This is a genomic window from Micromonospora sp. DT233, from assembly GCF_049841815.1.
Taxonomy (GTDB): domain Bacteria; phylum Actinomycetota; class Actinomycetes; order Mycobacteriales; family Micromonosporaceae; genus Micromonospora.
Genome location: NZ_JBNCLB010000004.1, coordinates 376,837 through 489,891, shown reverse-complemented (window position 1 = coordinate 489,891; position 113,055 = coordinate 376,837). Strand labels below are relative to the sequence as shown.

The 113,055-nt window shown below is 73.5% G+C and carries 99 protein-coding genes and 3 pseudogenes (1 of these 102 only partly in view); 42 read left to right on the top strand and 60 right to left on the bottom strand.

From position 1 onward, the window contains the following. From fabI to ACLQ2V_RS13290, 5 genes are all read right to left on the bottom strand, one after another. Positions 1 to 216, bottom strand: the start of a protein-coding gene (gene fabI / locus ACLQ2V_RS13310; RefSeq protein ID WP_425718736.1) for an enoyl-ACP reductase FabI. 558 nt of this gene lie to the left of the window's left edge; the window shows 216 of its 774 coding nt (coding positions 1-216); the start codon lies at positions 214 to 216; the stop codon falls past the left edge of the window. A 38-nt stretch (positions 217 to 254) separates the two neighbouring features. After that, on the bottom strand, positions 255 to 959 hold the full coding sequence (gene fabG / locus ACLQ2V_RS13305) for a 3-oxoacyl-[acyl-carrier-protein] reductase (protein ID WP_425718735.1): 705 nt from the start codon (positions 957 to 959) through the stop codon (positions 255 to 257). 678 nt (positions 960 to 1,637) lie between these two features. Then, positions 1,638 to 2,588, bottom strand: a complete 951-nt coding sequence (locus ACLQ2V_RS13300) for a VWA domain-containing protein (RefSeq protein WP_425718734.1) — start codon at positions 2,586 to 2,588, stop codon at positions 1,638 to 1,640. Continuing rightward, the gene (locus tag ACLQ2V_RS13295) at positions 2,585 to 3,655 is read right to left on the bottom strand and encodes a DUF58 domain-containing protein (protein WP_425718733.1); all 1,071 of its coding nucleotides are present in this window, start codon (positions 3,653 to 3,655) and stop codon (positions 2,585 to 2,587) included. The genes ACLQ2V_RS13300 and ACLQ2V_RS13295 overlap by 4 nt, the downstream gene beginning before the upstream one ends. Continuing rightward, complete coding sequence (locus ACLQ2V_RS13290; protein WP_425718732.1) at positions 3,634 to 4,770, bottom strand: AAA family ATPase; 1,137 nt, start codon at positions 4,768 to 4,770, stop codon at positions 3,634 to 3,636. Before ACLQ2V_RS13290 ends, ACLQ2V_RS13295 begins: the two co-directional genes overlap by 22 nt. Before the next feature lie 257 nt (positions 4,771 to 5,027). On the opposite strand from ACLQ2V_RS13290, the gene ACLQ2V_RS13285 reads away from it, so the two are divergent. From ACLQ2V_RS13285 to ACLQ2V_RS13275, 3 genes are all read left to right on the top strand, one after another. Next, positions 5,028 to 5,258 (top strand): hypothetical protein, encoded by a 231-nt coding sequence (locus ACLQ2V_RS13285; protein ID WP_425718731.1) that lies wholly within the window; start codon positions 5,028 to 5,030, stop codon positions 5,256 to 5,258. A gap of 109 nt (positions 5,259 to 5,367) precedes the next feature. Next, the gene (locus ACLQ2V_RS13280; RefSeq protein WP_425718840.1) at positions 5,368 to 5,901 is read left to right on the top strand and encodes a PH domain-containing protein; all 534 of its coding nucleotides are present in this window, start codon (positions 5,368 to 5,370) and stop codon (positions 5,899 to 5,901) included. Beyond that, on the top strand, positions 5,898 to 7,259 hold the full coding sequence (locus ACLQ2V_RS13275; protein ID WP_425718730.1) for a PH domain-containing protein: 1,362 nt from the start codon (positions 5,898 to 5,900) through the stop codon (positions 7,257 to 7,259). Before ACLQ2V_RS13280 ends, ACLQ2V_RS13275 begins: the two co-directional genes overlap by 4 nt. Before the next feature lie 86 nt (positions 7,260 to 7,345). Here the strand turns inward: ACLQ2V_RS13275 and ACLQ2V_RS13270 are convergent, their stop codons facing one another. Further along, complete coding sequence (locus ACLQ2V_RS13270) at positions 7,346 to 8,425, bottom strand: phosphatase PAP2 family protein (RefSeq protein ID WP_425718729.1); 1,080 nt, start codon at positions 8,423 to 8,425, stop codon at positions 7,346 to 7,348. 60 nt (positions 8,426 to 8,485) lie between these two features. Here ACLQ2V_RS13270 and ACLQ2V_RS13265 point away from each other — a divergent pair. Both ACLQ2V_RS13265 and ACLQ2V_RS13260 read left to right on the top strand, forming a co-directional pair. Then, positions 8,486 to 8,875: pseudogene (locus ACLQ2V_RS13265) on the top strand (thioesterase family protein); the annotation flags it as partial. Between the two features lie 125 nt (positions 8,876 to 9,000). Then, entirely contained in the window at positions 9,001 to 9,825 is an 825-nt protein-coding gene (locus ACLQ2V_RS13260) for an MBL fold metallo-hydrolase (RefSeq protein ID WP_425718728.1), read from the top strand. Positions 9,826 to 10,181: 356 nt separating this feature from the next. On the opposite strand, the gene ACLQ2V_RS13255 is transcribed toward ACLQ2V_RS13260, so the two are convergent. Next, complete coding sequence (locus ACLQ2V_RS13255; RefSeq protein ID WP_425718727.1) at positions 10,182 to 10,634, bottom strand: MarR family winged helix-turn-helix transcriptional regulator; 453 nt, start codon at positions 10,632 to 10,634, stop codon at positions 10,182 to 10,184. Positions 10,635 to 10,791: 157 nt separating this feature from the next. On the opposite strand from ACLQ2V_RS13255, the gene ACLQ2V_RS13250 reads away from it, so the two are divergent. Continuing rightward, positions 10,792 to 12,039 carry a multidrug effflux MFS transporter gene (locus ACLQ2V_RS13250; RefSeq protein WP_425718839.1) on the top strand — a complete coding sequence of 416 codons (1,248 nt, stop codon included), beginning with the start codon at positions 10,792 to 10,794 and terminating at the stop codon, positions 12,037 to 12,039. 111 nt (positions 12,040 to 12,150) lie between these two features. On the opposite strand, the gene ACLQ2V_RS13245 is transcribed toward ACLQ2V_RS13250, so the two are convergent. After that, positions 12,151 to 13,104, bottom strand: coding sequence for a carbohydrate kinase family protein (locus ACLQ2V_RS13245; protein WP_425718726.1), 954 nt, complete (start codon positions 13,102 to 13,104; stop codon positions 12,151 to 12,153). 345 nt (positions 13,105 to 13,449) lie between these two features. Between ACLQ2V_RS13245 and ACLQ2V_RS13240 the strand changes: the two genes are divergently transcribed. Then, positions 13,450 to 14,541 carry a lytic polysaccharide monooxygenase gene (locus ACLQ2V_RS13240; RefSeq protein ID WP_425718725.1) on the top strand — a complete coding sequence of 364 codons (1,092 nt, stop codon included), beginning with the start codon at positions 13,450 to 13,452 and terminating at the stop codon, positions 14,539 to 14,541. Positions 14,542 to 14,635: 94 nt separating this feature from the next. On the opposite strand, the gene asnB is transcribed toward ACLQ2V_RS13240, so the two are convergent. Next, positions 14,636 to 16,597 (bottom strand): asparagine synthase (glutamine-hydrolyzing), encoded by a 1,962-nt coding sequence (gene asnB, locus ACLQ2V_RS13235; protein WP_425718724.1) that lies wholly within the window; start codon positions 16,595 to 16,597, stop codon positions 14,636 to 14,638. 110 nt (positions 16,598 to 16,707) lie between these two features. Here asnB and ACLQ2V_RS13230 point away from each other — a divergent pair, with 110 nt between their 5' ends. From ACLQ2V_RS13230 to ACLQ2V_RS13220, 3 genes are all read left to right on the top strand, one after another. Continuing rightward, complete coding sequence (locus ACLQ2V_RS13230; RefSeq protein WP_425718723.1) at positions 16,708 to 18,189, top strand: aminopeptidase P family protein; 1,482 nt, start codon at positions 16,708 to 16,710, stop codon at positions 18,187 to 18,189. 320 nt (positions 18,190 to 18,509) lie between these two features. Next, positions 18,510 to 20,108, top strand: a complete 1,599-nt coding sequence (locus ACLQ2V_RS13225) for a right-handed parallel beta-helix repeat-containing protein (protein WP_425718722.1) — start codon at positions 18,510 to 18,512, stop codon at positions 20,106 to 20,108. 855 nt (positions 20,109 to 20,963) lie between these two features. Next, the gene (locus ACLQ2V_RS13220) at positions 20,964 to 22,532 is read left to right on the top strand and encodes a right-handed parallel beta-helix repeat-containing protein (protein ID WP_425718721.1); all 1,569 of its coding nucleotides are present in this window, start codon (positions 20,964 to 20,966) and stop codon (positions 22,530 to 22,532) included. Positions 22,533 to 22,726: 194 nt separating this feature from the next. Here the strand turns inward: ACLQ2V_RS13220 and pulA are convergent, their stop codons facing one another. The 3 genes from pulA to ACLQ2V_RS13205 all read right to left on the bottom strand — a co-directional run bounded on the left by pulA (position 22,727) and on the right by ACLQ2V_RS13205 (position 30,282). Next, positions 22,727 to 28,240, bottom strand: coding sequence for a pullulanase-type alpha-1,6-glucosidase (pulA, locus tag ACLQ2V_RS13215; RefSeq protein ID WP_425718720.1), 5,514 nt, complete (start codon positions 28,238 to 28,240; stop codon positions 22,727 to 22,729). 174 nt (positions 28,241 to 28,414) lie between these two features. After that, on the bottom strand, positions 28,415 to 29,071 hold the full coding sequence (locus tag ACLQ2V_RS13210) for a DedA family protein (RefSeq protein ID WP_425718719.1): 657 nt from the start codon (positions 29,069 to 29,071) through the stop codon (positions 28,415 to 28,417). Between the two features lie 440 nt (positions 29,072 to 29,511). Next, positions 29,512 to 30,282, bottom strand: a complete 771-nt coding sequence (locus ACLQ2V_RS13205) for a hypothetical protein (protein ID WP_425718718.1) — start codon at positions 30,280 to 30,282, stop codon at positions 29,512 to 29,514. Between the two features lie 57 nt (positions 30,283 to 30,339). On the opposite strand from ACLQ2V_RS13205, the gene ACLQ2V_RS13200 reads away from it, so the two are divergent. From ACLQ2V_RS13200 to ACLQ2V_RS13175, 6 genes are all read left to right on the top strand, one after another. Continuing rightward, positions 30,340 to 30,534, top strand: a complete 195-nt coding sequence (locus ACLQ2V_RS13200; protein ID WP_425718717.1) for a hypothetical protein — start codon at positions 30,340 to 30,342, stop codon at positions 30,532 to 30,534. A 161-nt stretch (positions 30,535 to 30,695) separates the two neighbouring features. Continuing rightward, on the top strand, positions 30,696 to 31,250 hold the full coding sequence (locus ACLQ2V_RS13195; RefSeq protein ID WP_425718716.1) for an RNA polymerase sigma factor: 555 nt from the start codon (positions 30,696 to 30,698) through the stop codon (positions 31,248 to 31,250). Further along, positions 31,247 to 32,047 (top strand): hypothetical protein, encoded by an 801-nt coding sequence (locus tag ACLQ2V_RS13190; RefSeq protein WP_425718715.1) that lies wholly within the window; start codon positions 31,247 to 31,249, stop codon positions 32,045 to 32,047. The genes ACLQ2V_RS13195 and ACLQ2V_RS13190 overlap by 4 nt, the downstream gene beginning before the upstream one ends. Positions 32,048 to 32,064: 17 nt before the next feature. Further along, the gene (locus tag ACLQ2V_RS13185) at positions 32,065 to 32,865 is read left to right on the top strand and encodes an ABC transporter ATP-binding protein (protein ID WP_425718714.1); all 801 of its coding nucleotides are present in this window, start codon (positions 32,065 to 32,067) and stop codon (positions 32,863 to 32,865) included. Further along, entirely contained in the window at positions 32,862 to 34,184 is a 1,323-nt protein-coding gene (locus ACLQ2V_RS13180; protein ID WP_425718713.1) for a hypothetical protein, read from the top strand. The genes ACLQ2V_RS13185 and ACLQ2V_RS13180 overlap by 4 nt, the downstream gene beginning before the upstream one ends. Then, the gene (locus tag ACLQ2V_RS13175) at positions 34,181 to 34,786 is read left to right on the top strand and encodes a hypothetical protein (RefSeq protein ID WP_425718712.1); all 606 of its coding nucleotides are present in this window, start codon (positions 34,181 to 34,183) and stop codon (positions 34,784 to 34,786) included. The genes ACLQ2V_RS13180 and ACLQ2V_RS13175 overlap by 4 nt, the downstream gene beginning before the upstream one ends. 49 nt (positions 34,787 to 34,835) lie before the next feature. Here ACLQ2V_RS13175 and ACLQ2V_RS13170 read toward each other — a convergent pair whose 3' ends face one another. Then, positions 34,836 to 35,192, bottom strand: a complete 357-nt coding sequence (locus ACLQ2V_RS13170; protein ID WP_425718711.1) for a VOC family protein — start codon at positions 35,190 to 35,192, stop codon at positions 34,836 to 34,838. A 160-nt stretch (positions 35,193 to 35,352) separates the two neighbouring features. Between ACLQ2V_RS13170 and ACLQ2V_RS13165 the strand changes: the two genes are divergently transcribed. After that, positions 35,353 to 38,205 carry an aconitate hydratase gene (locus ACLQ2V_RS13165; RefSeq protein WP_425718710.1) on the top strand — a complete coding sequence of 951 codons (2,853 nt, stop codon included), beginning with the start codon at positions 35,353 to 35,355 and terminating at the stop codon, positions 38,203 to 38,205. Positions 38,206 to 38,287: 82 nt separating this feature from the next. Here the strand turns inward: ACLQ2V_RS13165 and ACLQ2V_RS13160 are convergent, their stop codons facing one another. The 7 genes from ACLQ2V_RS13160 to ACLQ2V_RS13130 form a co-directional block, all read right to left on the bottom strand. Next, a complete protein-coding gene (locus ACLQ2V_RS13160; protein WP_425718709.1) occupies positions 38,288 to 38,899 on the bottom strand; it encodes a GTP-binding protein in 612 nt (203 codons plus the stop codon). Next, on the bottom strand, positions 38,880 to 39,266 hold the full coding sequence (locus ACLQ2V_RS13155) for a DUF742 domain-containing protein (protein ID WP_425718708.1): 387 nt from the start codon (positions 39,264 to 39,266) through the stop codon (positions 38,880 to 38,882). Before ACLQ2V_RS13155 ends, ACLQ2V_RS13160 begins: the two co-directional genes overlap by 20 nt. 5 nt (positions 39,267 to 39,271) lie before the next feature. Then, entirely contained in the window at positions 39,272 to 39,694 is a 423-nt protein-coding gene (locus ACLQ2V_RS13150) for a roadblock/LC7 domain-containing protein (protein WP_425718707.1), read from the bottom strand. A gap of 87 nt (positions 39,695 to 39,781) precedes the next feature. Next, the gene (locus tag ACLQ2V_RS13145; RefSeq protein WP_425718706.1) at positions 39,782 to 42,418 is read right to left on the bottom strand and encodes a nitrate- and nitrite sensing domain-containing protein; all 2,637 of its coding nucleotides are present in this window, start codon (positions 42,416 to 42,418) and stop codon (positions 39,782 to 39,784) included. A 97-nt stretch (positions 42,419 to 42,515) separates the two neighbouring features. Then, positions 42,516 to 44,156: a prenyltransferase gene (locus ACLQ2V_RS13140; protein ID WP_425718838.1), complete on the bottom strand. Its 1,641-nt coding sequence runs from the start codon at positions 44,154 to 44,156 to the stop codon at positions 42,516 to 42,518. A gap of 131 nt (positions 44,157 to 44,287) precedes the next feature. Next, a complete protein-coding gene (locus ACLQ2V_RS13135; RefSeq protein ID WP_425718837.1) occupies positions 44,288 to 45,160 on the bottom strand; it encodes a terpene synthase family protein in 873 nt (290 codons plus the stop codon). Between the two features lie 38 nt (positions 45,161 to 45,198). Next, entirely contained in the window at positions 45,199 to 46,536 is a 1,338-nt protein-coding gene (locus ACLQ2V_RS13130) for a cytochrome P450 (protein ID WP_425718705.1), read from the bottom strand. Between the two features lie 472 nt (positions 46,537 to 47,008). Here ACLQ2V_RS13130 and ACLQ2V_RS13125 point away from each other — a divergent pair, with 472 nt between their 5' ends. After that, positions 47,009 to 47,254: a DUF2630 family protein gene (locus ACLQ2V_RS13125; protein ID WP_425718704.1), complete on the top strand. Its 246-nt coding sequence runs from the start codon at positions 47,009 to 47,011 to the stop codon at positions 47,252 to 47,254. A gap of 114 nt (positions 47,255 to 47,368) precedes the next feature. Here the strand turns inward: ACLQ2V_RS13125 and ACLQ2V_RS13120 are convergent. The 3 genes and pseudogenes from ACLQ2V_RS13120 to ACLQ2V_RS13110 form a co-directional block, all read right to left on the bottom strand. Continuing rightward, positions 47,369 to 47,572: pseudogene (locus ACLQ2V_RS13120) on the bottom strand (RIO-like kinase); the annotation flags it as partial. 4 nt (positions 47,573 to 47,576) lie between these two features. Beyond that, positions 47,577 to 48,221: an HAD family hydrolase gene (locus tag ACLQ2V_RS13115; RefSeq protein WP_425718703.1), complete on the bottom strand. Its 645-nt coding sequence runs from the start codon at positions 48,219 to 48,221 to the stop codon at positions 47,577 to 47,579. 64 nt (positions 48,222 to 48,285) lie between these two features. Next, positions 48,286 to 49,203, bottom strand: a complete 918-nt coding sequence (locus ACLQ2V_RS13110) for a carbon-nitrogen hydrolase family protein (protein WP_425718702.1) — start codon at positions 49,201 to 49,203, stop codon at positions 48,286 to 48,288. Between the two features lie 117 nt (positions 49,204 to 49,320). On the opposite strand from ACLQ2V_RS13110, the gene ACLQ2V_RS13105 reads away from it, so the two are divergent. The 6 genes from ACLQ2V_RS13105 to mug all read left to right on the top strand — a co-directional run bounded on the left by ACLQ2V_RS13105 (position 49,321) and on the right by mug (position 53,752). Next, positions 49,321 to 49,893, top strand: a complete 573-nt coding sequence (locus ACLQ2V_RS13105) for a TetR/AcrR family transcriptional regulator (protein WP_425718701.1) — start codon at positions 49,321 to 49,323, stop codon at positions 49,891 to 49,893. A gap of 98 nt (positions 49,894 to 49,991) precedes the next feature. Then, a complete protein-coding gene (locus tag ACLQ2V_RS13100) occupies positions 49,992 to 50,912 on the top strand; it encodes a TIGR04222 domain-containing membrane protein (protein ID WP_425718700.1) in 921 nt (306 codons plus the stop codon). Continuing rightward, a complete protein-coding gene (locus ACLQ2V_RS13095; protein WP_425718699.1) occupies positions 50,909 to 51,805 on the top strand; it encodes a DUF692 family multinuclear iron-containing protein in 897 nt (298 codons plus the stop codon). Before ACLQ2V_RS13100 ends, ACLQ2V_RS13095 begins: the two co-directional genes overlap by 4 nt. 107 nt (positions 51,806 to 51,912) lie before the next feature. Then, positions 51,913 to 52,347: a hypothetical protein gene (locus ACLQ2V_RS13090; RefSeq protein ID WP_425718836.1), complete on the top strand. Its 435-nt coding sequence runs from the start codon at positions 51,913 to 51,915 to the stop codon at positions 52,345 to 52,347. Between the two features lie 32 nt (positions 52,348 to 52,379). Then, positions 52,380 to 53,141, top strand: coding sequence for an SDR family oxidoreductase (locus ACLQ2V_RS13085; protein ID WP_425718698.1), 762 nt, complete (start codon positions 52,380 to 52,382; stop codon positions 53,139 to 53,141). Positions 53,142 to 53,146: 5 nt separating this feature from the next. Then, positions 53,147 to 53,752, top strand: coding sequence for a G/U mismatch-specific DNA glycosylase (gene mug / locus ACLQ2V_RS13080; protein ID WP_425718697.1), 606 nt, complete (start codon positions 53,147 to 53,149; stop codon positions 53,750 to 53,752). 41 nt (positions 53,753 to 53,793) lie between these two features. On the opposite strand, the gene ACLQ2V_RS13075 is transcribed toward mug, so the two are convergent. The 4 genes from ACLQ2V_RS13075 to ACLQ2V_RS13060 all read right to left on the bottom strand — a co-directional run bounded on the left by ACLQ2V_RS13075 (position 53,794) and on the right by ACLQ2V_RS13060 (position 59,006). Continuing rightward, positions 53,794 to 55,773, bottom strand: coding sequence for an ABC transporter ATP-binding protein (locus ACLQ2V_RS13075; RefSeq protein WP_425718696.1), 1,980 nt, complete (start codon positions 55,771 to 55,773; stop codon positions 53,794 to 53,796). A 212-nt stretch (positions 55,774 to 55,985) separates the two neighbouring features. Then, entirely contained in the window at positions 55,986 to 56,753 is a 768-nt protein-coding gene (locus tag ACLQ2V_RS13070) for an enoyl-CoA hydratase/isomerase family protein (protein WP_425718695.1), read from the bottom strand. 46 nt (positions 56,754 to 56,799) lie between these two features. After that, positions 56,800 to 57,027 (bottom strand): helix-turn-helix domain-containing protein, encoded by a 228-nt coding sequence (locus ACLQ2V_RS13065; RefSeq protein WP_007462679.1) that lies wholly within the window; start codon positions 57,025 to 57,027, stop codon positions 56,800 to 56,802. Between the two features lie 374 nt (positions 57,028 to 57,401). Continuing rightward, on the bottom strand, positions 57,402 to 59,006 hold the full coding sequence (locus ACLQ2V_RS13060; protein WP_425718694.1) for an ABC-F family ATP-binding cassette domain-containing protein: 1,605 nt from the start codon (positions 59,004 to 59,006) through the stop codon (positions 57,402 to 57,404). A 246-nt stretch (positions 59,007 to 59,252) separates the two neighbouring features. Between ACLQ2V_RS13060 and ypfJ the strand changes: the two genes are divergently transcribed. Next, complete coding sequence (gene ypfJ / locus ACLQ2V_RS13055) at positions 59,253 to 60,173, top strand: KPN_02809 family neutral zinc metallopeptidase (RefSeq protein WP_425718693.1); 921 nt, start codon at positions 59,253 to 59,255, stop codon at positions 60,171 to 60,173. Between the two features lie 67 nt (positions 60,174 to 60,240). Here ypfJ and ACLQ2V_RS13050 read toward each other — a convergent pair whose 3' ends face one another. The 3 genes from ACLQ2V_RS13050 to ACLQ2V_RS13040 all read right to left on the bottom strand — a co-directional run bounded on the left by ACLQ2V_RS13050 (position 60,241) and on the right by ACLQ2V_RS13040 (position 61,361). Beyond that, positions 60,241 to 60,408, bottom strand: coding sequence for a hypothetical protein (locus ACLQ2V_RS13050; protein WP_425718692.1), 168 nt, complete (start codon positions 60,406 to 60,408; stop codon positions 60,241 to 60,243). After that, positions 60,405 to 60,872, bottom strand: coding sequence for a hypothetical protein (locus ACLQ2V_RS13045; protein ID WP_425718691.1), 468 nt, complete (start codon positions 60,870 to 60,872; stop codon positions 60,405 to 60,407). The genes ACLQ2V_RS13050 and ACLQ2V_RS13045 overlap by 4 nt, the downstream gene beginning before the upstream one ends. Positions 60,873 to 61,121: 249 nt before the next feature. Continuing rightward, positions 61,122 to 61,361 carry a winged helix-turn-helix domain-containing protein gene (locus ACLQ2V_RS13040; RefSeq protein ID WP_425718690.1) on the bottom strand — a complete coding sequence of 80 codons (240 nt, stop codon included), beginning with the start codon at positions 61,359 to 61,361 and terminating at the stop codon, positions 61,122 to 61,124. Between the two features lie 310 nt (positions 61,362 to 61,671). Between ACLQ2V_RS13040 and ACLQ2V_RS13035 the strand changes: the two genes are divergently transcribed. The 3 genes from ACLQ2V_RS13035 to ACLQ2V_RS13025 all read left to right on the top strand — a co-directional run bounded on the left by ACLQ2V_RS13035 (position 61,672) and on the right by ACLQ2V_RS13025 (position 63,664). Beyond that, positions 61,672 to 61,962, top strand: coding sequence for a DivIVA domain-containing protein (locus tag ACLQ2V_RS13035; RefSeq protein WP_425718689.1), 291 nt, complete (start codon positions 61,672 to 61,674; stop codon positions 61,960 to 61,962). Next, a complete protein-coding gene (locus ACLQ2V_RS13030) occupies positions 61,959 to 62,213 on the top strand; it encodes a hypothetical protein (protein WP_425718688.1) in 255 nt (84 codons plus the stop codon). Before ACLQ2V_RS13035 ends, ACLQ2V_RS13030 begins: the two co-directional genes overlap by 4 nt. Positions 62,214 to 62,608: 395 nt before the next feature. Then, on the top strand, positions 62,609 to 63,664 hold the full coding sequence (locus ACLQ2V_RS13025; RefSeq protein ID WP_425718687.1) for a polysaccharide deacetylase family protein: 1,056 nt from the start codon (positions 62,609 to 62,611) through the stop codon (positions 63,662 to 63,664). A 65-nt stretch (positions 63,665 to 63,729) separates the two neighbouring features. Here the strand turns inward: ACLQ2V_RS13025 and ACLQ2V_RS13020 are convergent, their stop codons facing one another. The 10 genes from ACLQ2V_RS13020 to ACLQ2V_RS12975 all read right to left on the bottom strand — a co-directional run bounded on the left by ACLQ2V_RS13020 (position 63,730) and on the right by ACLQ2V_RS12975 (position 72,484). Beyond that, positions 63,730 to 64,698 carry a hypothetical protein gene (locus ACLQ2V_RS13020; protein WP_425718686.1) on the bottom strand — a complete coding sequence of 323 codons (969 nt, stop codon included), beginning with the start codon at positions 64,696 to 64,698 and terminating at the stop codon, positions 63,730 to 63,732. Positions 64,699 to 64,823: 125 nt separating this feature from the next. Then, the gene (locus ACLQ2V_RS13015; RefSeq protein WP_425718685.1) at positions 64,824 to 65,477 is read right to left on the bottom strand and encodes an acVLRF1 family peptidyl-tRNA hydrolase; all 654 of its coding nucleotides are present in this window, start codon (positions 65,475 to 65,477) and stop codon (positions 64,824 to 64,826) included. Between the two features lie 253 nt (positions 65,478 to 65,730). Further along, entirely contained in the window at positions 65,731 to 66,132 is a 402-nt protein-coding gene (locus ACLQ2V_RS13010; RefSeq protein ID WP_425718684.1) for a metal-sulfur cluster assembly factor, read from the bottom strand. Beyond that, complete coding sequence (sufU, locus tag ACLQ2V_RS13005) at positions 66,129 to 66,602, bottom strand: Fe-S cluster assembly sulfur transfer protein SufU (RefSeq protein ID WP_425718683.1); 474 nt, start codon at positions 66,600 to 66,602, stop codon at positions 66,129 to 66,131. Before sufU ends, ACLQ2V_RS13010 begins: the two co-directional genes overlap by 4 nt. After that, the gene (locus ACLQ2V_RS13000) at positions 66,602 to 67,906 is read right to left on the bottom strand and encodes a cysteine desulfurase (protein ID WP_425718682.1); all 1,305 of its coding nucleotides are present in this window, start codon (positions 67,904 to 67,906) and stop codon (positions 66,602 to 66,604) included. Before ACLQ2V_RS13000 ends, sufU begins: the two co-directional genes overlap by 1 nt. Before the next feature lie 20 nt (positions 67,907 to 67,926). Then, complete coding sequence (gene sufC, locus ACLQ2V_RS12995) at positions 67,927 to 68,700, bottom strand: Fe-S cluster assembly ATPase SufC (protein WP_425718681.1); 774 nt, start codon at positions 68,698 to 68,700, stop codon at positions 67,927 to 67,929. Beyond that, positions 68,700 to 69,044 carry a non-heme iron oxygenase ferredoxin subunit gene (locus ACLQ2V_RS12990; protein WP_425718680.1) on the bottom strand — a complete coding sequence of 115 codons (345 nt, stop codon included), beginning with the start codon at positions 69,042 to 69,044 and terminating at the stop codon, positions 68,700 to 68,702. The genes sufC and ACLQ2V_RS12990 overlap by 1 nt, the downstream gene beginning before the upstream one ends. Then, the gene (gene sufD, locus ACLQ2V_RS12985; protein WP_425718679.1) at positions 69,044 to 70,192 is read right to left on the bottom strand and encodes a Fe-S cluster assembly protein SufD; all 1,149 of its coding nucleotides are present in this window, start codon (positions 70,190 to 70,192) and stop codon (positions 69,044 to 69,046) included. The genes ACLQ2V_RS12990 and sufD overlap by 1 nt, the downstream gene beginning before the upstream one ends. A 70-nt stretch (positions 70,193 to 70,262) precedes the next feature. Beyond that, positions 70,263 to 71,693, bottom strand: coding sequence for a Fe-S cluster assembly protein SufB (gene sufB / locus ACLQ2V_RS12980; protein WP_425718678.1), 1,431 nt, complete (start codon positions 71,691 to 71,693; stop codon positions 70,263 to 70,265). Further along, entirely contained in the window at positions 71,690 to 72,484 is a 795-nt protein-coding gene (locus ACLQ2V_RS12975; RefSeq protein WP_425718677.1) for a helix-turn-helix transcriptional regulator, read from the bottom strand. The genes sufB and ACLQ2V_RS12975 overlap by 4 nt, the downstream gene beginning before the upstream one ends. 97 nt (positions 72,485 to 72,581) lie before the next feature. On the opposite strand from ACLQ2V_RS12975, the pseudogene ACLQ2V_RS12970 reads away from it, so the two are divergent. Continuing rightward, positions 72,582 to 73,538, top strand: a pseudogene (locus tag ACLQ2V_RS12970) (COX15/CtaA family protein); the annotation flags it as partial. On the opposite strand, the gene ACLQ2V_RS12965 reads toward ACLQ2V_RS12970, so the two are convergent. From ACLQ2V_RS12965 to ACLQ2V_RS12955, 3 genes are all read right to left on the bottom strand, one after another. Further along, positions 73,521 to 74,450 (bottom strand): ATP-grasp domain-containing protein, encoded by a 930-nt coding sequence (locus tag ACLQ2V_RS12965; protein ID WP_425718676.1) that lies wholly within the window; start codon positions 74,448 to 74,450, stop codon positions 73,521 to 73,523. The pseudogene ACLQ2V_RS12970 and the gene ACLQ2V_RS12965 sit on opposite strands and share 18 nt — an antisense overlap. Before the next feature lie 5 nt (positions 74,451 to 74,455). Further along, positions 74,456 to 74,791, bottom strand: a complete 336-nt coding sequence (locus ACLQ2V_RS12960; RefSeq protein WP_425718675.1) for a hypothetical protein — start codon at positions 74,789 to 74,791, stop codon at positions 74,456 to 74,458. A 219-nt stretch (positions 74,792 to 75,010) separates the two neighbouring features. Further along, positions 75,011 to 75,973 (bottom strand): heme o synthase, encoded by a 963-nt coding sequence (locus tag ACLQ2V_RS12955; protein WP_425718674.1) that lies wholly within the window; start codon positions 75,971 to 75,973, stop codon positions 75,011 to 75,013. Positions 75,974 to 76,233: 260 nt separating this feature from the next. Here ACLQ2V_RS12955 and tkt point away from each other — a divergent pair, with 260 nt between their 5' ends. From tkt to pgl, 7 genes are all read left to right on the top strand, one after another. Beyond that, positions 76,234 to 78,372 carry a transketolase gene (gene tkt / locus ACLQ2V_RS12950; RefSeq protein ID WP_425718673.1) on the top strand — a complete coding sequence of 713 codons (2,139 nt, stop codon included), beginning with the start codon at positions 76,234 to 76,236 and terminating at the stop codon, positions 78,370 to 78,372. A gap of 16 nt (positions 78,373 to 78,388) precedes the next feature. Next, positions 78,389 to 79,567 (top strand): transaldolase, encoded by a 1,179-nt coding sequence (gene tal, locus ACLQ2V_RS12945; RefSeq protein WP_425718672.1) that lies wholly within the window; start codon positions 78,389 to 78,391, stop codon positions 79,565 to 79,567. After that, positions 79,564 to 79,716 carry a hypothetical protein gene (locus tag ACLQ2V_RS12940; RefSeq protein ID WP_425718671.1) on the top strand — a complete coding sequence of 51 codons (153 nt, stop codon included), beginning with the start codon at positions 79,564 to 79,566 and terminating at the stop codon, positions 79,714 to 79,716. Before tal ends, ACLQ2V_RS12940 begins: the two co-directional genes overlap by 4 nt. Then, positions 79,713 to 81,362: a glucose-6-phosphate isomerase gene (locus ACLQ2V_RS12935; protein ID WP_425718670.1), complete on the top strand. Its 1,650-nt coding sequence runs from the start codon at positions 79,713 to 79,715 to the stop codon at positions 81,360 to 81,362. Before ACLQ2V_RS12940 ends, ACLQ2V_RS12935 begins: the two co-directional genes overlap by 4 nt. A gap of 40 nt (positions 81,363 to 81,402) precedes the next feature. After that, entirely contained in the window at positions 81,403 to 82,917 is a 1,515-nt protein-coding gene (gene zwf, locus ACLQ2V_RS12930) for a glucose-6-phosphate dehydrogenase (RefSeq protein WP_425718669.1), read from the top strand. Positions 82,918 to 82,948: 31 nt separating this feature from the next. Continuing rightward, positions 82,949 to 83,965, top strand: a complete 1,017-nt coding sequence (locus ACLQ2V_RS12925; protein WP_425718668.1) for a glucose-6-phosphate dehydrogenase assembly protein OpcA — start codon at positions 82,949 to 82,951, stop codon at positions 83,963 to 83,965. A gap of 135 nt (positions 83,966 to 84,100) precedes the next feature. Then, positions 84,101 to 84,871: a 6-phosphogluconolactonase gene (gene pgl, locus ACLQ2V_RS12920; RefSeq protein WP_425718667.1), complete on the top strand. Its 771-nt coding sequence runs from the start codon at positions 84,101 to 84,103 to the stop codon at positions 84,869 to 84,871. A gap of 166 nt (positions 84,872 to 85,037) precedes the next feature. Here the strand turns inward: pgl and secG are convergent, their stop codons facing one another. From secG to ACLQ2V_RS12880, 8 genes are all read right to left on the bottom strand, one after another. Beyond that, complete coding sequence (secG, locus tag ACLQ2V_RS12915) at positions 85,038 to 85,298, bottom strand: preprotein translocase subunit SecG (protein WP_425718666.1); 261 nt, start codon at positions 85,296 to 85,298, stop codon at positions 85,038 to 85,040. A gap of 95 nt (positions 85,299 to 85,393) precedes the next feature. Further along, a complete protein-coding gene (gene tpiA / locus ACLQ2V_RS12910; protein ID WP_425718665.1) occupies positions 85,394 to 86,185 on the bottom strand; it encodes a triose-phosphate isomerase in 792 nt (263 codons plus the stop codon). Beyond that, a complete protein-coding gene (locus tag ACLQ2V_RS12905) occupies positions 86,185 to 87,441 on the bottom strand; it encodes a phosphoglycerate kinase (protein WP_425718664.1) in 1,257 nt (418 codons plus the stop codon). The genes tpiA and ACLQ2V_RS12905 overlap by 1 nt, the downstream gene beginning before the upstream one ends. Before the next feature lie 52 nt (positions 87,442 to 87,493). Further along, positions 87,494 to 88,498, bottom strand: a complete 1,005-nt coding sequence (gene gap, locus ACLQ2V_RS12900; protein WP_425718663.1) for a type I glyceraldehyde-3-phosphate dehydrogenase — start codon at positions 88,496 to 88,498, stop codon at positions 87,494 to 87,496. A 326-nt stretch (positions 88,499 to 88,824) separates the two neighbouring features. Continuing rightward, positions 88,825 to 89,805 carry a DNA-binding protein WhiA gene (gene whiA / locus ACLQ2V_RS12895; RefSeq protein ID WP_425718662.1) on the bottom strand — a complete coding sequence of 327 codons (981 nt, stop codon included), beginning with the start codon at positions 89,803 to 89,805 and terminating at the stop codon, positions 88,825 to 88,827. 54 nt (positions 89,806 to 89,859) lie between these two features. Beyond that, positions 89,860 to 90,879, bottom strand: coding sequence for a gluconeogenesis factor YvcK family protein (locus tag ACLQ2V_RS12890; RefSeq protein WP_425718661.1), 1,020 nt, complete (start codon positions 90,877 to 90,879; stop codon positions 89,860 to 89,862). Continuing rightward, positions 90,876 to 91,874 (bottom strand): RNase adapter RapZ, encoded by a 999-nt coding sequence (gene rapZ / locus ACLQ2V_RS12885; protein ID WP_425718835.1) that lies wholly within the window; start codon positions 91,872 to 91,874, stop codon positions 90,876 to 90,878. Before rapZ ends, ACLQ2V_RS12890 begins: the two co-directional genes overlap by 4 nt. A 259-nt stretch (positions 91,875 to 92,133) precedes the next feature. Further along, positions 92,134 to 93,033, bottom strand: coding sequence for a hypothetical protein (locus ACLQ2V_RS12880; RefSeq protein ID WP_425718660.1), 900 nt, complete (start codon positions 93,031 to 93,033; stop codon positions 92,134 to 92,136). 67 nt (positions 93,034 to 93,100) lie between these two features. Here ACLQ2V_RS12880 and ACLQ2V_RS12875 point away from each other — a divergent pair, with 67 nt between their 5' ends. Further along, positions 93,101 to 93,898, top strand: coding sequence for an inositol monophosphatase family protein (locus tag ACLQ2V_RS12875; protein ID WP_425718659.1), 798 nt, complete (start codon positions 93,101 to 93,103; stop codon positions 93,896 to 93,898). A 60-nt stretch (positions 93,899 to 93,958) separates the two neighbouring features. Here the strand turns inward: ACLQ2V_RS12875 and ACLQ2V_RS12870 are convergent, their stop codons facing one another. Next, the gene (locus ACLQ2V_RS12870) at positions 93,959 to 94,162 is read right to left on the bottom strand and encodes a DUF397 domain-containing protein (protein ID WP_425718658.1); all 204 of its coding nucleotides are present in this window, start codon (positions 94,160 to 94,162) and stop codon (positions 93,959 to 93,961) included. A 22-nt stretch (positions 94,163 to 94,184) separates the two neighbouring features. Beyond that, complete coding sequence (locus tag ACLQ2V_RS12865; protein ID WP_425718834.1) at positions 94,185 to 95,039, bottom strand: DUF5753 domain-containing protein; 855 nt, start codon at positions 95,037 to 95,039, stop codon at positions 94,185 to 94,187. Between the two features lie 150 nt (positions 95,040 to 95,189). Between ACLQ2V_RS12865 and ACLQ2V_RS12860 the strand changes: the two genes are divergently transcribed. Beyond that, on the top strand, positions 95,190 to 95,717 hold the full coding sequence (locus tag ACLQ2V_RS12860; protein ID WP_425718657.1) for a hypothetical protein: 528 nt from the start codon (positions 95,190 to 95,192) through the stop codon (positions 95,715 to 95,717). A 44-nt stretch (positions 95,718 to 95,761) separates the two neighbouring features. On the opposite strand, the gene ACLQ2V_RS12855 is transcribed toward ACLQ2V_RS12860, so the two are convergent. From ACLQ2V_RS12855 to ACLQ2V_RS12845, 3 genes are all read right to left on the bottom strand, one after another. Then, the gene (locus ACLQ2V_RS12855) at positions 95,762 to 98,002 is read right to left on the bottom strand and encodes a S8 family serine peptidase (RefSeq protein ID WP_425718656.1); all 2,241 of its coding nucleotides are present in this window, start codon (positions 98,000 to 98,002) and stop codon (positions 95,762 to 95,764) included. 217 nt (positions 98,003 to 98,219) lie between these two features. Then, positions 98,220 to 100,181 (bottom strand): excinuclease ABC subunit UvrC, encoded by a 1,962-nt coding sequence (uvrC, locus tag ACLQ2V_RS12850; RefSeq protein ID WP_425718655.1) that lies wholly within the window; start codon positions 100,179 to 100,181, stop codon positions 98,220 to 98,222. A gap of 9 nt (positions 100,182 to 100,190) precedes the next feature. Beyond that, positions 100,191 to 101,585, bottom strand: coding sequence for a jacalin-like lectin (locus tag ACLQ2V_RS12845; protein WP_425718654.1), 1,395 nt, complete (start codon positions 101,583 to 101,585; stop codon positions 100,191 to 100,193). Between the two features lie 163 nt (positions 101,586 to 101,748). Here ACLQ2V_RS12845 and ACLQ2V_RS12840 point away from each other — a divergent pair, with 163 nt between their 5' ends. After that, on the top strand, positions 101,749 to 105,006 hold the full coding sequence (locus ACLQ2V_RS12840; protein ID WP_425718653.1) for a penicillin acylase family protein: 3,258 nt from the start codon (positions 101,749 to 101,751) through the stop codon (positions 105,004 to 105,006). A gap of 162 nt (positions 105,007 to 105,168) precedes the next feature. Here the strand turns inward: ACLQ2V_RS12840 and ACLQ2V_RS12835 are convergent, their stop codons facing one another. The 3 genes from ACLQ2V_RS12835 to rsgA form a co-directional block, all read right to left on the bottom strand. Further along, positions 105,169 to 105,639, bottom strand: a complete 471-nt coding sequence (locus ACLQ2V_RS12835) for a Rieske (2Fe-2S) protein (protein WP_425718652.1) — start codon at positions 105,637 to 105,639, stop codon at positions 105,169 to 105,171. Between the two features lie 169 nt (positions 105,640 to 105,808). After that, the gene (gene uvrA / locus ACLQ2V_RS12830) at positions 105,809 to 108,757 is read right to left on the bottom strand and encodes an excinuclease ABC subunit UvrA (RefSeq protein WP_425718651.1); all 2,949 of its coding nucleotides are present in this window, start codon (positions 108,755 to 108,757) and stop codon (positions 105,809 to 105,811) included. Between the two features lie 399 nt (positions 108,758 to 109,156). Further along, positions 109,157 to 110,209 carry a ribosome small subunit-dependent GTPase A gene (gene rsgA / locus ACLQ2V_RS12825; protein WP_425718650.1) on the bottom strand — a complete coding sequence of 351 codons (1,053 nt, stop codon included), beginning with the start codon at positions 110,207 to 110,209 and terminating at the stop codon, positions 109,157 to 109,159. Positions 110,210 to 110,386: 177 nt separating this feature from the next. On the opposite strand from rsgA, the gene ACLQ2V_RS12820 reads away from it, so the two are divergent. Together ACLQ2V_RS12820 and ACLQ2V_RS12815 are read left to right on the top strand one after the other, a co-directional pair. Continuing rightward, positions 110,387 to 111,103: a maleylpyruvate isomerase family mycothiol-dependent enzyme gene (locus ACLQ2V_RS12820; RefSeq protein ID WP_425718649.1), complete on the top strand. Its 717-nt coding sequence runs from the start codon at positions 110,387 to 110,389 to the stop codon at positions 111,101 to 111,103. A gap of 7 nt (positions 111,104 to 111,110) precedes the next feature. Next, the gene (locus tag ACLQ2V_RS12815; RefSeq protein ID WP_425718648.1) at positions 111,111 to 111,764 is read left to right on the top strand and encodes an MBL fold metallo-hydrolase; all 654 of its coding nucleotides are present in this window, start codon (positions 111,111 to 111,113) and stop codon (positions 111,762 to 111,764) included. Positions 111,765 to 111,866: 102 nt separating this feature from the next. Here the strand turns inward: ACLQ2V_RS12815 and ACLQ2V_RS12810 are convergent, their stop codons facing one another. Then, on the bottom strand, positions 111,867 to 112,562 hold the full coding sequence (locus ACLQ2V_RS12810) for a class I SAM-dependent methyltransferase (RefSeq protein WP_425718647.1): 696 nt from the start codon (positions 112,560 to 112,562) through the stop codon (positions 111,867 to 111,869). A 179-nt stretch (positions 112,563 to 112,741) separates the two neighbouring features. Here ACLQ2V_RS12810 and ACLQ2V_RS12805 point away from each other — a divergent pair, with 179 nt between their 5' ends. Next, entirely contained in the window at positions 112,742 to 112,945 is a 204-nt protein-coding gene (locus ACLQ2V_RS12805; RefSeq protein WP_229400095.1) for a cold-shock protein, read from the top strand. The last annotated feature ends 110 nt before the right edge of the window (positions 112,946 to 113,055 follow it).

Sequence of the window (113,055 nt, the reverse complement as noted above, 5' to 3'; positions counted from 1 at the left end):
GTCGAGGTGCACCGGGTCGGTCACGTCCAGCTCGATGATCGGGGCGGGCTCCGGCAGCCGCCGGGCGATCCGTTCGACCAGCGAGAGCCGGCCGTAGCCGGTGAGTACGACCTGCGCGCCGTTCTCCTGGGCGAGCTTCGCCACGGAGAAGGCGATCGAGGCGTCGGTGATGACGCCGGTGACCAGCAGCCGCTTACCGGCCAGCAGTCCGGACATGTGGGTGTTCCTCCGTTGAGTCGGTGCGGTGAGCAGCGTCAGTGGCCCATGCCCAGGCCGCCGTCGACCGGGATGACGGCGCCGGAGATGTAGCCGGCGGAGTCCGAGGCCAGCCAGGTGACCACCTCGGCGACCTCCTCGGGCGCGGCGAATCGGCCGGCGGGAATGGACTTCAGGTATTCGGCCCTGCGGTCCTCGGGCAGCGCGGCGGTCATGTCGGTGGCGATGAAGCCGGGCGCGACGACGTTGGCGGTGATGTTGCGCCCGCCCAGCTCCCTGGTCAGCGAGCGGGCCATGCCGACCATGCCGGCCTTGCTGGCCGCGTAGTTGACCTGGCCGGGGCTGCCGTAGAGGCCGACCACCGAGGAGATGAAGATGATCCGGCCCCAGCGGGCCCGCAGCATCTTCGTCGACGCGCGCTTGGCGCAGCGGAACGAGCCGGTGAGGTTGGTGTCCACCACCCGGGTGAACTGCTCCTCCGACATCCGCATGATCAACGTGTCGTCGGTGATGCCGGCGTTGGCCACCAGCACCTCGACCGGGCCCAGCTCGGCCTCGATCGTGGTGAAGGCCGCGTCGACGGAGGCGGAGTCGGTCACGTCGCAGGTGACGCCGAAGAGCCCCTCGGGGGCGCTGCCGCTACGGTGCGTGACCGCAACCCGGTCGCCCTGCTTGGCGAACGACTGCGCGATGGCCAAACCGATCCCCCGGTTGCCGCCGGTCACCAGCACGGTACGGGCCACGGGTCCCCCTCTGCTCTGCTGATCTACGTCGGTGGCGAGCCTAGGCGTTACCGGCAGGTAAGGGCTAACGCGGGGCGCGTCGGGCGGGGCGGCCACGCCGCGCCGCGATCCCGTTCCGGTGGGCGACAACCCTTGCGGGGAACGGGTTGCGGCCCCTCGCCGGCCACCCGGTGCGCGTTCGGGGCACGCTCACCGCGGGTGTAACATGATCCGCGTTCCGGGCCAGGCCGACCGCAGGAGGTGATCGCTGTGCGAGATAGCGATCCTCACAGTCGTGGCCGGGCCGATCGTCAGCCCCGCTGAGCCACGGCTCAACAGGTGAGCTGACCCAGCTCCGCTCCCCCGCATCCCCGTCTCCCCGCGCCCCTGCGGCCCTCGCCGTCGGCGGCGAACCGGGGTGCGCCGTCCGACCAGGACGCCGGAGGGGGCACCCGGTCACGACTTCGTGTGCGCGTTCCGCCTCCCCCCTCGCGGTCCCCGCCCCGGCGTGGACCTCCAGTCGCCACCGGAGCCTCCCCATGAGCCGTTACGTCGCCCCGCTGGGTTTCACCCTCGCCGCCGTCTGGGTGGCCGTCCTGTTCGTACTGGCCGGCAGCGGCCACTGACCCGGCGGGCTCGGCGCGGTGACGCGCGCCGCCCCGGCCCCCTCTCGGCGGGACCGGGGCGGCCGGGGCCGCGTCAGATCAGCCGGGACGACCAGAGCAGGCTGGCCGCGCCCGCGCAGAGGGCCAGCAGCAGGGCGATGCCCGCGTACCACTGGGTGATCTCGCGGGGCTCCGTGCGGAACCCGATCGAGCTGCCCATGTCCTGGTAGACCTTCTTCAGCTCGCTGACCGAGGCGGCCTCGTAGAAGTACCCCTCGGTGGTCTCCGCCAGCTCGGCCAGCGCCATCCGGTCCACCGGCACCCGCTGCAACTGACCGCCGATGTCGACCTGCCCGCTGTCCGTGCCGAAGGCGATCGTGGAGACCGGCACGTTGGCCGCCTGCGCGGCGGCCGCCGCCTCCTCCACCGACCGGCCCGAGGTGCGGAACCCGTCGGAGAGCAGCACGATCCGCGCCGGCGGGATGCCCGCCGCGCCGTCCGCCGGCACCGACCGGATCGCCTCCAGGCAGGTGAAGACCGCCTCGCCGGTCGCGGTCGCCTCGGCCAGCACCAGCCCGTCGATCGCGCTGGCCACCGCGTCGCGCTCCTTGGTGGGCGGCACCAGCACGTTCGCCGACTTGGCGAACGAGACCAACCCCAGGTTGTACGTCTCCGGCAGCTCACCGACGAACTGCTTGGCCGCCTCCTGGGCGGCCTCCAGCCGGTTCGGCGACACGTCGTCGGCCTGCATGGACAGCGACACGTCGATGGCCAGCATCACGGTGGCCCGTTCCAGCGGCTCCTTCGTGTCCATCGCCGGCCGGGCCAGGCCGGTGGCGAGCACCAGCAGGCTGAGCAGGAAAGCCACGGCCGGCACGTGCCGCCGCCAGCCCAGCCCCTTGGGCGCGAGCGTACGCAGCAGGTCCACGTTGGTGAACCGCAGCGCGTACGCCCGGCGGTGCAGTTGCCGCCACACGTACAGCGCGGCGAGGGCGAGCACCGGCAGCACGGCCAGCAGCCACCACGGTTGCAGAAAGCGGATCATCGTGTCGTCCCCCGGGTGCGGGCGTGCCGCTGCGCGGCCACGAAACGCACCATGTCGAGCAGCCAGTCGGTGTCGGTACGCAGGCGCAGGTGGGCCGCGCCCGCCGCGCGGAGTTCGGTGGAGATCGCCGCGCGCTGGGCGGTGGCCGCCTCGGCGTAGCGCCGGCGCAGCCGCGGGTCGGCGGTCTGCACCTCGTGCAGCTCGCCGGTCTCCGGGTCCACCACCGGCAGCACCCCGACGTCGGGCAGCTCCAGCTCGCGCGGGTCGACCACCTCGATCGCCAGCAGGTCGTGGCGGACCCGCAGCTTGCGCATCGGTCGCGCCCACTGCTCCGGCGGCGCGAGGAAGTCGGAGATCACCACGGCGACGCCGCGTCGCCGGGGCGGCCGGTTGAGCATGTCGACCAGCGCGCCCAGGTCGCTGCGGCCGGGGCGGATCTCGGTGCCGGCGATGGCCCGTAGCAGCCCCTGCGCCTCCTTGCGCCCGGAGCGGGCGGGCAGCCGGACCAGCCGGCCGGGACCGGCCGGCGGCGGTGCCGCGCCCCGCCGCCGGCCCACCGGGGCGGCCGGGGCCGCGCCGCTGCCCACCACCGCCCCGATCCGGTTGCCGCCGCGCACGGTGAGGTGGGTGAGGGCGGCGGCCGCGGCGACCACCACGTCCCGCTTGAGCCAGCGGCCGGTGCCGAAGTCCAGGCTCGCCGAGAGGTCCACCGCGAGCCACGTCTCCAGCTCCCGGTCGGCCACGGTGCGCCGCACGTGCGGCGTCGTCGTGCGCGCGGTCACCGGCCAGTCCATCCGGCGTACGTCGTCGCCGGGGCGGTACTCGCGCGACTCCCCCGCCTCGCTGCCCGGACCGGGCAACAGGCCGGCGTAGTCGCCCTGCAGCAGGCCGTCGAGCTTCCGGGTGACCATGAGCTGCAACCGGGACAGCAGCGCCTCGTTGCGGGACACGGCGGCCGGCGACCACGGCGTACCCGCCGGGGGCTGTGGGGTGGGTGCGGCCGGCGACCACGGCGCACCCGCCGAGGGGTGTGGGTCGGGCACGGTCACGGCCGCTGCCCGGGCCAACCGCCGACGGCCGGCGGCGAGCCGACCGGGGTGGCCTGCTGGCGCGGCGCGACCGACGGCAGCGGGATCATCGACATCACCCGGTGCACCACGTGGTCGGCCGGCACGTCGTCGGCCAGCGCGTCGTAGCTGAGCACCAGCCGGTGCCGCAGGATGTCCGGGGCGATGTCCTGCACGTCCTGCGGCAGGGCGTAGTCGCGGCCGCGCAGCAGCGCCAGCGCCCGGGTGGCCCGGACCAGCCCGAGCGAGGCCCGTGGGCTGGCACCGTACTGGATCAGGCGCGCCACGTCGGGCATGCCGTGCTCCGCCGGCGCACGCGTGGCCAGCACCAGCCGGACCGCGTAGTCCACCAGCGCGTTGTGCACGAAGACCTGGTCGGCCTTGCGCTGCAGGGCCAGCAGGTCCTGGGTGTCGAAGACCGGGGCGGGCTGCGGCGGGGCCACCCCCATCCGGTAGACGATCTCCCGCTCCTCGGCGTCGGTCGGGTAGCCCACCACGATCTTCATCAGGAAGCGGTCCCGCTGCGCCTCCGGCAACGGGTAGACGCCCTCCTGCTCGATCGGGTTCTGGGTGGCCATCACCAGGAACGGGTCCGGCACCCGGTGGGTCTGGCCGCCGATGGAGACCTGCCGCTCGCTCATCACCTCCAGCAGGGCCGACTGCACCTTGGCCGGGGCCCGGTTGATCTCGTCGGCCAGCAGGAAGTTGACGAAGACCGGCCCCAGCTCGACGTCGAACTTCTCGGTCGACTGTCGGTAGATCCGGGTGCCCATGATGTCGGCGGGGACCAGGTCCGGAGTGAACTGCACCCGGGCGAACGAACCGCCGACCACCTTCGCGAGGGTCTCCACGGCGAGGGTCTTCGCCACGCCGGGCACCCCCTCCAGCAGGCAGTGCCCCCGGGCCAGCAGCGCCACGAACATCCGCTCGACCATCCGGTCCTGCCCGACGATCACCCGCTTGATCTCGAACAGCGCCCGCTCCAGCAGGGTCGCGTCCTGGGCCGGGGTGGTCGGCGGGGGCGTGTCCGGCGCGCTGCCGTTCGGCGTCGGGGTGCCGTTCGGCGTCGCGCTGCCGTTCGGCGTCGGGGTGTCGGGCGTGGTCGGCTGGGCCACCGGTCCTCCACAGCATGGTCGGTCGTCGCGGCGTGGTGCAGTATCAAGACTCGCACGCCGCGCCGAGAGCCGAGACGGGGAGAACCCGTTTTCCGGCCGCCGCGCCGGCGCCCGCGAATCGCCGATCGCTGCTTTACACCGGGGGCCCCGGCGTGTGTACGATTCACCCCGTCGCCGGGCGGCTCCCCCCGTGGCCGCCCGGCGCTCACTTTTCGCCCCGCGCGCCCGGACCGGCCCCGACGCCTAGACTGGCCCGGATGAACGCCCTCCTCCCCACCGACGCGGCACCGATCTGTTCGGCCCGGGGCTGCCGCGCCGCCGCGGCCTGGGCGCTGCGCTGGAACAATCCCCGCCTGCACACCGCCGACCGGCGCAAGACCTGGCTCGCCTGCGCCGAGCACCGCTCCTCGCTCGGCGACTTCCTCGCCGCCCGTGGCTTCCTCCGGGAGACCGCGCCGCTGGCCGGATCGCCTACGCTCGACTCGTGATCGCGCAGAGCGGAACCTTCCGGTGACCGACGACCCCGTCGGCGACCCGCCGCCGGCTGCCCCGTCCTCCCCCGCCGACCCACCACCGCCGGCCGCCGCCCCACCACCGCTGGCCGCCGAGCCGCCGCCCGGCGATCCGGGGGCGGGGTTCCCGTCGGGGCCGCTGGAGCCATGGCCGCAGAGCGTCCGGTGGCAGTCGGTCTCGACCGACCTGATCTGGGTCGAGCTGCTTCGCCTGTCCGCATCGGTCGGGATGGTGCTGCTCGGGCTGGCGGTCGGTTGGGTGCTCATCGGGCACTGGCTCTTCGCCGTCGCGCTCGGCGCGGTGGTGCTGGCCGCCGCCTGGCGGGTCGTCGCCATCGTGCGCGCCGTGCACGTCTGGGGGTACGCCGAGCGGGAGGACGACCTGCTGGTGCGGCACGGGCTGCTGGTGCGCCGGCTCTCCATCGTGCCGTACTCGCGGATGCAGTTCGTCGACGTCAGCGCCGGCCCGCTGGAGCGGGCATTCGACCTGGCCACCGTGCAGTTGCACACGGCCGCCGCGGCCAGTGACGCCCGGGTGCCGGGGCTGCGTCCGGCGGAGGCGTCCCGGCTGCGTGACCGGCTCACCGCGCTCGGCGAGGACCGCGCGGAGGGACTGTGAGTCAGGGCCAGCACGGCACCGACCCGCAGGTCGAGGGCGCGGGGCCGCAGGAGGAACCGCGCCGGCGGCTGCACCCGCTGAGCCCGGCGCTGCACGGGGCGAAGTCGCTGGTCGTGGTCATCGCCGGGCTGTCCTGGTCGACCCTGTCCCGGGTCGGCTTCGGCTGGTTCGCCGCGATGGCCGCCGTGCTGGCCCTCGGCGCGACCGTGCTAGCGGTGGTGAGCTGGTACAACACCGGCTATCACGTGACCGGCCGGGAGCTGCGGGTCTACGAGGGGCTGCTCTGGCGGCGCACCCGGGCCATCCCGCTGGAACGCCTCCAGGCCGTGGAGGTGGTCCGCCCCCTGCTCGCCCAGCTCACCGGGCTGGCCGAGCTGCGCCTGGAGGTGGTCGGCGGCGGGAAGACCGAGGCGCCGCTGGCGTACCTCGGGGTGGCCGAGGCCACCGCCCTGCGACAGCGGCTGCTGACGCTGGCCGACGGCGGGCCGATGCCGCAGCCAGCGCCGGGGGCGGCGGACGCCGAGGCGACGGTCGTGCCGACGCCGCCAGGGCGGGCCCTGCACGCGGTGGCGAACCGGGACCTGCTGATCAGCCAGCTGCTCACCCCGCAGGCGTTCCTGCTCCCCTTCGGGGTGGCCTTCGTGGTGGCGCAGTTCCTCTCCGCCGGCTCCTGGTCGTTCGTCGCGGTGGCGAGCACGCTGACCGCGATGGCCGGCGTCCTGCTGCAACCGGTCCGCCGCGTCCTCGACGACTGGAACTTCCGGCTGGCCCGCGACGAGGGCACCCTGCGGGTCCGCAACGGCCTGCTGGAGACCCGCGCCCAGACCGTGCCGCTGAACCGGGTGCAGACGGTCGGGGCCACCTGGCCGTTGCTCTGGCGCGGGAAGGGCTGGCTGCGGCTGCGGCTGGAGGTGGCCGGCTACGCGGCCGGCGAGGCCGACGACCGCAACCGGCCCGACCGGCTGCTGCCCGTGGGCGACCTGGGCACCGGGGAGCGGATCGTGGCGGAGGTGCTGCCGGGGGTGCGGCTGACCGGGCTGGCCACGAACCTCCCCCCGCCCCGGGCGCGGTGGTTGCGTCCGCTGAGCCGGCGGGCCGTCGGCGTCGGGCTCCACGAGCGGGTCTTCGCCGCCCGGGCCGGGCTGCTCACCCGGAAACTCATGATCGTGCCGTACGCCCGGATCCAGAGCGTGCGGGTGACCCAGGGCCCGGCGCAGCGGCGGTTGCGGCTGGCGACCGTGCACGCGGACACCGCCGGGGGCGCCGGTGCCGCCGCGCTCGACCGTGACCTCGCCGAGGCGTGGTGGCTGGCCGAGGAGCTGACCTCCCGGGCGCACGCCGCCCGCCGCGCCGGCTGAGCCCCGCCGCGCCCGCCGGAGTCCTCGGCGGGCGCGGTCGGGACCGCCGGGGTCCTCGGCGGGCGCGGTCGGGACCGCCGGGGTCCTCAGCGGGCGGCCGGGACCGCCGAGGGATCGGCGGCGGGTGGCCCGGCCGGGTCTGCCGGCCCCGGCCCGGCGGGGGCCTGCGGTGCCGCCCCGGCCGGATCGGCCGACTCCGCGCCGGCCGGCGCGCGGCGCGACCGGTGGGCGGCCCACCAGCGCTCGGCCAGGCCGACCACGAGGAAGGTCATTCCCACGTACGCCCAGCCGACCAGCACGTCGATGATGTAGTGCTCCCCGGAGTAGACCAGGGTGAGGGTCATCGCCACCGGGTACGCCAGCAGCAGCGGCCACCAGCGGCGGCGGGTGGCCCGCAGGAAGAACAGCACCACGAAGAGCGCCCACGCGCTGTGCAGCGACGGCATCGCCGCCACCGGGTTGGAGGCGATCTGCCCCGCGTTGAGCACGTTGCCCGCGCCGTGCATGCCGAACGCCTTCCACCCCCGGGTGGAGATCCGGGCCACCTCGGTCAGCAGCCCGTTCTGCGCCGCCCACCAGGGCGGGGCGGCCGGGTAGATGAAGTACGTGGCGAGCCCGGCGGCGCAGAGGAACCCGAAGCGCCGCATGTACGCCGCCCACCGGGCCCGGTTACGCAGCCAGAGCACGGCGGCGGCACCCAGCGCCGCCACGAAGTGCGAGAAGTAGACCCAGCTCGCGACCACGTCCCACCAGTGCACCTGGGGCCGGTAGAAGTGCTCCTGCAACCAGATGGTCGGGATCTGGCCGCCGGTGGCCCAGCCGACCAGGAACCGGTCGGCGACGATCAGCTCCATCGCGTGCGGGGTGGCCCCGTTGTCGGCGAAGCCCCGGGAGAGGTTGTACGCCACGAGCAGCAGCACCACCGGCACCCAGTCCCGGGCGAAGCTCAGGTGGCTGCGCCACGGGCGGTGCGAGTTCCAGGCGATGGTGGCCGCCCAGATCCAGACGAACGCGTACGCCGGGTCGGTGGGCAGGCCGATGCCGAGCCAGGCGGCCACGAAGGCGACGGCCCAGACGGACATGGCCACCACCCGACGACGCCCCAGGTCGGGCGCGGGGGGTGGACCGGCAGGGGCGGGGGGTTGGGGCTCAGTCACGACGGCCATCGCCATCCAGGTTAACGGCGGCACCGCGACGGGCCGACGCCGACCACCTAGGCTGAGCGCATGCAGGAGCAATCGGCACCATCCCTCGCTCCGGGGCGGTCGGCGCGGGTCGAGCTGACCGTGACCGACGCCGACACCGCGCAGGCCCTCGGTTCCGGCGACGTGCCGGTGCTGGGCACGCCACGGGTGATCGCCCTGGCCGAGGCGGCCACGGTCGCGGCGACCGCCGGCGACCTGCCCCCCGGCCGGACCACGGTCGGGCTCCGGGTCGAGCTGGACCACCTGGCCGCCACCCCGGTCGGCGGCACGGTGGTGGCGCACGCCCGGCTCGCCGACGTCGACGGGCGGCGGCTGCGATTCGAGGTGAACGTCACAGCCGGCGCGGCGACCGTCGCCCGGGGGTGGGTGGAGCGAGTGCTGGTCGACCGGCAACGCTTCGTCGAGCGGGCCGGCGGCGTCCCCCGCCCCGGCGGGGCCCGGACCGGCACCGAGGCCCGGACCGGCACCGGGGCCGGCGTGGGGCTCCCGGCCGGCCCGGCTTCCCACCGCGTCGACGATCGCGCCGGGGCCGGATCTTGACGTTGCGCTTCGTCGAGGTCGCCGACCGGGTGTACGTCCTGCGGGAGCCGCTGCTCGACGTCAACGTCACGCTGGTCGTCGGCGACGGCGCGGCGCTGGTGGTCGACACCCTCTCCACCGCCGGGCAGGCCGCCGAGCTGGCCGCCGCCGCCCGCGCGGTCACCCCGCACCCGTGGACCGTGGTGAACACCCACCACCACTTCGACCACTGCTTCGGCAACGCCACCCTCGCCGCCGACCCGGCCCGCCCGGTGTACGCCCACGAGGCCGCCGCCGTGGCGCTGCGTGAGCGCCCCGACGAGCTGCGTCGGGCCGCGTACCAGGAGATGCACGACGAGCGGCCGGGGCTCGCCGCCGAGCTGGCCGGCACCCGGCTGCTCGCCCCGACGCACGTGGTGCGCGCCCAGACGACGCTGGACGTCGGCGGGCGGCCGGTGCTGCTGCGCCACCCCGGCCCCGGGCACACCGACGCCGACCTGGTGGTGCACGTGCCGGACGCGGACGTGCTGGTCGCCGGCGACCTGGTCGAGCAGGGCGCCCCGCCGGCGTTCGAGGACTCGTACCCGTTGCGGTGGCCGGCCGCGGTCGCCGACCTGCTCCGGCTGGCCACCGCCGGGACGGTCGTCGTGCCGGGGCACGGCGACCTGGTCGACCGCGACTTCGTGCAAGCCCAACACGCCCAGCTCGCCGAGCTGGCCCAGCTGATCCGCGCCGCCCACGCCGACGGCCTCCCGCCGGAGCAGGTGGTCAGCGGGTCACCCTTCGCCCCCCACCCCACCCTGCTGGCCACCCACCGCGCCTACGCCGAGCTGGTGCCGTGACCACGAGCGTTCACGGTGTTGGTTGACGCGCCGTCGCGGCTCGCCGACTCGAACCACCCGCCCTGACCCGGCGGCTGCGACCCAACCTCCGAGCAGCCGGACCACACGTTCGTCAGCGGGGCGCTGGTCAGGGCCGACCAAGAGGACGCGGGTGCATGCCAGGCCAACCCGGTCGGCCCAGCATAAGAACGCATTGATGAACGGCCCAGCCCCCACCCCACCCCACCCCCACCCCCACCCCCGCCCCTCCCCGCGCGCGTCGATCATGGACTTGTGGTGCCCGGAAGCTGACGGTTCACCGGGCTTGTCACCCACCACAACTCCAAGATCGACGGGGGGTGGGGTGGGGGTGGGGGTCAGGGGTGGGGTGGGGGGTCGATGAGGGTGGTCAGGTGGGTCAGGTGGGGTAGGGCTGCCAGGATCGTGGCGCGGGCCGGCGGGTCCAGGGCGGCGAGGGCGGCGGCGAGCAGTTCGCCGCGCTCGCGTTCGTAGTCGGCCATCCGGCGCCGGGCGGCGTCGGTGAGCCGCAGCCGGACCTGGCGGCGGTCGTCCGGGGCGCGCTCGCGGTCCAGCAGCCCGGCGTCGACCAGGTCCCCGACCAGGGTGCTCACCGTGTTCGGCGCGGTACGCAGCCGCCGGGCCACCTCCTTGACGCTGACGTCGGGGTGGGCGCGGACCACCAGCAGCAGCTCCACCTGCGCCTCGGCCAACAACGTGCGGTTCTGCCGCAGGGCAATCGACCGGCGCAGCAGCCGGTGCAGCTCACCCACGACGATGCCGAGGCGCGCCGGGGTCTCGTCGGCCGACACGGGAGTCCCTCACCTCACCACGGATAGCTCTGCGGACAGAGCTAAGGTTATCCGGAAATCGACTTCCTGGAGGGCCCTCGTGAGCCGTGTTGTTCCGCCGACCGACGCGTCGACACCGACCGGCGGGCCCGGTGCCGGCGCGAGGGCCGGCGGGGGCGTGCGGGCCGGCGCGGGCGCCAAGACCGGTGCGGGGGCCGGGCCGGCGGGCGGCACGGCGACCGGCGACGGCCAGGGCACCGGGATCGGGCTGCTGGTGCTGCTCGGGGCGCTCACCGCGATGGGCCCCCTCTCGCTGGACATGTACCTGCCGGCGTTTCCCGCCATGACCGACGACCTGGGCGCGAGCCAGGCCCAGGTCCAGCTCTCGCTGACCGCCTGCCTGATCGGCCTGGCAGCCGGCCAGTTCGTCACCGGCCCCCTCAGCGACCGGTGGGGCCGCCGCCGCCCGGTGCTGATCGGGCTCGCCGCGTACGCGCTGTTGTCGCTGGTCTGCGCGTTCGCCCCGAACGCCGGCCTGCTCGCGGCGGCCCGCTTCGTGCAGGGCTTCGCCGGCGGGACCGGCGTGGTGGTGGCCCGGGCGATCGTGCGGGACCTCTACGCCGGCCGGGCCGCCGCGAAGTACTTCTCCCGGCTCTCCCTGGTCTTCGGGGTGGCCCCGGTGGCCGCGCCCGGCGTCGGCAGCCTGGTCCTGCAGTTCGGGTCCTGGCGGGCGGTCTTCGTCACCCTCACGGTGATCGGGCTGCTACTCACCGCCGCGGTGGCCTGGCGGTTGCCCGAGACGCTGCCCGCCGAGCGGCGCAGCACCGGCGGCCTGGGCGGCACCGTCCGGACCATGGCGTCGCTCTGCGCCGACCGGGTCTTCATGGGGTACGTGCTGGCGCAGGGCTTCGCCTTCGCCGCCCTCTTCGCGTACATCTCCGGTTCGTCGTTCGTCTTCCAGGACGTGTTCGGCGTCTCCGCCGGGGCGTTCAGCCTGATCTTCGGTCTCAACGCGCTCGCCCTGGTCGCCGCCGGCCAGGCCAACGCCCGCCTGCTCGACCGGTTCCACCCGGGCACCCTGCTGATCGGCGTCGGCGTGGTCGGCCTGGTGGCCGCCGTGGGCGTCCTGACCGGCGCGCTGGCCGGCAGCGTGTGGGCGGTCGCCGTGGCGTTGTTCGTCTTCGTCGGCACCATCGGCATGACCACGCCCAACAGCACCGCGCTGGCGCTGGACCGGCAGGCCAGCCACGCCGGCACGGCCGCCGCGCTGATGGGCGCGCTCCAGTCGGTCATCGGCGCGCTGGCCGCCCCGCTGGTCGGGTTGGGCGGGGAGGGCAGCGCGGTGCCGATGGCGGTCGTCGTCGCCGGGGCCGCCGCCCTCTCCCTGGCCGCCGTGCTCACCCTCGCCCGTCCGACCCGCACCTGACCAGTGCCTGACCAGTGCCTGACCAACGCCGGGACCGCACCTGACCCGGGCCGGCGGGTCGGCGGCGGGCCGGCGGATCGGCGGCGGGTCGGCGGCGGCTCGACCGGCGGTTCAGTGCGGGAAGTGCGGGAAGTGCGGGAAGCGGTGCAGCACCTCGGCGCGGGTGGGCATGGCGACCGCGCCGCCCGGTGACTCGCAGACCAGGGCGGCCACCCGCAGGGCGAACGCCAACCGTCGGCGCCAGCCGGCCGGGTCGGCGGGTGCGCCGTCGAGGAGGAGTTCCGCGATGAGCGCCGCCATCACCGAGTCGCCGGCGCCGGTGGCGTCCACCGCGCGGACCTGCGGCGCGGGCACCCGTACCAGGTCGGCGGCGGCGGTGGCGACCAACGCGCCGGCCGGGCCGAGGGTGACCACCACGGTCGCCGCGCCCACCTCGCGCAGGTGCGCCGCGACCGCCTCGACCGGCTCGCCGGGGTAGAGCAGCTCGGCGTCGGCGCTGCTCAGCTTGACCAGGTGGGCGGAGGCGGCGAAGTGCGCCACCGTCTCGCGCAGGTCGGCCAGCGCGGCCGGGGAGTCGAGCAGCCGGGGCCGGACGTTGGGGTCGAAGACCCGCAGCCCGCCCGCCGCCGACCAGGCCCGGCGCGCGGCGGCCAGCGCGGTCGGGCGGAGCAGCATGATCGACCCGCAGTAGAGCACGTCGGCGCCGGTGACCAGGTCGACGTCCAGGTCGTCGGCGGTGAGCAGGCCGTAGGAGGGCGGTTCGCCGTAGAAGCGGAAGTCCGGCTCCGCCCCGGAGTGGGTGGCCACGGCGAGCGCGGTGGCCGCGGGGACGGTGACCGCGCCGTCGAGGCCGACCCCGGCGTCGCCCAGGAAGACCCGGATCCGGTCGGCGAGCGCGTCGTCGCCGAGGGAGCCGACGAACTGCGCCCGCCCGCCGAGCCGGGCCACCCCGACCGCCACGTTGAGCGGCCCGCCCCCGATCGCCTGGCGGAACACGGGCCGGCCGTCGCACTCGGCGTCGGAGAGGTCGACCAGGGCCTCACCGAGCACCACCGCGTATCCCATCGTGGGTCCCCTTCGTCCGTGAGCTGCCGTACCCCAGATCCTGTCCTATCCGCCCGGCCGGGCCGGCACCGCTCCCGGACGGCCGGTGATCCATCGACCGACGACTATTGCGCGGGGTGGGGTCGGCGTGGTGAGATGGCGCTGCCGGAGGACGCGGGGGGCTGCCGCGCTCGCCGGCAACGGGAGAGAGCCAGCGCGAGGGCACGCCGGTCCGCCGAGGCGGACCGCCGGTGAAGCGCGACTCCGTCCGCCCCGCCGGGCTCGGGCGCGACACCGTGATCGTCACATCCGCTCGTTCGCAGCGGGACGTCCCATGCGCCTCGTCCCGCCAGTCAGGAGATTCCCGTGACCCGTTCCCGTACGGCCGCACTGCTCATCGCGGCCGCCACCCTCGCCGCGGGCGCCCTCGCCGTGGTGACCAGCCCCGATTCGGCCGCCGCCCACGGTGCCGCGATGACCCCCGGCAGCCGGACCTACCTGTGCTGGAAGGACGGCAAGAGCACCACCGGGGAGATCAAGCCGATCAACCCGGCCTGCACGGCGGCGGTCGCCCAGAGCGGGGCGAACTCGCTCTACAACTGGTTCAGCGTGCTGCGCTCCGACGCCGGCGGCCGCACCACCGGGTTCATCCCCGACGGCAAGCTGTGCAGCGGCGGCAACACCGGCTTCGGCGGCTTCGACCTGGCCCGCACCGACTGGCCGCTGACCCACCTGACGGCCGGGGCGCGGCTGAACTTCAAGTACAGCAACTGGGCCCACCACCCGGGCACCTTCTACTTCTATGTGACGAAGGACAGTTGGAGCCCGACCCGGGCGCTGGCCTGGGGCGACCTGGAGGAGCCCTTCCTCACGGTGACCAACCCGCCGCAGAACGGCGCGGTCGGCACCGACGAGGGGCACTACTACTTCAGCGGGAACCTGCCGACGAACAAGAGCGGCCGGCACATCATCTACTCCCGCTGGGTCCGCTCGGACAGCCAGGAGAACTTCTTCGGCTGCAGCGACGTGACGTTCGACGGGGGCAACGGCGAGGTCACCGGCGTCGGCAACGGCGGCAACCCCGACCCGACCCCGACCACGCCGGTCCCGACCACCCCGGTCCCGACCACGCCGGTCCCGACCACGCCCGCGCCCGGTGGCGACTGCATGGCCGTCTACAAGGTCGTGAACACCTGGTCCGGCGGGTTCCAGGCCGAGGTCACGATCATGAACCACGGCAGTACGGCGTTCAGCGGCTGGAAGTCGAACCTGGTCTGGCCGGGGGCGACGACGATCAACAGCCTGTGGAGCGGCAGCTTCACCACCTCGGGGTCGACCACGACGGTGACCAACGCCGCGTGGAACGGCACGATAGCCCCGGAAGGGACGACGACGTTCGGCTTCACCGCCAGCAGCGGCACGACCGGGCTGCCGACGGTGAGCTGCACGCGCGCCTGACGCCGCGCCGCCCGCCCGTCGGGTGAGTTACGCAAAGAGGGGCCCCTGCTCTCCGGGGCCCCTCTTTCACGTGTCTTCGCGTGTCCCTACGTGCTCAGCGGACCATGGAGCCGACCACGGGCTTGGTCAGCAGCGCCGACTGGTTGCGCTGAATGCCCGGGTCGAGGGTCTTGGCCACGAAGATCGCGTGCCAGATGCAGAAGATCAGCACCGTCCACACCTTGCGGGAGTGGTCGGCCTCCTCCCGCTTATGCTCCTCCAGCAGCCGCATCGCGTACGACAGGTCGATCAGCTCGCCCGCGCCGGAGGTGGAGAGCACCCAGCGGGCCCACTCGTACATCTCGCCGCGCAGCCACACCCGGGTCGGGGTGGGGAAGCCGAGCTTCTTGCGGTTGACGATGGCCGGGGGCACCACGCCCTGCAGGGCCTGGCGCATGGCGTACTTGGTGGCGTCGGAGCGCGGCGGGAGCTTCAGGTCCACCGGGATGGTGGCCGCCACGTCGAAGACCTCCCGGTCCAGGAACGGCACCCGGACCTCCAGCGAGTGCGACATCGAGATCCGGTCGGCCTTGACCAGGATGTCGCCGCGCAGCCAGGTGTAGAGGTCGACGTACTGCATCTTGGTGACGTCGTCGAGCTCGGTGCACTCGGCGTAGATGGGGGCGGTGACGTCGGTGTAGCGCACCGAGGGGTCGTAGCGGCGCATCAGGTGCCGCTTCTCCTCCTCGGTGAACATCCGGGCGTTGCCGTAGTAGCGCTCCTCGATGGGGGTGGTGCCGCGCTCCAGGAAGCTCTTGCCCTTCACCCCCTGCGGGAAGACCTTGGAGACCGCGCGCAGCCCCTTCTGCACCCCGTCGGGCAGGCCGTTGACCGAGCCGAGGGAGAGCGGCTCCCGGTAGATCGTGTAACCGCCGAAGAACTCGTCGGCGCCCTCGCCGGAGAGGACCACCGTGACGTGCTCGGCGGCCTTCTTCGCCACGAAGTAGAGCGGCACCAGCGCCGGATCGGCCACCGGGTCGTCGAGGTGCCAGACGATCTTCGGCAGCGCGTCGATCATGTCCTGCGGCCCGATCTTGGTCGGGATCGTCGTCACGTTCAGGTGCCGGGCCGAGTCCTGGGCGACGTCGATCTCCGAGTACCCGGGGACGTCGTAGCCGACGGTGAAGGTCAGGATGTTCGGGTTGAACTCCCGGGCCAGGGCCACCACGGCGGTGGAGTCGATGCCGCTGGAGAGGAACGAGCCGACCGGCACGTCCGAGCGCATGTGCACCCGCACGCTCTCCCGCAGCGTCTCCCGGATCTGGTGGTAGAGGCGCTGCTCGTCGGCGACCGGGGCCGGGCGGAACACCGGCCGGTACCACCGCCGCACGTCGATGCGCCCACCCGGGGACCAGGTCAGGTACTCCCCCGAGCCGATCCGGCTGATCCCCCGGTGCAGGGTGCCGGGCTCCGGGACGTACTGCAGGGTCAGGTAGTGGCTCAGGCTTGCCGGGTCGATCCCGGCGTCCCCCGCGTACGCGGACTGGGCGAAGGGCAGCAGCGCCTTCTTCTCGGAGGCGAGGTAGAGCCCGTCGGCGGTCTCCAGGTAGTGCAGCGGCTTGATGCCGAAGTTGTCGCGGGCGCCGAACGCCCGGCGCTCCTGCCGGTCCCAGATGACGAACGCGAACATGCCGCGCAGCCGGGTGAGCACCCGCTCGCCCCAGAAGTGGTAACCGGCGACGATCACCTCGCCGTCGCCGGCGGTGGCGAACTGCGCCCCGTGGGTCCGCGCCAGTTCCTCGCGGAGCTCGATGTAGTTGTAGATCTCACCGTTGAAGGTCAACAGGTAGCGGCCGCCCGCGTAGGGCAGCGGCTCGTGGCTGGACGCCACGTCGATGATCGCCAGACGCTTGTGCGCGAAGACCCCGTCGGCGTAGTGGCCGGTCGCGTCGCCGACCACCTCGACGCCCGTCTCGTCCGGTCCACGGTGGTGCAGGCATTCCAACGCCCCCGCGATGTTGTCGCGGTGGGCGGCGGCGTTGCCGTTCGCGCTGAAGAAGGCCAGGAGTCCGCACATGTTGGCCATCTTTCCACGCCCCCGGCGGGCCCGTCGCAGGCACCGCAGGCTCTCCGCCGCGCCGTTTGCGCGGTACCGTCGGGACCAGCGACGAGGCGGAGGTGTCGAACATGGGCGAGAAGCGGACGGGCGAGCAGCCGACGGACGGCACCGAGTCACACGATCCGGACTTCCCGGAGGCGTTCCTGGCCTTCATGCGCCAGGGCTGGCGGGACACGACCCTGCCGGTCGGGCCCCGCGAGGAGGCACCCAACCACGCCAAGCGCCGGGCCGCGCTCTCCTCGGCCTTCCCGGGCGAGACGCTGGTCATTCCCACCGGCGGCGACAAAACCCGCGCCAACGACACCGAGTACCGCTTCCGGCCGGGCAGCGACTTCGCGTACCTGACCGGCGACCACGACCCGGACGGCGTGCTCGTGCTGCGCCCGAACGGCTCGGGCCACGACGCCACCCTGTACATGCGGCCCCGCTCCTCGCGCGACAACGACGAGTTCTTCCGCAGCCGCCACGGGGAGCTCTGGGTGGGGCGGCGGCACACCCTGGCCGAGAAGTCGACCGAGCTGGGCCTGCCGACCGCCGACCTGAGCGAGCTGGACGCGGCGCTGGCCGACCTGGCGCCGGGGCGTACCCGGGTGTTGCGGGGCTTCGACGCCCGGGTCGACGCGGCCGTGCGCCCGTACGACGGGCCGCGCGCCGACGGCCAGCCGGCCCGCGACCGGGAGCTGGCGATCAGCATCTCGGAGCTGAAGCTGGTCAAGGACGAGTGGGAGATCGCCCAGCTCCAGGACGCGATCGACGCCACCGTGCGGGGCTTCGAGGACGTGGCCCGGGCGCTCCCCGCCGACCGGGCGGTCTCCGAGCGGCTGCTGGAGGGGATCTTCGCGCTGCGCGCCCGGCACGACGGCAACGACGTCGGGTACGGCTCGATCGTCGGGGCCGGCGAGCACGGCACGGTCCTGCACTGGGTGCACAACCACGGCGTCACCCGGCCGGGTGAGCTGCTGCTGATGGACATGGGCGTGGAGAACCGCAACCTCTACACCGCCGACGTGACCCGGGTGCTGCCGGTCGACGGCCGGTTCACCCCGCTGCAACGCCAGGTCTACGACATCGTGTACGCCTCCCAGCAGGCCGGCATCGAGGCGGTCAGGCCGGGGGTGAAGTTCAAGGACGTGCACCTGACCTGCATGCGGGTGCTCGCCGAGGGCCTGCACGACCTGGGCCTGCTGCCGGTGAGCGTGGACGAGGCGATGGACGAGAAGTCGACGGTCTACCGCCGGTGGACGCTGCACGGCTTCGGTCACATGCTGGGCCTGGACGTGCACGACTGCGCCAACGCCCGCAAGGAGAACTACCGCGAGGGCACCCTGGGCGAGGGTTACGTGCTCACCGTGGAGCCGGGGCTGTACTTCCAGCCGGAGGACGACCTGGTCCCCGCCGAGCTGCGCGGCATCGGCATCCGCATCGAGGACGACGTGCTGGTCACCAAGACCGGCGCGGTCAACCTGTCGGCCGGGCTGCCGCGCACCGCCGACGAGGTGGAGACCTGGCTGGCGCAGCAGCGCGAGGCGGGCCCCCGCCTGCCCGGCTGAGCAGAACCGACCAACGGCGGCCCCGCCGCCGGTACGCGACGTCCTCGACGTCGACGCGCCGGCGGCGGGGCCGCCGCCGTTTACCGCCCTCCTCCGCTCCCGTCTCTCGCCCCCGGGTTCGGGTCGTCGCCTGTCCAAGTTGCCGCCCGCAGGCCGCCTCCGCCCGATTCACGCCTAAAGCGGGCTTTACTCGTATTCGTCCTCCTCGCGAGGAACGTTCTCATACGGTGGGGTTCAGAGACGACAGCCGTTTTGTGGCCGGATGCTCCCCCGCGAGTGGTGTGGCACCGGCTGATACCCGGAAAGGGCGGAAGGCGCCGATGTCCCACGACAGCACGAATTCTCACGGCGGGGTGCACGCCACCCCGCCGGCCAGCAGACGACGGGCGTTCTGGGTCGCCACCGGCGTGGTCGGCGTGGCCGGCGCAGTCGGCCTGGCAACCCTCGGCGGCCTAGCCGCCCGCGACGACAACTCCGACGAGACGCGACGGCTCTCCGATCAACGCGCCGCCGTCGGGCGGAACGCCGAGAACGGGCCGAACGCCGGCGACGGGCCCAACGCCAGCGACGGCGGGCGGGCCAAGGGTGAGCAGTCCGACGGAAGTGGTCAGGGCCCCCAGGGCAAGGACGACCCGGCCTGGACCGGCTGGCCCGGCCCGGACGAGCGATCCGGCCCGGACGAGCGATCCGGCGGCGGCCCGAACGGCGAAGGCCCCGGCAAGGGTGAAGAGGGCAAGGGTGAGGACGGGAAGGGTGAGGACGGTTACGGGCGGGTGCAGGACGTGCTCTGCGACCCGGATCGGCTCATCGCGGCGATCACCCGCGCCAACGCCGACAACGGCGGCACCCTGCGCCTGGCCAAGAACTGCACCTACTCCCTGACCACCAACAACGGCCCCGGCGGCAGCGGCCTGCCACCCATCACCCAGAACATCACCATCAAGGGCGAAGGCGCCACCCTCGTCCGCGCCGCCAACGCCACCCAATTCCGCTTCTTCGACGTCACCTCCGGCGGACACCTCCGCCTGGCCGACCTCACCCTCACCGGCGGCAACGGACTCACCGGCGGCGCCGTCATCGTCCGCACCGGCGCCACCGCCACCATCGAAAAAACGAAACTCGTCAACAACGACGCCCTCGCCGCCGGCGGCGCCATCGAAAACAACGGCACCACCACCCTCGACCACACCACCCTCACCAACAACAGCGCCGTCCTCGCCGGCGGCGCCATCAACAACACCGGCCTACTCAAGATCAACGAGTCGCGCCTGCACCTGAACAACGCCGGTGCCGCCGGTGGCGGCATCAACAACCTGGCCGGGACGGTCGTCGTCCGGGGCAGCGACGTCACCGACGGCCGGTCGGTCGGCGCGGGTGGTGGGATCGCCAGCGCGGGCGGGATCCTCGACATCGCCAACGCCGAGGTCAACGAGAACACCACCGGCCTCACCGGCGGCGGCATCGCCGTCCTCAACACCCAACTCACCATCCGCCACAGCACCATCAGCCGCAACGCCTCCATCGGCGGCGGAGGCGGCATCTCCAACACCGCCGGCCTCCTCCTCGCCAGCAGCACCACCATCGAAAACAGCAAAATCACCGACAACGTCACCAACGGCGTCGGCGGCGGCGGCATCCTCAACACCGACCTCACCCCGAACATCGGCGGCACCGCCACCCTCACCATCCGCAACACCGACATCAGCAAGAACAAAGCCACCCTCGGCGGCGGCATCCGCAACCTCGGCGGCACCGTCACCCTCACCAACACCAAGATCGTCACCAACACCGCCACCATCACCAACGGCGGAGGCGGCATCAACACCAACACCGCCATCACCACCATCGACCCCACCACCGTCATCGTCGCCAACCGACCCAACAACTGCACCGGCACCGTCACCAACTGCTTCGGCTGAGCACGGCGCTCGGCTGACACACATAGCGACCGGGCCCCTGCCGCGTACGCCGCGACAGGGGCCCGTCGCCTCTCCCCCATCCCCCGACCGCGTCGATCATGAAGTTCTGGTGCCGGATTCGCCCTCTACGGGGCCTTTGCGGGGCACCACAAGTCCATGATCGACGATGCGCTGGGCGAGGTCGCCCCGGCGCCTGCGTGCGTCTCGGGCTCGGCGTCTTCCTCGCCCGCCGGTGACCCTACGACGCCCGTTTGACGTCCATGGCGCCCTGATCACCGGGAGCTGGGCGAGGGGTGGCCGGGCGCGTACGGGAGACAGCCCGTCCGGCCGGGAGGCGGCCGGACGACCCGACGAGCCTGCCCGGGGTGGACCCTCCGCGCAGTGCCGCCGCCCGCTCCTGGGGTGATGTCTCTCGTGGGCCCTTTGGAGCTGATGTCGTAGACGAATCGCCGTGGGCGATGTCGTAAACGACTCAGCTCCAAAGCGTGCGGTGAGGGATCCGGCCTCCCGGCAGGCCGCCCACCCGAATCGCCGGGTGGCCGGACGCCCCGGCCGAGGGGGCCGACCTGCCCAACCGCTGGCGGTGCGCCGCGCGCGCACGCCCACCTGACGCCGTACCGGCCGCCCCGCGCCCGGTGTGCCGTATCCGAGCCGGTTGGGGCCCTCGGGCGGAACAGGGCCGTGCGTGCCCCGCTGCGGAAACTTGTACCGAATGTGGGCTTCGTTCGGATAAGCCCGCAGGGCGAGGAACATTCTCATACGGTGGTCTTTAACGGCTACAACCGATTTGTAGCAAAGGACGCCTCGCTGTGCGGTGCGGCCTTGTCTGATACGAAGAGAGGGCAGAGAGCTCCGATGTCCAACTACCTTCGGAAGAGCAACGACGCCGTCAGCGGTACGGCACCCAGGACGCGCGGCCGGAAGGTGTGGCTCGCCTCCGGCCTGGCCGGGCTGACCGGCGTGGTCAGCCTCGCCGGGATCGGCGTCGCCACCAACGCCAACGCGGTCGGCATCGACAGGCTGGCGGACCTGAAGTGGTCCGCGGCGGAGCAGTTCGTCAAGCGGGACGGCGGGCACGGGCCGGACGGGCGCGGCGCGCCCGGGGGGCGCGAGGAGGGCAAGGGCCCGAACGGCGAAGGCCGGGACGGCGAAGGCCGGGACGGCAAGGGCCAGGAGGGCAAGGGCCAGGACGGCAAGGGCGAAGAGGGCAAGGGCGAAGAGGGCAAGGGCGAAGAGGGCAAGGGCGAGGACGGCAAGGGTGAGGACGGTTACGGGCGGGTGCAGGACGTGCTCTGCGACCCCGACCGGCTGATCGCCGCGATCACCCGCGCCAACGCCGACAACGGCGGCACCCTGCGCCTGGCCAAGAACTGCACCTACTCCCTGACCACCAACAACGGCCCCGGCGGCAGCGGCCTGCCACCCATCACCCAGAACATCACCATCAAGGGCGAAGGCGCCACCCTCGTCCGCGCCGCCAACGCCACCCAATTCCGCTTCTTCGACGTCACCTCCGGCGGACACCTCCGCCTGGCCGACCTCACCCTCACCGGCGGCAACGGACTCACCGGCGGCGCCGTCATCGTCCGCACCGGCGCCACCGCCACCATCGAAAAAACGAAACTCGTCAACAACGACGCCCTCGCCGCCGGCGGCGCCATCGAAAACAACGGCACCACCACCCTCGACCACACCACCCTCACCAACAACAGCGCCGTCCTCGCCGGCGGCGCCATCAACAACACCGGCCTACTCAGAATCAACGAGTCCGAGTTGAAGGCCAACAACGCCGGTGGCGCGGGCGGCGCGCTGAACAACCTGGCCGGCACCGTGGTGCTGCACAAGAGCGCCGTGGTGGGCAACCGCTCGATCGGCGCGGGTGGTGGGATCTCCAGCGCGGGCGGGATCCTCGACATCGCCAACGCCGAGGTCAACGAGAACACCACCGGCCTCACCGGCGGCGGCATCGCCGTCCTCAACACCCAACTCACCATCCGCCACAGCACCATCAGCCGCAACGCCTCCATCGGCGGCGGAGGCGGCATCTCCAACACCGCCGGCCTCCTCCTCACCAGCAGCACCACCATCGAAAACAGCAAAATCACCGACAACGTCACCAACGGCATCGGCGGCGGCGGCATCCTCAACACCGACCTCACCCCGAACATCGGCGGCACCGCCACCCTCACCATCCGCAACACCGACATCAGCAAGAACAAAGCCACCCTCGGCGGCGGCATCCGCAACCTCGGCGGCACCGTCACCCTCACCAACACCAAGATCGTCACCAACACCGCCACCATCACCAACGGCGGAGGCGGCATCAACACCAACACCGCCATCACCACCATCGACCCCACCACCGTCATCGTCGCCAACCGACCCAACAACTGCACCGGCACCGTCACCAACTGCTTCGGCTGAGCACGGCGCACACGAACGATCGGCCCCCCTCCCGCACCTGGGGAGGGGGGCCGATCGCTGCCGTCTCGACCGCCGCGGAACTTAAGCCGCCGGCCCGACCATGCGGAACTAAGCCACCGGCCGGACCAGCGCGGAACTAAGCCGCCGGCCCACCAGCGGGACGAGGGCCCCGCCAGCGGCCGGCAACAGCGCAGCTAGCGCTGGACGAAGACCGCCACGCTGCGCGCCGGGACCGTGAACGTGCCGGTGCCCCCGTCGAACGACGCGGTGCGCAGCACGGGATCGGCCGAAGCGGCCAGCACCGGGTGCAGGGCGACGTCCGCCCCGCGCAGGCCGCCGACCTGCTGCTGCGCCGCCTGCGGGGTGGCGTTGAACACGACGGTCACCGACTTCCACTTCCCGTCGAGCCCTCGGGCGTCGAGGCTCATGGTGAGCACGCCCGGGGTCTCCTGCGGGCCGGAGAGCGGGAAGCTCACCCGTCGCTGCACCTCGTCGGCCGTGGCCAGGCCGAAGACCGGCGAGGAGTCGCGCACCCGCAGCAGCTCCGCGTACCGGGCGTCGGCCAGGTTGATCGCCGCGCAGTCCGGCACCAGCTTCGGGTCGGCCAGCAGCGGCTTCGCGTACGGCCACTTGTCCTGGTTGTCCGCCGCCGGGGGCAGGCCGGCGCCGAAGCCGTTGCCCTGGGCGCAGTCCCAGCGGATCTGGTTGAACCAGTCACCGGAGTTGAACGAGTTGCGGTCCAGCGACTTCGAGCGCAGCCGCTCCGAGCCGGCCGTCACGAAGCCCGTCCCCTGGCCCAGCACCGCCGTGCTCAGGGAGAGCACCTGCATCCGGGCCCGGTCCGCCGCCGAGGTCGCCTGCGGCAGCTTGTACGCCAGCGCGTCGTACAGGATCTCGTTGTCGTGCGCGTCGACGTAGGTGATCGCCTCCCCGGGCGCGGCGGTGTAGCCGGCCGGCGAGCCGTTGTAGTCGACCTGCGCGCCGGTGACCTGCCGGCCCGCGGAGTCGGTGAACCGGTAGTCGCGCAGGTTGCCGGTCAGCCCGACCTTGATCTGGTCGTGGGCGTGCAGCAGCCGGGCCTTCTGCTCGGCCGCCGAGCCGTTGACCGGGTCGCCGTTGGGGTCGGTGAAGAGGCCGGAGCCGAAGCCCTGCACCTTCGGGTTGGCGTCGAACGGGCCGCCGCCGCGCACCGCGTCGCGGAGCCGGTCGTTGAAGGTGCCGATGCCGGTGCCGGCCATGTTGGCCTGGGTGGCCTGGACGAACCGGGCGTCGTTCGCGACCTCGCCGAAGTTCCAGCCCTCCCCGTACAGCAGGATCTTGCGGCCGTCGACGCCGTCGCGGGCGACGGTGAGCCGGTCCAGGGCGGCGCGCACGGCCAGGATGTTCGCCTTCGGGTGGTGGCCCATCAGGTCGAACCGGAACCCGTCCACCTTGTACTGCTTGGCCCAGGTGACCAGGGAGTCCACCACCAGCTTGCCCATCATGGCGTGCTCGGGGGCGGTGTTGGCGCAGCAGGTCGAGTCGGCCACGGCCCCGTCGTCGAGCAGCCGGTGGTAGTAGCCGGGCACCACCTGGTCGAGCACCGACTTCGCGTCCGTGCCGGCGGCCGCGGTGTGGTTGTAGACCACGTCCATGACCACCCGCAGGCCGGCGCGGTTGATCCCGGCGACCATCTGTCGGAACTCGGTGGTCCGCTTCGCCCCGGCCGGGTCGACGGCGTAGCCACCCTCGGGGACGGTGTAGTGCAGCGGGTCGTACCCCCAGTTGTAGCCGTCGGTGTCGGCGACGGCGGCGACGCAGCGCTGCTGCTCCTCGGAGTCCGGGGGCAGCTTCGCCAGGTCGCAGGCCGGCTGGCGCTGGTCGGCGCGGCGCTCGGGGATGGTGGCGAAGTCGAACGCCGGCAGCAGGTGCAGGTAGTCGACCCCGGCGGCGCCGAGCGCCGTCAGGTGCCGCATGCCGGCCGTGTTCGGGTCGGTGAAGGCGAGGTAGGTGCCCCGCCGATCGGCCGGCACGGTGGCGTCGGCGATGGAGAAGTCCCGCACCGAGAGCTCCTGGATCTGCGCCTTGGCCGCCGCCGGGGCGGCCGGCTTGCGCAGGTTCGCCCAGCCGGCCGGGGCGAGCGCCGGGTCGGCCAGGTCGACGATCTGGCTGTGCGTGGAGTTCGCCGCGAGCGCGTGCGAGTACGGGTCGGTCACCGAGGCGGTGACGACCTGCTGCTTCGCCGGCTGCCAGGCGGTGACCCGGTAGCGGTAGTACTTGCCGGTCCAGTTCCGCGCGCCGCGTGCCGACCAGACGCCGGTGCGGTCGTCGCGGCGCATCTGCACCGCCCGGGGCGCGGCGGTCGGCGCGTCGAAGAGCTCGAGGGCCACCGACCGGGCCGTGGGGGCCCAGACCGCGAGGGTGGGCGTCCCGCCGGCGAAGGTCGCGCCGAGGCGGGCTGAGGTGGCGGCGGCGTAGACGTCGTCGAGCACGCCCGGCACCTGCACCCCGGTCGCGGCCAGCAGCTTGCCGGCCGCGTCACGTTCGGTGGCCACGAGCTGCCCGCGCAGCGCCGCCGGCACCTTCCCCAGGTCACCCCGGTCCAGGGCGAAGGCCTGGTACGCCCACAGGTGCGGGAACTTCGCGCGCTGGGCCTCGGTGAGCCCGTTGCGCTGCGCCCGCAGCGGCAGCGAGGTGTACGTCCCGACGATCTCCCCGTCGACGACGCGCAGCCCGCCGGCCGGGGCTGCCACCAGGGCGTACGTCCTGCCGTCGGTGGGCCCGGCGGACCAGGCCACGGTGGCGCGGTCGATCCACTGCGCCTTCTCCTGCGTGAGGTCCACGTCTGCGTTGGCCTGCGACGAGGTGCTTGGCAGCAGCCGACCCGGGGTGCCGGCCAGCAGCCACACCTCCCGGCCGGCGGAGGCGAAGTCAAGGCGCTGGTCGTCGGGAAGGTCCTTGGTGTCGCCCTTGTGCAGGATGTAGTTCAGCCCGGTCGCCCCGGCCGCCAGCGGCACCCGGAAGACCGCGCCGAAGGAGTCGATGCGCTCCGGGCGCAGGGGCGTCGACCAGTCGGTCGGGTTGGCCGCGCCGTCCCAGACGTGCAGGCCCCAGCCGTCGTAGTCGTTGTCGGTCTTGCGCCAGTGGATGAGCGCGGTGTTCTCGTCGACCGGCGGGTCCGGCTCGCCGGTGGCGGCGGCCCGGGTCGGGTAGGCGGCCGGGTCGCCCTGCTTCACCCACACCTCACCGGTCTGCGTCACGTCGATGGTGCGGTCGTTCGCCACGTCCTTGTTCCCGTCCGAGTCCACGATCAGGAAGCCGACCGAGGTCGCGCCCGGCTTCAGTTTCACCCAGGCGAAGCGGCCGTAGGAGTCCTCCCCGACGAACGGCTGCCCGGCGGGCCACTCGGTGACGTACGCGGGGTCGATGTCGCCCCAGGCGTAGAGGTTCCAGTCGGCGTACCCGCCGGCCGGGCGCTGGTAGTGCACGACCGCCCAGTCCCGCGACGCGCCCTGCGCCGGGGTGCCCACGGTGGCGGTCGAGTGGGTGCTCGCGGTGCGCCCCTTGCCGTCGCGGACGACGGCCTTGTACTCGATGCGCGTCCCGCCGGGCAGCCCGGTCAGGTCGTGGTGCACGGTGTACGGGGCGGAGCGGGCGCTGCCCAGCAGGGTCCACTTGCCGCCGGCCACCCGGGCGGCGACGGCGACGGTGGCCAGCGGGTCGCCGGTGACCTGGGCGGTGACGGCGGCGCGGGTGGCCACCGGGGTCCCCGGGGCGGGGGCGGTGACGGCGATGGTCGGCGACGCGGCGGCCTGCGGGATCGCCCGCGCGGCCCGGTACACCACGGCGGACATCGCCGGCACGGTCACCGCCAGCTTGCCGTCCGCCCCGGCCGTCGCGGTCGCCGCGCCGCCGTAGATCCCGGCGAAGGCGGTGCCGGGCGAGAAGGTGTCGACGGTGATGCTGCGCGCGGCGTCGGCGTTGTTGACGGCCACGACGTACTCGGTGCGCTGCCTCGGGTCGATGCGGGAGAAGGCGAAGACGCCCGCGCCGTCGGCCGCGTACCGGGTGACCTGCACGCCGTCGCGCAGCGCCGGGTGGGTGCGGCGCAGTGCGCCCAGCTCCGCGATCGTGCGGTACAGCGGGTGCGCAGTGTCGTACTGGGCGTCGGCGTGGGTGCGCTCGGTGCCGATCAGGTCGTCGTCGAGGTAGTCGGGCACCTGCGAGGCGAACATGTCCTGGCGGGCGTCCTTGTCGCCGCCGGGGCCGGTGAAGCCCTGCTCGTCGCCGGAGTACACCACCGGCTGCCCCCGGGTGAGGAACATCAGCTGGTGGGCGAGCTGGTCGCGGCGCAGCTTCGCGGCGTCGTCCCCGCCGGCGGCGGCGACGAAGGAGCCGATCCGGCCCATGTCGTGGTTGCCGAGGAAGGTGGTCGACCGGTGCGCGCCGGTGTCGCGGGCGGCGTAGAGGTCGTCGCGGGCGTACACGTCGGCCAGCGCCTTCGCGGAGCCGCCGGCGGCGGTGTAGCCGCGGGCGGCCTCCTGGAAGGCGAAGTCGAGGGTGGCCGGCAGGCCGCCGCGCCGCACGTAGCTGGAGGTGATCTCCGGGTCGGCGCTGTAGACCTCGCCGAACATGAAGAAGTCCTTCTTGCCGGCCCGCTCGGCGGCCCGCTCGATGCCCCGGCTGAACTGGGGCCAGAACTCCATGTTGGTGTGCTTGACGGTGTCCAGCCGGAACCCGTCGACGCCGGTGTCGCCGATCCAGTCGCCGTAGACCTTCGTCAGCCCCTCGACCACCTCGGGGCGCTCGGTCCAGAGGTCGTCGAGGCCGAAGAAGTCGCCGTACTCGCTGTTCTCGCCGGCGAAGGTCGAGTCACCCCGGTTGTGGTACATGGTGGCGTCGTTGAGCCACGCCGGGACCTTGGCCTTCGCGTCGGCCGGGCTGTCGAAGACCGGGGTGTACGGGAAGGACTGCGCGTTGACCGCCGGGAAGTCCCGGCTGCCGTCGGCGTAGTTGCGGTCCTCGAACTTGCGCCCCCGCGCGTCGGTGTACGGGGCGGTCTTCTTGTCGAGGTACGCGTACTTGCCCTCGGCGTACTTGATGACGTCGGCGGTGTGGTTGACGATGACGTCGAGGTAGACCTTGATGCCCCGCTGGTGCGCCAGCCGGACCAGCCGCTTCAGCTCCTCGTTGGTGCCGAAGTGCGGGTCGACCTGGGTGAAGTCGGTGATCCAGTAGCCGTGGTACCCGGCGGAGACGTCCGCCCCGGTGCCCTGCACGGGCCGGTTCTTGAAGATCGGGGCGAGCCAGATGGCCGTGGTGCCGAGCCCCTGGATGTAGTCGATCTTGTCGAGCAGGCCCTTGAGGTCGCCGCCGTGGTAGAACCCCTTGTCCTTGGGGTCGAGGCCGGTGCGCAGCCGGTCCCCGGCGAGGCCGCCGGAGTCGTTGCGCGGGTCGCCGTTGGCGAACCGGTCGGGCAGGACGAAGTAGAACTGCTCGGCGCGGGCGTCGTCGGAGCCCGCCCTGAGCAGGGCGTCGACGGAGGGCTCGGAGCGCCACTGCACCGCGCCGGCGGCGGCGAGGGGGTCGGTGCCGGCGGCTTGCTCGGCGGCCTGGCGGGCGACCTGCCCGGCGGGCTGGTGGGCAGCGACCGGGGTGCCGACGAGGGTCAGAGCGAGGGTGGAGACCAAGGCGAGCAACGCCTTACGGGGCAGCGGCGGGGGTTTCATCGACGGCCTTCCTCTGGTCGTGATTCGCCCGCACGCTAGCCCTTGCCGAAACATTCTGCAATGCCTTGCAAACTTCGCCGTAACACGGCGATCGTCCTGCAAGAACAGCCGATCGGCGGCAGCGGCGGGACGGACCCGCGGCCGCACCGCCTGGGCCGCATCGCCTGCCCGGCGTCAGCGGTCGGTGCCCGCGCCGACCGGCTCGGTGGCGTCGTCCGGCTCGATCGCTGCCATTCGGCGGGCCCGCCGGCGCAGCCACCAGGTGCTGCCCAGCCCGGCGAGCACCGCGAGGACCAGCCCGGCCCAGGAGATGTCCTTGAGCCAGTGCTCGGCCGCCCGGCCCACCGTGTAGAGCAGGTAGGTGGTGCCGAACGCCCAGACCAGGCCGCCGGCCGCGTTGGCCAGCAGGAACCGGCGGTACGGCACGTGCAGCGCGCCCGCGAGCGGGCCCGCGAGGATGCGCAGCAGCGCCACGAACCGGCCGAAGAAGACCGCCCAGACACCGTGCCGGGCGAAGCTCTGCTCGGCGCGGGCCAGGTGCGCCGGGCCGAGGTGCTTCGGGAAGCGCCGGCCCAGCCGTTCGAGCAGCGGGCGACCGCCCCGGCGGCCCACCGCGTACCCGACGGAGTCGCCCACGATGGCGCCGAACGCCGCGGCGGTGGCCACCCACTCCGGTTCCACCACCCCGCTGGCCGCCAACAGCGCCGAGCTGACCAGCACGATCTCGCCGGGCAGCGGAACGCCCATGCTCTCCACACCGATCACGCCAGCGACGATCAGGTAGACCGCGACCGGAGGCAACGCGGACAGCCAGTGCGACACGTCGAACACGGTCCACCCCTTCAGGTCCGGTCTCGCACCCTACCCGCGCCGCCGACGCCCCGCGCCCCCATGCCGCCGTAACCCCCGTTCGCGCACCCCCGAGCCGGAATCGACCGGCCGCGCGCCGAGCCGAAGCTGTCGCCTGCGCGTTGAGGGAGGAGGGGGCGGGCGTCGGGGCGAGGGCGCAGACGTACGAATGCGGTGGACTGTCCGGACCCGGGTACCGGGATCCGGGCGCTATGGAGCTGAGTCACCAGCGACATCACGCCCCGCGCGCCGGGGCACTCCGGACGCTCGTGTCTGCCGCCTGCCGGCTGCCGGCTGCCGCCGGCCGGCTGCCGGCTGACCGCGAACCGGGCCCCGACCCGGCGGTTCCGTCGGCGATTCGCGCACGACATCAGCTCCAAAGCAGCTCCGACACCTATCCGACGTCCTGCGAGGACAGCCGGTCAGCGCTTCGGGATGCGTACCTCGATCTCGGCGCCGAGCTGCGCGCCGGCCGTCAGGCCGAGATCGTCGCCGCTCCAGAACCGGCCCGGGTCGTACCAGTTCGGCCGGCGGCCGGCGGGCAGCAGGCCCATCGCCTCGTAGGTCACCGCGACCACCTCGGCGCAGTACGCCGTCTCCAGCGCGGCGTCCCGCATCCCGGGCCCACCCGCCGAGTCCCCTGTGGTGCCGGCCGGGCGCTCCCCCAGCGCTGCCGCGCCGTCCGGGCGCTCCCATGGGGCGCCGTCCAGCCGCCGGCTCAGCGCCGCCTTCGGCCGCTCGATCGCCGCACGCAGGTTGGGCAGCCGGACCTGCGGCACCCGGCCCCGCGCCCAGCGCAGGGCGAGCTGGGCGGTGGAGGGGAAGGGCGTGCCGTCGAGGCGGGCGATGGTGCGCAGCACCGCCTTCTCCATCTCCGCGTCGGCGGAGGGTTCGAGCTGGCGCAGCCAGGCCCGCTGGCCGTAACGGTTGGCCCAGACGCAGACCGCGTCCCGCAGGTCGTGCAGTTGCACGCCGCGCTGGTGGGTGCCCGTCCACATGTCCCGCAGTGACCGGCCCAGCTCGGCATGCCACATCAGCGGCGGCATGTCGTCCAGCACCACCGCCATGCCCACGTGGTTGACGGGGCTGTTGGTGGTGAACTGGATGGCCCGGTCGGGCGCGCTGCGGCCCCGGAACACCCAGACGTCGCCGGTGCGGCTCAGCTCCACGGCCTCGTCCAGGCTGATGCTCATGCCCGCACCCCGTCGCCGCCCGCGCTCTGCTCGCTCATGGGGGTCTACCCTATGCGGATGCGGCAACGGATGCAGTGGTGGAAGGTGCTCGGGCTGGCCGGTCTCGCGGGCGTCGCCGCGACCGGGGTGGTCGTCGCGCGGGCCGAACGGCGACGGCGGGCGTACACCCCGGAGGAGATCCGGGCCCGGCTGCGCGACCGCCACGCGGAGGCCACCGCCGCCGCGCCGACCGCCCCCGACGCGCCGGCCTGATCGGCCCCACCTCCTCGCCGCATCCTCGCCGCGCGCGGCGGCGGGAGAAGCGTGCCCTGGCCGCCCCGGTGGTCACCACCGCCGCCCGCCACTCCCGCGCAGTGACCCACGTCACGTCGGATCGTGAACCCCGCGCCCGTGCGGCGGTCGTCTAGCTGGACGTGAAACGAAGCCTCCAGGCCGCCGACGAGGACGACCTCGTGCGCCGCGTCGCCTCCGGGGACCGGCGGGCCTTCGACGAGTTGTACCGGCGGACCTCGCCGTGGCTGCTCACCCGGTTGCGCCGCCGGTGCGCCGACGACGACGTGGTCGCCGACGTGATGCAGGAGACCTACCTGACCGTCTGGCGGGCCGCGGGCGGCTTCGCCGGGGCCGCCACGCCGGGCAGCGCGGTCGGCTGGCTCTGGACGATCGCCGCCCACCGCCTGGTCGACGCCTTCCGGCGCCGGGCCCGGCAGCACCAGGTGTCGGCGGCGGTGCCGCTCGGTGAGTCGGTAGCGCCCGCCGCCGAGGACGAGGTGATGGTCGGCCAGGTCGGCCAGGAACTCGAACATGCCCTGCTCACGCTCCCGCCGGAGGCCCGCCAGGTGCTGCGGGCGATGGTCCTCGACGGATTCTCGGCGCGCGAGACCTCGCTGCTGCTCGGGGTGCCGGAGAACACCGTGAAGTCCCGGGCCCGGCGGGCCCGGATCGCCCTTCGGGAGGCGCTGTCATGACCACGCATCCATCCCCCGCGCTGATCGCCCGCTACGCCGACCGGGAAGCGCGGCTCGATGAGGTCACGATGTGGTCGGTCGAGCTGCATCTCGACACCTGCTCCCGGTGCCGGGCCCTGCTGGCCGGCGGCACGACGGACGACACCCGGGCGCTGCTCGACCGGGTCGCCGCCGGGGTGGACCAGGGCATCGTCGGCGGACCGGCGCCGGCTCCCCGCCGACGCCTGGCGGTGCTGCTGCACCGCTGGGCGGCCTGGCAGCTGGCGCCCTGGCTCGGCATGACGGTGGCGGTGCTGGGCTGCGCGGTCCTGCTCGGGGTGCTGGCACCCGGGCTGCCGTCGCTGGTGGCGTTGCTGGCCCCGGTGGCGCCGCTGCCCGGGGTGGCGGTCGCCTGGACCCGGCGGTACGACCCGGCCTGGGAACTCATCGCCGGCACGCCGTCGGCCGGGCTCGGCATGCTGCTGCGGCGTACGGCGGCGGTCCTGGCCGTGGTCGTGCCGGCGCTGGCCCTGGCCAGCGGCGGCACCGGCGTCTCCCTGGCCCTGACGCTGCTGCCGTGCCTGGCCTTCACGGCGTTGAGCATCGCGTTGGGCGCCTTCGTCGGCGTGCGGCACGCCGCGGTCGGGATCGGCGCCGCCTGGGCGCTGGCCGTCGTGACACCGGCCGTCTACACCGCCGAACTGCCCGTGCTGTTGCAACCGGGATCCGTCCGGGGGTGGGCGCTGCTCACCGTCGTGCTGGCCGGTTTCGCCGCCACCCGGGCCGGCGCGTTCCGCCGGCTCTCCGGCCTCAACTGACGATCGAAGGAGCAATGATGCGTACGGTGAGCACGGCCGAGACGGCCGCCACCACCTATCCCTGGGCGGTGCACGCCGAAGGGTTGCGGGTGCGCGCCGGCCGGCACCTGGCCGTCGACGGGCTCGACCTGGCCCTCGGCACGGGCGTGCACGGTCTGCTCGGCCCCAACGGCGCCGGCAAGACCACGCTGATGCGGGCCCTGGCCACGGTGCTGAAGCCGGCCGGGGGCCGGTTGACCCTGTTGGGCGAGTCGGTCGACGGCCGCGCCGACCTGCGACGGGTCCGGCGCGGGCTGGGTTATCTGCCGCAGCAGTTCGGTTTCTACCCACGGTTCACTCTCCGGGAGTTCGTCGAGTACATGGCGTGGCTCAAGGAGATGCCGAAGGCCGAGGTGCCGGCCGCGGTGCAGCGGGCGATCGACCGGGTCGGGCTCACGGCGAAGGCGGACGCCCGGATGAAGACGCTCTCCGGGGGCATGTTGCGCCGGGCCGGCATCGCCCAGGCGATCGTCAACGACCCGGAGGTCCTGCTGCTCGACGAGCCCACCGTCGGGCTCGACCCCGAGCAGCGCCTCGACTTCCGCGAACTGCTGCGCGACCTCGGCGTCGACAGCAGCGTGCTGGTCTCCACCCACCTGGTCGAGGACGTGGTGGTCGCCTGCACCGACGTCGTCATGATCAACGAGGGGCGGCTCGTCTACCAGGGCACGCCGGAGGACCTGGTCACCCGTGGCGGGCAGGGCGACGCCGGCGACAGCCCGGCCGAGCGGGGCTACTCGGCGCTGCTGCGCCGGCACCGGGCGGAGGCCGGGCGATGAGCCGCATCATCGGCATCGAACTGCGCCGCTCGGCGGCGTTCGGGGCCGCCCTGGCCCTGCTGGTCGTCGGCGTGGTGCTGATCTACTTCGTCGAAGGGATCCAGTTCGCGGCCGGGTGGATGCAGCTGGCCATGGTCCAGCGGTGGTACCTGGTCCTGCTCTGGCCGCTGGCGCTGGCCGCCGGAGCGTGGCAGGCCCGCCGGGAGCAGCGGTCGAAGGTGGCGGAGCTCTTCGCCAGCACGCCCCGGCCGAGGATCGTCCGCGTCCTGCCGACGCTGAGCGCGATGGCGGTCGGGGTGCTGGCCGGCTATCTCGCGATCGGGGTGGCGGGGGGCGGGTGGATCGTCGACACGGCGCGATACCTGCCGGGGGCGGTCTTCGCCGTCACGGCCGTCGGCGGCCTGGCCCTGGTCGCGGCGGTCTGGCTCGGCCTGGCGCTCGGCCGCCTGCTGCCGTCGCCGGCGACCGCTCCGCTGCTGGGCGTCGCGGGCCTCGGGATGCTGCTCTTCCTGCCCTGGCTGACGCGTCCGCGCGGCTGGCTGACCCTGGTCTTCTCGCCGATGTACGAGATGAACCTGCCCGGCGCCTATGCGACGGTCCCCGGCCGGGTCAGCGTCGCCCAGGCGTGCTGGCTGGTCGCGCTCGCGGCAGCCGCGGTGCTGCTGCTGGCGTCCGGTGGTTGGCGCATGCGGGTGGCCGCGCTGGCGCCGGTGCTGCTGGGCGCCGCGCTGGCGATCGCGGTCGTGCCCCAGCAGAACAGGGTCGTCGTCGACGCGGTCGATCCCGTGGCGAGGAAGCTGGTCTGCACCGAGGACGCGCCCCGGGTGTGCGTCAGCCGGGTCAACTCCGGGCTGCTCCCCGAGGTCGCCGCGCGGGCCCGGGAGGGCCTCGCGGTCCTGGGGAAGCTGCCGGACCCGCCCAGGGAGGTCCACGAGGACACCACCACGTACCCCGGCGACGGCTTCCCGGTGTGGCGCGCGGACGTGGTGCTCCTCGGCGTCGCGGTCACCCCGGACGGTCGCTTCGACGACGAGGGCGCCGTGGCCGGCGTGGTGGTCGGGGCGTTCGACGGCCCACGGGACTGCGCGCAGCCGACCGACCCGGCCGACCGGCTGGCGGCCGCGTCCTGGCTGACGGGGCGGGCGCCGGTGGCGCCGGACCCCTACTGGGACGTGGAGGACGTCGCGGCCGCCGGGCAGCGGTGGCAGGCCCTGCGGCAACTGCCCGAGGGCGAGGCCCGGGCCCGGGTGGCGGCGCTGCGCCGGGCGGCGGCGACGTGCTCGGCCGGCGCGGGCCTGCTGACCGGGGGGACTCCGTGAGGTGGCTGGCGCTCTACCTGCGCTCCCGGCGGGTTCCGGCGGCGCTGGCCGTGGCCGCTGCCTGCCTGGCGGTGACGTGGTCGCTCTGGTCGGTCTCCTCCGACGCCCGCCTCGTCGGCAGGGAGCTGGTCGTCCTGACCGTCCTGCTGCTGGTCGCCGCCCTGACCGCGACGCTCGACGGCCCCGACGCCGCCCTGGAGCAGACGGCCGGCCTGCGGTGGCCGCCGCGCCGGGTGGTGCACCTGCTGGGGGCCTTCCTGGCCGTCGTGGTGCTCCTGGGCGTCACGCTGGCGACCGGCGCCCGCTTCGCCCCGATCGAGCTGGTGGCGCGCGACGCGGCGGGGCTGCTCGGGCTGACCGCCCTGGGGGCCGCGGCGATCGGCACCGCGCGGGCCTGGTTCCTGCCGCTGGGCTGGACGCTGCCCGCGGTGATGTTCCCCCGGCCGGGGCAGCCCCTGGGGGAGATCCTGACCTGGCAGGCGCAGCCCTCGTCGAGCACCGCCGCGGGCGTGACGGCCGGGCTGCTCGCGCTGGGCGGGCTGGCCGCCTACGCGGCCGCCGGGCCCGCCAAGCGGACGCCCGCCGAGGCCGCCCAGCACTGACGGCAGCCCGGCCGGCGCCGACGTGCGTGCGGGGCCGGCCGGCCGGCGGTCAGGACGGGGTGAGGAACTCCAGGCGGTTGCCGTGGGGGTCGGCGGTGTGGAAGCGCCGCAGACCGGGCAGTTCGTCCTCGGGCCCCCAGGCGACCGGGTGGCCGGCGGCGGTCAGCCGGGCCGCGAGGTCGTCGAGGTCGGGGCGGAGCAGGGCTACGTGGGCCTTGCGGGCGGGACGGAAGTCGTCCTCGACGCCGAGGTGCAGCTCCGCGCCGTACCCGGTGAACCAGCAACCGCCGCGGGCGGCGAGGGGCGGGGGTTTGGGCTTCTCGGTCATGCCGAGCAGGCCGGCGTAGAACGCCCGGGACGCGGCCTCGGAGCCGCGCGGGCAGGCGAGCAGGACGTGATGGATCATGGGGGTACCTCCTCGCCTCGGAGCGTGGCACGAGGTTGCGCGAATAGCAAGACGGACGTACGGTTTTGTAGGAAGCGAGAATCGACGGTAAGTGTCACCTAACCCGGGCATCGCCCCGGTCGGTGCGAAAGACTGCTCAGGACTAATCACGGTCGCTGGTATGAAGGAGTACGACGTGGCGAGCCTCGACACCTTCGGTGCGAAGACCCAGCTACGCGTCGGAGACGCGAGCTACGAGATTTTCAAGATCAGTAAGGTGGAGGGGCAGGAACGGCTCCCCTACAGCCTGAAGATCCTGCTGGAGAACCTGCTGCGGACCGAGGACGGCGCGAACATCACCGCCGACCACATCCGGCAGCTCGGCGCCTGGGACGCCAGCGCCGACCCGAGCGTGGAGATCCAGTTCACCCCGGCGCGGGTGCTCATGCAGGACTTCACCGGCGTGCCCTGCGTGGTCGACCTGGCCACCATGCGCGAGGCGGTACGCGACCTCGGCGGCGACGCCACCAAGGTCAACCCGCTGGCCCCGGCCGAGCTGGTCATCGACCACTCGGTCATCGCCGACCTCTTCGGCCGCGCGGACGCCTTCGAGCGCAACGTCGAGCTGGAGTACGAGCGCAACAAGGAGCGCTACCAGTTCCTGCGCTGGGGCCAGAGCGCGTTCAACGAGTTCAAGGTCGTCCCGCCGGGCACCGGCATCGTGCACCAGGTCAACATCGAGTACCTGGCCCGTACGATCATGGAGCGCAACGGCCAGGCGTACCCGGACACCGTGGTCGGCACCGACTCGCACACCACCATGGTCAACGGCCTGGGCGTGCTGGGCTGGGGCGTCGGCGGCATCGAGGCCGAGGCCGCCATGCTCGGCCAGCCGGTCAGCATGCTGATCCCCCGGGTCGTCGGCTTCAAGCTGCACGGCGAGATGCCGGCCGGCACCACCGCCACCGACCTGGTGCTCACCATCACCGAGATGCTGCGCAAGCACGGGGTGGTCGGCAAGTTCGTCGAGTTCTACGGCCCCGGCGTGGGCGCCGTGCCGCTGGCCAACCGGGCCACCATCGGCAACATGTCCCCGGAGTACGGCTCCACCGTGGCGATCTTCCCGATCGACGCCGAGACCGTCCGCTACCTGGAGCTGACCGGGCGCGACGCGTCTCAGGTGGCGCTCGTCGAGGCGTACGCCAAGGAGCAGGGCCTCTGGCACGACCCGGCCGCCGAGCCGGAGTACTCGGAGCGCCTGGAGCTGGACCTGGGCACCATCGAGCCCTCCCTGGCCGGCCCGAAGCGCCCGCAGGACCGGGTGCCGCTGGGCAGCGCCAAGACCCTGTTCCGCTCCGCGCTGACCGCCTACGTCGCCGACGACTCCGCCGGCGAGCGTGAGCTCAAGCCCTCCGTCGCCCGCGAGCGGCTGCCCAAGGGCGCCAACGGCCCGGCCGACGAGGCCAGCGCCGAGTCCTTCCCGGCCAGCGACCCGCCGGCCAACGACTTCAGCGACCCGGCCGACGAGCCGCGCGACCTGGAGACCGCCGCCGTGGGCGCGGGCGGGCGGGCCAGCAACCCGATCCGGGTCACCGGCGCCGACGGCGTCGAGTACGAGCTGGACCACGGCGCCGTGGTGATCGCGGCGATCACCTCCTGCACCAACACCTCCAACCCGCAGGTGATGATCGGGGCGGCGCTGCTGGCCCGCAACGCCGTCGACAAGGGCCTGTCGCGCAAGCCGTGGGTGAAGACCACCCTGGCACCGGGCTCCAAGGTCGTCATGGACTACTACGACCGCGCCGGCCTCACCCCCTACCTGGACAAGCTCGGCTTCAACCTGGTCGGGTACGGCTGCACCACCTGCATCGGCAACTCCGGCCCGCTGCCGGAGGAGGTCTCCGCCGCGGTCAACGAGGGTGACCTCGCCGTCGTCTCGGTGCTCTCCGGCAACCGGAACTTCGAGGGCCGGATCAACCCGGACGTCAAGATGAACTACCTGGCGTCCCCGCCGCTGGTGGTGGCGTACGCGCTCGCCGGCACGATGGACATCGACCTGGCCAACGAGCCGCTCGGCGAGGACGCGCAGGGCCAGCCGGTCTTCCTGCGCGACATCTGGCCCAACAGCGCCGAGATCCAGGACGTCATCGCCCAGGCGATCGGCGCGACCGGGTTCAGCGCGGCGTACTCCGACGTCTTCGCCGGCGACGAGCGGTGGCAGTCGCTGCCGACCCCGACCGGCGACACCTTCGCCTGGGCGGGCGAGAGCACCTACGTACGCAAGCCCCCGTACTTCGAGGGCATGCAGCGCGAGCCGCAGCCCGTGGTCGACATCGCCGACGCGCGGGTGCTGGCCAAGCTGGGCGACTCGGTGACCACCGACCACATCTCCCCGGCCGGCTCGATCAAGGCCGACTCCCCCGCCGGGGAGTACCTCGCCGAGCACGGGGTGCCGCGCCACGAGTTCAACTCGTACGGCTCCCGCCGGGGCAACCACGAGGTGATGATCCGGGGCACGTTCGCCAACATCCGGCTGCGCAACCAGCTCGTCCCCGGGGTGGAGGGCGGCTTCACCGTCAACCACCTCACCGGCGAGCAGAGCTCGATCTACGACGCCTCCACCGCCTACCAGGCCGCGGGCATCCCGCTGGTGATCCTGGCCGGCAAGGAGTACGGCTCCGGCTCGTCGCGGGACTGGGCGGCCAAGGGCACCATGCTGCTCGGCGTCCGGGCGGTCATCGCCGAGTCGTACGAGCGGATCCACCGGTCGAACCTGATCGGCATGGGCGTGCTGCCGCTGCAGTTCCCGGTCGACGCCACCGCCGAGTCGCTCGGCCTCACCGGCACCGAGACCTTCTCGATCACCGGGGTGACCGCGCTCAACGACGGCGCGGTCCCGCGCACCGTGAAGGTCAGCACCGACACCGGCGTGGAGTTCGACGCCGTGGTCCGCATCGACACCCCCGGCGAGGCGGACTACTACCGCCACGGCGGCATCCTGCAGTACGTGCTGCGCCGCATGATCGCCAACTGAGTACCCGAAAGGGGCCCGTCGTCCAGAGCGGACGGTGGGCCCCTTTCGTGTGGCGCGGGCCGGGTCGCCCGGCCGAGGCCGGCTACTCGGCGGACGTGGCGCGGCGGCGCGACTCCCGGACCTTCATGGCGTGCTCCATCAGCGTGATGAGCACATCCTTGCTGGACTCGCGCTGCCGGGCGTCGCAGAGCAGCACCGGCACCCCCGGGTCGAGGTTGAGCGCGGCCTGCACCTCGTCGAGCCGGTACTGGCGGGCGCCCTCGAAGCAGTTCACCGCCACCACGAACGGGGTGCCCCGCCCCTCGAAGTAGTCGATCGAGGGGAAGCAGTCGGCGAGCCGACGGGTGTCGGCGAGCACCACCGCGCCGAGCGCGCCGAGCGCCAACTCGTCCCAGACGAACCAGAATCGGTCCTGGCCGGGCGTGCCGAAGAGGTAGAGCACGAGGTCGTCGCTGATGGTGATGCGGCCGAAGTCCATCGCCACCGTGGTGGTGGTCTTGCTCTCCACCCCGGAGAGGTCGTCGACGCCGATCCCCGTCTCGGTCAGCACCTCCTCGGTGCGCAACGGCCGGGTCTCGCTCACGGCACCGACCATGGTGGTCTTGCCGACGCCGAAACCACCCGCGATCAGGATCTTGATCGCGGTGGGCAGCGGCACGGCTCCCGCCGGCCGCTCAGAGGGCCCGTAGTCCATTGATAACCGCCTCGAAAATGCTGTCGTCGGGAAGTCCCGCGGTGGCCCGCGGCTCGCGCACCTCGACCAGATCCCGCGCCGCCAGGTCGCCGAGCAGGACCCGGATGGTGCCCACCGGCAGGTCCAGGTGGGCGGCGACCTCGGCGACGGACTGGATCCGCTGGCAGAGCAGGACGATGGCCAGGTGCTCGGGACCCAGGCCGACCTCCGCCGGCACCTCCGAGCGGGTGGCCGTCACCAGGGAGATCAGGTCGAACGTGCCGGTGACGGGCCGGGCCCGGCCCCGCGTCACCGCGTACGGGCGGACCACCGGGCCGGCGTTGTCGTCGACCCACTGTTCCTGTGTGGACTCCCCTGGGACCGTCATCGCGGCTACTTCTCGCCGACCGACGGCTCGGGCAGGCGCGTCGGGGAGGCCACGTACTTGCCCACCCGGGTGACCAGCATGGCCATCTCGTACGCGATCAACCCGACGTCGGCGTCCTCGGAGGCCAGCACCGCCAGGCAGGCGTTGCGGCCGGCGGCGGTGACGAAGAGGAACGACGACTGCATCTCGATGATCGTCTGCTGGACCTGCCCGCCGCCGAACCGTTTCCCCGCGCCCCGGGCCAGGCTCTGGATCCCGGCCGCCATCGCCGCCAGGTGCTCGCCGTCGTCCTGGCTCAGCCCACGCGACGACGCCATCAGCAGGCCGTCTGTGGAGAGCGCGACAGCGTGCTCGGCCTGCTTCACCCGGCCGACCAGATCGTCCAGCAACCACGTCAGGTCGGCACTCGATGCCGTCTTCTGCCCCACTCGTCGTCCTCTTCTTCCCGGCTGGTGTCGCCGTCGTCGTCCGGGACCTGCCGTCCCGCTCTGGGCGCGGGTTCCCGCGCGCCACCCTCAGGTCGCTTCGTGCCCGCCGGCCTCGGGCCCGTCACCGGGTTCCGTCGTGCCGTCGTCGCCGAGCAACCGGGCCGCCTCGGTGCGGCCGCGCAGGGTGCCGGTCTGGTAGGAGCTCATCATCCGGCGCACCTGCTCCGGCGGCCGGATCGTCTCCTCGTCGTCTTCTGGCTGGGCCGCCGGCTCGTCGCGCAGCTCGGGCACGATGTTGGCCTGGCGCACCCGCACGGGCAACCCCGAGCCGGTCCGCTGGGCCGGCACCGGCCACTGGGTCGGGGCCGGGCCGGTCGGGGTCGGCGGGATGGGCACGTCGACCGAGGCGGCCGGCCGGGGTGCGGCCACCGGGAAGCCGCTCGGCACCGTCGGCGCGTCCAGCGCCGACTGCCCGGAGCGGCGCGGTGAACGCACCGGCAGCCCGGCCTCGGTCTCGCTCGGCGCGGCCGGCGTCGTCGGGGCCTCCGGCGTCGTCGGGGCCGCGCGCAGCCGCCCCCGGGTGGGCAGGGCCGGCAGCCCGTCGACCGCATCCGGCTCGGGGGCCGACGCGTCCGGGCTCGCGGTCGACACGTCCGGGTTCGCGGTCGTTGTCGCCGGGTTCGCGGTCGGCGTGGCCGGGGCCACCCGGGGTTCCACCAGGGCGACCGGCGCGGCCGGTCGGGCCGAGGAGTCCCCGCCGGCCGGCGGGGCGAGGGCCACCGGGGCGACCGGGGCGGGGCCGGCGAGGGCGGCCGGACGCTGGGCGGCGTCGGCGTCGCCGTCGGCGGGGTCGGCGACCAGCTCCGGCGGGATCAGCACCACCGCGGTGGTCCCCCCGTACGCCGACTCCTTGAGCTGCACCCGCACCCCGTGTCGGTCGGTGAGCCGGCTGACCACGTAGAGGCCGAGCCGGGCGGCGTTGGCCAGGTTCAGCTCGGAGCGGTCCACGATCCGCTGGTTGGCGGCGACGAGGTCCTCCTCGCTCATCCCGAGGCCACGGTCCTCGATCTCGATGACGAAGCCGTTGGCCACCTTCTGCCCGCGCACCTCGACGCTGGTGTGCGGGGGCGAGAACGACAGGCCGTTCTCGATCAGCTCGGCCAGCAGGTGGATGACGTCGCCGACGGCCCGTCCGGCCAGCGACACCGAGCCCAGCGGGAGCACGTTGACCCGGGTGTAGTCCTCCACCTCGGCGACCGCGCCCCGCACCACGTCGACCATCGGGACGCTGCGTCGCCAGGCCCGCCCCGGGGTGGACCCGGAGAGGACGATCAGGTTCTCGGCGTTGCGTCGCATCCGGGTGGCGAGGTGGTCGACCCGGAACAGGTCCTCCAGCTCCTCGGCGTCGTGCTCGCGCCGCTCCATCGCGTCGAGCAGGGTGAGCTGGCGGTGCACCAGGGCCTGGGTGCGCCGGGCCAGGCTGAGGAAGACCTCGCGGACGTTGCGGCGCAGCTCCGCCTGCTCCACGGCGGTGCGCAGCGCGGTCTCCTGGACCACGTTGAACGCCTTGCTGACCTGGCCGACCTCGTCGTCGCCGAACTCCAGCGGTGGCGCCTCCTTGGCGACGTCCACCTCCTCGCCACGCCCCAGCCGCTCCACCACGCTGGGCAGCCGGTCGTTGGCCAGCGTGACGGCCGCCTGGCGCAGCCGCTCCAGCTGCTCCAGCAGGCCCCGGGCGGTGGTGATCGAAACGATGATCGCGCCGACGACGGCCAGCAGGCCCAGGCCGGTGGCGAGGACCAGCCGGACGATGACCATGACACCGACCGGGAGGGCGCGCTCCAGCACGCCGTCACCCCCGGCGGTGACCACCTCGTCCCACCGGGTCAGCGCCGGCGTCACGGCCTGCTCCCACTCGGCGGGCTGGAAGCCCGGCCGGGGGTCGCTGGCCCGGTTCTGGATGATGCTGTCCTCCAGGGCGCGCAGCTTCTCGAACGCCTCGCTGCCCACCATGGCGTCGTACCGGTCGTGGTCGGCGGCGGGCAGCCGGCTCACCGACAGGTCTGCCGCGAAGCGCTGCGCGCCGATGAGCTGGGCGAGCTGGGCCCGCTCCGCCGTGGTCACCCGGCCCGCCGCGAGCACGCCGGTGACCAGGGAGTCCTCCTGGGCAAGCAGCTCCCGGGCGCGGTTGAGCTCGATCAGCGCGAGGGTGTCCTCGGCGACCTGCTCGTCGTCGAGCACGCCCATCGCGGTGAAGACGTCGAAGACGGCGCCCACCACCGCGCCGTACGAGGTGAACGTGGTCGTCCGGTCCACGCTGCGGGCGTCCACCTCGGAGCGGATCTGCCCCAACCGGTCGAGCTGCCCGTACAGCAGGTCGATGCGCCGCTCGAGGGCGTCGCCGGCCGCCAGCCCGGTGCGCCAGTCGCTCGACGAGCTACGGAGCGCCGCCGCCACCTCGTCGGTGCTGCGGCGTTCCGTGCCGAGCGCGTCGCGCCGGGCCTCGTCCGGCCGCCCGAGATAGGCCAGCGACACCTTGCGTTCCCGCTGGAGCTGGTGCACCAGCTTCTCGCTCGGCTCGGACACCGACTCGTTGAGCTTCTGCACCCCGAGAAGGTTGTAGCCGTCCCGGATCGTCACCCACGCCGCGAAGGCCCAGAGCGCGACGAGCGACGCCAGCATGGCGACGATCTTGGTACGGAGATTTGTACTGCGAGAACGCATCACACCGTCCTGGCCGGGTGTTCGAGAGGGTGCCGGAGCGCACGTGGCCGATACACCGTCGACCACGGGCGCACGCTAGCAGCGTCGGATTGTTCACTCAAGCGACACTGATCAGGGGGCTTGTCCGGATCGTGGCATCCTCTGTGGCGTCGCCGCCGAGGCGGGCGCGCAGGAGGTGCCGGGCGGCGCGAACCGCCGCGCGGACGATCACGTCCGGCCGGTACAGGTCCTTGTCGTGCCAGAGAGCGGGCTCGCCGTCGCGTCCCTCCATGGTGGCCAGGTAGCGCCGGGCACGGCCGAGCGCCGAGCGCACCCCGGCCGGCGCCGCGGGCCCGGCGGCGCAGAGGACCTGCACGGCGTACGCGGTCTCCTCGACCGTGCCGCCCCACCTGCCCCAGGAGCCGTCGGCGCGCTGCCCGGCCAGCACCCAGCCGGCCGCCCGAGCCACCGCCTGCGCGGCGCCTGCCCCTCGGCCGTAGCCGGCCAGGGCGAGCGTCGCGCAGCTCGTGGCGTAGTACGGCGAGGCGTGCCAGCGGTCGGACCACCGCCCGTCGGGTCGCTGCCGGTCGACGAGCCAGCCGGTGAGCCGAGGCACCACCTCGGTCAGCCGGGCGTCGGCCGGTGCCCGGTGCAGCCGGTGCCAGCCGAACGCGTCGAGCACGTGGGCGTTGGTGGTGACCGAGGCCCCGTCCTCCCCCCGCCAGGTGCAGAAGTGCTCGCCGGTGTCGTAGCCCCAGAGGCTCTCCGGGGCCACCGGGTGGCCGAGCCGGGCCAGCGCGTAGAGGGTCACCGCGGTGGTGTCGGCGTCGGCGGGCAGGCCCGGGGCGGTCGGCGTACCGGCGGGCCCGACCGTCGCCACGAGGCCGGCCAGCAGCCGGGGCGGGACGGGCAGCGCCATGCCCGCCCGGCTCATGGTGCTCAGCGCCCAGGCCCGCTCGAAGACGGCGATCCCGGTGGTGCAGGGCACCGGCCCGCCGTGCCGGCGGGCCGCTTCCTCCAGGTAGGAGACCGCCTCGGCTGCCCCGCAGTCGGGCCCGGCCCCCGGATCGGGCCGGCCGAGCCAGGCCGCGGTGGCCGCCGGGGAGGCCCCGACGGTGCCCGGCCCCACCGGGCGCACCCCGGCGGCGCGGTGGGCCGCCGGGCCGCCGACCTCCAGGGCATGCAGCAGCTTCTCGGGCAACGGCCCGCCGGCGGCCAGCAGCGCGCGGACCCGCTCCAGTCGGGTGCCGGCCATCCCGGACGGCAGCGGTAGCGCGGGGACGCCGAGGGGCGGCGTCAGGCCGGGCAGCGGGTCGCGGCGCAGCGCGTCGAGGTGCGCGTTGAGCGCGTCGACCAGCGCCGGGATGGTCAGGTCGGTGGCCGGCAGGTCGGGCAGCGGCGGCCCGGCCGGGGTGGTGAGCCGGGCGTGCAGGAAGCGCAGGCCGGCGTCGACGGCACCGGCCAGCCGCTCGGCGGCGCTCGCCTCGCCCCCGGCGGCGTCGCCCTCGCCCGGCCCGCCCGACCCGGCCGCGTCGCCCCGGCGTAGGGCGGTGAGCAGCGCCTCGGTGGCGCTCAGGGTCGGCACCAGGGCGTATCCCTGCGGCCCGCCCCACGCGCCGTCCGGGCCCTGGCTGGCCAGCAGGTACCCGATCCGCTCGGCGTGGTGGGTCAGCCATGGCGCGAGGGCGACCAGCCGGGCGGTCTCGTAGACCGACACGGAGGACTGCCCCGAGGCGGTGAGGGTCATCGCGGCGACCAGCTCGCGGGCGTCGGCCGCGGACTCCGGGTCGAGCCGCTCCCGCTGGACGGCGGCGGTGCCGGTGACCCGGTGCGACCGGGGGGCGCGACCGGCTCCCCCGCCGTCGCCGGTGCCCCGTCGGCGCACGGCCGTCACCGCTGGCCCCAGAAGTCCGTCGAGCGGTAGAAGCCGCTGCTGAAGCCGATCTGCCGGGCCAGGTACGCCGCCTGCAGCGAGCAGCTGCCGGCCAACGGGGCGAGCAGCTCGGTGCAGCGCTCGACCAGCTCGACGATGCGCTGGTCGACCTCGGCCCGGTCGGCGACGAGCAGCAGGGCGTTGAGGTCACCCCATTCGAGGTCCCGCTCGTGGGTGGCCAGGTCGTTGACCAGCCGCAACACCCGTTGCACCTCGTCGCTGGCCGGGACGAGGCGATCGAGGTGCCGGTGGGTCTCGGCGTCGCCGGTCCAGATCCAGTGCGTCACGTTGACCACGGTGCAGGCGAGGTTGTCGGCGTTGTCGAGGTATTCGGCCAGACCCGGCAGCGGCGCGTCGTGCTGCTCCCGGGCCGTCTTCCAGTCCCACTCGCGGGCCATCGCGGTCACCGTCCGGCGTACCGCCGCCCGCCACTGCCCGCCCAGCTCGGCGAAGGCCGGCACGCCGGCCAACTCGTCGCGCAGCTCGGCGAAGAGGCGGCCGAGGGGGTCGTCGGCGTCCGGGCTGGCGCCATCGGCGATCGCGAGGGCACCGTCGAGCACCCGGTCGACGTCCGCCCGGCTCTTGGCCAGGTAGTCGATCTGCCAGTCCAGGGCGAAGCCCCACAGCACCGCCCGGTTCGTCAGCCGCAACTGCTCGGCGGTGCACCAGGGTGCCCCGAACGCGATGGCCATCGCGATGTTGCCCAGCAGCGCGCCGTCGAAGGGCGGGCCGGTGAAGAGGTCGGGGTGGCGGGCGACGTGCCGTTGCAGGTCCCGCTGTCCCTTCGCGGCGAGCGCGCAGATCCGGCCCTGTTCGGCGGCGGTGGACATCTGGTCGGGCAGCACCGCCGAGGGGCGGGTGGAGACGTTCACGCGGCGGCCACCTGGTGGGCGGGACGCAGTTCGATCTCCACGCGGTCCCGTGGGCGCAGCGCGACGGCGAGCACCGGGGCGGGCAGGTGCGGGCTGCGCACCCGCAGCCGGTAGCGGCTCAGCAGGTTGGCCACGATCAGTTGTGCCTCCAGGTAGAACAGGTGCGTGCCCAGGCACTGGTGCGGCCCGCCACCGAAGGGGAAGAACGCGTACCGGTGCCGGGCCCGGACCCGCTCCGGGGTGAACCGGTCGGGGTCGAAGACCTCGGGCTGCTCCCAGTGGCGCGACAGGCGCTGGGTGACCAGCGGGCTGATCAGCACCGTCGCCCCGGCTTCCAGCTCCACCTCGCCGAGGCGGACCGGGCGGATCACCTGCCGGGGCAGCAGCCAGCCCACCGGGTAGAGCCGGATCAGCTCGTCGAGCACCATCCGGGTGTAGCGCAGCCTCGGCAGGTGCTCCGGGCCGACGGGGCCGTGCCCCACCACCTCGTCAATCTCCTGCTGAAGCCGGGCGGCGACCTCGGGCGCGCGTTCCAGGTGCGGCCAGAGCCAGGTCAGCACGTTGATGGTCGTCTCGGTGGTGACCGCGACCATCGCGACGGTGTCGTTGCGGACCTGCAGCTCGTCCACCGGCCGCCCGTCGTGCGTGGTGCCCCGCCAGAGGGTGGAGATGACGTCGTCGCCGTGCGCGGCCGGGTCCCGGACCGACCGGACGATCGGCACCAGCACCTCGTCGATCTGCCGGACGGCGTTGCGGAAGGTCCGGTCGCCCGGCATGGGCAGCGACAGCGGAACGAACGGCACCAGCACCCGGGGGATGACCGAGGTGGCGATGGCCTCCTGGGCCTCGATGACGCGCAGCGCGTCGGCGTTCGAGATCCGGTCGGCGAAGAATGCCTTCATGATCGCTCGGCAGACGATCCGGGCCTGCTCGGCGCCGATGTCCACCGGCTGGCCGCTGCGGGCGGCGACGTCCAGCTCGGCGACCGCGCCGGCGATCGTCTCGGCGATCCCGCCCATCATCGCGTCGACCCGCCGGGCGGTGAAGAGCGGCTGGAGGATGCGCCGGCTGTCGGACCACACCGGACCGTCGCCGAGGATGCCGTCGCCGAAGAGCCGGCGCAGCGGCCCCCAGAACGGCCCGTCGCCGGCCCGGCCGAAGTTGTCGGCCCGGTCCCCGAGCACCTGCTGCACGTGGGCGGGATCGGTCACCAGGTAGGGGCGGAACGACCCGAGGTTGAGTCGGACGATCTGGCCGTCGGCCTGCTCGCCGAAGTTGATCAGGGCCCGGGCCGGGTCGCGGGCGAGGGCCGGCAGCACCTGCCAGGGCGGCACGGTTCTGGCTCGCCGGGGCCGGGTCGAAGTGGTCAGTGGGGTTACCACGGGTGGTTGAGCTCCCCTTATCGACAGTGCGTCGTCAGACGACTGTGCAAAGTCACGTTCCGCCCGAGCATGCCACCGAGCAGGTCAACTTCTCCAGAGGGAAGCGGAGAAATTTTCGCGGACGAAATTTCCCAATTCCACAAGGGATGTCACGCGAGCCCTGGACCAGCGAAAATTTCACCGGCGGCGCGGACGGCACCGATCGACCGGTGACCGGGCCCGGCGTCGGACCGGAGCACCCCGCCGCCGCCGGCACCCCCGCCACCGGCCGCACCGCCCCCTCGGCGTCGACGCCGCCCTGGTCACGGTGCGTGAGCTCCCCGGGGGGGCGGTGCCGGGGAGCTCGGACGGCCGGTGCCGCCGGACGACCGGCTGGTGGCGGAGAACCGGGCGCGCGGCGGGCCGCTGTGCCAGGCTCAGGGGCATGGACGACAAGACCATCCTGAACCGGATCTCCGAGTTGGTCGATGAGGAGCACCGGCTCCGGTCGACCGCCCAGGCCCACGAGTCGGGCACCGAGGACGAGCGGGACCGGCTGCGCGCGCTGGAGGAGTCCCTGGACCAGTGCTGGGACCTGCTGCGTCGGCGGCGGGCCGCGCGGCAGGCCCACGGCGACCCCGACGCCCAGGGCGAGCGCCCCACGCCGGCGGTGGAGCGCTACCTGCAGTAGGCCGGCGTCTTCGGCGGGCCGGGGCCGTCGGGGCGGGCGACGGCGTCGTCCGCCCCCGACGGCCGGCTCAGCCCAGGCCCGCCTCGCGCAGGAGCAGCGCGGTCAGGGCCTGCGGGTCGGTCCGGCCATCGCCCGGTTCTCCCGGGAGCGGCGCACCCGCCGCCCCTCCAGGTAACCGGCGTCGCGGTGGAAGAGCCGGTGCTGGGCGTCGCGGTAGCGCCTGACCGCCAGCAGGCAGGACCGGCCGGTGCCGGGCACCCCCCGGCGGACCAGGTGGACGTCGGCCTCCTTCCCCGCCCCCGGGCCCGGACGGGGGCCCGGTTCAGGCCGCGAGCACCGCGGCGACGGCCGCGATCACGCCGTCGACCGTGCGGGTCGGAGCCAGCCGGGGATCCGTCCAGGTCCGGCCCCGGTGCAGCCAGACGCTGGGCAGCCCCACCGCCGCCGCCCCGCCGATGTCCGTCTCCGGGCAGTCCCCCACCACCCACGCCCCGTGCAGCGGCATCCGGACCCGCCGGGCGGCCAGCGCGAAGATCCGCGGGTCGGGCTTGCCGAACCCGGCCTCCTCGGAGATCACCCAGTCGGCGAGATAGCTGTTCAGGCCGGTGCGGCGGATCCGGGCGTCCTCCTGACGCACGATGCCGTTGGTGACCACCACCGGCACCCAGCCGGCGTCGTCGGCGATCCGCAGCGCGCAGGCCACCAGCGGGTCGAGCCGGCTCTGGGTCAGCACGGCGTCGTGCAGTTCCTCGACCAGGTCGAGCGAGGAGATCAGCAGCCCGTACCGCTCGCGGATCGCGTCCGCCACGTCCCAGCGGTCGCTGCGCCCGTCGGCGTCGATGGCCAGCAGCCAGTCGATGTCGGCGGCCTGGGCCCCGATGCCGGCCAGGAAGCGCTCGCCCCAGGCGCGGAACGGGCCGGCCCGGTCGAGCAGGGTGTCGTCCAGGTCCAGGAGGAGCAACGGCACTCGGCCACCTTAGGGGAGACGGGCCGCCGGCCGACAGAGCCGGCCGGCTGGGGACCTCGGGACGTCAACCCCGCAGCGACGCGCGGGGCGCCCCGGCATCGGCGGGGCGGTCGGCCAGCATCGAGTGCGCCGCGCGGGTGGCCGCGAGCACCGCCGGGTCGAGGACGGCCACCAGCACGTCCTCGCCGGTCTCCGCGCCCCGGGCCAACGGCCGGCCCTGCGGGTCGTAGATCGCCGCGCCGCCGTTGAACCGCCACGGATCCGCGCCGTCGACGGCGTTGGCGAAGACCACGAACATCGTGTTGTCCAGCGCGCGGGCCGCGTAGTAGAGGTCCCGTCGGTGGGCGGAGCCGGTGAGGTAGCCGCTCGGGCAGAGGTACCCGTGCGCCCCGTCGGCGGCGGCGGCCCGGCCGTGCTCGGGAAAGCAGCCGTCGTAGCAGACCCCGAGGCCGAAGCGCCAGTCGTCCACCAGCAGGGTCGCCCCGCGCCGGCCGGGCTGGAACAGCTCGCGCTCGTCGGCCCAGAGCTGCTGCTTGTCGTACGCCGCGTGGGCCTCGCCGGCCCGGTCGACGACCAGGGCGGAGATGGTCCGCCGGCCGTCCGGGTGCCGCAGCGCCGCCCCGACCACCACGACCGCCGCGCCGTCGTGGGCGGCGGCGCGCAGCGGGTCGAGCCGGGCGTCGGCCACGGTCCCGTCCCCGGCCACCGCGAGGTCGGTGCCGGCCGGATCGGCCGCCAGCGTCGGCAGGTGGTACGCGGGCAGGAACAGCTCCGGCAGCACCACCACCCGCGCGCCCTCGGCGACGCCGCGACCGGTGAGGCGGGCGGCGGCGCGTGCGTTGCCGGCGACGTCACCGGGCACGGGGTCGGCCTGTACCGCCGCCACGGTCAGCGCCGCGGCGGGGATGGCATCGGTGGCGGCGACGGCTGGGCGGGGGGCGACGGCGGTGCCGGGGGTGCCCGGTGGGGCGGGGGGTGTCACCGGCTGATCGTAGCCGCCCGGTCGGCGGCGCGACCTGGCCAACGGCGACCGCGCCGACGCCACCTCAAGCCGTACGTACGGTTTGCACGGTGTCCGGGCACCTGACACGATCGTGACGTGCCCAGAGTAAGCCAGGACCAGCTCGACGCCCGCAGGCAGGAGATCCTCGCCGCGGCGCGGGGGTGTTTCGCCCGCCACGGGTACGAGGGCGCCACGGTGCGGCGGCTGGAGGAGGCGACCGGGCTCTCCCGGGGCGCCATCTTCCACCACTTCCGGGACAAGGACTCGCTCTTCCTCGCCGTGGCCGAGGACGACGCGGCGACGATGGTGGAGACGGTCGCCCGCAACGGCCTGGTCCAGGTGATGCGGGACCTGCTGGCCCGCGCCGTCTCACCCGACACCACCGGCTGGCTGGGCAGCCAGTTGGAGGTCTCCCGGCGGCTGCGCACCGACCCGGCGTTCGCCCGCCGCTGGGCCGAACGCTCCGCCGCCATCGCCGAGGCCACCCGGGAGCGGCTGGCCCGGCAGCGGGAGGCCGGCGTGCTCCGCGAGGACGTCTCGATCGACGTGCTGGCCCAGTTCCTGGAGCTCGCCTACGACGGGCTGGTGCTGCACCTGGCGATGGGCCGCCCGGCCGGCGACCTGGGGCGGGTGCTCGACCTGGTCGAGGAGGCCGTGCGCCGCCCCTGAGCAGCGCGCCCGGCCCTTGGCGGGGGCCCGATTCGGCCGTTGCGGGGCTGCTCCACAATGGCAGCTGCACGGTCTCCCCCGCCGACAGGAGCAGCAGCATGATCGTCCTCGCGGCACCCGGCGACACCTGGGGCGTGCCCAGCCGCACCTTCCTCGCGCTCTACCTGGCAGCGGCCCTCGTGATCGTCGTCGGCGCGCTCGTCCACCGCCGCCGCCTGTTCTCCGGGCCGCCGGTCGCCGACGTCGGCCAGCTCGGCCCGCAGCAGGTGGCCTTCCTCAACGGCGGCGAGCAGCTCGCGATCTGGACCGCGCTGGGCGGGCTGCGCGGCACCGGCGTGGTCGGGGTGCGCTCCGACCGGCGGCTGGCCACCGGCGGTCCCCTGCCGTCCGGGTGCACCCCGCTGGACTACGCGATCCACCACGCCGCCCACCGCAACCGGTACGCCCGCGAGCTGCGCCGCGACGAGCAGGTGCGGCGGGCCGTCGAACAACTGCGCGAGGGTCTCGAACGGCAGGGTCTGGTGGTCGGCGCGAAGGGCCGCAGCGCCGCGCGGCGCGCGTCGATCGTGCTGGCCCTGCTGGCCGTGCTCGGCGTGTTCCGGACCACCGCCGGGCTCTCCAACGACCGGCCGGTGGCGTACCTGATCCTGCTGCTCTTCCCCGTGGTCCTGGCGGCCGTGCTGCTGCGCCGGGTGCCCCGGCGGACCCGGGCCGCCGACGCGGCGCTGCGCGACCTGCGCCGGCGCAACGCCCACCTCGCCCCGACCTCGGCCCCGGCGTTCGCCACCTACGGCGCGGCCGGCGCGGCGATGGGGGTCGCCCTGTTCGGCACCGCCTCGCTCTGGGCGATGGATCCGGGCTTCGCCGAGCAGGCCGAGATCCAGCGGCAGGCGCTGACCGGTTCCGGATACGCCTCCGGCGGCGGCAGCGGTTGCGGCGGCGCCAGCTCGTGCAGCGGCGGGAGCTCGTCGTGCAGCGGCGGCAGCTCCTGCGGTGGCGGTGGCGGGTGCGGCGGATGACCGCCCCGGGGGGCCAGGACCCGACCGGCCCGGTGGGCGTCCGCCCCGTCGGCCGGCCCGGCGTCGCCGCCGACGGGGCGGGGCCCACGGGTGTCGGCATCGGGTGGCGGCCGGAGATCGCCGGCTTCGTCGCCGAGCTGCCCGGGCTGCGCTTCGTCGAGGTGGTGGCCGAGGCGGTCGCCACGGCGGGGCCACCGCCGGCTGGGCTCGCCGAGCTGGCCGAACGGGGCGTGACGGTCGTACCGCACGGGGTGCGGCTCTCCCTCGGCGGCGCGGAGCCGGTCGACCCGGCCCGGGTGGCCCACCTGGCGGGGGTGGCCGAGCTCGTCGGTGCGCCGCTGGTCAGCGAGCACATCGCGTTCGTCCGGGCCGGCGGGCTGGAGGCCGGGCACCTGCTGCCGCTGCCGCGCAGCCGCGAGGCCGTCGCCGCGGTCGTCGCGAACGTGCGCCGCACCCAGGCCGAGCTGCCGGTGCCGATCGCGCTGGAGCCCGTCGCGGCGCTCTTCGACTGGCCCGACGACGAGCTCGACGAGGCGGCCTTCCTCACCGAGATCCTCGGCGCCACCGGCGCGCTGCTGCTGCTGGATATCGCCAACGTGTACGCCAACGCCCGCAACCGGGGCACCGACCCCCTCGACCTGCTGGACCGGCTGCCGCTGGAGCGCGTCGCCTACGCGCACGTCGCCGGGGGCGCCGAGCAGGGCGGCTTCTACCACGACACACACACCGACCCGGTGCCGCCGGCCGTGCTCGACCTGATCGGCGCGCTCTGCGCCCGGCACCGCCCGCCGGCGCTGCTGCTGGAACGCGACGGCGACTGGCCGCCCGCGCCCCACCTGCGCGCCGAGCTGGACGCGATCGCCCGCGCCTGCGGGTACCCGGTGGTGACGTGAGCGCCGCGCCGCCGGGGGCGGAGGCCGGTGCTGCCGGTGGCGGCGGCCCGGCCCGCGACGCCGGCCCGGCCGGCGAGGATGCGGTCGGCGGCGGGGCGGCCGGCGGCCTGGCGGCCCGGCAGGCGGCGTTGGTGGCGACGCTGGTCGCCGGTGCGCCGGTGCCGCCCGGCTTCGCGCCGGCCCCGGTCGACGCCGCGCGCCGCGCCCTGCTGCGCAAGCGGGCCGGCGACGTGGCCCGGCACTGGCCGCTGCTGGCCGCCGGCCTGGGCCCGGCCTGGCCGGCCACCTTCGCCGGCTGGGCGGCCGGCCGGCCCAGCAACGGCTCGCTGCGCGACGGCTGGGACCTGGCCCGCGAGCTGCGCGGGCGCGGCGGGCTGCCCACGCTGGGCGCGGAGGAGCTGGCCGGCCGGGAGGCCGCCGCCCGCTACGACGGCAAGGGCGCGCCCCGGCCGCGTCGGCTGCCGGCCCTGGCCCGCGTCGGCGGCACCGTCGCGGTGCAGCTCGCCGGCCGGGTACGCCTGCTGCGCCCGGCCCGCCGTTAGCGGCCTGCCCGGCCGTACGGCAGGATCGGCGCATGGATCTGGGACTCACCGACCGGGTGTACGTGCTGACCGGCGCCTCGCGCGGGCTGGGCTTCGCCACCGCCGAATGCCTCGTCGCCGACGGGGCCCGGGTGGTCGTGGCCGCCCGGGCCCCGGAGCGGGTGGCCGAGGCGGTCCAGCGCCTCGGCGGCCCGGACCGGGCGATCGGGCTGGCCGCCGACCTGGCCGATCCGGCCACCCCGCAGCGGCTGGTCGTGGCGGCCCGGGAACACTTCGGCCGGCTCGACGGCGCGCTGGTCTCGGTCGGCGGGCCGCCGCAGGGCAGCGCCGCCGGGGTCAGCGACGCGCAGTGGCGGGAGTCCTTCGAGACCGTCTTCCTGGGCACCGTCCGCACCGCCCGGACGGTCGCCGCCGAGCTGACCGACGGCGGCGCGATCGGGCTGGTCCTCTCCAGCTCGGTACGCGGCCCGCTGGCCGGGCTGGGCATCTCCAACGGCCTGCGCCCCGGCCTGGCCGGGGTGGCCAAGGACATGGCCGACGAGTACGGCCCCCGGGGCGTGCGGGTGGTCGGCCTGCTGCCGGGGCGGATCATGACCGACCGCAACCGTGAGCTGATGGCCGCCTCCGGCGACGCCGACCGGGCCCGCGCCGAGGTGGAGGCCGCCATCCCGCTGCGCCGCATCGGTGACCCGGCGGAGTTCGGCCGGGTCGCCGCGTTCGTCCTCTCCCCCGCCGCCGGCTACCTGACCGGGATCACCCTCCCGGTCGACGGCGGCGCGCTGCGCGGGCTGTGACCCCGATGAGCGGCCGCCCGAACGGCACGGTGGGCGCACCGGCAGGCGCGGCGCGGGATCGGCGGCCCACCCGGGAGGAGTTGGCCGCCGCCGCGGACCGGACCCTCGCCGATGTCATCGCACCCGGGTTGCACGTGCTCTTCGTCGGCATCAACCCCGGCCTCTGGTCGGCGGCGACAGGCTGGCACTTCGCCCGGCCGGGCAACCGCTTCTGGCCGGCCCTGCACCGGGGCGGCTTCACCCCGCGCCAGTTGCACCCGAGCGAGCAGGACACGCTGCCCGGCTACGGGCTGGGGATCACCAACATGGTGGCGCGGGCCAGCGCCCGCGCCGACGAGCTGACCGCCGACGAGCTGGTCGACGGCGCGGCGATCCTCACCGACAAGGTGCGGTCGTACCGGCCCGCCTGGGTGGCGGTGGTCGGGGTGACCGCGTACCGGATCGGGTTCGGCCGGCCGAAGGCGACCTTCGGCCCGCAGCCGGAGCTGCTGGGCGACGCCCGGCTCTGGGTGCTGCCCAACCCGAGCGGGCTGAACGCCCACTTCACGCCGCAGACGCTGGGCGCGGCGTTCGGAGAGCTGCGCGCGGTGGCCGGTCCGGGGCCGGGCTGACCGCGCCCCGCACCGGTTCAGCCGGCGCTACCGTCGGGCCCTCAGTTGGCGGCGGCCGGGGGTAGCGCCTCGTCGGGGACGTACCCGGCCATCGGCACGTTGATCAGCGTCTCGGGGCCGGTCGCGTCGACGTACGGGGCGGGCGAGTCGGCCACCGCGAACTGGGTGCGGTACAGCTCGGCGTAGAGCCCGCCGACGGCGACCAGCTCGTCGTGGCGGCCCCGCTCGACGATCCGCCCCTGGTCGAGCACGAGGATCTGGTCGGCGTCGCGGACCGTGGAGAGCCGGTGCGCGATCACCAGCGCCGTACGCCCCGTCAACGCCACCGACAGGGCCCGCTGCACCGCCGCCTCGCTCTCCGAGTCCAGGTGTGCGGTCGCCTCGTCGAGGATCACGATCGACGGGGCCTTGAGCAGCAGCCGGGCGATGGCGATGCGCTGCTTCTCGCCGCCGGAGAAGCGGTATCCCCGCTCGCCGACGGTGGTCTCCAGCCCGTCCGGCAGCGACCGGACCAGGTCGGCGACCTGCGCGCCCGCGAGGGCGGCCCAGATCTCGTCGTCGGTGGCGTCCGGCCGGGCGTAGCGCAGGTTCTCGGCGATCGTCTCGTGGAAGAGGTGGGAGTCCTGGGTGACCACGCCGATCTCGTCGCGCAGCGAGGCGAGCGTGGCGTCACGGACATCGACGCCGCCGACCAGCACCTGGCCGTCGGTGACGTCGTAGACCCGGGGAATGAGCATGGACAGGGTGGACTTGCCCGCGCCGGAGGGGCCGACCAGGGCGATCATCTGCCCCGGCTCGACGCTGAACGACACCCCCCGCAGCACCGGCTCGTTGACGGTGCGGTCCAGGGTGGTGACCTCCTCCAGGGAGGCCAGCGACACCTCGGAGGCGGCCGGGTAGCGGAACCGCACGCCGCGGAACTCCACCCGCCCGTTGCCCCGGGGCACGGGCACCGCGTCGGGCCGCTCCTCGATGCCGGGGCGCAGGTCGAGCACCTCGAAGACCCGGTCGAAGGAGACCAGGGCGCTCATCACGTCGACCCGGACGTTGGAGAGCGCGGTCAGCGGGCCGTAGAGCCGGGTGAGCAGCAGCGCCAGGGTCACCACGGTGCCGGGGCTGACGTTGCCGGTGACCGCGAGCCAGCCGCCGAGACCGTAGGTGAGCGCCTGGGCCAGCGACGCGACGAGCAGCATCGCCACGAAGAACGTCCGCGAGTACATCGCCGACTGGATGCCGATGTCGCGGACCCGCTCGGCCCGGCCGGCGAACCGGCGGGCCTCCACCTCGGGGGCGCCGAAGAGCTTGACCAGCAGCGCGCCGGACACCCCGAACCGCTCGGTCATGGTCGTGTTCATGCTGGCGTTGAGGTTGTACGACTCGCGGGTGATCTCGGCCAGCCGCCGGCCGACCCGCCGGGCCGGGACGATGAAGATCGGCAGCAGGATCAGCGACAGCACGGTGATCTGCCAGGAGAGGGTGAGCATCACCGCGGCGGTGAGCACCAGCTGGATGACGTTGCTGACCACCCCGGAGAGGGTGGAGGTGAACGCCCGCTGGGCCCCCATCACGTCGTTGTTGAGCCGGCTGACCAGCGCCCCGGTCTGGGTGCGGGTGAAGAACTGCAACGGCATCCGCTGCACGTGGTCGTAGACCCGGGTGCGCAGGTCGAGGATGATCCCCTCGCCGATGCGCGCCGAGTACCACCGTTGGGCCAGGGAGAACAGCGCGTCGGCGACGGCGAGCGCGGCGATGATGAAGGCGATGCGGACCACGGTCGTGCCGGCCTCGGCGCCGCCCCGGCTGATCGCGTTGATCACGTCACCGGCCAGCACCGGGGTGGCGACGCCGATCACCGCAGCGATCACCACGGTGACCAGGAAGACGATGATGTCGCGCCGGTAGGGCCGGGCGAACTCGACGATCCGTCGGGCGGTGCCGCGCTTGAGCCGGTGGTCGGAGATCTCGTCCCGGCTGCGCATCGATCGGATCATGTGCCAGCCCGCCATGCCACCGTCGGACATCTCGCGTCACCTCCGGGTCGGGTCGTGGGCGGCCTCGTGCCGTCGAATCGATTCTCCAGACGGCTACGACAACCTCGGCCGCGACCCGGTTCTTCCCACGCCGGGCCGAAACCTGATCTTTCTCCGGTCGGCGGCACCGCCTGGCACCCACGACCGGGCCACGACACCGTACGCGCGGCCGGCCACCACGACGGGCCCGGCCGGCGGGGTGGCTACTCCCCCCGGCCGGCGAGGTCGCGCAGTCGGCGGGTCTGCGCCTCGCGCTCGGCCCGCTGCTGATCGGCGTGGGAGCGGTCGCCGGCGCCGGCCAGCAGCGCCTTGATCTCCACCACCGCGTCGCGGTCGTTGGCCAGCAGGCCGGCGGTCAGGTCCCGCACGGCGGCGTCCAGCTCTCCGGTGGGCACCACCAGCGTGGCCAGGCCGAGCCGGTCGGCCTCGGCGGCGTCCATCCGGCGGCCGGTGGCGCAGATCTCCAGCGCGCGGGCGTAGCCGACCAGCTCGACCAGGCGCTTGGTGCCGGCCAGGTCGGGGACCAGGCCGAGGGTCACCTCGGCCATGGAGAGCCGGGCGTCGGCGGCCAGCACCCGCAGGTCACAGGCGAGCGCGAGCTGGAAGCCGGCGCCGATGGCGTGCCCCTGGACGGCGGCCACCGAGACGACGTCCGGCCGGTGCAGCCAGGTGAAGGCCTGCTGGAACTGCGCGATCCGGTCGGCGCACTCCTGCTCGGGCAGGGCGGCCAGCTCCGCGAACGAGCCGGGGCCGGTGGACCCGGCGACCGCCAGGTCGAGGCCGGCGGAGAACGCCCGCCCCTCGCCGCGCACGACGACGACCCGTACGTCGCCCGGCAGGTCGCGGGAGAAGTCGGTCAGCGCGCGCCACATCGCCGGGGTCTGGGCGTTGAGCACGTCGGGCCGGCACAACGTGACCGTCGCGACCGGCCCGTCGCAGTCGAGTCGCACCCCGACCGGATCGGGGCTCACCGGGCGGCCCGGGGAACGGCGCTGGTGGACGACCTGGGTGGGCGGGTCACGCCTTCTTGCGACGCCGCGCGCCGCCGCGTTGACGCAGTTGCACGCCGGACTCGGTGAGCACCCGGTGGATGAACCCGTAGGATCGCCCGGTGGAGGCGGCGAGCGCGCGGATGCTCTCCCCGGAGGTGTACCGCTTTACCAGGTCCTTGGCGAGCGTCTGACGCTCGGCTCCGACGATCCGGCGACCCTTCTCAGTGCTGGTGGCTGTGCCGGTGGCTGCCATAGCTGATTCCTCACGTCCCAGACTGTGCGGTTCGGATACGGTCCCACCTATTAGACCGCCTCGAACGATCATGCGCCAGATATCAACTATTCGCCAACCGACACGCTACGCAGTGTCGGCTACCCGATAGGGTGACCGAGGCGGCCGGGGGCCGACCGGTCGGGGCGACGGCGGCGGGCGGTCCGGGCACGATGATCGTACTCTCGCTCGCCTGACCGGCCGGATCACCGCCACCGGCCCGGCGGCCCCGCACGGCCCCGGCGCCGGGGCCGACCCGGCGCGACGCGCGGACGGGGAGTGACGATGCTCCGCGTAAGGCGCAAAAACTGACATCGCATTGTCACGCCTACGGGACGGTGCGCGCCGCCCGGAAATCAGGCCAGCTCGACCAGCTCGAGCAGGTCGTCGCTCCAGGCGTCCTCGTCGCCGTCGGGGAGCAGGATCGCCCGGTCCGGCTTGAGCGCCAGCACCGCCCCCGGGTCGTGGGTGACCAGCACGATCGCCCCCGGGTAGTTGGCGATGGCGTCGAGGACCTGCTCCCGGCTGACCGGGTCGAGGTTGTTCGTCGGCTCGTCGAGCAGCAGCACGTTCGCGCCGGAGCAGACCAGGGTGGAGAGCGCCAGCCGGGTCTTCTCCCCGCCGGAGAGCACCCCGGCCGGCTTGTCCACGTCCTCGCCGGAGAAGAGGAACGCGCCGAGGATCTTGCGCAGCTCGGTGTCGGTCTGCTCGGTCGAGGCGGCGCGCATGTTCTCCAGCACCGTCCGGTTCACGTCCAGCGTCTCGTGCTCCTGGGCGTAGTAGCCCAGCCGCAGCCCGTGCCCGGGGCGCACCTCGCCGGTGTCCGGCGTGAGCAGGCCGCCGAGCATCCGCAGCAGGGTGGTCTTGCCCGCGCCGTTGAGGCCGAGGATGGCCACCCGGGAGCCCCGGTCGACCGCCACGTTGACGTCGGTGAAGATCTCCAACGAGCCGTACGACTTGGAGAGGCCGGCTGCGGTCAGCGGGGTCTTGCCGCACGGCGCGGGGCTCGGGAAGCGGACCTTGGCCACCTTGTCGGAGACCCGGACCTCCTCCAGCCCGGAGATCAGCTTCTCGGCCCGGCGGGCCATGTTCTGCGCGGCGACGGTCTTGGTGGCCTTGGCCCGCATCTTGTCGGCCTGGGCCATCAGCGCGCCGGCCTTCTTCTCGGCGTTGGCCCGCTCCCGGCGGCGGCGACGCTCGTCGGTCTCCCGCGCCTCCAGGTACGCCTTCCAGCCCAGGTTGTAGACGTCGACCACGGAGCGGGTGGCGTCGAGGAACCAGACCTTGTTGACCACCGACTCCAACAGCGCCCCGTCGTGGGAGATCACGATGAGGCCGCCCTTGTGGTTGGCGAGGAAGCCGCGCAGCCAGGTGATCGAGTCGGCGTCGAGGTGGTTGGTCGGCTCGTCGAGCAGCAGGATCCCGCCGCCGTTCTCCCCGGCGTCGCGGAACAGGATCCGGGCCAGCTCGATGCGGCGGCGCTGCCCGCCGGAGAGGGTGCCGATGGTCTGGGCCAGCGCCCGGTCGGGCAGCCCCAGGTTGGCGCAGATCCGGGCGGCCTCGGCCTCGGCCGCGTACCCGCCGAGGGAGGCGAACTGGTCCTCCAGCGCGCCGTAGCGGCGGACCAGCTTGTCGTTGACGCCCTCGGCGAGCTGGGCCTCGACCTGCTGCATCTGGGCCATCAGCACGTCCAGCCCCCGGGCGGAGAGCACCCGGTCGCGGCCGGTGACCTCCAGGTCGCCGGTGCGCGGGTCCTGCGGGAGGTAGCCGATGGCGCTGCGCCGGTCGATCTGGCCGCCGTACGGCTGCCCCTCCCCCGCCAGTACCTTCAGCGTGGTGGTCTTGCCGGCGCCGTTGCGGCCGACCAGGCCGATGCGGTCGCCGGGCTGCACCCGCAGGGTGGTGTCGGACAGCAGGATCCGGGCGCCGGCGCGCAACTCCAGGCCGGTGGCAGTGATCATGTCGCGGACTCGCTCTCGGGGTTTCTAGGAAGGCTGGCTCAGGGCACGCGAAAGCGCCGGCGGGTCGATGTTCCCGTCGGCGCGGGGCGGTTCAGCCTTCGCAGAGCAGCACGCGGCAAGTGTACCGGGCCGCGCCGCGCGCCCCCGCCGGATTACCGATCAAGATCATCGGGTACGGAGGCGGAAGTCCGGACCCGGTCCGGTGCCGCAACCGCCAGACGTGATGAATCGGTGATCGGGGTCAACATGGAGCTGAACGAGAACGCGCAGGTCGACACCAGCCAGGTGGACGACCGACGAGGGTCCGGCGGAGGTGGCGGGCTGGGCGGCATCCCCATCCCGATCGGCGGCGGGCGCGGCGGCCTGATCGGCATCGTCGTCGCCGTGCTGGTCGCCCTGGTCGGCGGCGGTTTCGGGCTGAACGCGGCCACCAACGGCGGCGACGAGTCCGGGTCCGGCGACAACACCTCGCTGGAACAGAAGTGCGCGGCCGACGACGCCCTCAAGCAGCTCGACTGCCGCAATGCGCTCTACGTCAACTCGATCCAGGCGTACTGGCGCACGGCGCTGCCGGAGAAGTTCGGCAACCAGTACCAGCCGTCCAAGACGGTCTTCTTCAGCCAGGGCGTCAACACCCGCTGCGGCCAGGCCGACTCCGGGGTCGGCCCGTTCTACTGCCCGGCCGACGACCAGGTCTACATCGACCTGACCTTCTACCAGATGCTCGCCGACCAGCTCGGCGCGAAGGGCGAGTTCGCCCAGCCGTACGTGCTGGCCCACGAGTACGGCCACCACGTGCAGGACCTCCTCGGCACCGAGGCGCAGATGCGCCGCCAGCAGCAGCGCGACCCGGACGACGCCAACGCCCTGTCGGTGAAGCTGGAGTTGCAGGCCGACTGCTACGCGGGCGCGTGGGCGCGCAACGCCACCGGCACCGCCGACGGCAAGGGTCAGAAGATCTTCACCAGCATCACCGAGCAGGACATCGCCCAGGCCATCGACGCCGCCGAGAAGATCGGCGACGACGCCATCCAGGAGCGCTCGGGCCGCCCGGTCAACCCCGACGAGTTCACCCACGGCACGTCCGCGCAGCGCAAGCAGTGGTTCACCAAGGGGTACGACACCGGCGACCCGAAGCAGTGCGACACCTTCGGCGGCGGCGCCTGAGCCGTACGCCCCCGGGGCGGCCGGAACAGATCCGGCCGCCCCGGGGTTCCCTCCGCACCAACGCCCCTCAGCCGCAGGGGGTGGCTTCGATGGCGTCGAACGCGGCGCGGGAGTTGGCCGAGGCCTGGCGGCACAGTTCTTCCCAGCCCTTGGCCGCGTCGTTGGCGGCGAACCGCAGGGCGTAGCCGCCGGGGCGGGGTGGCGGCGCGGCCCGGTCGCCGCGCTTGGCGCTCACTCGCCGTCCGGGCGCGTGGCCGCCCCGAAGTCGTCGGCGCTGGGCGCGGTCAGGACCCGGTGCAGGTCGGGGTCCGCGTGGATCTCGGCGGTGTGACGCCACTCGGCGAGCAGCTGCGACAGCGCCGCGGTGTTACCCATTGCGGTGGCGGCCTCGGCGGTGGCGACGAATTCGTCGGCCATCTGCTGGGCGTCGGCGGGCGGGAGGAACCGCACCCAGGACAGCACGGCGGGCAGCGCCTCGCGCACCAGGCCGGGGTCGCGGCGAACCAGGCTGGCCAGCAGCCGGGCGGTCAGGTCGACCACCTCGCCCTCGGCCTCGGCCCGGTCGGCGGACATCAGCACCAGGTCGGCGGCGTCACGGCGGCGCAGCCGCACCGCCCGGGTGCGGGCCAGCCGCTCGGCGGTCTCCGCCGGCTGGCGCAGCAGTTCGGAGAAGGGCACGGACTCCAACGGCATCGACATGACATCATCACTACTTCAGAAGTTGGCAGCAGGCACGCCAGGAAACGTCGAAGAGCTACCAGGCTCTCCATACCTGTGCTCGGACCCAGGCCTGGCGCAGGTCCAGATCCGGGTCCCCGGGCCTCGGGGCGGGCTTGGCCGGGACCGCGTGGACGGGGCGCGGGGTGGGTGATCCGATCACCGTCGTATTCCTCGACGGCGCATGATAGCCACGGCGGGCACCGCACGAAAAGTCACTTCAGCACGAACTCAGGGTGCCCGCATCCACAGCTTCGGGTCGTTGACGAAGACACCCTTGCCCTGCTGACGGCGGATGACACGGAGCGCTTCGAGCCGGGCGTACGACATCTGCACGGTCCCGTGGCTGACACCGTATTTTTCGCGCAGCTCGCTGATCGAGGGCAGCCTGTCCCCCGACTTCAACTTGTTGGACCTCACGTCGGCGATCACATCATCGGCGATGCGCCAGTAGTCCGGCACTTCTCGCATGGCACTCCTCGCGTGGCAATCCGATTCGATCACATCGCGACGCGCCCAACAAGCAGCGTTGACTCATCTGACATGTCTAGTTATGTTGGATGTGAGCCGCTCCTCGCGTGGCAACGAGATCGGCTCTTCCCCTGGTCGGGGCGGGTGTGCACGCCCGTCCCGGCCCACGGTTCACTCCGTCGTCGTACCGCCGATCAGGGCTGCGGCGGCGGAGCGGGCGGGCCGTGCGCACGCCGGCCGCGCACGACCCGCCCTTCCAGCACCACCGCACGCACCCCCCGCGTCTCCCCCGGCCCCGGAAAGGACCGTCGTGGCACAGGTGAATCGGGGCGGCCAGCCCCACCAGGGCCGCCGGCCCGTCCGGATGAGCCCGCACGAGGCGCTCACCCAGGAGTTCGGCCGGCGTCCGCGCGGCCTCGACCCCGATCAGGTACGCGAGTTCCAGGCGCGGGTGGCCGCCGAGCTGGCCGACCTGCACCGGCACGTACGGCTGCTGGTGCAGAAGAACACCCGGCTCACGCACGTGCTGCGCGACTGGCGGACCCTGCCTACCCGGGAGCCCCGGCCACCGGAGGAGCACCACGGGAACCAGGGCTGGTGACCGCCCACCCGTCCCCCGGTGACCTGCTGAGGGTCGACGGCTGCGCCTCGGTGCAGTTCGCCGGGGATCGCGCCCTGACGTTCCGGGTCGTCTCGGTGCCCGACCGGCCGACGTACCAAGGGTGGATCTGGTTGACCGGTTACGTGCTGGACCACCGGGGCTTGGCGACCGACAAGCGCGAGATCTACGTCCAGCTCGCCGGCCTGCACCCCCTGACGGCCGGAACGACCGGGACGCTCCGTCGCTCCTGAGGCGCAGGGCGGGGCGGCGGCGCGGCGTTTCGAGCCGATGTGCGGCGACCGCCGGAGGCCATGTCGCCGGACGGGACCGGGTCCCTCGGGGATCGGGCCGGGCCGTCCACGCTGTGGATCGTGCTGCTGAAGGCAGGTCCGACGGTTGGACAGGTAAGGCCCGGGCAGATCGCTTCGGCGAATTCGATGAGCGCGGCGACCGAGGGGCTCGGGGATCACCTAACCTCGACTCCGACTACTGAATGTCAGCGCCCTCATTCACCTCTCCGATAATTTCCGGAAGTCGTTGACGCGTTCGAAACGCCGCTGCAATACTCCGATCCACAGTGACTTTCATTCACGGTCATTGATGTCAAACATCGTCAGGTGCCACCACCCCCAAGGAGAACCTGCGCATGTTCACCAGCATCAGCGGCCCCCGCCGCCCGTCCCCGCCCCGAACATCCCGCCGCGCCCTCCGGCTGGCCGTCCTCGCCACCACCGTGGCGTTGGGCGCCACCGGTGTCGCGGTCGCCGCCACCCCGTCCAGCGCCGCCGCCTGCAACGGCTACGTCGGCCTCACCTTCGACGACGGGCCGACCGGCGGCACCAGCGCGCTGCTCTCCGTGCTGCGTGCCAACAACGCCCGAGCGACCATGTTCAACGTCGGGCAGAACGTGCAGGGCAACCAGTCCGCCGCGCGCGCCCAGGTCGACGCCGGCATGTGGGTCGCCAACCACAGTTGGAACCACGCGCACATGACGTCGATGAGCCAGAGCCAGATGCAGTCGGACCTCTCCCAGACCAACTCGGCGATCCAGTCGGCGACCGGCGTACGCCCGCAGTTGTTCCGCCCGCCCTACGGGGAGACCAACTCGACGCTCCAGTCGGTCGCCACGTCGCTCGGCCTGCGCCAGGTGATCTGGGACGTCGACTCCCAGGACTGGAACGGCGCCAGCGTCAGCCAGATCGTCTCCAACGCCAGCCGACTCCAGGCCGGTCAGGTGATCCTGATGCACGACGGCATCCAGAACACCCGCGACGCGATCCCGCAGATCATGGCCAACCTGACCAGCCGCAACCTCTGCCCGGGCATGATCTCACCGAGCACCGGCCGGGCGGTGGCCCCGGACGGCACCCCGCCGCCGACCACCCCACCCCCGACCACCCCGCCGCCCACCACCCCGCCCCCCGGTGGGGGTTGCACCGCGACGGCGACGACCCCCAACGTCTGGGGCGACCGGTACAACACTTCGGTGACGGTCCAGGGCGCCAGCAACTGGACCGTGGTCGTGGCGGTGACCGCGCCGCAGCGGATCACCACCACCTGGAACGGCACCCCCAGTTGGGACGGCACCGGTTACGTGATGACGATGCGCTCCAACGGCAACGGCAACACGTTCGGCTTCACCACGATGATGAACGGCAACAGCGGCGCCAGGCCGCAGATCCGTTCCTGCACCGCCGGTTGACCCCGGGGGTCCCGCCCGGGCCACGCCAATGGCTCGGGCGGGACTTCGGCCGCCGAGCGGCGTCCTCACGCTCCGGGGCGTCCCGGTGCCCGACCCGCCGACGCTGCCGCCGCGCGGATCGCGGGCAGGTGCCGGGTGAGGGTCCGGGCGTAGTCGGCGAGGATGTCGGTGGCCCTCTCGACGTGGTCGTACAGGGCCTCGACCTCGGCGGCGGTCTCCTCGCCCTGATCGATCCTGAGCCGGCGGGCGACGGCCAGGACGTCGTCGACGTCGGCGGTCGCGGCGAGGATCTCGCCGAGCGCCGCCAACGGCAGGTCGAGCCGGGCCAGCGCCCGGTCCAGTTGGGCCGCGTCGGGAAGATCGGGCAACCGGTGATCCGCCCAGGTGCCGGCCCAGAGCCGGCGCAGCCGGGCGTCCGGATCGATGATGTCGTCCCGGAAGACCACGCCGCCGTCCGGCGAGGGCCACGGGGTGAACCCTGCCCGCGCGACGTAGTCGGCCACGGCGGCGCGCAGGCCGTCCTCGGGGTCGTACGGGCTCGGCGGGCCGGCGACGGCGGCGGCGAGTTCGGCGAGCTGCCGCTGCTCGTCGGTGGGGTACGGCAGGTGACGCAGTTCCTCGTCCCAGAAGTGCGCGCTGGGGTCAGCGGCAGCGGCGCGGCACCGGTTCACGGGCTGGCCCGCCGCGGCGGACAACACGGCATAACAGGCGAGGTCGGCCCACCAGGCCGCGATGTGCCGGCTGGCGTCGCGCAGATCCCGGGCGGCGTGGCAGGCGTGGGCCAGGCGCAGGGAGCGCAGCGCCCGGTGCGGGTCGGGGCGGCTCCAGTATCCCGGGCCGACCTCCCCCCGCTCCAGGGGCCCCTCGTTGTCGTCGTTGCGGGCGTTCACCTCCTGCTCGGCGGCGGCGGTGTCCGCGATGAGCTGCTCGGCCACGGCGGCGAGGCCGGCCAGCACGGCATCGACGGCGTCATCGGTCAGACTCTCGTCGACGGGAGCGGACTTGACGGCTCCGTCGTGACGCTGGTCGTACATGGGTTCCTCCCGAGGGTGGGCCGGCGCTGGTCGGCCGGCGTGCAGGAGGTCATGGTGGCCGTGGTGACTACCATTTCCGTCGCACTCGGAGTCCGTCTTTTTCGGCACGCCCGCTGCCGCTGCGGCTAGACCAGATCCGGGTCGCGGACGAGAACGTGCACGGCGCGGGCGGCGGGAATCGCGGCCAGCAGCACCGCGTGGCGGGGCTCCGGCACGTCCAGCAGGCGTTCGGCACGCAGCGCCGCGAGCGGGGCGAGCCGCCGATCGGCCAGCACGGTCTCCACGGCCCGCCGGTCGCCGCCGCCGACCAGGGCCGCCAGGGTCACCGCCTGCGGCAGCAGCAGCCGTACGGCCAAGTCGGCCGCGTCGCCCAGGGCCGCCTTCGCCTGGTTGTCGCGCCGCCGGGCGAAGCGGTGCTGCGACCAGCCCCCGGCGGCGGTGCGCCCCTGCACGTACTGCGTGTCCACCTTGGAGACCACGAGATCGGTGCCCTCGGCGATCCCGACCGCCACCGCGCCCTTGCGGGCCAGCAGCAGCCCGATGCGGCGCGACGCGGAGGCGGCGGCCACGAATTCGGCGAGGTCGGCGGCCGGGGGTGCGCCCGGCGGGGCGTGCAGCTCGGCGGTCGCCCCGTCGGGGGCGGCGAGGCGGAGGCCGTACGGCTGCGGGGTGGTCGTCGGCGGGCCGTGCCGGTCGGCGAAGCCGGCGACCCAGCGGGCGACGCGCGCCGGGTCCATCTCGACCCACCGGCCGCCCCCGGCGGCGGGACGACTGCTCATGCGCCGACCGTACGGCATGTCGGGGACGTCGACCCGGCGGGGCGACGCGCCCGACGGGCACCGGTCACGTTGCGTAAACGCGCCCCGCCACGCCACCGGAACCTGCTCGCCGCCTTTGCTTTGCTGCCCTCCCGGCAACACGGCACGATCGGCGGCGGCATGATCGGCGGCGGGTGCCCCGACAGCGCGAAACGCCGCGAGCGTGCCCCGGGTGGGGGCACGCTCGCGGCGTGATGCCTGACGCAGGTGGGCGTCAGACGTTGAAGCCGAGGGAGCGGAGCTGGTCGCGCCCCTCGTCAGTGATCTTGTCGGGGCCCCACGGGGGCAGCCAGACCCAGTTGATCCGGATGTCGTTGACCAGTCCCCCGCCGGGGCCGGTGGTCAGCGCCTGCCGGGTCTGGTCCTCGATCACGTCGGTCAGCGGGCAGGCCGCCGAGGTCAGCGTCATGTCCAGGGTGGCGACGTTGTCGTCGTCGACGTGGACGCCGTACACCAGGCCGAGGTCGACCACGTTGATGCCCAGCTCCGGGTCGACGACGTCCTTCATCGCCTCCTCGACGTCGGCGACGGCGGCCTTCGCGCCGGCCGTCGCCGGCGCGGCGTCGGTGGCCACGGCGCCGGTCTCCGACGTGGTGGTGATCTCCTCAGAACTCATGCCTTCACCTCCGGGCTCGCGCCCACACCGGCGCGTGCCGCGGCGTCCTTGAACGCCATCCACGACAACAGCGCGCACTTGACCCGGGCGGGGAAGCGCGCGACACCCGCGAACGCCACCCCGTCACCGAGCACGTCCTCGTCCGGCGTGACCTGGCCACGGCCGGACAGTAACTCGACGAACGCCTCGTGCACCGCGAACGCCTCGTCCGCGTCCTTACCCCTGAGCAGCTCGTGCAACACGCTCGCCGACGCCATGCTGATCGAGCAGCCGACGCCCTCGTAGGAGATGTCGCGCAGCACGGCGCCGTCGGTGGCGACCCGGACGGTCACCTCGTCCCCGCAGGTCGGGTTGACGTGGTGCGCCTCGCCGACCCGGTCGCCCGGGTCGTCGGCGGCACGCAGCCCACGGCCCTGCGGGTGCTTGTAATGGTCCAGGATGATCTCCTGGTAGAGCTGGTCGAGCTGCATCAGTCGAACACCTTCCGCGCCTGCTCCAGGGCACCCACCAGGGTGTCGATCTCGGCCGTGGTGGTGTAAAGGTAGAACGAGGCTCGCGTCATGGCCGGTACGCCGAAACGGGCGCAGACCGGCTTGGCGCAGTGGTGACCGACGCGGACCTGCACGCCCAACGAGTCGAGCACCTGCCCCACGTCGTGCGGGTGCAGGTCGCCGAGGGCGAACGAGATCGTCCCACCCCGGCCCACCGGCACCGTCGGGCCGAAGATCCGCAGGCCGGGCACGGTGGCGAGGGCGTCCAGCGCGTACGCCGTCAGCTCCTTCTCGTGCCACTGGATCGCCCGCATGCCGATCCCGGTCAGGTAGTCCACCGCCGCGCCCAGCGCCACGGCCTCGGCGATCGGCGGGGTGCCGGCCTCGAAGCGGGCCGGCGGGGCGGCGAACGTCGACCGGGCCATGGTGACCGTCTCGATCATCGAGCCGCCGCCGAAGACCGGGGGCATCGCCGCCAGCAGCTCGCCCCGGCCCCAGAGCACGCCGATGCCGGTCGGACCGCACATCTTGTGGCCGGTGAAGACGATGAAGTCGGCGTCGAGGTCGACCACGTCGATCGGCAGGTGCGGCACCGACTGGGAGCAGTCGAGCAGCAGCAGCGCCCCCACCTGGCGGACCCGCTCGGTGATCCGGGCGGTGGCGTTGACGGTGCCGAGGATGTTGGACATGTGCACCAGCGAGACGATCTTCGTCCGCTCGGTGACCAGCTCCTCCAGCCCCGACTCGTCCAGCCGCCCGCCGTCGGTGACCGGGAACCAGCGCAGGGTCGCGCCGGTGCGCTCGGCCAGCAGCTGCCACGGGACGATGTTCGAGTGGTGCTCCATCTCGGAGATCACGATCTCGTCGCCGGGGCCCAGCCGGAAGCGCGGGTCGGCGTCGGCGCGCGGCGAGGCGTTGGAGAACGCGTACGCCACGATGTTGATCGCCTCGGTGGAGTTCTTCGTGAAGACCACCTCGTCGACGCTCGGCGCGTTGACGAACGCGGCGATCTTCGCCCGCGCGCCCTCGTACGCCTCGGTGGCCTCGGCGCCCAGGGTGTGCACCGAGCGCGACACGTTGGCGTTGTGCAGCGCGTAGTGCTCGGTGAGCGCGTCGAGCACCTGGCGCGGCTTGTGCGAGGTGTTGGCGCTGTCGAGGTAGACCAGCGGTCGCCCGTTGACCTCCCGGCTCAGGATCGGGAAGTCCGCGCGCACCGCCGCGGTGTCGAGGCGTGGCACGTCGTCGAACTGCGGCATCCCCTGCGGGATCGTGATGGTGGTCATCTGCGTGACCAGCCCCTTTCTCAGGCCCGCGCCGAGCCGGCCCCGGCGCTGTACCGCTCGTAGCCCTCGTCCTCGAGCTTGTCGGCCAGCTCCGGGCCGCCCTGCTCGACGATCCGACCGGCGACGAAGACGTGTACGAAGTCGGGCTTGATGTAGCGCAGGATGCGGGTGTAGTGGGTGATCAGCAGCAGGCCGGTGTCCCCGGTGTCGCGGACCCGGTTGACCCCCTCGCTGACCACGCGCAGCGCGTCCACGTCGAGGCCGGAGTCGGTCTCGTCGAGAATCGCGATCTTCGGCTTGAGCAGCTCCAGCTGCACGATCTCGTGGCGCTTCTTCTCGCCGCCGGAGAAACCCTCGTTGACGTTGCGCTGAGCGAACGCCGGGTCCATCTGGAGGCGCTCCATGGCCCCGCGCAGCTCGCCGCCCCAGGTGCGCAGCTTCGGCGCGGTGCCGTCGATCGCGGTCTTCGCGGTACGCAGGAAGTTGGCCACCGAGACGCCGGGGACCTCGACCGGGTACTGCATGGCGAGGAAGAGCCCGGCGCGGGCCCGCTCGTCGACGGACATGGCCAGCACGTCGACGCCGTCGAGGGTCACCGAGCCGCCGGTGATCTCGTACTTCGGGTGGCCGGCGATGGAGTACGCCAGGGTGGACTTGCCGGAGCCGTTGGGGCCCATGATGGCGTGGGTCTCGCCCGAGGCCACGGTCAGGTCGACGCCGGCCAGGATCGGCTTGAGCTCACCCTCGGGCAGCTTGACCGACACCTTCAGGTCGCGGATCTCCAGGGTGCTCATTATCGGGTCACTCCATTGCTCGGCATCGGGCGGCCGTCTGCGCCCACGGGAAGATAGATGTCGCCGTCGCGGACTTCGACGGGGTATACGGGTACGGGTTCGGTGGCGGGCAGGCCGCTGGGCTCACCCGTCCGCAGGTCGAAACGCGATCCGTGCAGCCAGCATTCCAGCGTGCACCCCTCGACCTCGCCCTCGGAGAGGGCGACGGCGGCGTGCGAGCACTCGTCGTAGGCGGCGTAGAAGACGCCGTCGTCGCCGTGCACCAGCGCCAGCGGGGTGCCCTCGACGTCGGCCCGGACCACGCTGCCCTTGGGCACGTCCTCGGCGGAGCAGATCCGGATCATCAGGCGCCCGCCTTGGCCAGCCGGGCCTCGATCGCGTCGCCGAGGCGCTCGCGCAGCTCCTCGACGGGGATCTTGTTGATCACCTCGGCGAAGAAGCCGCGCACCACCAGGCGGCGGGCTTCGCCCTCCGGGATGCCCCGGGCCATCAGGTAGAAGAGCTGCTCGTCGTCGAAGCGGCCGGTGGCGCTGGCGTGCCCGGCCCCGGCGATCTCGCCGGTCTCGATCTCCAGGTTAGGGACCGAGTCGGCCCGCGCCCCGTCGGAGAGCAGCAGGTTCCGGTTGATCTCGTACGTGTCGGTGCCGGTCGCCTCGGCCCGGATCAGCACGTCACCCACCCAGACGGTGTGCGCGTCGTCGCCCTGCAGCGCGCCCCGGTAGCCGACGTGGCTGCGGCAGTCGGGCACGTTGTGGTCGACGAGCTGGCGGTGCTCCAGGTGCTGGCCGCTGTCGGCGAAGTAGACGCCGTAGAGCTCGGCCTCGCCGCCGCGCCCGGTGTATTCCACCGAGATGAACTGCCGCACCAGGTCACCGCCGAGGCTGACCTGGATGTGCACCACCCGGGCGTCGCGGCCGAGGGTGATCCCGACGTGCTGCGCCTGCACCGTGTCGGAGGCCCAGTCGGCGATGGTGACCAGCGTCAGCTTCGCCCCGTCGGCGACGGTCACCTCGAGGTTGTCGGCCAGCGTGGCCGAGCCCTCCTGGGAGAAGACCACGGTCGCCTCGGCGAACCGCCCCACCCGGACCTGCGTGCGGGCCAGCGAGAGCTCCTCGGGGTACGCGCCCAGCAGCCGCACCACGACGGGCTCCGCGACGACCGCCTCGGCCGCCACCTCGACCACCGAGACCCGCGCCGCCCCGCCGTGGGCCAACGCGCCGGTCCGGTCGACCGGCAGGGGCGCCGTCGCCAGGGCGGCGTCGGTCGGCTCGACGAAGCGCAGCGACACCCCGGCCGGCAGGCTCGGGTGCTCCACGGTGAGGCCCCGGCCGTTGCCGGCCGACGCGTCGGCCGTGACCAGGCCGCGCAGGCGCTTGAGCGGGGTGAAACGCCACTCCTCCTCCAGGCCGGTGAGGGCCGGGAAGTCGGCGACGTCGTACGAGCGGAGCGCCTGCAACTTGGTGCTGGGCGGCGCGGAAGCCTGGGTAGTCATCTCTTCCTTGGTCTGTTCTGCGGCGTGGGGTCGTGCGCCGGAGGGCGGTGGGGCGGGTCGCGGCGCGGCGTCAGCCGACCGCGCCCTCCATCTGCAGCTCGATCAGGCGGTTGAGCTCCAGCGCGTACTCCATCGGGAGCTCCTTGGCGACGGGCTCGATGAAGCCGCGCACGATCATCGCCATCGCCTCGTCCTCGCTCAGGCCCCGGCTCATCAGGTAGAAGAGCTGGTCGTCGCTGATCTTGGAGACGGTCGCCTCGTGCCCCATCGACACGTCGTCCTCGCGGATGTCGACGTACGGGTAGGTGTCGGAGCGGGAGATGGTGTCGACCAGCAGCGCGTCGCACTTGACCGTGCTGCGGCTGTGGTGCGAGCCCTCCAGCACCTGCACCAGGCCCCGGTACGAGGTCCGGCCGCCGCCCCGGGCGATCGACTTGGAGATGATCGTCGAGGAGGTGTGCGGCGCGGCGTGCACCATCTTGGCGCCGGCGTCCTGGTGCTGCCCCTCGCCGGCCATCGCCACCGAGAGCACCTCGCCCTTGGCGTGCTCACCGGTCATGTAGACCGCCGGGTACTTCATGGTGACCTTGGAGCCGATGTTGCCGTCGACCCACTCCATCGTCGCGCCCTCGTGGCACACGGCGCGCTTGGTGACCAGGTTGTACACGTTGTTCGACCAGTTCTGGATGGTCGTGTACCGGCACCGGGCGTTCTTCTTGACGATGATCTCCACGACCGCGCTGTGCAGCGAGTCGGAGGAGTAGAGCGGGGCGGTGCAGCCCTCGACGTAGTGCACGTACGCGCCCTCGTCGACGATGATCAGCGTCCGCTCGAACTGGCCCATGTTCTCGGTGTTGATCCGGAAGTACGCCTGCAGCGGGATCTCCACCTGCACGCCCTTCGGCACGTAGATGAACGAGCCGCCGGACCAGACCGAGGTGTTCAGCGCGGCGAACTTGTTGTCGCCGACCGGGATCACCGTGCCGAAGTACTCCTTGAAGACGTCCTCGTGCTCGCGCAGCGCGGTGTCGGTGTCGAGGAAGACGACGCCCTGCTCCTCAAGGTCCTCGCGGATCTTGTGGTAGACCACCTCGGACTCGTACTGCGCCGCGACGCCGGCGACGAGCCGCTGCTTCTCCGCCTCGGGGATGCCCAGCCGGTCGTAGGTGTTCTTGATCTCCTCGGGCAGGTCCTCCCAGCTGGCGGCCTGCTTCTCCGTGGAGCGCACGAAGTACTTGATGTTGTCGAAGTCGATGCCGGTGAGGTCCGCGCCCCAGGCCGGCATGGGCTTGCGACCGAACAGCCGCAGTCCCTTCAGGCGCAGGTCGAGCATCCAGGCCGGCTCGCTCTTCTTCGCCGAGATGTCCCGCACCACCGCTTCGCTGAGGCCACGCTGGGCGGTCGCGCCGGCGACGTCGGAGTCGGCCCAGCCGTACTCGTAGCGACCGAGGGCAGCGAGCTGCTCCTCCTGGGTCAGGGGCTGAACGATCTGCTCGGTCATCTATCTGTCCTCACAGTGGTGACGGTCTTACCGGACGTGGCGCGCGACGACTGGGCGGGAATGTGCGTGGTGCACACCCCGTCGCCGTGCGCGATGGTGGCCAGGCGCTGCACGTGGGTGCCGACCAGGCGGGAGATCACCGTGGTCTCGGCCTCGCAGAGCTGGGGGAACTCGGCGGCCACGTGCGCCACCGGGCAGTGGTGCTGACAGAGCTGACCGCCGGAGGCGATCGTGGAGGCGTTGGCGGCGTACCCCTCGGCGGTGAGGGCCCCGGCGAGCGCCTCGGCCCGCGCCAGGGGGTCGTCGCCGGCGTCCTCCATCGCCGCGCGGCAGCGGTCCTCCAGCGCGGCGACCTGGTCGGTCGCGAAGGCCTCCACCGCCTCGGAGCCGCCGTTGCGGGCGATCCAGCGCAGCGCGGCGGTGGCGATGTTGTCGTAGTGGTGGGTGCCGCAGCGGACCCGGGCGGCGTCGGTCAGCACGAACACCTTCGCCGGGCGGCCCCGACCCCGGCTGCCCCGGACGATCTGCTCGCGGGCCAGCACGTCGCCGTCGGCCAGCATCGCGTCGAGGTGCCGGCGGATCGCCGCCGGGCTGAGCCCGAGCGCCGCGCCGAGCTGGGCGGCGGTGATCGCCCCCCGCTCCAGCAGCAGCCGGGTCACCCGGTCGCGGGTGGAGAGGTCGGTCCCGGCCGGGGGCACCGCCGCGTCGGGCCGGGAGACGGCGGACGGGGACACGCCGGCGACCGGACCGGTCGTCGGCTGCCGCCCGTGGAGCGCCGCCGCGTTTTTCACAACGCCAACGTTACGTAATTCGTCCGAGGGTGGCAAACCCGACTCCGGTGATCCGAGCCACCGACACCCCGAGTCACCCGATCGCGCCACCACTACGGTGCGTAGGATTCGCCCCGTGAAGGCATTCGCCCGGTTCCCCGTCTCCACCGTCCTGCTGCGCCGGCTGGCGCTCGCCTCGATCATCGCGAACGTCGCCATCGTGGTCACCGGTGGGGCCGTCCGGCTGACCGCCTCCGGCCTCGGCTGCCCCACCTGGCCCAGGTGCACCGACGCGTCGTACACCACGACGCCCGAGATGGGCGTGCACGGCGTGATCGAGTTCGGCAACCGGCTGCTCACCTTCGCCGTCGGCGCGATCGCCCTGGCCGTGGTGCTGGCCGTGCTGCGTCACTCCGCGCGGCGGCGGGCCCTGCTGCCCCTGGCGATCGGGGTGCTGCTCGGCATCCCGGCCCAGGCGGTGCTGGGCGGGATCACCGTGCTGACCGATCTGAACCCGTGGGTGGTCGGCCTGCACTTCCTCGCCTCGATGGCGGTGATCGCCGCCGCGTACGCGCTCTGGCGGCGCGTCGACGAGCCGGACGGCCCGGTCCTGCCCGCCGTGCCGGCGCCGCTGCGGACCCTGGCGCTGGTCACCACCGCCGTCAGCGTCGCGGTGCTGGTGATCGGCACCTGGGTCACCGGCAGCGGCCCGCACGCGGGCGACCACGGCGCGGCCCGCAACGGCCTCGACCCCGAGTCGATCTCCCAGGTGCACGCCGACAGCGTCTTCCTGCTCATCGGGCTCTCGGTGGCGTTGGTCTTCGCGTTCCGGGCCGTGGGCGCCCGACGCGCCGAACGGGCCGCGCTGGTGCTGGTGGCCGTGGAGCTGGGTCAGGGCCTGATCGGCTTCGTGCAGTACTTCACCCACCTGCCGCAGGTACTGGTCGGCGCGCACATGCTGGGCTCCTGCCTGGTGCTGCTGGCGACCCTGTCCGTGCTCTGGTCGACCCGCGAGCGCGCCCTGCCGCCGGTGGGAACGGCGGCGGGAACGGGTACGTCAGCGGAGGCGGGGGCGGGGCAGGTGGGCGAGGACCGCGTCCGCGAAGCGGTCGGGAGCGCCGTCGGCGTGCCCGACGAAGAGCGACGGCTCGGTGAGCTCCAGCTCGACCAGCACCGGTGAGCCGCCCGCGTCGTCGATGACGTCCACCCGGGCGTAGAGCAGGCGGTCCGGCCCGCCGGGGACCGCCGCCAGCGCCCGCCGCGCCACGTCGAGCTGCGCGGGGGTGGCCGTCTGGGCGGAGATCTGCGCCTCCCGGTAGTCGGTGTCGTCGCCCAGGTCCGGCCCGGTCAGCATCGCGCCCTTGCGGATCGCGTGGCTGAACCGCAGCCCGCCCTCGCCGGTCAGGAAGAGCAGCGCGGTCTCCCCGGCGGTGTCCACCGCCGGCAGGTACGGCTGGACCATGGCGACCCGGCCGGCGGCGCCCAGCCGTTGCAGGTGGGCGGCGGCCAGCTCGCGGTGCTGCGGGTCGGCCAGGTCGTAGCGGCCGGTGTCCTGGCTGTTGGAGCTGATCGCCGGCTTGATCACGTACTCGCCGTGGGCGGCCGGCGGCGACCAGCGCTGCCCCGGCGTGACCCAACTGGTCGGCACCGTGGGCACCCCGGCGGCGCAGAGGTCGTCGAGGTAGCGCTTGTCGGTGTTCCAGCGCACCACGTCGGCCGGGTTCACCAGCCGGGGCACGGTCTGCGCCCAGGCCACGAACTCGTCGCGGCGGGCCGGGTAGTCCCAGGGCGAGCGGAGCACCACCAGGTCGTAGCGGGCCCAGTCCACGGCCGGGTCGTCCCAGATCGGAGCGTCGACCCCGACGCCCCGGTCGGCCAGCGGGGCCAGCAGCAGCCGGTCGTCGGGCTCCAGGTCGCGGTGCCCGACGCTGGTGACGAGAGCGACCCGGGGTTCCCCCCGGGTCGACTGGTGGTGGTGATCGGTCATGGGGGTCAGCGTGACATGGCCCGGCGCCCCATCGACCGCCAGAGGTCGTTGTTCGGCCGCATCTGGTCCATCAGCTCGCGCTCCCAGGTGTTCTCGATGCTGACTCCCGCCGTGGCGCAGGCCTGCCGCGCCGTGACGGTGTCCTCCGCGAACTGGTCGGCCCACTGCCCGTCGCCGCCGACGAGGACGATGCGCGCCCCGCGCTTGCCGACGTACTCGATGACCGCCTTCGCCCCGCCGTGCCCGGCGGCGAACGACTTGATGCCCGCTACCAGGCCCTGCGGGGCCGGTGCGGAGACGGCCTCGCCGGCCGCGAGTGTCGTGTCGGAACCATCTGCCATGCCGTGAGCCTAAGCAGGGACCGCCGCCGAGGTGCGGGAACCATGAGCCAATTGTGATAACCGTTACCCCTGGGTTTAGCGGAGCGTGATGGCCATTCACGCCGCTAAATCCGGAATTACCGCCGCAAAACGACCGCAAAATGTGAACACTGCGTCCCGCGATGTGAACGGAGAGTTGCGTGAGCGGAGGGGCGGGACGCCGGCCCGGCCGGGCCCGGATCAGATCAGCGCGTCGACGGCGACGGCGGCGAAGAGGATCGTCAGGTAGACGTACGACCAGTGGAACAGCCGCATCGGCTTGACCGCCCCGCCCCGGCTCACCTGCCGGCACAGCCGGTGCGCCTCGTAGACGAAGACCCCGCCGGCGAGCAGCGCGGTGACCCCGTAGATCGCGCTCATCCCGAGCGGCCAGAGGGCCAGCGAGGCGAAGAGCGTCACCCAGGCGAAGCCGATGATCTCGGCGTTGACCCGGCGGGGCGAGGCGACCACCGGCAGCATCGGGATGCCCGCGCGGGCGTAGTCGGCCTTGTACTTCATCGCCAGCGGGTAGAAGTGCGGCATCTGCCAGAAGAAGACCACCGCGAAGAGCACCCACGCGGCCGGGGCCAGCGAGCCGGTCACCGCGGCCCAGCCGATCAGCACCGGGGCCGCCCCGCACGCGCCGCCCCAGAAGGTGTTCTGCGGCGTGGTGCGCTTGAGCCAGAGCGTGTAGACCAGGTCGTAGTAGGCGATGGCGGCCAGGGTCAGCCCGGCGGCCAGCAGGTTGGTGAAGGCGGCCATCAGGGCCACCGAGACCACCGCCAGCACCAGCCCGAAGATCAGCGCGTTGCGCGGCGAGACGGTGTGCGTCGGCAGCGGCCGGCGCTTGGTGCGCCGCATCAACTGGTCGATGTCCCGGTCGATGTAGCAGTTGATCACGCTGGCCGCGCCGGCGGCCAGCGAGCCGCCGACCAGCACCACCGCCATCAGCCACAGCGACGGCAGGCCCCCCTCGGCCAGCATCATCGCCGGGATGGTGGTGACCAGCAGCAGCTCCACGATGCGCGGCTTGGTCATCGCGACGTACGCCGACACCATCGCCCGGACGTCCCGCCGGGGTGCCGCCGGCACCCTGGTCGTCACCGTGCGCACCGGCGGCTGCCCGGCAGGATTGCTGACGGGGCGCTCGGTGATCATGCTCACGGATTGCCACCTTCCGGCGTCGGCAGAGGAGGTCGGGGTGGTCGAACCCGTCGGGGCTCACACACGAACCACACACTACGCGTCGTCGTTTTGGCTGCCCGCGCGACCCGACAACGGTGCGGGCGGTCACACCTAAGAGGTAACGACGATCCGGTCACCGAGGTGATAAAGGCATCACCAGATCCTCCGGCGGGTGTTTAGGACCGCTCGATAGGGTCATCACTGAGGGTTCCGCCCAACTGCCGAGGAGCACAACCATCGTGGCTGCCAACCGACCCGAGCAACCCGCACTCAACTGGTCCGACCTTGACCGCCGCGCCGTCGACCTCGTCCGCGTGCTGGCGATGGACGCCGTGGAGAAGTCCGGCAACGGCCACCCGGGCACCGCGATGAGCCTCGCGCCCGCGGCGTACCTCCTCTTCAACCGGGTGATGCGGCACAACCCGGCCGACCCGAACTGGCCCGGCCGGGACCGGTTCGTGCTCTCCGCCGGGCACTCCAGCCTGACCCTCTACACCCAGCTCTTCCTCTCCGGCTACCCGCTGGCCCTGGACGACCTCAAGTCGCTGCGGCAGTGGGGCTCGCTCACCCCGGGCCACCCGGAGCACGGCCACACCCCGGGCGTGGAGACCACCACCGGCCCGCTCGGGCAGGGCCTGGGCAACGCGGTCGGCATGGCGATGGCGGCCCGCCGCGAGCGCGGCCTCTTCGACCCCGAGTCCGAGGCCGGCGCGTCGGTCTTCGACCACGACGTGTGGTGCATCGCCTCCGACGGCGACATCGAGGAGGGCATCAGCCACGAGGCCAGCGCCCTGGCCGGGCACCAGCAGCTCGGCAACCTCACGCTGATCTACGACGACAACGAGATCTCGATCGAGGACGACACCCGCATCGCCAAGAGCGAGGACGTCGCGGCCCGCTACGCGGCGTACGGCTGGCACGTGCAGACCGTCGACTGGCGGGCCGGCGAGGCCGACCAGGGCGACTACCACGAGGACGTCGAAGCGCTGTACCGGGCGCTGCTGGCGGCGAAGGCCGAGACCGGCCGCCCGTCGTTCATCGCGCTGCGCACCATCATCGGCTGGCCCGCGCCGAACAAGAAGAACACCGGCAAGATCCACGGCTCGGCGCTCGGCGCCGACGAGGTGGCCGCCACCAAGGAGCTGCTCGACTTCGACCCGGCCAAGAGCTTCGAGGTCGACGAGAAGGTGCTCGGCCACGCCCGCGGGGTGCTCACCCGCGCCGCGCAGGCCCAGCAGGAGTGGGAGAAGGCGTACGCGGCCTGGGCGCAGGCCAACCCGGAGCGCAAGGAGCTGTGGGACCGGATGGCCTCCCGCACCCTGCCGCAGGGCTGGACCGACGCGCTGCCGACCTTCCCGGCCGACTCCAAGGGCGTCGCCACCCGCGCCGCCTCCGGCAAGGTGCTGGAGGCCCTGGCCCCGGTGCTGCCGGAGCTCTGGGGCGGCTCCGCCGACCTGGCGGAGAGCAACAACACCACGATGAAGGGCGAGCCGTCGTTCGTCCCGGCGATGCACGCCACCAAGGACTTCCCCGGCCACGAGTACGGCCGCACCCTGCACTTCGGCATCCGCGAGCACGCCATGGGCGCGATCCTCAACGGCATCGCCCTGCACGGCGGGACCCGCCCCTACGGCGGCACGTTCATGGTGTTCAGCGACTACATGCGCCCGTCTGTGCGGCTCGCCGCGCTGATGAAGCTCCCGGTGGTCTACGTCTGGACGCACGACTCGATCGGGCTGGGCGAGGACGGCCCGACCCACCAGCCGGTGGAGCACCTCACCGCGCTGCGGGCCATCCCCGGCCTGGACGTGGTGCGCCCGGCCGACGCCAACGAGACGGCGTGGGCGTGGCGGCAGGCGCTGGAGCACACCGACCGGCCGACCGCGCTGGCGCTGAGCCGCCAGGCCCTGCCGACGCTGGACCGCTCGACGCTGGGCCCCGCCGAGGGCACCACCAAGGGCGGCTACGTGCTGGCCGAGGCCTCCAACGGCAAGCCGCAGGTGATCATCGTCGGCACCGGCTCGGAGGTGCAGCTCTGCCTCACCGCGCGGGAGCGGCTGGAGGCCGACGGCACCCCCACCCGGGTGGTGTCGATGCCGTGCCAGGAGTGGTTCTACGCCCAGGACGAGGCGTACCGGGAGTCGGTGCTGCCGCGCGGGGTAAAGGCACGGGTGAGCGTGGAGGCGGGCATCGCGATGTCGTGGCGCGGGATCGTCGGCGACTCCGGCGAGAGCGTGAGCCTGGAGCACTACGGCGCGAGCGCCCCGCACACCGTGCTCTTCGAGCAGTTCGGGTTCACCCCGGACCGGATCGTGGCCGCCGCGCACGCGGCGCTGACCCGGATCGGCGACATCACCGGTTTCACGACCGGCAACTGAGGAAAGCGTGGACGACATGACGGACAGGCTCAGTGAACTCACCGCCACCGGGGTGGCGGTCTGGCTCGACGACCTCTCCCGGGAGCGGCTGACCTCCGGCGGGCTGGACCAGCTGCGCCGGGAGAAGCACGTGGCCGGGGTCACCACCAACCCGACGATCTTCGCGAAGGCGCTCGCCGACGCCGATACCTACGACTGGCAGCTGCGCGACCTGGCCAGCCGTGGGGTGGAGGTGGAGGAGGCGGTGCGGATGCTCACCACGTACGACGTGCGGTGGGCCTGCGACGTGATGCGCCCCTCGTACGACGCCAGCAAGGGCATCGACGGCCGGGTCTCCATCGAGGTGGACCCCCGGGTGGCGCACCACGCCGACCGCACGCTCGCCGAGGCCAAGGCGCTGTGGTGGCTGGTCGACCGGCCCAACCTCTACATCAAGATCCCGGCCACCGAGGCGGGGCTGGGGGCGATCACCGCGACCCTGGCCGAGGGGATCAGCGTCAACGTCACGCTGATCTTCGGGCTGGACCGCTACTCGCAGGTCATGGAGGCCTTCCTCGCCGGTCTCGAGCAGGCCAAGGCCAACGGCCACGACCTGTCGAAGATCGGCTCGGTGGCGTCGTTCTTCGTCTCCCGGGTCGACGCCGAGGTCGACAAGCGGCTGGAGAAGATCGGCTCCGACGAGGCCAAGGCGCTGCGCGGCAAGGCCGCCGTGGCCAACGCCCAGCTCGCCTACGAGCGCTACAGCGAGGTCTTCTCCTCGGAGCGCTGGCAGGCCCTGGCCGATGCGGGCGCCCACCCGCAGCGCCCGCTCTGGGCGTCGACCTCGACGAAGAACCCGGACTACCGCGACGTGATCTACGTCGAGGAGCTGATCGCCCCCGGCACCGTCAACACGATGCCGGAGCCGGTCATCCACGCCTACGCCGACCACGGCGAGACCCGCGGCGACACCGTCACCGGGTCGTACGAGGCGGCCCGGAAGCTCTTCACCGACCTGGAGTCCGTCGGCGTCGACATGCCCGACGTGATCGCCAAGCTGGAGCGCGAGGGCGTGGAGAAGTTCGAGGCGAGCTGGCAGGAGCTGCTCGACGGGGTCCGCAAGTCCCTCGCCGCCGCAGGTCAGGGCAGCGGGCGGCCGAGCCAGGCCGCCGAGGGCAACGCGCAGGCCGCCCAGCAGGCCGGGGGCAACGCGTGACCGATGGTCGTGGGCGCGCCCCGGGGCACCGCCCCGGGGCGCGCCGCGCCACCGGCGTAAACGCCATCGGCGGGCATGCCACCGCCCGGCGGACCACCGCCCGGCACGCCACCGACCGGCGGGCCGAATCGGCCGGCGCGGCCGGGTGAGCGACCTGCTGGCCGGCCCGGCGGAGGCGTCCGCCGGGCTGGTCGTGCACGGCGCGGGCACGGTGGACCCCGCCGCGCCCGCCTCCACCCGCGACGCCCTGACGCTCCTGGGCGTCCCGGCGCGGCTCGCGGCACCGGACGCGACGCTGTGGGGCCCGGAGGTCGAGGCCGAGGCACGCGAGCGGCTCGGCTGGCTGGACACCCACCGGCGCAGCCGGGAACTACTCCCCCAGCTCGCCGAGCTCACCGCCGAGCTGGCCGACCTGGACCACGTGGTGCTGGCCGGGACGGGCGGCTCGGCGCTGGCGGCCGAGGTGATCACCCGCACCCTGGGCCGGCCGCTGACCGTGCTGGACGGCACCGACCCGGGCGAGGTCCGGGCCGCGCTGGCCGACCGGCTGGAGCGCACGGTGGTGGTGCTGGCCAGCAAGTCCGGCGCGACCGTGGAGACCGACAGCCACCGGCGGGCGTACCTGGCGGCGTTCCTCGACGCGGGGCTGACCGAGGCGGAGGCCGCCCGGCACTTCGTGGTGGTCACCGATCCCGGTTCGCCGCTGGAGGCCGTCGCCGCCGAGCTGGGCGCGGTCGCCGTGCTGGCCGACCCGCAGGTGGGTGGCCGGTACTCGGCGCTGACCGCGTTCGGGCTGGTGCCCGCGGCGCTGGCCGGGGCCGAGGTGAGCGAGCTGCTCGACCAGGCCGAGGCCCTCGCCGGGTCGCTGGCCGGCGAGGCCGACAACCCGGCGCTGGCCCTCGGCGCGGCGCTGGCCGCCGCGGCCACCTCCGGGCGGGACACGATCACCCTGGTCGACGACGGCACCGGCATCGAAGGGCTCGGCGACTGGATCGAGCAGTTGCTGGCCGAGTCCACCGGCAAGACCGGGCTGGGGCTGCTGCCCGTGGTGCTGGAGTCCCCCGACGCCCCCGGTGGCGCCGGCCCGGACGTGCTCACGGTCAGCCACGGCGGCGCGCTGGCACCCGGGGCCGTCCCCGGCGGCTGGGCCGCCCCGGACCTGGCCGTCAACGGCCCGCTGGGCGCGCACTTCCTGGCCTGGGAGTACGCCACGGCGCTGGTCGGCGCGGTGCTCGGGGTCAACCCGTTCGACCAGCCGAACGTCGCCGAGAGCAAGGAGAACACCGCCCGGCTCCTCGCCTCGGCCCCGCCACCGCAGCCGCCGTCGGCCGTCGAGGGCGCGATCGAGGTGTACGCCCCGGCGGGCACCCCGACCGACCTGGCCGGCGCGCTGCGCCACCTGCTCGACGGCCTAGACCCCGGCGGCTACCTGGCGGTGCAGGCGTACCTGGACCGGCGCGCCGACGCCGACGCGGCCCGGCTGCGGCCGGCGCTCGCCGGGCTGACCGGCCGGCCGGTCACCTTCGGCTGGGGGCCGCGCTACCTGCACTCCACCGGCCAGTACCACAAGGGCGGCCCTCAGGTGGGCAGTTTCCTTCAGTTGACCGGTACGGTCGACAATGATCTGGCCGTGCCCGGGCGCCCGTATTCCTTCGGGGAGCTCCAGGCTGCCCAGGCCACCGGCGACCGAGAGGCGCTGACCGGTCGGGGGCGCCCGGTGCTGCGGCTACACCTGACCGACCGGTCGGCCGGGCTCGCCCAGCTGATCGATACGGCCCGGCGGTTACGGGCATGACGATGGACCATGTGACACCAGCGGAGCGAGGAGGCGTCCGGTGAACCCGCTGCGCGACGCGCAGGACCGACGACTGCCGAGGATCCCTGAGCCCTGCGCTCTGGTGATCTTCGGAGTGACCGGTGACCTGGCGCGGAAGAAGCTGCTACCGGCGGTCTACGACCTGGCCAACCGGGGGCTGCTGCCGCCCGGTTTCGTGGTCCTGGGCTTCGCCCGCCGCGACTGGGGCGACGGCGACTTCGAGTCGCTGGCCCACGAAGCGGCCAAACAGCACGCCCGCACACCGTGGCGGGAGGAGGTCTGGGCGCGGCTCGCCGGCAACATCAAGTTCGTCGGCGGCTCGTTCGACGACGACGCCGCGTTCGACCACCTCAAGACGAGCCTGGACGAGCTGCGCGACTCCCACGGCATCCACGGCAACGCCGCGTTCTACTTCTCCATCCCCCCGGCGGCGTTCCCCGTGGTGCTCAAGCAGCTCGCCCGCACCGGGATGGCCGACAACGACACCTCCGGCGGCTGGCGTCGGGTGGTGGTGGAGAAGCCGTTCGGCAACGACCTGCCCTCGGCCAAGGAGCTCAACGACCTGGTCGACGACGTCTTCACCGGCCGGGACGTGTTCCGCATCGACCACTACCTCGGCAAGGAGACGGTCCAGAACATCCTGGCGCTGCGCTTCGCCAACAGCCTCTTCGAGCCGCTGTGGAACTCCCGGCACGTCGACTCGGTGCAGATCACCATGGCCGAGGACGTCGGCATCGGCAGCCGGGCCGCCTTCTACGACTCGGTCGGCACCGCCCGCGACGTGCTCCAGAACCACCTGCTCCAGCTCCTGGCGCTGGTGGCGATGGAGGAGCCGACCAGCTTCGACGCCGACGAGATCCGCGCCGAGAAGCTGAAGGTGCTCAAGGCGATCACCCTGCCGAAGGACGTCGCCCAGGGCACCGTGCGCGGGCAGTACCTGCCCGGTTGGGTCGGCGGGCAGCGGGCGGTCGGCTACCTCGACGAGGAGGGCGTGCCGGAGGGCTCGACCACGGAGACGTACGTGGCGGTGCGGCTGGGCATCCAGAACCGCCGCTGGGCCGGGGTGCCGTTCTACATCCGCGCCGGCAAGCGGCTGCCCCGGCGGGTGACCGAGGTGGCCATCATCTTCAAGAAGGCCCCGCACCTTCCGTTCAACGAAGCCGACATGGAGATGCTCGGCAACAACCAGCTCGTCATCCGGGTGCAGCCCGACGAGGGCGTGGTGCTGAAGTTCGGCTCCAAGGTGCCGGGCACCACCATGGAGGTCCGCGACATCGCGATGGACTTCCAGTACGGCGAGGCGTTCACCGAGTCCAGCCCCGAGGCGTACGAGCGGCTGGTGCTGGACGTGCTGATCGGCGACCGTACCCTCTTCCCCGACGCCTCCGAGGTCGAGCAGAGCTGGGCGGTGGTGGACCCGCTGGAGCACGCCTGGGAGGGCACTAAGCCGGAGCCCTACCGGGCCGGCGAGTGGGGGCCCCGGGCCGCCGACGAGATGCTGGCCCACGAGGGCCGGGCGTGGCGGCGGGCGTGAGCGGGCGCAGCGAGCGAACCAGGAGGTTCCGTTGATCGGGCTGTGGGACACCACCGGCAACGAGGTGGTCAAGGCGCTCGCCGCCGAGCGGCGCAGCGCGGGCGGGGTCGCCAGCGGCATGGCGCTGACCCTGATCGTGGTGGCCGACGAGAAGCGGGTCCGGGAGGCGGAGGCGGCGGCGACCATAGCCGCCGCAGCCCACCCGTGCCGGCTGCTGGTGGTGGTCCGCGCCGACGTGGAGCGGGAACGCAACCGGCTGGACGCGGAGATCGTCGTCGGCGGCCGGCTCGGCCCGTGCGAGGCGGTGGTCACCCGGATGTACGGCCGGCTGGCGCTGCATGCCGAGTCGGTGGTGATGCCGCTGCTGGTGCCGGACGTGCCGGTGGTGACGTGGTGGCACGGCGCGCCGCCGGCGGAGATCGCGACGGACTTCCTCGGCGTCGTCGCCGACCGACGGATCACCGACAGCGCGCAGGCCGCCGACCCGATCGAGGCGCTGCGCGAGCGGGCCCGTGACTACGCCCCGGGCGACACCGACCTGGCGTGGACCCGGATCACCCCGTGGCGCACCCTGGTGGCCGGCGCGTTCGACACCACCGACGCCCGGATCACCGAGGCCCGGGTGGTGGCCCCGCCGTCGGACCCGACGGCCGCGCTGATGTGCGGCTGGCTGGGCGGCCGGCTCGGGATCACCCCGCGCTGGGAGCCCACCGACGAGTTCCCCCGGATGCGGGAGGTGGAGCTGAGCTGCGCAAACGGCGACGTGCTCACCCTCACCCGGGAGGACAGCCAGGCCACCTTCCGCCGCACCGGCCAGCACGACCGGCAGCTGCCGCTGGTGCGCCGGCCGCTCGGCGACGAACTGGCCGAGGAGCTGCGCCGGTTGGACGCCGACCAGGTCTACGCCGGGGCGTTGGGCGCGATGGCGGGCGTCTCCGGGCTGGACGAGCGGCCCGCGCAGCGGGTGCACGTCTGGAAGGACCCGGCGACCGCGCAGCGGGCCGAGGCGGGCGTCACCGCCCACGCCGGCACCAGCGCCACCGCCTGACGGCCGACGCGGGCCGGCCGGCGACCCGGCCCGGCCCGCGTCGGGCGCACCGCGCCGTACGGGCGGCCACCGGCCCCCGGGCTGGACGAGAACCCAGGAGACCGCGCGGGCGGTCCGGAGACGAGGGCACGACAGATGAGCGAGGCGAGTGTCGCCGTGCACGCCGACGCCGACCTGCTGGCGCAGGCGGTGGCGGCCCGGATGCTGGTGAAGCTGCTCGACGCGCAGGCCGACCGCGGCGAGGCGTCGATGGTGCTGACCGGCGGGCGGATCGCCGCCGCCGTCTACCGGGCGGTGGGCGCGCTGCCGGCCCGCGACGCGGTGGACTGGACCCGGGTCGACGTCTGGTGGGGCGACGAGCGCTTCCTGCCCGCCGGCCACCCGGAGCGCAACGAGACCCAGGCCCGCGCGGCGCTGCTCGACGCGGTGCCGCTGGACCCGGCCCGGGTGCACCCGATGCCGGCCTCCGACGGCCCCGACGGGGACGACCCGGAGGCCGCCGCCGCCGGGTACGCCGCCGAGCTGGCCCGCGCGGCCCGCCCGGGGCACGCCACGCTGCCCCACTTCGACCTGCTGATGCTCGGGGTGGGCGAGGACGGGCACGTCGCCTCGGTCTTCCCCGGGCATCCGGTGCACCACGACAGCCGCCCGGTCAGCGCCGTGCGGGGCAGCCCCAAGCCGCCGCCGGTGCGCACCACGCTGACCCTCCCGGCGATCAACACCGCCGAGGAGGTCTGGCTGGTGGCCAGCGGCGCGGACAAGGCCCGCGCGGTCGGCATGGCGTTGCACGGGGCCGGGCCGGTGCAGCTTCCGGCGGCCGGGGCGCAGGGCGTCGGTCGTACCCTCTGGCTGCTGGACCGGGCGGCGGCGGCCGAGGTCCCGCCCCGCCTGCGCAGCCTGCGCTGAGCGGCGCGGCCAGGGGCGGCCTGCGCTGAACGACGAGATCAAGGGGCATCCCGCCGACGCGGCGGGGTGCCCCTTTCCCGTGGCCCCTGTGCGGGCGCAAAAGCCCGCGCGCGGCCCGTCGAGGTGACGGGCCGCGCGCGGGCGGACGGCGTTTGCGCGGGCGGGGTCAGGCGGCCCCGTCGAGCTGGAGGCGCAACCAGAGCCCCAACCCGACGATGCAGGCGAACCAGACGATGCCCACCAGCACCGTGTAGCGGTCGAGGTTCTTCTCGGCCACGGAGGAACCGGCAAGGCTGGAGCTGACCCCGCCGCCGAACATGCTCGACATCCCACCGCCCTTACCGCGGTGCAGCAGGATGAGCATGGTGAGCATGACGCTCGTGATGACCAGCAACACGATCAACGTGTATGCGAACCAGATCGGCATGGCTGGGGTCAGTCCTCTCGTTACGATCCTCGCCCGGACAGGTCGGGCACGGCGGCACCGACCGACGGACGGGCGGAGTCAAGAATAGCGAGCGGTCAGCGGCTGATGTGCTCCGGGAACCGGCAGATCTTGGCGAATTCCTCGGCGTCCAGGCTCGCGCCGCCCACCAGGGCCCCGTCCACGTCCGGCTGGGCCATGATCGAGGCGACGTTGGAGGACTTCACCGAGCCGCCGTAGAGGATCCGGACCGCGTCGGCGGTGGCCTGGTCGAAGCTCTCGGCCAGCCGCTTGCGGACCTCCCCGCACACCTCCTGGGCGTCCTCCGGCGTCGCCGTCTTGCCCGTGCCGATCGCCCAGACCGGCTCGTACGCCACGACGACCTTGGTGACCTGCTCCGCGCTCAGCCCGCGCAGCGCGCCGTCGAGCTGGTCGCAGCAGTGCGGCACGTGCCGCAGCTGCTCGCGGATCTCCAGGCCCTCGCCGATGCAGAGGATCGGGGTCAGCCCGTTGGCCAGCGCGGCGGTCACCTTGTCGTTGACCAGCGCGTCGTCCTCGCGGTGGTACTGCCGCCGCTCGGAGTGGCCGACCGCCACGTACGTGCAGCCCAGCTTCGCCAGCATCGCCCCGGAGATGTCCCCGGTGTAGGCCCCCGACTGGTACGGCGAGAGGTCCTGCGCGCCGTAGCCGATCAGCAGCTTGTCGCCCTCGATCGCCGTCTGCACGGTGCGCAGGTCGGTGAAGGGCGGGAGCACGACGCACTCGACGTCGGTGAGCTGCTTCTCGGTGAGGCTCGCGGCCAGCTTCTGCACCAGCAGGTTGGCCTCGAAGTGGTTGAGGTTCATCTTCCAGTTGCCGGCCATCAGCGGCCGGCGGGTGTTCGCCGCCATCAGTCCTCCAGTGCCGCGATGCCGGGGAGGGTCTTGCCCTCGAGGTATTCCAGGGAGGCGCCGCCGCCCGTGGAGATGTGACCGAAGGCGGACTCGTCCAGCTTCAGCGCGCGCACCGCCGCGGCGGAGTCGCCGCCGCCGACCACGCTGAACGCGTCGGCGGCGAGGATCGCCTCGGCGACGCCCCGGGTGCCGGCCGCGAACGCCGGCATCTCGAAGACGCCCATCGGCCCGTTCCAGAAGATCGTCTTAGCCTCGGCGAGGGCGGCCGCGAAGCCGGCCACCGTCTCCGGGCCGATGTCCAGCCCGACCCGGTGGCTCGGGATGGCGTCGGCACGGACGGTGTCGTGCGCCGCGTCGGGGGCGAAGGCGTCCGCCGCCACCACGTCGACCGGGAGCAGGATCTTGCCGTCCGCGCGGGCCAGCAGGTTGGCGCAGGTCTCCACCATCTCCTGCTCCAGCAGCGACGTGCCCACCTCGTGGCCCTGGGCCTTGAGGAAGGTGAAGCACATCCCGCCGCCGATGAGCAGCCGGTCGACCTTCGGCAGCAGCGCCTCGATCACCGCGAGCTTGTCGGAGACCTTCGAGCCGCCGAGCACCACCACGTACGGGCGCTCGGACTCGCCGGCGAGCTTCGCCAGCACCTCCACCTCGCGCAGCACGAGGCGGCCGGCGACGTGCGGCAACCGGGCCGGCACGTCGAAGACGCTGGCGTGCTTGCGGTGCACCGCGCCGAACGCGTCGTCGACGTACGCCTCACCGAGGGCGGCGAGCTGGTCGGCGAACGCGCCCCGCTCGGCCTCGTCCTTGCTGGTCTCCCCCTTGTTGAAGCGGAGGTTCTCCAGCAGGGCCACCTCGCCGTCGGCGAGCGCGTCGACGGTGGCGCGGGCGGAGTCGCCGACGGTGTCCTCGGCGAAGCGCACCTGCGCGCCGAGGAGCTCGCCGAGGCGGGCCGCGACCGGGCGGAGGCTGAACTTCGGGTCGGGCGCGCCCTTCGGGCGGCCCAGGTGCGACAAGAGCACGACCTTCGCGCCGGCGGAGGTCAGGGCGCTCAGCGTCGGCAGCACCGCCCGGATGCGGCCGTCGTCGGCGATCCTTACTCCGTCCGGAGTGCCGCCTTGCGGCGCGGAGGCGGAGTCATGATCGTTAATGGCGCCGGTCTGCTTGTCGAGCGGGACGTTCAGGTCGGCGCGCACGAGCACGCGCCGACCCGACACCCCCTCGGCGAGCAGGTCGTCGAGGTTACGGATGGTCACAGAGCCAGCCCTCCGTTCGTGACTGCGGGGCTCGCAAGCTCACTCCTCGCACTCACAGGGACTGACCCACCAGCTTCACCAGGTCGACGAGGCGGTTGGAGTAGCCCCACTCGTTGTCGTACCAGCCGACGACCTTGACCTGGTTGCCCACGACCTTGGTCAGCGGCGCGTCGAAGATGCACGACGCCGGGTCGGTGACGATGTCGGCGGAGACGATCGGGTCCTCGTTGTAGACCAGGACGCCCTTGAGCGGGCCCTCGGCGGCGGCCTTCAGCGCGGCGTTGACCTCGTCCACGGTGGTCTCGCGCTCCACGTTGACGGTGAGGTCGGTGGCCGAGCCGGTGGGGATCGGCACCCGCAGCGCGTACCCGTCGAGCTTGCCCTTGAGCTCCGGCAGCACCAGGCCGATGGCCTTCGCGGCGCCCGTGGAGGTCGGGACGATGTTCAGCGCGGCGGCGCGGGCGCGACGCAGGTCCTTGTGCGGCGCGTCCTGCAGGTTCTGGTCCTGCGTGTACGCGTGGATCGTCGTCATCAGGCCGTGCTGGATGCCGAACGTGTCGTGCAGCACCTTCGCCATCGGGGCGAGGCAGTTGGTGGTGCAGGAGGCGTTCGAGATGATGGTGTGCTTCGCCGCGTCGTACTGGTCGTGGTTGACGCCCATGACGACCGTGAAGTCCTCGTTCTTCGCCGGGGCGGAGATGATGACCTTCTTGGCGCCGCCGGCGACGTGCGCCTTGGCCTTGGTGGCGTCGGTGAAGAAGCCGGTGGACTCGATCACGACGTCCACGCCCGCCTCGCCCCACGGCAGCTTCGCCGGGTCCTTCTCGGCGAACGCCTTGATGGCCTTGCCGCCCACGATGATCTCGTCGGCGGTCGCCTTGACCTCGTGCGGGAGCCGGCCCAGGATGCTGTCGTACTTGAGCAGGTGGGCGAGCGTCGCGTTGTCGGTCAGGTCGTTGACGGCCACGACCTCGATGTCCGCGCCGGATGCCAGCACGGCCCGGAAGAAGTTACGGCCGATACGGCCAAAACCATTGATGCCAACCCGGATGGTCACAGGTTCCGTCTCCTCGCGTTCAGATCCGCCGGCGTCAGCAGCGGGGCGGCGAGGTGATGTACGCCGTCCGTTGGAGCCGGCCGATCACAGTTGATGTCGGCCACCCCGCCACGGTCTGCTAGACCTGACCGCCCGAGGCGGTGAGCACGGCGAGGAGTGCCAGTGCCGGCCTCCTTGCCGTACCAACCGACCCTATCCGAGCCCTTGTCGGCACCCCGCGCCGGGTGGTGATCCTTTAGGCGGTGCCGGGGCCCCGCGCACCCCGGTCACACCGGCGCGCCGACGCACGGCTGCGGGTCACCGGCGCACCTGTCGTCACCGCCCCATCACACCACGAGCATGTCGGGCGTGACGGCCGCTTCCGTATCCGGGATGCCCAGGTCACGGGCCCTCTTGTCGGCCAGCGCCAGCAGCCGGCGGATCCGCCCGGCGATGGCGTCCTTGGTCAGCGGCGGGTCGGCGAGCGCGCCCAGCTCCTCCAGCGACGCCTGCCGGTGCTCCAGGCGCAGCCGGCCGGCGGAGGTGAGATGGTTGGGGGCGTCCTCGGCGAGGATCTCCAGCGCCCGGGTGACCCGGGCGGCGGCGGCCACGGCGGCCCGCGCCGAGCGGCGCAGGTTGGCGTCGTCGAAGTTGGCCAGCCGGTTGGCGGTGGCCCGCACCTCCCGGCGCACCCGGCGCTCCTCCCAGGCCAGCACGCTGGAGTGCGCGCCCACCCGGGTCAGCAGCGCGGCGATGGCGTCACCGTCCTTGACCACCACCCGGTCCACGCCGCGCACCTCGCGGTTCTTGGCGGTGATGCCGAGCCGGCGGGCCGCCCCGACCAGGGCCAACGCGGACTCCGGGCCGGGGCAGGTGATCTCCAACGCGCTGGAGCGACCCGGCTCGGTCAGCGAGCCGTGCGCCATGAACGCCCCCCGCCAGGCGGAGACCGCGCAGCAGACGTTCGCGGCCACCACGTGCGGCGGCAGGCCCCGCACCGGTCGGCCCCGCACGTCGAGCAGCCCGGTCTGCCGGGCCAGCGCCTCGCCGTCCTTGACCACCCGGATGAGGAAGTGGCTGCCCTTGCGCAGCCCGCCGGAGGCGAGCACGTGGATCTCGCTGGAGTAGCCGTAGACCTCGGCGATCTCCCGGCGCAGCCGCCGGGCCGCCGCCCCGGTGTCGAGCTCGGCCTCCACCACCACCCGGCCGGAGACGATGTGCAGCCCACCGGCGAAGCGCAGCAGCGCCGCCATCTCCGCCCGCCGGCAGCAGGGCTTGGGCACGTCGACCCGACTCAGCTCGTCCTTGACCGCAGCCGTCATCGCCATTGTGCGCCCCCTCACGGACCGGTTCCGGCGTGTTGCCGGACATTACGTACGTGCTTAACGATCGGCACCCAGGACAGGCACCAGGGCGGCGCCCAGGGCGGCCGGATCGTGACGGGGTTCGCCGTCGGTGACGGCGACCGGGGCAAGGACCAGCCGGGCACCCAGCGATTCTGCCGCACGCTCGACCGGGCCGGGATCGCCCACCGCCTTGGCGTCGGCGAGCACCGCGTCGACGGTCAGCGCGGGCAGGTATTGGCGCAGGGTGGCCACGTGGTCGGCCAGGGAGAGCCCGAGGGTCTCCTTCTCGGCGGCCAGGTTGAGGGTGACCAGCCGGCGGGCCGGGCTGGCGACGATCGCGGCGGCCAGCTCCGGCACCAGCAGGTGCGGCAGCACACTGGTGTACCAGCTCCCCGGCCCGAAGATCAACCAGTCGGCCTCGGCGGTCGCCGTGACCGCCTCCGCGCAGGCGGCCGGGGTCGCCGGGGTGAGCCGCAGCGACTCCACCCGGCCGGTGGTGACCGCCACCCGGTGCTGCCCGCGCACCGTGTCCACCTCGTCGGGGCGCGCCGGGTCGGCCCCACGCACCCGGGCCTCGATGCCGACCGGCTGGCAGGACATCGGCAGCACCCGGCCCACCGTGCCGAGCATCGCCCCGGCATGCTCCAGGGCGGCGACCGGGTCGCCGAGCAGCTCGATCAGCCCGCAGAGCACCAGGTTGCCGACCGCGTGCCCGGCCAGCCCGTCGTCGGTGTCGGCCCGGTCGCCGGGGGTGCCGGCGAAGCGGTGCTGGAAGAGCCCGGCGCTGCGCCGGGTGGCCGGGTGGTCGCCGGCGAGCGCCACCAGCGCCTGTCGCAGGTCCCCCGGGGGCAGGCCGCCCCGGCGGGCGCGCAGCCGGCCGCTGGAGCCGCCGTCGTCGCCGACGGTGACCACGGCGGTGAGGTCCAGGTCCAGCTCCGGGGCGCAGCGGCGCAGCGCCCGCAGGGACGCCGAGAGGCCGTGCCCGCCGCCGAAGGCCACCACCCGGGTGCGGCGCCCGGCGGCCCGGCTGTCGATCGGGGTCGCCGCCGCCGTCATTCCCGCCCCAGGTCGCGGTGCTGGGCGTGGGCCGCCAGCCCCAGGTGGCGCAGCCGGGCGGCCAGTTCCTCGGAGATGGCCACGCTGCGGTGCTTGCCGCCGGTGCAGCCGACCGCCACGGTCAGGTACCGCTTGCCCTCCCGCTCGAACCCGGCGGTGGTGGCGTTGACCAGGTCGGCGTACGTGCCGACGAAGGCCTCCGCGCCCTCCTGACCCAGCACGTACGAGCTGACCGCCGCCTCGCGGCCGGTGTGCTCGCGCAGCTCCGGCACCCAGTACGGGTTGGGCAGGAAGCGGGCGTCGAGCACGAAGTCGGCGTCCGGGGGCAGGCCGTACTTGAAGCCGAAGGAGAGCACGGTCAGCCGCAGCCGGCGGGCGTCCTCCGCGCCGAAGAGCTCCTCGATGCGGCGGCGGAGCTGGTTGACGTTCAGGTGGCTGGTGTCGATGATCACGTCGGCCTGGTCGCGGGCCTCCTCCAGCAGCCCGCGCTCCACGGCGATGCCGTCGGCGAGCCGCCCGTCGCCCTGCAACGGGTGCGAGCGCCGCACGCTCTCGAAGCGCCGGATCAGCACCTCGTCGTCGGCGTCGACGAAGACCACCCGGGGGGAGAAGCCGCGCTCCTTGAGCTCGCGGATCGCCCCCACCAGGTCGGTGGAGAAGGCGCGCGAGCGCACGTCCAGGACCATCGCCGTACGCCGGGCCGCGCCGCCGGCCTTCAGGGCCAGCTCGGCCATGTCGAGCATCAGCGCCTGGGGCAGGTTGTCGACCACGTAGTAGCCGACGTTCTCCAGCGCCCGCGCCACGGTGCTGCGGCCGCCGCCGGAGACCCCGGTCACCACCACGAGCGTGGTCTCCCCGGTGCTCTCCGCCGTCAGCGCCGGGGTGGCGACGCTCTCCGCCGTCGCGGCGCCCGCCGCGCCTGTCGCGCCTGTCGCGCCTGTCGCGCCTGTCGTCGGTGTCGGTGTCGGGTCGCCGGAGGGCGACGCCTCGGGCATCCGCGCCTCGTCCACTGCCTACTCCCCACGGGTGACGCCACGGTCGAAGTGACCGGGCATGGCCGATCTGCGACTCTATCCCGCCGACCCCCGTCGATCGGCCCACTCCCGCCCCGCCGCCGCCGCGGCCCCTGCCCCGCCTTCCCGCCGCCTTCAAGATCCGCGCATCTTCGGGGAAAATGCTGCCTGAGCGGCCAGCCCAGGCAGCATTTTCGGGGAAAATGCTGCCTGGGATCTTCGGGGCGCGGGTGGGGAGGGGTCAGTGGCGGCCGTGGAGGGTCTTGACCCGGTCGCGGCCGAGCACGTCGAGGTAGTCCCACGGCTCGTCGAGGCAGGAGTCGACCTCGGCCGCCCCGATGATCCCGGTCAGCCGCTTCGCCAGCTCGTCGGGGTCCGGCCGGAGCTGCTCGCAGAGGTGCACGTGGACCGCCCGCAGCGCGCCGCCGATCTCGCCGGGCTCCTCCTCGTACGTCTCCCAGGCGTCCAGCAGCGGCACGACGATGCGGTCCCAGGCACGGGCGGCCCGCTCGACCACCAGCAGCGTCTCCTCGGTCGCCGGCCGCTCGGCCAGCACCCGTACCTCCTCGACGATCGCCCGGCCGGCCCGCTCGACGTCGGCCAGGTCCCACCGGTCGCCGCCGGTCGCCTCGTCGGCGAGATTGTCGACAATCCGACCGACGTCGTCCAGCTCGGCGGCGGTCGGCGGCGCGAGCCGCCCGGCGTACGCCAGCAGTCTGCTCTCCAGGACCCGGTCCGTGGCCGCCCACTCGGCGACCAGCGCGGCCAGTCGCCGCGCGGGCACCTCGCGCGCGATCTCGGTCAGCTCGGCGACCCGGGGGTCGGCCTCCGGCACCGACGACGAGCCGGCGGCCGAGGACCAGTCGAAGCCGTCCCGCACGGCGGCGACGGTGAGGGCGACCGCGTGGGCGCAGAGCTCCGTGTCGGCCGGGCAGTCGCACTCGGTGGTGAAGCCGTCGGGGGTGATGCCGACCCAGACCTCGTACGGCGGCTGCCCGGCCTCCCGGAACACCCCGGACGCTCCCCCGTCCTCGCTGGTGATCGCCGCCGGTTGCCCGGCGGCCAGGAGCTTCTCCGCCGCGTCGCAGGCCACGGCCCCGGCCTCGCCCCGCAGGGCGTCGATGTCGATGCGTACCGCCATCGGGCCATCTAACCGGGCGGGTACGACACCGCCGCCGGCAGGGCGGACCGCCTTCTATCCTTCGTGGATGCCAACGACCGATCGGGATCTCGTCGTCGCCGCCGCCCAGGCGGGGGCCGCCGTGGTGCGGGCGCGCTACGGCGCGGCGACGCCCCACTTCGCGAAGGGCGGGGGCGACTTCGCGACCGCCGTCGACATCGAGGCGGAGCGCGTCATCGTCGAGCTCCTGCGCGCCGCCCGGCCGGACGACGCCGTGGTGGGTGAGGAGAGCGGCCGTACGGGCCCCGACCAGGCCGAGCGGGTGTGGCTGGTCGACCCGCTCTGCGGCACGCTGAACTACGCGGTGCGCGGCACGCTGGTCGCGGTGAACGTCGCGCTCCGCACGGGCACGCGGAGCACCGTGGCAGCCTCGGCCGACCCGTTCACCGACGAGATCTTCTGGACCGACGGCGAGGGCGCGTGGGTGCGCCGCGACGGCGGGGACGAGCGCCTGGCGCCGTCGGGCGATTCGCGCCTGGTGGACGTCAACCTCGACCCGCCGTTTCCCAACGAGCCCGACTTCCGGGCCGTCGCGCTGCTCGCCGAGCCGGGCTTCGTGGCGCGGTTCCGCCCACGCGTGGTCTCCACCACCCTGGCGCTGGCCTGGGTGGCGGCGGGTCGGCGGGCCGGGTACGTGACCGACGGTGAGCTGCGCGACAGCGTGCACTTCGCCAGCGGCATCGCCCTGTGCCAGGCCGCCGGTTGCGTGGTGACCGACCTGCGGGGCGAGCCCGTGCACACGGGCGCGGGCGGCCTGGTCGCAGCGGCGGACCACGAGACGCACGCCGAGCTGCTGACCCTCATCGCCCGGCAGCTCGCCGGCTGAGGCGGCCCCGCAACACGCGCGATCTTGAACGCTTCACGTTCCCGGTGAACACGAAGTGTTTCAGGTCCGGGTGCCGGCCCGCAGGCCGGCGACGAACGACGACCAGGCGGCAGGGCCGAAGAGGAGCACCGGGCCGGCCGGGTCCTTGGAGTCCCGCACCGCCAACGCGGCGGGCAACTCGGCCACCTCGACGCAATTGGAATCGTTCGCACCGCTTCGACTGCTCTTGTGCCAGTGCACCTGTGCCAGCTCCGAGGGGGTCATCGGCAGCGCTCCAAGGGTGGGCTCAGTCCGGCACCTCGGCAGCAAGTCGCGCAAGCAGGTCCGCAGACCGGTCGGGGTCGAGTGCCTTGGCCCGAAGATGGTCGAACATGAGTTTATATCGGGCCACCTGCCGATCCTCTTCCAGCAAGAGGGTGCTGGTGTCGTTGCTGAGATAGACCACCGCCGGGTCCAGGAGCGGATCGGCGTAACCCAGCAGGGTGAAGGCTCCACCCATCGCCGCGTGCGCTCCGGCGGCGAACGGCAGGACCTGGATCTCCACGGTGGGCAGTTCGCACGCCTCTACCAGGCGCGTGAGCTGCGCACGCATCACCTTCGGGCCGCCGACCACCCGGCGGACGGCCGCCTCGTCCAACACGGCCCAGAGCGCCGGCGGCACGTCTCGGGACAACAGCGCCTTGCGAGCGAGCCGCGCCGCAACCACCCGGTCAGTCTCGTCCTGGTCGGCGGTGCTGCGGCCCGCCTTGACGATCGCACGAACGTATTCCTCGGTCTGCAACAAGCCCGGCACATAGAGGCTCTCGAACGCGCTGATCGACGTGGCCTCGGCCTCGAAGCCGACGTAGTCGTCCGGCAGCACGTCGCCGTACGCGCTCCACCAGCCCTTCTGCCGGGACTGCCGCAGCAGCGCGGTCAGCGATTCCCGATCGTCGGCGGTGGCCTGGTAGAGGTCGAGCAGCGGCGGCAGGTCCTTGGGCATCACCCGCGAGTGCCCCAACTCGAAGCGGATCACCTTGGTCCGGTGCCAGCCGAGGATCTTGGCCACCTCCTCGGCCGTGTGCCCGGTGCCGTCGCGCAGGCGGCGCAGTTCGCGCCGCAGCCGTCGGGCTCTGATCGTCGGACTCGGCACCTGCGCCACCGTCAACACCACCTCCACCGTGAGTAGTCGATTCTGCCCGGAGAGCCACCGCAACTCAAGCACCATTTCGCCGAACATTGCGACGTTGCATTTCCTCTCGACATGGTCCACTCTCTTGGTAATCACTCACTTACGGAGAGGCAGGCGCTGGTGACCGACAATCGATCTTCGCGGTGGGGGCGGGCCGAGCAGCCCGTCGAGCAGGACGACCTGGCCGCCCTGCTCGACGGGGCCGACGTCTCCGAACGGGTCCGGGCCGCCATCGCCCGCGCGCTGGCGAAGCCGGACGCCCTCGACATGTACGCCAACGCCCTGATCGCCCGCTACACCACCGAGCGGGAGCGGGGCTCGGGGCGCAACGGCCCTCCCGCCGGGGCGTACCGGATGCCGCTTCGGTGGACCTTGCACGTGACCTACCTGGCGACGGACCTGGCGGAGGCCCGCGACCAGGCCGCCATCTACGCGGACGGGCTGACGACCCTGCGCCCGGAGTTGGCCGCCAACGCCGCGCTGCTCTCCCGGGCCGACGCCTGGAACCACGTCGAGCCGGTCTTCTGCGGCCGGACTGGCCCCGACGACGAGGTGTGCATGGACGTCACGGGCCATCCGGGGTTCCACAGCGCGGCCGGGCTCGGCGGCCTGTGCTGGGGCGACGGGGACGACGAGCCGGGGCAGTAAAGATCCTGGCCGTCGACGAAGCGGCCCGGTCGGGGGTCAGAGAGTCAGAGGGTCAGCTTCCAGCCTTCGAGCAGGCCGTCGTACTCGGCGACGTTCTCGACCCGCAGCTTCCAGGTGCCGCCGGTCGGCTTCCCCGACAGGTCGGTGACGAAGGCTTCGCGGGCGTTCGCCCGGTACGACCCCTCGTAGCTCTCCTTGAGCAGGAACTCCTGCCCGCCCGGCGCGATGATGGAGATTCGGAGCTCCCGGAAGTACGGGTGAGCGATGTTGGTCTCGATGTAGCTGGTGGTCGACGGCGCCCGGCCGCAGTTGGGCACGCTGATCGGTGATTCGACCGCGCCGAGGCCCGGGAGCCGCAGGTCGACGGTGGAGATGCCACCGCACGCGGGCGGCGGCAGGTCCGCGCCCGCCAGGTTGAGCCGCCACGAGTCGAGGAACCCGATGCCCTGGTTCAGGTAGTCGTTGACGTACAGCTGCCAGGTGCCGTTCGCCGGTTCGGCCGACAGGTCGTAGGTGAACGTGTAGTCGATGTCGTCGCCGCTGCCGCCGGTGTGATCCAGCAGGTAGTACCAGGTGCCCCTGGGCGAGATCAACCGCACGTCGAGCTCCCCGATGACGGGGTGGTCGATGTGCACCTCGACCGTGCTGTTGCGGGCGGCGGCACCGGCACAGCCGGTGAAGGTGATGGGGGCGTAGAGGCTGTCGTAGTCGCTGATCGCCCGGTCGGTGCCGTCCGAGCCGACGCAGCCGGGCACGTCGTCGACGCGCAACTGGAAGGCCACCGGACGGATCACCCCGGCTCCGGTGCCGAGCACCGTGACGGTGTAGGTGCCGGCCAGCGTCGTCGACCCCGTGCTGATCCGGAGCGTGCTGCTGGCGTTCGAGGAGATGCTGGCGGGCTGGAACGTGGCCGTGACGCCGGCGGGCAGGCCCCGGACCGCCAGCGAGACCGGCTGGGCCGCGCCCCTGGTGACGGTGCCGGCGATCGTGGTCGAGACGGTGCCACCGGGCGTGACGGTGCCGCTCGCCGGGGTGGCCGTCAGCGTGAAGTCGTTGGCGGGGGTGGTGGCGCTGACGTGCAGCAGCCGGTTCGGCGAGCCGACGCCCGCGTCGGTCACCACCTCGGGCGTGGCGTCGGCCAGCAGCGCCTGGGTCACCTGCGCCGGCGCGTACGTCGGATGGTCGGCGAGGATCAGCGCGGCCGCCCCGGTGACGTGCGGGGTGGCCATCGACGTCCCGGAGGCGGTGCGGGTGGCCGTGTTGCCGCCGATGTACGCCGAGGGGATGTCGACGCCCGGCGCGAAGAGGTCCACACACGTACCGATGTTGGAGAACGCCGCGCGCGCGTCGTTGGTGCCGGTGGCGGCCACCGTGATGGCCTCGGGGACGGCGGCCGGGGCTTTCGTGCACGCGTCGGCGCCGTTCTCGTTCCCCGCCGCCACCGCGTAGGTGACGCCGTCGGCGATCGACCGTCTCACGGCCTCGACCATGGGCGCGAAGACCGGGCCGCCGAGGCTCATGTTCGCGACGGACAACTCCCCGGGGTCATGGTCGCCGGTCACCCAGTCGACCCCGGCGATCACCTGCACGTAGTTGCCGCTGCCGGTGCAGTTGAACACGCGGACGGCCACCAGTTGCACGTTCTTGGCCACGCCGAAGGTGGACCCGCCGACCGTGCCGGCCACGTGGGTGCCGTGGCCCTGGCAGTCGGTGGCGTCGGCGTCGTTGTCGACGAAGTCCCAGCCGGAGACCGCCCGCCCGGTGAACTCGTTGTGGGTCAGGTTGATCCCGGTGTCGATGACGTAGGCCCGCACGGCCGGTGAGACGCGGGGGTAGGTGAACGAGTTGTCGAGCGGCAGGGCGCGCTGGTCGAGCCGGTCGAGGCCCCAGGACGGGGTCGGGCTCTGCACGTCGGCCACGGAGAGCGTGTGGTTCTGCGTCACCGACGCCACGGCCGGGTCGGCGGCGAGCCGGCGGGCGCCCCGCTCGGAGAGCCGGGCCTCGAAGCCCCGCAGGGCGTGCCGGTAGACCGGGCCGACGCCGCCGCCGTGGCGCGACGTGAGGGAACGGGCGGTGGCGGGCACGGCGTCGGCGGAGACGGCGGAGTCCCGCAACACGACGATGTAGGAGCCGGCCACGGCGGTCGGGCCGCCGGCGGCGAGGATCTCGCCCTCGGCCGGGACGGCGAGCGCGGGCGCGGCGGTCGCGGTGAGGGCCAGCGCGGTCGCTGCGGCGGCGATGCCGCAGCGCAGCGGGGAGAACCAGCGCGGTCCGGTCCGGGTCATGGTGATCTCCCCTGCTGCCAGCGACGCGCCCGGGACCGACCCCGTCGCACCCGTCACGCGACAGGGTCGGGGAAGCTCCGGACAGCCATACCCTCGTCATCATGGCCACTCGGCCACCTCAACGCCATAGATGATAGTTGATTTTTCATCTTTCGCGACGTGGAACCGGCGCGGGTGGCCGGGCTCCTGGCCCGCACCCGAGCGACGGTGCGCGGCGCTAGCCCTCGCCCGCCGCGTCGGCCTCGGCGGGTCGTGGGCCCGCCCCGGAGTTGAGGGCGGCGGTGATCGCCTCGGCGGTGCGCCGGCCGACGCCCGGCACCGCCATGATCTCCTCCACCGACGCCGCCGCGAGGCGCTTGGGCGAGCCGAAGTGGCGCAGCAGCGCCTTGCGCCGCACCTCGCCGAGGCCCGGCACGGTGTCCAGCGCCGACTCCGTCATCCGCTTGGAGCGGCGCTGCCGGTGGAAGGTGATGGCGAAGCGGTGCGCCTCGTCGCGCACCCGTTGCAGCAGGTAGAGCCCCTCGGAGGTGCGCGGCAGGATGATCGGGAACTCGTCGTCGGGCACCCAGACCTCCTCCAGCCGCTTGGCCAGACCGCAGAGCGCCACGTCGTCGATGCCCAGCTCCGCGAGGGCCTGGGCCGCCGCCGCGACCTGCGGCGCGCCGCCGTCGACCACCACCAACTGCGGCGGGTACGCGAACTTGCGCGGCCGCCCGGTGGTCGGGTCGATGCCGGGCCGGTCCGGGTCGGTGGCGGTCTCCTCGCCGATCTCGCCGGTCTCGGCGCGGGCGTCGAGGTAGCGGGCGAAGCGCCGGCGCAGCACCTCCGACATGGCGGAGAGGTCGTCGGTGGCGCCCCGGACGATGAAGCGGCGGTATTCGCTCTTGCGGGGCAGGCCGTCCTCGAAGACGACCATGCTGGCGACCACGTCGGTGCCCTGGATCTGGGAGATGTCGAAGCACTCGATGCGCAGCGGCGAGGTGCGCATGTCCAGCGCCTCGCTGATCTCGTCGAGGGCCTTGCCCCGGGTGGTCAGGTCGCCGGCGCGCCTGAGCTTGTGCCGGGCCAGGCCGTCCTTGGCGTTGCGGGCCACCGTCTCCATCAGGGAACGCTTGTCGCCGCGCTGCGGCACCCGCAGCGACACCCGGCTGCCCCGGCGGGCCGACAGCCAGTCGGCCAGCGCGTCGGCGTCGGCGGGCAGGGCGGGCACCAGCAGCTCCCGGGGCACGTCGGTCTCGCCCTGCTCCTCGCCGTAGACCTGGGTGCAGAAGTGGTGCACCAGGTCGCCGGGGGTCAGCTCCTCGGTCTTCTCCACCACCCAGCCGCGCTGGCCGCGCACCCGGCCGTCGCGGACGTGGAAGACCTGCACGGCGGCCTCCATCGGGTCGTCGGCGAAGGCGACCACGTCGGCGTCGGTGCCGTCGCCGAGCACCACGGTCTGCTTCTCCATGGCCCGGCGCAGGGCCGCCACGTCGTCGCGCAGCCGGGCGGCCCGCTCGAACTCCAGCGCCTCGCTGGCGTCGGTCATCTCGCGTTCCAGCCGGCGGACCATGGCGTCGGTGCGCCCGCCCATGAAGTCGCAGAAGCCCTCGACGATGTCGCGGTGCTCGTCGGCGGTGACGCTGCCCACGCAGGGGGCGGAGCACTTGTCGATGTAGCCCAGCAGGCAGGGGCGGCCGACCTGCCCGGCGCGCTTGAACACCCCGGCCGAGCAGGTCCGCGCGGGGAAGACCCGCAGCAGCAGGTCGAGCGTCTCGCGGATGGCCCAGGCATGCGAGTACGGCCCGAAGTAGCGCACCCCCTTGCGCTTGGCCCCGCGCATCACCTGGAGCCGGGGGAACTCCTCGCCGACGGTGACGGCGAGGTACGGATACGACTTGTCGTCGCGGTAGCGGACGTTGAAGCGGGGGTCGTACTGCTTGATCCAGGTGTATTCGAGCTGAAGGGCCTCGACCTCGGTGCCGACGGTGACCCAGTCGACCGACTCGGCGGTGGTGACCATCTGCTGGGTGCGCTGGTGCAGCCCCCACAGGTCGGCGAAGTAGGAGTTGAGCCTGCTGCGCAGGTTCTTCGCCTTGCCGACGTAGATCACCCGGCCGGTGCCGTCGCGGAACCGGTAGACCCCCGGGGACTCGGGGATGGTGCCGGGGGCGGGACGGTAGGTCGAGGGGTCAGCCACCCCCCGAGACTAGCCGGCGGCCCCGACAGCCCAGATCACGCCGAGCTGGTCGACCTCGTCACCTGAGCGGCCGTGGAAGCCGGCGAGCCGGCCGCCGGGCGGGGCGGTGAAGGTGACCGCGTCGGCGGTCGGCGTACCGCCGGTCAGGGTGCGCCCGAGGTTGGTGGTCAGCCGGGCGGAGAAGATCCGGGTGCGACCGTCCTTCCGGCCCTGGGTGAGGGTGACCTGGGTGACGTGCTCGCCGGCGGCCAGGCTCAGCCCGGCCGGGGTGCCCCCCGTGCCGCCGTGGGTGCGGGTGACGCCGCCGGCGAGGCCGACGCCGACCGCGTCGAGGCGGGAGCCGGCGCGCAGCGAGACGGCGCTGACCGCCGGCCCGGCGGCGTCGGCGTCGGTGAACGGGGTGCCGCCCGAGCCGCCCCAGGTGTCGCTGGCCCGCAGGCCGGGGTCGAGGGTCCAGGAGAACCAGGCGGCGTGCGGGTAGTGGTCCGACAAGGGCTCGCCGTCGGGGTCCAGGAACCGGGCGTGCTCGTTGGCGTAGCGGGTCAGGCCGAGCCGGACCAGCCGACCGCTGCGGTAGAGGATCTTGTCGACCACCTCGCAGGCGTTGGTGACGTTCGCCGGGTCACAGGTCAGCGCCGGGCTGCCCAGCGCCGGGGGGACCCCGCCGCGCTCCTGGCGCACCCAGGCGTCGGTGAGGCCGTTGGCGGCCACCAGGTCCCGGACGTTGTCGCCGACGCGGGTGTAGCGGGAGTTCAGGTCGCCCATCACGATCACCGCGTTGCCGGCGGAGTTCGCCGCCACGTACGCGGAGAGCTGGGTCAGGTTGGCGCGGCGAGCGGCGAAGTCGGCGTCGCTGTCGCCGGCGTTGGCGTGCACGTCGTAGAGGTCGACGAAGACGCCCTCGGCGAGGCGCATCCGGGTGCGGCTGAAGCCCTTCGGGGTGAGGCAGTCGAAGCCGTTGCACTTGCTCCACTTCACCCGGGTCAGGTCCGCCACCGGGTAGTTCGACATCGTGTTGAGGCCGTCGCCGAAGGGCACGCCGCCGCTGGTCGGCGTGCGGTGCGGGTGCCGGTCGGTGGCGTAGAGGTCGGCGTGGTAGTTGAAGTCCTCCTGCACGTGCACGACGTCGTAGGCGTTGACCCGCTCCCCGATGGGCCGGGTGTTCTCCGCCGGCCTGCTGCCGGAGAGCGGCTCGGGCAGACCCGCGACGTTGTACGTGAGCACGGAGAAGGCGCCGGAGGAGGGGGCCACGGGCGCGGCGGCGGGCACGGGCGCGGCGGCGGGCATGGGCGCGGCGGCGGGCATGGGCGCGGCGGCGGGCATGGGCGCGGCGGCGGCCGGGGCCGACGGGGGCAGCAGGGCGGCGAGCAGCGCCAGGGGCGCCAACAGGCGGGCGGTTCTCATCCGGGTTCCCTTCTCGACGGCCGGAGCTGCTCCGACCGGCCCGACACATCGATCGACATCTTCCCATGTCGAGGCCCCGGCGCTTACCATCCGGTAACCGAAATTTCTTCACGATGAGCCAACCGTCCCGCGCCCCCTGATCCCCACCCCTCGGAGGATCACCATGTCCCGTCCCGCCACCCTGCGCCGGCTGTTGGCCGGCGCGACCGCCGCCGTCGGCGTCGCGGCGCTGCTGGCCGCCACCCCGGCCACCTCCCCCGCCGCCGCGCCCACCACCGCCGCAGGCACCGCCACCACCGCGAACGCCACCACCGCCAGCGGGTACGCCGCCGCAGACCACTGCCTCGGCGAGTGCAACGACATCGTGCCGCCCGGCCAGAACGGCAACGCCACCCTCGTGGAGATCCTGGCCCACCAGACGCTGGGCACCATGCCCCGGCACTCCGCCGACCAACTCGGCCGCTACGCCGACCTGGTCTACGGCTACGCCGGGCTGCGCGAGGAGCAGATCGGCAGCTTCTTCAACGACGCCTCCTTCGGCGTCCCCGCCGGCCAGGTCGAACGCGACTACTCCCCCCGCGCCGACGTGCGGATCGTGCGGGACAAGGCCACCGGCGTCCCACACGTCACCGGCACCACCCGCGGCGGCACCATGTACGGCGCCGGCTACGCCGGGGCCGAGGACCGGCTCTTCACCATGGACCTGCTGCGGCACGTCGGCCGGGGCACCCTCACCCCGTTCGCCGGCGGGTCGCCGGGCAACCGGGCGCTGGAGCAGAGCGTCTGGCGCAACGCCCCGTACACCGACGCGGACCTCCAGGAGCAGGTCGACGCGCTGCGCGCCAAGGGCCCGCGCGGGGTGCAGCTGCACGCCGACGTGCAGGAGTACATCGCCGGCATCAACGCCTACATCGGCGTCTGCATGGCCAACCGCAACTGCCCCGGCGAGTACGTGCTGACCGGGCACCTCGACGCGATCACCAACAAGGGCGGCCCGGAGCCGTTCCGGATGACCGACCTCATCGCCATCGCGGGCGTGGTCGGCGGGCTCTTCGGCGGCGGGGGCGGCAACGAGATGCAGTCCGCGCTGGTGCGCGTCGCCGCCCGCGCCAAGTACGGCCCGACCGAGGGCGACCGGGTCTGGTCGGCCTTCCGCAACCAGAACGACCCCGAGACGGTGCTGACCCTGCACGACGGGCAGAGCTTCCCGTACGGCGGGGCCTCCCCCGACGCGGCGAGCGTGGCGCTGCCCGACGCCGGCACCGCGAAGGTCGAACCGGTGGTCACCGACCCGACCGGCTCCGCCACCGGCACCGCCGGGCGGGGCTCGGAGCTGGCCGCCGCGCTGGCCGGGCTGACCATCGACCCGGCGCACCGGGGCATGTCCAACGCGGCCGTCGTCTCCGCCGCCAACTCCGCCACCGGCCACCCGGTCGCCGTCTTCGGCCCGCAGACCGGCTACTTCGCCCCGCAACTGCTGATGATCCAGGAGTTGCAGGGCCCCGGGATCAGCGCCCGGGGGGCCGCGTTCGCCGGCCTGAACCTCTACGTGCTGCTCGGTCGCGGCCAGGACTACGCCTGGAGCGCCACCTCGGCGACCCAGGACATCACCGACACGTACGCGGTGCCGCTCTGCACCACCGACGGCAGCGCGCCCACCCCGACCAGCAACCGCTACCTCTACCGTGGTCAGTGCCTGGCGATGGAGCAGCTCGCGCACACCAACCGGTGGAGCCCGACGGTGGCCGACAGCACCCCCGCCGGGTCGTACAAGATCACCGCCTGGCGCACGAAGCTCGGCCTGGTGGCCTGGCGCGGCACCGTCGGCGGCCGGCCGCACGCGTTCACCCAGCTGCGCTCCACCTACCGGCACGAGGCCGACTCCGCGATCGGCTTCCAGATGTTCAACGACCCCGCCCAGATGGGCTCCGCCGCCGCCTTCACCACCTCGGCCAACAACGTCGAGTACGCGTTCAACTGGTTCTACGTCAACTCCACCCAGGCGGCGTACTTCAACTCCGGGCTGCTCCCGGTGCGGGCCGCCGGGTCCAACCCGAACCTGCCGATGAGGGGCGAGGCCGCCTACGAGTGGCAGGGCTACCAGCCGGCGACGAACACCGCCACGTACGCGCCGCTGGCCGCCCACCCCCGCTCAGTCGACCAGGACTACTACGTCAGCTGGAACAACAAGCAGGCCAAGGACTTCTCCGCCGCCGACGGCAACTTCAGCTTCGGCGCGGTGCACCGGGGCGACCTGCTGGACCGGCCGCTGAAGGCCGGCCTCGCCGCCGGGAAGAAGTACGACCGGGCGGCGCTGACCACCCTCGTGGAGCGGGCCGGGCTGACCGACCTGCGCGGCGTCGAGGTGCTCGACGAGCTGATCCGGGTGCTGGAGAGCCAGCCCGTCACCGACACCGCCCTGGCCGCCCAGGTCACCCGGCTCAAGGCGTGGCGGGCCGCCGGCGCGCTGCGGGTGGAGACCGCCAAGGGCTCGAAGGTCTACCAGCACGCCGAGGCGATCCGCACCTTCGACGCCTGGTGGCCGCTGCTGGTGCGGGGCATGTTCGCCGCCCCGCTCGGCGCGGAGCTCTACCAGTCCCTGGTCAACGCCATGCAGATCAACGAGTCCCCCTCCGGGCACCAGCAGGGCGACACCTCCAGCCTGCCGACGGCCGCCGGGGAGGCCCAGGCGCACAAGGGCTCGGCGTTCCAGTACGGCTGGTGGGGGTACGTCGACAAGGACCTGCGGGCGGTGCTCGGCGACCCGGTCGCCGGCAAGCTGCCCCGCACCCACTGCGGCGGCGGGACCCTCGCCGGGTGCCGGCAGGTCCTGCTCGACACGCTGCGCGCGGCGGCGGGCACCCCGGCCGCGCAGACCTACCCCGGCGACGACACCTGCGCCGCCGGCGACCAGTGGTGCGCCGACGCGATCGTCCAGTCGCCGCTGGGCGGCATCACCCACGACCCGATCGCCTGGCAGAACCGCCCCACCTACCAGCAGGTGGTCTCGTTCCCCGCCCGGCGCGGCGACGACCTGACCAACCTCGCCGCCGGGAAGCCGGCGACCGCGTCGAGCACCCAGCTCGGCTACCCGGCCGCCCGCGCCGTCGACGGCGACCCCGGCACCCGGTGGGCCAGCTCCCGCACCGACGACCAGACCCTCACCGTCGACCTGGGCGCCGCCCGGCCGGTGGGTCGGGTGGTGCTGGCCTGGGAGGAGGCGTACGCCCGGTCGTACCGCGTCGAGCTCTCCACCGACGGGACCACCTGGCGCACGGCCTGGTCGACCACGGTCGGCGACGGCGGCACCGACGTGGCCGCCTTCCCCGCCGGCACCGCCCGGTACGTGCGGATGCGCGGGCTGACCCGGGGCACCGAGTACGGCTTCTCGCTGTGGGAGATGTCGGTGTACGCCCACTGACGCGGCGCCGCCGAATGCGGCCGGCGGGCGGGGTCATCCCCCGCGCGCCGGCCGCGCGGCGCTCCCCCGCCGGCCGGGCCGCAGGGGGCACCGACCGGGCGCTGGGGCGAGCCGGGGCCGCGCAGCGGCGACTCGGGCCGCTGGGGCGCCGGCCGGGGCCGCTCAGGCGAGGGTGATCCGGTCGCCCTCGACCTTGATCTGCTTCTCCGGCAGCGGCTTCGTCGCCGGGCCGCCCTTCACCGAGCCGTCGGTGATGGAGAACTTGCTGTTGTGGCAGGTGCAGTTGATGGTGCCGGCGTCGACGTTCGACACCGGGCACCGCTGGTGGGTACAGATCGGGTCGAAGGCCTTGAACGTGCCGGCCTCGGGCTGGGTGATCACCACGCCCTTGGCGGCGAAGACCGCGCCGCCGCCGACCGGGATGTCGGAGGTGCGGGCCAGCGCACCGCCCTCGGCGTCGCCCACGCTCGGCGCGCCGCCGGCCGGGGCGGAGCCGCCGGCCGGCGCCGCGCCGTCGCCGCCGTCGTCGCCACACGCCGCCAGGACGACCGCCGCGCCCACCGCGCCGGCCCCGGCCAGGAGGGTACGGCGGGTCTGCGTGCCCGGCCCGGTCTGCACCTGCTCGTCGCTCATGTCGTGCCCTTCTCTCGACTGCCGCCGCCCGTCCGGTTCCACGGCGTAACTGCTCTCCACGCCACCTGTCCCCGAACGGTTCAACGAATCGACCAACGTGATCATCTCGGCGGGCGGGGTGACGGGCTCCCGACACCGGCCGGGGCGTCGGAGCACCGACTTGGACCGGTCAGCGCGCCTTGGCCGGGGCGCTGCGGGCGGCCCGGGAGCGGGTGGTGGCGCCGTTGGCCTTGGCAGCCCGGCTGGTGGCCGCCTTGGCCCCCCGGGCCTGCCCGTCGAGCTTGAGCACCTGGCGCAGGAAGTGCCCGGTGTGGCTCTCGGGCACCTCGGCGACCTCCTCGGGGGTGCCGGTGGCCAGCACCGAACCGCCCCGGTGGCCGCCCTCGGGGCCCATGTCGATCAGCCAGTCGGCCGTCTTGATCACGTCGAGGTTGTGCTCGATCGTGATCACCGTGTTGCCCTTGTCGACCAGCCCCTCCAGGACCATCAGCAGCTTGCGGATGTCCTCGAAGTGCAGGCCGGTGGTCGGCTCGTCGAGCACGTAGACCGTCCGGCCGCTGGAGCGCTTCTGCAGCTCGGAGGCGAGCTTGACCCGCTGCGCCTCGCCGCCGGAGAGCGTCGGCGCGGGCTGGCCGAGCCGCACGTACCCCAGGCCCACGTCGACCAGCGTCTTGAGGTGCCGGTGGATGGCCGGAATGGCGGAGAAGAACTCCGCCGCCTCCTCGATCGGCATGTCCAGCACGTCGGAGACGGTGCGGCCCTTGTAGTGCACCTCCAGGGTCTCCCGGTTGTACCGGGCGCCCTTGCAGACCTCGCACGGGACGTACACGTCCGGGAGGAAGTTCATCTCGATCTTGAGGGTGCCGTCGCCGGAGCAGGCCTCGCAGCGGCCCCCCTTGACGTTGAACGAGAACCGGCCCGGACCGTACCCCCGGACCTTGGCCTCGGTGGTCTCGGCGAAGAGCTTGCGGACGTGGTCCCAGACCCCGGTGTAGGTGGCCGGGTTGGAGCGCGGGGTGCGCCCGATCGGCGACTGGTCGACGCCGACGACCTTGTCCACGTGCTCCAGGCCGGTGACCCGGGTGTGCCGGCCCGGCACGTGCCGGGCGTGGTTGAGCTGGTTGGCCAGCACCGCGTGCAGGATGTCGTTGACCAGGGTCGACTTGCCCGAGCCGCTGACCCCGGTGACCGCGATGAGCTGCCCCAGCGGGAACGACACGGTGAGGTTGCGCAGGTTGTTCTCCCGCGCGCCGTGCACCACCAGCTCCCGGCCCGGCGTCGCCGGTCGGCGCTCGCCCGGCGTCGGGATCTCCCGCCGCCCCGACAGGTACGCCCCGGTGACCGACTCCGGGTGGGTCAGCAGCTCCGCCACCGAGCCGGAGTGCACGATCTCGCCGCCGTGCTCGCCCGCGCCGGGGCCGATGTCGACGACCCAGTCGGCGGCGCGGATGGTGTCCTCGTCGTGCTCGACCACGATCAGGGTGTTGCCCAGGCCGCGCAGCCGCACCAGGGTCTCGATCAGCCGGTGGTTGTCGCGCTGGTGCAGGCCGATCGACGGCTCGTCGAGCACGTAGAGCACCCCGACCAGGCCGGAGCCGATCTGGGTGGCCAGCCGGATGCGTTGGGCCTCGCCGCCGGAGAGGGTGCCCGCCGGGCGGTCCAGGGAGAGGTAGTCCAGCCCCACGTCCAGCAGGAACGTCAACCGGGCGTTGATCTCCTTGAGCACCCGCTCGGCGATCAGCTTCTGCCGGGCGGTCAGCTCGATGCCGGCCAGCAGCTCGGCGCACTCCCCCACCGAGAGGTTGCAGACCTCGGCGATGCTCTTGCCGGCCAGGGTGACCGCCAGCACCTCCGGCTTGAGCCGGGCCCCGCCGCAGGCCGCGCAGGGCACGTCGCGCATGTAGCCCTCGTACTTCTCCCGCGACCACTCCGACTCGGTGTCGGTGTGCCGGCGCTCGATCCACTGCACCACGCCCTCGAAGCCGGTGTAGTAGGAGCGCTCGCGGCCGAACTTGTTGCGGTAGCGCACGTGCACCTGGTCGCTGGAGCCGTGCAGGATCGTCTTCTGCGCCCGCGACGGCAGCGCCCGCCACGGGGTGTCCAGGTCGAAGTGCTCGGTCTCGCCCAACGCCTCCAGCAGGCGCAGGAAGTATTCCAGGTTGTGCCCGGTCGACCAGGGCTGGATCGCGCCCTCGCGCAGGCTGCGCTCCGCGTCGGGGACCACCAGCTCCGGGTCGATCTCCTTCTTGGTGCCCAGGCCGGTGCACTCCGGGCAGGCCCCGTACGGGGCGTTGAAGGAGAAGACCCGCGGCTCCAGGTCCTCGATGGCGAGCGGGTGGTCGTTGGGGCAGGCCAGGTGCTCGGAGTAGCGGCGCTCCCGCTCGGGGTGGTCCTCGGCGAGGTCGACGAAGTCGAGCAGCACCAGGCCGCCGGAGAGGCCGAGCGCCGCCTCGACCGAGTCGGTCAGCCGCTGCTTGGCGCTGGGCTTGACGGTGAGCCGGTCGATCACCACCTCGATGGTGTGCTTCTCCTGCTTCTTGAGCTTCGGCGGCTCGGTCAGCGGGTGCACCACGCCGTCGACGCGGGCGCGGGCGTACCCCTTGCCCTGCAGCTCGGCGAAGAGGTCGACGTATTCGCCCTTGCGGCCCCGCACCACCGGGGCGAGCACCATGAACTTGGTGCCCTCGGCCATCGCCAGCACCCGGTCGACGATCTGCTGCGGGCTCTGCTTGGAGATCCGCTCACCGCAGACCGGGCAGTGCGGCTCGCCGACGCGGGCGAAGAGCAGCCGCAGGTAGTCGTAGACCTCGGTGATCGTGCCGACCGTGGAGCGCGGGTTGCGCGAGGTCGACTTCTGGTCGATGGAGACGGCGGGGCTGAGCCCCTCGATGAAGTCGACGTCCGGCTTGTCCATCTGGCCGAGGAACTGCCGCGCGTACGAGGAGAGCGACTCGACGTAGCGGCGCTGCCCCTCCGCGAAGATCGTGTCGAAGGCCAGGCTCGACTTGCCGGAGCCGGAGAGCCCCGTGAAGACGATCAGGGCGTCCCGGGGCAGGTCGAGACTGACGTCACGCAGGTTGTGCTCGCGTGCGCCACGGATGATCAGTCGGTCGGCCACGGTGCGTGTACTCCCGGGTGAAGAAGACGAGGAGGATCTGTCCGCCGCCGGGCGGTCCGGTGGGTTCCGGGACGGCCCTGAGGCGGTCGTGCGGGCGCAGAGGAAGCGCCTCGGCAACTCTAGCCCCGAGGTACGACAACATCCCGCGCCCGCACATTCCCGCAGGTCACGCCGGTCGCGCCGACCCGACCCCCGGCCGAGGCCGGCTCGGCGGCGATCAGGAAGCCGCCCCGGCCGCCCCGCCCGGCCCCCGGCGGGCCGCCGCACCCCCGACACGCCCACGGGCGACGCCGCGATGACAACGAGTCACCGCGACGCCGCCGTGATCGCCCCCGGGCCGCCCCGCCCGCCCCGCCCGGACCGCGTCGCGGGGCGGTCAGCGGCTGGACCCGCCGCCGGTCACGGGCGGCTGGTACGGCGGCGGGCGCCACGCCAGCCGCCCCGGCGCTCGGCGGCCGACCGGGTCTCCCGCCGCCGGGTCTCGAAGGCCAGCTCCCGGCGCAGCCGACGCCAACTGTCGTACCGGCGGGCGGTCAACTCCCCGGCGGCGAGGGCGGCGCGGACCGCGCAGCCCGGCTCGGCGTCGTGGGCGCAGTCGCCGTAGCGGCAGTCGGTGGCGAGGGCGTCGATGTCGGCGAAGGCCCGGTCCAGGCCGGCCGCGCCGTCGAGCAGGCCCACCGCCCGCACCCCCGGGGTGTCCAGCACCGCCCCGCCGCCGGGGATCGGGATCAGCGCCCGCCAGGTGGTGGTGTGCCGGCCCTTGCCGTCGACCCGACGGATCGCCTGGGTGGGCATCACCACCGCCCCGGCGAGCGCGTTGACCAGGCTCGACTTGCCGGCCCCCGACGGGCCGAGCAGGCCCAGGGTGCGGCCCGGGGCGACGTGGGCGCGCAGCGCGTCGAGGCCGACGCCGCGTTCGGCGCTGACCGCCAGCACCGGCACCCCCGGGGCGACCCCGGCGAGCTGCCGGGCGATCGCCGCCGGATCGGCGGCGAGGTCGTCCTTGGTGAGCACCACCAGCGGGGTCGCGCCGGACTCGTGGGCCAGGGCCAGCAGCCGCTCGATGCGGGCCGCGTCCGGCTGCGGGTGCACCGGCTCGACGACGGCGGCGGTGTCCAGGTTCGCGGCGAGGAGCTGGCCGGCGGCGTCCTTGCCGGCGGTGCGGCGCACCAGCGCCGTACGCCGGGGCAGCACGCGCTCCACGGTGACCGGGCCGTCCGGCCAGGAGCGCAGCAGCACCCAGTCGCCGGTGCAGGGCAGCCGGGTCAGGTCGCTCGCGGCGGCGGCCAGCACCGCCGCGCCGAGGGTGGCGCGGAGCGGACCGTCGGCGGCGAGGACGGTGCACACGCCCCGGTCGACGCGGGCCACCCGGCCCGGCCGCCAGCCGGCGTGCCTACGGGCGTTCTCCGCCCGCTCGGCGTCCCAGCCGAGGGCGGTCAGATCGATGGTCATGGGAACCTCTCCGGGGTCGGACGGACTGGTGGCGCGACTCGCGTGCTACGACCGGCATGGGCACCACCTCCTCCGACGTCCCGGTGTCGCGTACGACGCCGACGGTAGGGGGCGCGCCGACGCGCCGAAAGCGATTTCCACGGCGACGCGCGGGGCGCGGGGCGCTAGGGTCGGGACGTGACCGCGGATCCGCTGCTGCTGACCGGTGACCTCGACGACGCCACGACCCGCCTGCTGCGTACCGCGGCCGACCTCGGCCCGGCCGACCTCGCCGCCCCGTCGGCGCTGCCCGGCTGGACCCGGGGGCACGTGCTGGCCCACCTGGCCCGCAACGCCGACGGGTTCGTCAACCTGCTCACCGCCGCCCGCACCGGCGAGCCCATCCCGATGTACGCGAGCGCCGCCGCCCGCGACGCCGACATCTCCGCCGGCGCGCCGCGCCCGCCCGCCGCCCAGCTGGACGACCTGCGCCACTCGGCGCGGTGCTTCGCCGAGGCCGTCGCCGCCATGCCGGCGCAGGCGTGGGCGGCCACCGTGCAGTCGCGGCGGGGCCCGTGGCCGGCGGCCCTGCTGGTCTGGGGTCGGCTGCGCGAGGTCGAGGTGCACCACGTCGACCTGGCCGTCGGCTACCACCCGGCCGACTGGTCGGCGGCCTTCGCCCAGCGGCTGCTGCACGAGGTCGCCGCCGGGCTCACCGACCGGGCCGACGCGCCGGCGATGGCGCTGCGCTTCGACGGCAGCCGACACGAGGTGGTCGTCGGCGACCGGGCGGCGGCGCCCACCATCACCGGCCCGGCCCCCGAGCTCGCCGCCTGGCTGATCGGCCGCGGCGCCGGGCAGAGGCTCGCCGTCGCCCCCGACGGCCCCCTGCCGAACCCACCGGAATGGATGTAGACAGACCATGACCTACAGCGGAAGCGTCCGCCCCGGCGGCGCACCGGCCGTACGCGAACTCGACGGGCTCACCATCACCAAGGTCTCGGTGGGGCCGATGGACAACAACGCCTACCTGCTGCGGTGCACCGACACGGGCGCGCAGTTGCTGATCGACGCGGCCAACGAGGCGCCCCGGCTGCTGGAGCTCGTCGGCGACGCCGGCCTGGCCACCGTGGTCACCACCCACCAGCACATGGACCACTGGGTGGCGCTGGAAGAGGTGGTCGCCAAGACCGGCGCCCGGCCGCTGGTGCACGTCGACGACGCCGCCGGCCTGCCGATCGAGGCGGAGCCCCTCGCCGACGGCGACACCGTCACCGTCGGCGAGCGCGCGTTGGAGGTCATCCACCTGCGCGGGCACACCCCCGGCTCGATCGCCCTGCTCTACCGGGACCCGGCCGGCACCCCGCACCTGTTCACCGGCGACTCCCTCTTCCCCGGCGGGGTGGGCAACACCGACCGGGACCCGCAGCGCTTCGGTCAGCTCATCGACGACGTGGAGCACCGGCTGTTCGACCGGCTGCCCGACGAGACGTGGTTCTACCCGGGCCACGGCGGGGACAGCACGCTCGGCGCGGAGCGCCCGTCGCTGCCGCAGTGGCGGGCGCGCGGCTGGTGAGCCGGCTCCCGGCCGGGCCGCCGGCCCGCTGACGCGACGCACGACACGCCGACCGCCCCCGCGCGGCGGACGCGCCGACCGCCCCCGCGCGGCGGCGCCGGGTCAGCGGGGGCGCAGCACCTCGACGTGGCGCATCGGCGTGTCGACGGCGGGTTCGGTGGTGGGCACCCGGTAGCTGGCCACCACGTCCAGCCGGTTGCGCGGCAGGTGGTCCCGGCCGGGGTCGCCGACCAGCACCTGCGCGCCCCGGTCGGCTGCGCGGCGCAGGAACGGCAGCATCCGCCCGGCCAGCCCGCTGTCGTAGAAGACGTCCCCGGCCAGCAGCAGGTCCGCGTCGCCGGGGTCGGAGTCGAGCAGGTCCGCCCCGGTGGCGGTGACGGCGACGCGGTTGACCCGGGCGTTGAGTGTGACGGCGGCCACGGCGTACGGGTCGATGTCGTTGGCGACGACCCGGGCCGCGCCGCCCAGCGCGGCGGCGATCGCCACCAGCCCGGAGCCGGCGGCCAGGTCCAGCACGCGGCGACCGGCGACCAGCTCGGGGTGGTCGAGCAGGTGCCGGGCCAGGGCCTGCCCGCCGGCCCAGACCGACGCCCAGTACGGCGCGGGCAGCGGGTGGCCGGCGGCGGCCTCCAGACGGGCCCACCAGACGATGGGGTCCTCGGCGAGGTAGAGCCGCACCTCGGCGACGAACGGGGTGGGGACCAGCCGCAGCCGGTCCAGCCCGGAACCGGGCGCGTCGGTCTCCCGCTCCAGCTCGGTCAGCGCGGCGGCTGTGGGAGTTATCACCGGGGCAAGCATGCCGTAGCCGCCCCTGCTCGGGGCGGTTTTCGGGGCGGTTCGGCGCGCCCGGCAGGTTTTGCCAAATACCTGCGGCACTTCGCACGGCAGAACCGGGCTCGGCCGGTTACTGTCAAGGAGGTACAGGGCGATCATCGGCCAGCGGTCGGTGGTCTCCCGCTTTGAACAGGGAGAAATGCATGGCTACCGGCACGGTCAAGTGGTTCAACTCGGAAAAGGGCTTCGGCTTCATCGAGCAGGACGGCGGAGGTCCGGACGTGTTCGTCCACTACTCCGCCATCGCGTCGAGCGGCTACCGCGAACTCAACGAGGGCCAGAAGGTCGAGTTCGAGGTGACCCAGGGGCAGAAGGGCCCGCAGGCGGACAACGTCCGTCCGATCTAGCTCCGTGCCGGTGGCGGGGGGCGGGGGGCCCCGCCCCCCCCCCCCCCCCCCCCCCGGGGGCGCCGGGGGGCCCCGTATAATTAAAAAAAAAAGACGGGGGTATTAACATT

Bases quoted from the DNA above. Each gene is read 5' to 3' on its own strand.
- ACLQ2V_RS13300 (WP_425718734.1), bottom strand. From the start codon at position 2,588: ATGATCCGCTTTCTGCAACCGTGGTGGCTGCTGGCCGTGCTGCCGGTG.
- ACLQ2V_RS13285 (WP_425718731.1), top strand. From the start codon at position 5,028: ATGAACGCCCTCCTCCCCACCGACGCGGCACCGATCTGTTCGGCCCGG.
- ACLQ2V_RS13270 (WP_425718729.1), bottom strand. From the start codon at position 8,425: ATGGCCGTCGTGACTGAGCCCCAACCCCCCGCCCCTGCCGGTCCACCC.
- ACLQ2V_RS13245 (WP_425718726.1), bottom strand. From the start codon at position 13,104: ATGGGATACGCGGTGGTGCTCGGTGAGGCCCTGGTCGACCTCTCCGAC.
- asnB (WP_425718724.1), bottom strand. From the start codon at position 16,597: ATGTGCGGACTCCTGGCCTTCTTCAGCGCGAACGGCAACGCCGCCGCC.
- ACLQ2V_RS13230 (WP_425718723.1), top strand. From the start codon at position 16,708: ATGGGCGAGAAGCGGACGGGCGAGCAGCCGACGGACGGCACCGAGTCA.
- ACLQ2V_RS13225 (WP_425718722.1), top strand. From the start codon at position 18,510: ATGTCCCACGACAGCACGAATTCTCACGGCGGGGTGCACGCCACCCCG.
- ACLQ2V_RS13220 (WP_425718721.1), top strand. From the start codon at position 20,964: ATGTCCAACTACCTTCGGAAGAGCAACGACGCCGTCAGCGGTACGGCA.
- pulA (WP_425718720.1), bottom strand. From the start codon at position 28,240: ATGAAACCCCCGCCGCTGCCCCGTAAGGCGTTGCTCGCCTTGGTCTCC.
- ACLQ2V_RS13205 (WP_425718718.1), bottom strand. From the start codon at position 30,282: ATGAGCATCAGCCTGGACGAGGCCGTGGAGCTGAGCCGCACCGGCGAC.
- ACLQ2V_RS13200 (WP_425718717.1), top strand. From the start codon at position 30,340: ATGCGGCAACGGATGCAGTGGTGGAAGGTGCTCGGGCTGGCCGGTCTC.
- ACLQ2V_RS13190 (WP_425718715.1), top strand. From the start codon at position 31,247: ATGACCACGCATCCATCCCCCGCGCTGATCGCCCGCTACGCCGACCGG.
- ACLQ2V_RS13185 (WP_425718714.1), top strand. From the start codon at position 32,065: ATGCGTACGGTGAGCACGGCCGAGACGGCCGCCACCACCTATCCCTGG.
- ACLQ2V_RS13180 (WP_425718713.1), top strand. From the start codon at position 32,862: ATGAGCCGCATCATCGGCATCGAACTGCGCCGCTCGGCGGCGTTCGGG.
- ACLQ2V_RS13170 (WP_425718711.1), bottom strand. From the start codon at position 35,192: ATGATCCATCACGTCCTGCTCGCCTGCCCGCGCGGCTCCGAGGCCGCG.
- ACLQ2V_RS13165 (WP_425718710.1), top strand. From the start codon at position 35,353: ATGAAGGAGTACGACGTGGCGAGCCTCGACACCTTCGGTGCGAAGACC.
- ACLQ2V_RS13160 (WP_425718709.1), bottom strand. From the start codon at position 38,899: ATGGACTACGGGCCCTCTGAGCGGCCGGCGGGAGCCGTGCCGCTGCCC.
- ACLQ2V_RS13155 (WP_425718708.1), bottom strand. From the start codon at position 39,266: ATGACGGTCCCAGGGGAGTCCACACAGGAACAGTGGGTCGACGACAAC.
- ACLQ2V_RS13145 (WP_425718706.1), bottom strand. From the start codon at position 42,418: ATGCGTTCTCGCAGTACAAATCTCCGTACCAAGATCGTCGCCATGCTG.
- ACLQ2V_RS13135 (WP_425718837.1), bottom strand. From the start codon at position 45,160: ATGTCCACCGCCGCCGAACAGGGCCGGATCTGCGCGCTCGCCGCGAAG.
- ACLQ2V_RS13125 (WP_425718704.1), top strand. From the start codon at position 47,009: ATGGACGACAAGACCATCCTGAACCGGATCTCCGAGTTGGTCGATGAG.
- ACLQ2V_RS13100 (WP_425718700.1), top strand. From the start codon at position 49,992: ATGATCGTCCTCGCGGCACCCGGCGACACCTGGGGCGTGCCCAGCCGC.
- ACLQ2V_RS13095 (WP_425718699.1), top strand. From the start codon at position 50,909: ATGACCGCCCCGGGGGGCCAGGACCCGACCGGCCCGGTGGGCGTCCGC.
- ACLQ2V_RS13085 (WP_425718698.1), top strand. From the start codon at position 52,380: ATGGATCTGGGACTCACCGACCGGGTGTACGTGCTGACCGGCGCCTCG.
- mug (WP_425718697.1), top strand. From the start codon at position 53,147: ATGAGCGGCCGCCCGAACGGCACGGTGGGCGCACCGGCAGGCGCGGCG.
- ACLQ2V_RS13075 (WP_425718696.1), bottom strand. From the start codon at position 55,773: ATGTCCGACGGTGGCATGGCGGGCTGGCACATGATCCGATCGATGCGC.
- ACLQ2V_RS13065 (WP_007462679.1), bottom strand. From the start codon at position 57,027: ATGGCAGCCACCGGCACAGCCACCAGCACTGAGAAGGGTCGCCGGATC.
- ACLQ2V_RS13060 (WP_425718694.1), bottom strand. From the start codon at position 59,006: ATGATCACTGCCACCGGCCTGGAGTTGCGCGCCGGCGCCCGGATCCTG.
- ypfJ (WP_425718693.1), top strand. From the start codon at position 59,253: ATGGAGCTGAACGAGAACGCGCAGGTCGACACCAGCCAGGTGGACGAC.
- ACLQ2V_RS13045 (WP_425718691.1), bottom strand. From the start codon at position 60,872: ATGTCGATGCCGTTGGAGTCCGTGCCCTTCTCCGAACTGCTGCGCCAG.
- ACLQ2V_RS13040 (WP_425718690.1), bottom strand. From the start codon at position 61,361: ATGCGAGAAGTGCCGGACTACTGGCGCATCGCCGATGATGTGATCGCC.
- ACLQ2V_RS13025 (WP_425718687.1), top strand. From the start codon at position 62,609: ATGTTCACCAGCATCAGCGGCCCCCGCCGCCCGTCCCCGCCCCGAACA.
- ACLQ2V_RS13020 (WP_425718686.1), bottom strand. From the start codon at position 64,698: ATGTACGACCAGCGTCACGACGGAGCCGTCAAGTCCGCTCCCGTCGAC.
- ACLQ2V_RS13015 (WP_425718685.1), bottom strand. From the start codon at position 65,477: ATGAGCAGTCGTCCCGCCGCCGGGGGCGGCCGGTGGGTCGAGATGGAC.
- ACLQ2V_RS13010 (WP_425718684.1), bottom strand. From the start codon at position 66,132: ATGAGTTCTGAGGAGATCACCACCACGTCGGAGACCGGCGCCGTGGCC.
- sufU (WP_425718683.1), bottom strand. From the start codon at position 66,602: ATGCAGCTCGACCAGCTCTACCAGGAGATCATCCTGGACCATTACAAG.
- ACLQ2V_RS13000 (WP_425718682.1), bottom strand. From the start codon at position 67,906: ATGACCACCATCACGATCCCGCAGGGGATGCCGCAGTTCGACGACGTG.
- sufC (WP_425718681.1), bottom strand. From the start codon at position 68,700: ATGAGCACCCTGGAGATCCGCGACCTGAAGGTGTCGGTCAAGCTGCCC.
- ACLQ2V_RS12990 (WP_425718680.1), bottom strand. From the start codon at position 69,044: ATGATCCGGATCTGCTCCGCCGAGGACGTGCCCAAGGGCAGCGTGGTC.
- sufD (WP_425718679.1), bottom strand. From the start codon at position 70,192: ATGACTACCCAGGCTTCCGCGCCGCCCAGCACCAAGTTGCAGGCGCTC.
- sufB (WP_425718678.1), bottom strand. From the start codon at position 71,693: ATGACCGAGCAGATCGTTCAGCCCCTGACCCAGGAGGAGCAGCTCGCT.
- ACLQ2V_RS12965 (WP_425718676.1), bottom strand. From the start codon at position 74,450: ATGACCGATCACCACCACCAGTCGACCCGGGGGGAACCCCGGGTCGCT.
- ACLQ2V_RS12960 (WP_425718675.1), bottom strand. From the start codon at position 74,791: ATGGCAGATGGTTCCGACACGACACTCGCGGCCGGCGAGGCCGTCTCC.
- tal (WP_425718672.1), top strand. From the start codon at position 78,389: ATGACGGACAGGCTCAGTGAACTCACCGCCACCGGGGTGGCGGTCTGG.
- pgl (WP_425718667.1), top strand. From the start codon at position 84,101: ATGAGCGAGGCGAGTGTCGCCGTGCACGCCGACGCCGACCTGCTGGCG.
- secG (WP_425718666.1), bottom strand. From the start codon at position 85,298: ATGCCGATCTGGTTCGCATACACGTTGATCGTGTTGCTGGTCATCACG.
- tpiA (WP_425718665.1), bottom strand. From the start codon at position 86,185: ATGGCGGCGAACACCCGCCGGCCGCTGATGGCCGGCAACTGGAAGATG.
- whiA (WP_425718662.1), bottom strand. From the start codon at position 89,805: ATGGCGATGACGGCTGCGGTCAAGGACGAGCTGAGTCGGGTCGACGTG.
- ACLQ2V_RS12890 (WP_425718661.1), bottom strand. From the start codon at position 90,879: ATGACGGCGGCGGCGACCCCGATCGACAGCCGGGCCGCCGGGCGCCGC.
- rapZ (WP_425718835.1), bottom strand. From the start codon at position 91,874: ATGCCCGAGGCGTCGCCCTCCGGCGACCCGACACCGACACCGACGACA.
- ACLQ2V_RS12880 (WP_425718660.1), bottom strand. From the start codon at position 93,033: ATGGCGGTACGCATCGACATCGACGCCCTGCGGGGCGAGGCCGGGGCC.
- ACLQ2V_RS12875 (WP_425718659.1), top strand. From the start codon at position 93,101: ATGCCAACGACCGATCGGGATCTCGTCGTCGCCGCCGCCCAGGCGGGG.
- ACLQ2V_RS12870 (WP_425718658.1), bottom strand. From the start codon at position 94,162: ATGACCCCCTCGGAGCTGGCACAGGTGCACTGGCACAAGAGCAGTCGA.
- ACLQ2V_RS12855 (WP_425718656.1), bottom strand. From the start codon at position 98,002: ATGACCCGGACCGGACCGCGCTGGTTCTCCCCGCTGCGCTGCGGCATC.
- ACLQ2V_RS12845 (WP_425718654.1), bottom strand. From the start codon at position 101,585: ATGAGAACCGCCCGCCTGTTGGCGCCCCTGGCGCTGCTCGCCGCCCTG.
- ACLQ2V_RS12840 (WP_425718653.1), top strand. From the start codon at position 101,749: ATGTCCCGTCCCGCCACCCTGCGCCGGCTGTTGGCCGGCGCGACCGCC.
- ACLQ2V_RS12835 (WP_425718652.1), bottom strand. From the start codon at position 105,639: ATGAGCGACGAGCAGGTGCAGACCGGGCCGGGCACGCAGACCCGCCGT.
- rsgA (WP_425718650.1), bottom strand. From the start codon at position 110,209: ATGACCATCGATCTGACCGCCCTCGGCTGGGACGCCGAGCGGGCGGAG.
- ACLQ2V_RS12815 (WP_425718648.1), top strand. From the start codon at position 111,111: ATGACCTACAGCGGAAGCGTCCGCCCCGGCGGCGCACCGGCCGTACGC.
- ACLQ2V_RS12810 (WP_425718647.1), bottom strand. From the start codon at position 112,562: ATGCTTGCCCCGGTGATAACTCCCACAGCCGCCGCGCTGACCGAGCTG.
- ACLQ2V_RS12805 (WP_229400095.1), top strand. From the start codon at position 112,742: ATGGCTACCGGCACGGTCAAGTGGTTCAACTCGGAAAAGGGCTTCGGC.